A 112068-nucleotide genomic window follows, 5' to 3' on the forward strand; every position below is an offset into this window, starting at 1 on the left:
GCCTTCGTGCACATATCGTTCGACCACGGCGCGCCCGATGCCGTCACCGCCGCCGGTGACGAGGGCTACCCGCCCTTCCAGTCGACCCATCAGATCCGTCCCATCAGAAGAAGGTGTTGATGTTCTTGGCGGGCAGCGTCGCGTGGCTCAGCAGGACCTTTCGCGCTGCGATGCGCAGTCGCCCGTCCACGCGTCGCAAGCGGTCGACCCGCCTGCCGTACAGGACCGCGGAGTCGTTGCCGCCCTGGCCCCGGTAGTTCACGAAGACCGAGCGCACGGTCAATTCCCCTGGTATATCGCACAATTCGACTTCGATATTGGAGATGACATGCAGATGCCGAGTCGCCGGATCCTCGGCCCACGCCGTCGGCGCGGTGAATCGGTCCACCCGATGCCGGAGATCGGCGACAGTGTCGTCGAAGTACGCCATGCGGTGCGGCGCGTGGGTGCCGGAGCGGTCGTGGCGGCCACGGTTCTCGATGCCGGGCACCCAGTAGGTCGCGTCCTCGGTGAACAGCGCCAGCCATTCCGGATAGCGTTCCTCGTCGAGTAGTCGCGCTTCCCGCGCGGCGAACGCCGCGACCTCGACATAGAGGTTGATATCGATGTTTTCGATCGTTTTCGGGTCAGCGGTCGGTGTCATCGCGAGGCCCCTTGTCCAGGAGTTCGTCCCAGTCGCTCGAGGTCATCATCTTCGACCACTGGCGGTAGAACGCTCGTTGATTGGCGTCGTTGATCTGCCCGCGGTACACGTTGCCGGGCAGTTCGGGGTGGTCGACGCGACTCTCCAGGCCGAGTCCGTAGTGCAGCGGCTGTTGGCGGGTCACGAATCCACGATTGCTGTGCGTCGAACCCTCCCAGTTCTCGCCGTCGTCCATTTCGAAGACGCCGGATGGCGAGAAGGTCAGCATCGCGCCCTTCTTCCAGGCGTCCTTGACCTCTTGCGGCGCATCACGATTGACCAGTACCCAGGTGCGCAGCTCGGTCTTGTGGGGGCCGAGCGGCTGCCAGGTGCGGAAGGTGTTCTGGCCGGGCAGGAACGAGAAGTTGGGGAAAACATTCGCCGAGCTGACCGAGCCGACCATCTTGGCCCGGGTCGATCCGAGTCGGGCCTCGAACACGTCGCGTTGCTCGCGCAGATAGTCCAGGATGCGTTTGTCCCCGAGCGTGGCCGCATTACCGACGCCGTCGAGGTTGAATTCCCAGCAGTGGCCGTTGGCATTGACATGATAGCTCTCGTTGGCCTCGTCGCCGAGTGTGGCCACCGGCCCGCCGAGCATCGCCTCGGCTCCGGAGGCGTGTGTCCATCCGGCGTGCAGCGCGTCGCCGGCGAAGTTCTCGGCGGCGATCTTCCAATTGCAGCCGAGAATCGAGGAGATGCAGCCGCCGGCGAATTCGGTTCCGCCCGGATCGTTGTCGAGCATGACGTCGAGATAGAACGTGAAATCGCCGAGGAATTCGGTGAGCGGCGGCGCGCTCGGGTCGAAGGTCGCGAACAGCAGGCCCTTGTAGCCCTCGACCTGGGCCACCGGAGTCAGGCCCACCCGGGAGCGGTCGAAGCCGGGTTCACGGTCGTAGGAACCGGATTCGTGCATGCCGCGCAGCGACCCGTCCAGACCGAACGACCAGCCGTGGTAGTTGCAGACGAAGCCGCGCGCGACCCCGACCTCCGCCGAACAGACACGGTTGCCCCGGTGCGGGCAGCTGTTCAGGAACGCCCCCACCCGGCCGTCGCGGTTGCGGACGACGATCACCTCGTCCTCTCCGATCCGGGTGGTGAGGAACGAACCGGCCTGCGGCAGTTGGCTTTCGTGTGCGATGAACACCCAGGCGCGGGCGAAGATCCGCTCGAGTTCGCGCTGGTAGATCGCCTCCGACCAGAAGATGTCGCGCGGCAGCAGGCCCTCGTTCAACAGCTGGAGGTCCAAGGCCGCCGATAGCGGTTTACTCATTGTTCGTCACTTCCCTTGCTCCTACTACTGCGCACATAGATCTGGCCGTCGTCGATCGACGCCTCATAGGTGGCCAGAGCCTGGGTGGCCGGGAAACACAGCGCACGACCGGTGCGGATATCGAATTCGGCCCAGTGCACCGGGCAAACGATGGTGTGGCCCTCCAGCTCGCCCTCCGACAGCGACGCGGTGGCGTGGGTGCAGGTATCGGCGGTCACGTAGATCTCACCGTCCACGCGGTAGACGAGCAGCGGCGGCCATCCGTCCGGAGTCACACGCACCATCTCCCGGCCGTCGAGCAGACCGACCGGCCCGAGATGGCACGCGGCCGAGGTACCGGTGGTCATGACACGATCGCTTCCGCGACCCGATTCGGGATGAGTTCGGCGAACCCGAGACCGGTAATCCATTCCGGCACAGCCTCATAGGCGATGACAGTGCCCGTGCACGGGCCGAGCGCGGCCATGGCGGCCACGAAGTTCCTGATCTCCAGACCGCCGTTGCCGCCGTGGTCGAGGATGTACTCATCGCGCAGCGAGGCGAGGGTCTCCACATCGCCCGCGGCGACGAGATCCAGGACCATGCGATCGAAGGTCTCGTTCACCCGGCCCATGTCGCCGGTGCCGACCCAGTGGCTGATGCCACCGCTTCCGATGACGACCACCCGCTCGTTCCCGTCCCAACTCTCCACGGCCTCCTTCAGATTCGCCCCGATCTGCGCGGCCCGCCGCAGCGGCAGCAGCGGCTCGACCCCGCAGGCCAGATAGATCGGAATCACCGGCAACTCCGCATCGGCGCCGATGCGGAAGTACGGGATCGCGACGGAATGGTCGACGGTCAGGGAATCGGCTACGGCCCAATCGATTCCGGTGTGGTGCCCGTGACTCACCAGATGGCGCGCCAGCGCCTGGTTGTCCGGAAACTGCCGCTTGCGCATGCCCGGAAGACGTTCCAGCGGCCCGTCGACATCCCCGATGCCGATCAGCGCCTGCGGCAAGCAGCCCGGGCCGAACAGTAGATAGTGGTCAGTGCCGATAATGATCAGGGTCGTGGCGGCGAGATCCGCTACCCGCCTTGCCACCTCGGCGTACGCGTCGAAGATTCGCTCCCGGATCGCCTCGGGCGGCGCCTGCGGATCGGTGAGGACCATCGGGTCGTGCGGCACAAGGAAACCGCCCACCAGCTCAGCCATTCTTACGGTCCTTCCAGATCGAGAGGGTTTGTCCGCCTCGGAGTTCGGCCAGATAGCCGGGCAGGCTGCGATCGCCGAAGGTCATCCACAGCCCCCACAGCAACATGGGATTCGCGCCCCGGTCCTGCAACGCGGGGAGGTCGATGCCACCCACGGCCGCGCGCTCGTCCGGGTCGAGCCGGTACCTGTCGAGGAATCCACCGGTGTCCGAGACGAAACTGTCGCGCGCCTGTTTGCCCGCGACGATGTCGTAGAGCGCCTTGTCCAAACCCGATCGACTCATGACAGCCCGCCCAGGAAATCGCGGACCTCACAGAGGAATTCGTCGCGTCGCTCCAACTGCACCCAGTGGCCGCACCGCGAGAACACTTTCAGGTCGGCGTTCGGGATGTGATGCGCTGCGCGCCAGGCAAGTTCGACCGGAATGACGAGATCCTCCCGGCCATGCAGGACGAGTGTCGGCTGCGCGATGGTGCGCAGCGACTCCTCCGGCACGCCCTTGACCGGCGTTCCCTCCGGGCCGGGTTCGGGAATGAGACGGCGGTAGGCGTCCTGTGCGCCGGGACGGGCACTGGCCTCGTACCGCTCGCGAACCATCTCGTCGGTCACGAGGGCAGGATCGTGCGCGAATATCCGTAGAATCCGGCGCATTTCGGCTTCGCTCGGTTCGTAATGCCAGCCGGAGCGCAGCCCTTCGGTCATCTCGAAGGTTCCGACCGGCGTACCGAGCAGGACGAGCCCGTCGACCCGCTCCGGATGTTTCAGCGCCGCGGCGAGGGACAGGCCGCCGCCGAAACTATTGCCCAGCAGGGTCGCTGAGGGCAATTCGAGCGCGTCGAGCAACTCGACGAGTTGGCGCACCCAGAGCTTGATCCCGTACGTGGTGCCCGCGGACCCGATCGAGGCGCCGAACCCGGCGATATCGGGTGCGATCACCTGGAAGTCCCGGGCGAGCTCCGGGATCAGGCCGGACCAGTTCGCCGCCGCCGAGACCCCCGGACCGGAACCGTGCAGCAGCACGAGCGGGCGGCCCGATCCCGCGGTCAGGACCTTGGTCGGAATTCCCCCGGCCTCGACGACATGTGTTCGTGTGACGTCACGGTCGGCAACGGTTTGCGCCATCTACACAACCTCTTCCGGTCGTTCGATTGATCAATTGATTGATTGATCGAACGATAAGACCGGCTGCGGCAAGGCGTCAAGAGGCGGGGTGGGTCAGCGGGGATTCGGCCGCGACCGCCGGGCCAGGATGGCTTCCACGCCGACCGCGGCCGCGCGCACCGGACCGATATGTTCGCCGGGGCGAAAACGCGAGGTGGGACCGGTGACCGAGATCGCGGCAAGCTGGCCGCCGACGCCGCGGATGGGGGCCGCGATGCAGGCGATCCCGACCGAGGATTCTTCGTACTCGAAGGCGACGCCGTCTGCGTGCACGCGGTCGAGCTGGGCGCGCAGCAGGCCCGCTCCGACGATCGTGCGCGGGGTGCGGCGGATCAGACGGCCGGACAGGATCCGGTCGACGGTGGACGAATCACAGTGGGCCAGCAGGACCCGGCCGATCGCCGTGCAGTACAGGGGCATTCGACCGCCGACCCGCGATGGCGCGGGCGCCTGGCGGTGGCCGCCGATCTTGCTGAGGTAGACGACCTCGTCGCCGTCGAGTACGCCGAGGTGAACGGTCTCACGGGTGTGGGCGTACAAGTCCTGCATGAACGGGATCGCCACCTCGAGCAGCGCGCTCTCGACGGAGGCGCGCAGGCCGAGTTCGAACAATCCGCGCCCCAGGCCGTAGCCGTCCGAGGACGGGGTGAGCAGGCGCGCCGTGACCAGGTCCTGGCACATCCGGTGCACGGTGGCCTTCGGCAGGCCGGTTCGCCGGGCCAGCTCGGACAGGCCGATCGCATTGTCCCCGACCTCGAAAGCGTCCAGGATCAACACGATCCGCCCCAGTACCGAGCGCGGATCCAGGCTCGAAATCATGGGAATGCCTCAATTCCTGCGACCGGTCCACTCACCGGACCGGATTTACTGCGCGGGCCCCGAGGGCCGAGGTGGACTGATCGCCGCCCTCACAGTACGACACCAAGGAGGTTGTCATGTCATCGGTTGTCGACGAGGCGATCGTCGCCCGCGCGGCACGACGTCTGACGGAGGCCACCGCGACCCGCCGCCCCTGCGCGCCATTGCGCGACCTGATCGGCCCGGACGACGTGCGCACCGCCTACCGAATCCAGGAGCACTGCAACGCCATTCGGGTCGGCGCGGGAGCCGAGGTGGTCGGGCGCAAGATCGGCGCGACCTCGGCGGCGGTCCAGCGGCAGTTGGGTGTGGACCAGCCCGATTTCGGAGTCCTGTTCTCCGACATGGCCTTCGCGCATGGCGACGAAATTCCGCTCGCGCGGCTGTTGCAACCGCGGGTGGAGGCGGAGATCGCGTTCGTCCTCGCCGCGGATCTCGCCGACGGGCCGCTCGACGATGCCCAGTGCCGCCGGGCGGTCGGCGCGGCGCTCGCGGCGCTCGAGATCGTCGACAGTCGAATCATCGACTGGGACATCTCGTTCGCCGACACCGTCGCCGACAACGCCTCCAGCGGTGTCTATGTGCTCGGCGCGGAGCAGAAGACCCTCGACGAACTGGAACCGGCCACGGTGACCATGCGCATGGAGATCGACGGCGAGGTGGTGTCGACCGGCACCGGGGCCGCCTGCCTGGGCGATCCACTGCACGCGCTGTCGTGGCTCGCGCGGCAGGCACGGACCTTCGGGAATCCGCTCAGGGCCGGGCAAGTGATCTTGTCCGGCGCCCTGGGGCCGATGCGCCCCGTCCCTGCGGGCGCGGTCGTCGACGTGCACATCCACGGACTCGGCCAGGTGTCGGCGTCCTTCTCGTGAAAGGTAATCCCTTGAGTGACAGCATTGTTCGCACCAAGGTCGCGATCATCGGGTCCGGGAACATCGGCACCGACCTGATGGTCAAGATACTGCGGCGCTCCCCGGTCCTCGAGACGGCCGCCATGGTCGGCATCGACCCGGCCTCCGACGGGCTCGCGCGGGCGGCGGCCATGAACGTTGCGACGACATCCGACGGCGTGGACGGGCTGCTCCGCATGCCCGGCTTCGACGACATCGACATCGTCTTCGACGCGACATCGGCGAAGGCCCACGAGCACAACCACACTCGGCTCGCACCGCTGGGTAAACGCATGATCGATCTGACTCCGGCCGCGATCGGACCGTTCGTCGTGCCCGCGGTCAATCTCGGCGATCACCTCGACTCCCCCAACGTGAACATGGTGACCTGCGGCGGGCAGGCCACCATTCCGATCGTGGCCGCCGTCTCGCGCGTGACGCGCGTCGCCTACGCCGAGATCGTCGCCTCCATCTCGTCGCGGTCCGCGGGGCCGGGCACCCGGGCCAATATCGACGAGTTCACCGAAACCACCTCGCACGCAATCGAAAAGGTCGGCGGCGCCGAGCGCGGCAAGGCGGTCATCATTCTCAATCCGGCCGAGCCACCGCTGATCATGCGCGACACGGTCTACTGCCTGGTCGACGCCGCCGATACCGGTAGCCACGAGCGAATCCGGGCCTCGATCGAGCAGATGGTCGGCGAGGTCGCGGCCTACGTGCCCGGCTATCGCCTCAAACAACAGGTCCAGATCGACCCGATTCCGTCCGGCGAGCCGGTGCACACACTGCTGACCGACGGCGCGCGCGGCATGCCGACCCACCGTGTCTCGGTGTTCCTGGAGGTCGAGGGCGCCGCGGACTATCTGCCCGCCTACGCCGGGAACCTCGACATCATGACCTCGGCGGCCGTCCGGGTCGCGGAGCGAATCGCGCAGTCGCAGAAGGAGAACGCTCGATGAGCCCGACCAGCCTCTTCATCCAGGACGTCACCCTGCGCGACGGCATGCACGCGGTTCGCCACCGAATCACACCGGAGGACGTCGGTACGATCGTGGCCGCCCTCGACGCCGCGGGGGTGGACGCCATCGAGGTCGCCCACGGCGATGGCCTCGCGGGCGGATCGGTCAACTACGGTCCCGGTTCACACAGTGACTGGGCGTGGCTCGAGGCAGCCGCCGCCAATATCGACCGGGCCCGCCTGACCACGCTGCTGCTTCCCGGCGTGGGCACGGTCGCGGAGCTGCGCCGCGCCTACGAGCTGGGTGTCCGGTCGGTGCGCATCGCCACCCACTGCACCGAGGCCGATGTTGCCGCCCAGCATATTTCGACGGCACGTGAGATGGGCATGGACGTCGCCGGCTTCCTGATGATGAGCCATATGGCGTCGGCCCCGGATCTGGCCGCGCAGGCGAAGCTGATGGAAAGCTATGGCGCGCATTGTGTCTATGTCACGGACTCTGGCGGCCGACTCACCATGGACGATGTGCGCGAACGCATTCGGGTATACCGCGACACTCTCGACCACGGAACCGAAATAGGCATTCACGCCCACGAGAACCTCTCGTTGTCGGTGGCAAACTCCGTCACCGCCGTCGAACACGGCGCCATCCGCGTCGACGCCTCGCTGGCCGGTCACGGCGCCGGTGCCGGAAACACCCCGATCGAAGCGTTCATCGCGGTCGCGAACTTGCTGGAGTGGCGACACGGCTGCGACGTCTTCGCCCTGCAAGACGCGGCCGACGATCTCGTCCGCCCGCTGCAGGACCGGCCGGTCCGTGTCGACCGCGAAACCCTGACCCTCGGCTACTCCGGGGTGTACTCCAGCTTCCTGCGCCACGCCGAAACCGCCGGCGCGCGTTACGGCATCGACACACGCACCCTGCTAATGGAGGCCGGTCGACGTGGGCTGGTCGGCGGCCAGGAGGACATGATCGTCGACATCGCCCTGACCATCGCCGCAGCAGGGCGTCTCACCTGACGCCGGACATGGTCGGCGGCGTCCAGTAGCCGCACCCGGATCGCGATCACCGCGATATAGCAGGGTGACGATGCCCTGCCATCGCGATGGTCGCGATTGACCGATCAACCGAAAGTAAAAGCAGCGCAACATATCTGACTGACATACCCAATCACAACGTGCCAATCACCACACCCACAGCATCTATAGGGAGCCACATACACGATCGTAAGCTCGGAGTTATACGGTACCGTATAACTACCTGGAGGCGCGCGATGCAGCAACCCTGTGAGAATCAGATGATCAAGTGGGCAGGCGGCGTTCTCGCATTCATTGGCGCCGGGCACCTGACTGTCGGACTATTGCTCAGTTCGGCGCAGATCGGGAACTGGCTGTCGCTACAGCTCTGGGGCCACTGGTGGGAAGACACCGAGTCGGCCAACGCCTTCTGGGCGAACCCAGCCGGCTTCGGCCTGCCACTCACCCTCGTCGGCTTGCTCGTGATGTGGATGACCCGGCACGGAATCGTTCCACCCGCCTTCCTGGCCTGGACAGTGCTCGCCTGGGGTGTCGTGTGCGCCATCATCGCCGAGCCGACTCCGGCACCCCTGGTGGTGATCACCGCCGCCCTACTCTTGCGCGCCATCCGCAACACCACCAAGGCCGTCGAACAACACCCGATAACAGCCAGCTGAGCAGGCGGCCTCGACCTTCACGGTGTCCGCGGCCCTTGCCCCAGATCCGGCCAATGAGTTGGGAACCAACAGAACTCCACTTCCCCAGGCTGCCGCAAACTTAGCGGACCATTTCATCGAGTACCTGGCCGACATCGCGGGCGATCCACCCGGACGGGCGCGACTGCCGGAACGCGACGGGCCGCGCGGTGCGGTTCTTCCTCGAATACGACACCGGCACCGAGACCCCGTCCACCGTCGCAGCGAAACTCGCCGACTACCAGAGCTTCCCGACCGACAGGTTCGGGAACCTGTTGTTCTTGTTCTCAGATACTGCGGTCGCGCCGGTACTTGTGACGCCCCGCCTACGCCGGACAGGGTTGGCGGCGTGCAATAGCCGCAGCCGGAGAGCGATCACCGCGAATTGGCAGACGCCGACGCCTGCGATCGCGGTGGACGCGCGGCCAGATCGGTTCCAGCCCAGGCGGATTGTCGTCGATGCTGTAGATATCGGCCGCCAGGGTTCGAATCTGCGACAGGTCCATCGACCCCGCGAACCCCGGACAGCCTGCCCCTCAATCGGCTATGCATCCAGGGTCCTATCCCCCTCGGATCGCAGGGTTGGCACCCCAGCGATCTCAGCGTCCCGCTCCGTTCCGCTGGATCCACCGAAACTCACCTGGTAGCAATGCATTTCGCAGTTCTCATACACCGGGCGGACCCAGATCGATCGGCGAGTTGCCAAATCCGTTGCCAAGAACCTCGACAAAGATCGAGGGCGGTCCTGAAACCAACCGGTCAGGACCGCCCTCGTTAGTGGCCGGGACAGGATTTGAACCTGCGACCTCTGGGTTATGAGCCAACGGAAAACGGTCCAGGGCATGCCATCCCATACCGCTGCGTCCTGCCTGTACAGGTCAGCGAGATATCGATCGTCCGCGCTGTCCGCCTGATCCCAGGCTGAACCATCGGTCCCACCCTGTTGTGATGCCAAATCTGATGCCGAATCCGCGGCGGTGACCACCGATCAACTATCCGCAGCAGACAAACGACTGCACGGTCATCCCAGCGAGGGTCCCGCTGTGCAGACGCGCTCCGGACCGGTCAGCGAACCGGCGGACGATGTGGGTCAGCGGCCTACGGGGCGATCCAGGTCGGCGTCGGCGACCGGATCGCCTCCCGCGAAGCGTTCGGCCAGAAACTGTTGCGCCGGAGCCTGTCCACGCCCCGCCTCCTGCACGTGCGATCCGGTGGGCACGCGCGAGGTGACGACCGTAGCGCCGCCACGCCGCCAGGCGCTCACCAGATCGTCGGCCTGACCGACGGGCACGACGTCGTCGGCGTCGGAGTGGTAGTCGTAGATCGGCATGCGCGGCGCGGTGGCGCCGAGCGAATTGCGTTGCAGCGCTGCCATCAACGGGCTGTCGGCGCGGTAGGGGTCGATGGCGGTGCTCTCGGACAGGCGGCGGAACGGGTAGCGGATCAGCAGGTCGACCACGCAGAGATCGGCGGCCGCGACCGTGTCGGCGCGACCGCGTTCGTTGAGCATGTCGCCGATGCCGGACTCCGGGAATTCCCGCTGATACGAGACCGTCACGCCCATGAGGAATCCGGAGTACATGCCGCCGTCGACGTTTCGCATCACGACGGGCAGGTTCGCGGGCACTCCGCCCACGGCGGCACCGACGAAGACGAGTTCCGGTGCGTAGGAAGGCTGGAGCTCGGCGGCCCACGCGCTGGCCGCCGCGCCCCCGGAAAAGCCGTCCAACCCCCACGGGGTCTCCGGCCCCAACCCGGCCGCGTCGAATTGCCCAACCGCGCGGACGCTGTCGAGCACCGCGTGACCGGCCTGCGGTCCAGCCAGGAACGCCGAATTCGGGCCTTCGAAATCGGGTACCACCACCGCCCAGCCCTTTTGCAGCATCGCCGTGATCTGGTCACCCGATTGCAGGTTGCCCGTGGCGATTCCGTAGGAGGGCGCGCACCGGGTGCCGGTGGAGTCCTCGGCGATCTGCTCGGACACGGCCGGACGCGCACCGGGCCCGGTCCACGGCGCGACCGGCACCAGGACGGTGGTGACGCCGAGCACGGGGTTCCCGTGTGAATCGTTGGTGCGGAAGGCCAGTTGCCAGGCGCGCACCGCGACCGCGAGGCGGGCGCCGACCTCCCGGCTCGACACCAACTGCCCGTTCCGATAGGAACCGAGATCCGCCGGCGCACTGTAGAACGTATCCCGTTCCGGCACAACGGTTCCGGCGACCGGCGGCGCTTCATCGGCAAGCGCTGGGGCGGCGGCCGCCGCGGTGAGGGCGACGGACAGAGCGGTGAGAGCGATACGCGAGATCATGAAAGATGCTTTCTCGGTTCTGATTCGAAAGGTCGACGGACGCGGTCGGCCGCGTTCAACGGACGCCTCTGATGGGCAGGACCGCCAGCGCGCCCGCCGTCGCGACGATCGACGCCGCGAGATAGATGGCCCCGTACGTGCCGGAAAGACTCACGATGGCCGCCGCCGCGAGCGGGGCGAGGACGTTCGGCAGGGTGGCCGCGATATTGAGAACCCCGAGGTCTTTGGCGAAATCCTCTGCACTGGGCAAGATTTCGGTGACCAGCGCCTGATCGACCGCGAGATAGATCCCGAATCCGACGGTCACCACGGCCCCGGAGATCATCATGCCCGCGACGGTCGGCCACAACAGCGGCAGCAGCGGCGCGGCGGCGATCACCAATCCGCCGAGCAGCGCCAGCGGCTTGCGCCGGCCGATCCGATCCGAGATCGGTCCCGCGACCGCGATGGCGACCAGGAAGCCCGGCAGCGCGACCACCGCGATCAGTGGGACCAGCCGGGCCGCGTGGGCTTGACTCAATCCGATGTAGTTCTGTGCGAGATACAGGTGGTAGCCGAGCACCATGTAATAGCCGCCGAGGATGAGGAACCGGCCCGCGAACGCCCAGGCGAAGTCCGGATGGCGGCGCGGATCGACCCAGAATCCACGCAGAAACCCCTTCCACGAGAAGCCCGCTCGCGAACGATCGCGATTGTCAGCACCGGGATTGAGCCCCACGAACGCCACCACGATGAGCACCACCAGCCCGGCGCAGCAGGCGTAACCGAGCGGAATGCGGGTGCGGAACTGCGAGGCGAGCACCGGTCCGAGCACACCCGCGCCGATGGTGCCCAGACCGGCGAGGGTTGAGAAGCGCCCGAGTCGCTGCCTCGGGACCCGGTCGGGCAGGATCGCGGTGAGCGGGCCGTGGACCGCGTTCAAGCCGAATTGCACTGCCATGGAGGCGATCACGAGCATGGCGACGGTGTGCGACAGTCCCGCCGTGAGCAATCCGACCGCGCCCAGCAGCGCACCGGCGAGCAGCCAAGGCGGGCGGGCGCCGAGTCGTGTGCGGGTGTGGTCCGACAGCACGCCGATCAGCGGCTGGGCGAGCATGGCCGCGGTGGCACCGCAGGCGTGCACGATCGCCAGGTTGCCGACCTTCGCGGACTCGTCGATCGACTGAACCTGCAGTGCGAGAAAGTATCCCGAAACGGCGAACCCCAGTTGTGGAGCGGCGCTGGCGAAGGGCAGCGTGATCGCCAGCCGTCGCAGGCGCGGAGCGAGCGGCAGGCCGCTGGCCTGTCCGACGTCACCAGCGCCGCTCCCAACCCCGGGTCCGGGCGCGGACCCGGTCACCGCCGAACCACCGGATGTGAAGGATTCATCCATGATGGTCCGGCAGGCTCACGGTGGGACTCACCGAGACGAGTGCGTCGTCGGCGAGCCGCCACATCTCCTCCACCTGTGCACGGAAGATCTCCCGCCGGTCTTCCGGCACCGCGAAGACCAGCGGATCTCCCTGCAGCACAGCGTCCGCGGCCCGGCGAGCGACCTCCTCGGGCGCGATCGCCATCGGAATGACGCCGGTCCCGAACGGTTCGGCGGCGCGCGGGCCGAACGCCTCGGGACGGTTGCGCTGCGAATCGAGGATCCGGGTGGCGGACTGGCCCGGGCACAGCAGCGTGACGCCGATACCCTCGTCGGCCAGCTCCGAACGCAGCCCGAGCGTGATCCCGACGATGGCGTGCTTGGTACCGCTGTAGAGCCCCGTCATCCGGGTATCGGGCAGGAAGGCGTGGGTGGAGGCGGTGGTCATGATGTGCCGCCAGCCGCTCGCGGCCCGCATCCTGGGCAGAAAGGCGTGCAGGCAGTTGAGCATTCCTTCCACATTCACCGCCGACAACCAGCGCCAGTCCTCGACGCCCGCCTCGGCGACCGGGCCGAACAGCAGCACTCCCGCATTGCTGCACAGCAATTCGACCGAGCCGAACTCGGCGTAGCTGGCATCGGCCAGCGCGGCAACGGATTCCGGGTCGGTGACATCGACTCGGACGCCCAGTGCACCGATTCCCTTGTTCCGCAGTCCCGCCGCGACGGATTCGGCCCCCGTGCCGTCGATGTCCGCCACCACGACGGACATCCCCCGCGAGCCGAGTTCCGTGGCCAGAGCCGCGCCGATACCGCTCGCGGCACCGGTGATGACCGCGGTGCGGCCGGAGAGGGAATCGATGACAGGCATGAATATCCTTCCTTTTCTGTGTGTTTCGGGAACGTCAGTGTTTGCCGGAGCCGCTGCTGCTGGCGCTGCTGCTGCCGGAGCCGAGTCCACTGGGCAGTCGTAGAACCGCGTCGGGGACGCCGGTACCGTCCGGGTTCAGCACGCCACCCCGGTCGGCATAGGCGCTCTCCCCCGGCGCGGCCTGCACCGTGGTGAGGTATTTCCACAACCCGTCGGCCAGCGCCGTACCGCCGGCGAGGATGGTCCCGGCGACACCTCCCGCACCGGCGAACACCGCGATGGCGGCGGGCGCGGTGGCCAGGCACGCGGGCCCGACCACCAGGCACGAGCCGAGCCCGATGACGGCCCCGACGAGTGCGCCGATGACCGCGCCCGCGAGAGTGCCCAGCGGCGCCTTGGCCATGTCCGAGGCGAAATCGTTGAGCGCCAGCTGGTTTTCCATCGGCGAGGCGACCGGCCGCAACCCGGTGTCGGGGGTCAACGCGAGCGCCCGCCCGGCGTCCATAATCTGATACCGCATGGGGTGGCGCTGGCCGTCGAGCAGGAATTCCGCCGGCAGGCTCAGCACGGGCTCCCCGTCCAGGCCGCGAATGTCCACGGTGCGACCGTCCGCGGTGGCGGTGACATGAGCATGGTCGAGTACGGCGACGACGGAGTCGCCGACGATCTTGGCGGCGAAAGCCGGTGCGGTGTCCGTGTCCCCGGCATCAGCGGTGGCCGAGCCCGCCGCCACGGTGACCGCGCACAGCGTCAACGACATCACCGAAAGTGTTGAGCGAAGCTTCATCTCGTCAGTCCTCGTACCGCGTCAGTTCCCGGCCGGGGCCGGGACACCGGGCTTGCCCTGCAGGTTCTGGGCGTAGATGCTCTGCCCCGGAGAGGCGTTTAGCGCGGTGATGTACTGGTAGATGGCGTAGGCGGTGGTCGGGCCACCACCCACGACCAGACCGGTCAGGCCGCCGACCCCGCCGACCAAGCTGACGATCGGCAACACCGCCACCACACAGCCCAGGCTCAGTACGAGGCAGGACGCGCCCGCAAGGGCGAACCCGACGCCGACCCCGACGACCGCGCCGATGGTGGTACCGATGAGGCTGCCCACCGATGTCGAGATGCTGACCGTGTTGATCAGGTCGTTCATGGCCAGCTGGTTCTCGAGTGGGGAGGCGACCGGCTTCAGCGCCGCTCGATCCAGCCCGGATGTGTCGGGTGTCAGCCGCAGGGTGCGGCCGTCGGCGGAGATCTGATCCTTGATCGGCAGTCGCTGCTCGTCGAGTGCGAAAACCAGTGGCAGTGAGTCCAGTACGGTCCCGGCGGCGTCGCGGATCCGCACGGCGTCGGTGGTCTCGACAAAGGTGCCGCTGTCCAGGCTGACCACGACGCCCCCGTCGGCCAGGTTCGCGTGGTAGCTCACCGGCGACGGGGAAGCGGGCTGTTCGGGGGCGGCATTGGCGGTGGCGGCGGTGACCGCGACACCGGCGGCGGCCCAGGCCGCGATCAGGCCCGCGCGACGACTCTTCATGGGGTTCCTCATCTTTCGTGCTGCGCCGACGGCTCCGGCGGCGGCTGACCCGACGGTGCGGGTGACTCGCGGGCCCAGCGACTGCAATCCGCGGAGATGTTCCGTGGCGGACTGACCGAGCTAACCGCGATGACCGTCAACGTACCGACTGATGAGTCAGTCTGCTAGGGAATTCGTCAAAGTTTCTTCCGGCAATCCAGACGCGAGCCTCGAGCCACGTCACGATCGGGAGCTAGCAGACTGACTAAACGGTCAGCTAGTATCGCGCGCAACTCGCCGCCCCAGGCGGCGCAGATCGAAGCGAGGAGTGTGGATGCGCGCCAGAATCGGGATCGCCGCGGTGGCGGCGGGGCTGGTACTGCTCTCGATAGCTCCGGCGACCGCGGAACCGGACGGCGACTCGTCCGCGGGCCCACTGCCCGCCGGATTCCTCTGGGGCGTCTCAGGCTCGGGCTTCCAGTCCGAGGGCGACTCCCCCGACAGCAACTGGTCGCGCTACGCGGCCTCGGGAAAGGCACACGACCCCGTCGGCACCTCGGTCGACTTCCTGCACAGATATCGGGACGACATCGAGCGCGCCCGCGACCTCGGGGTGCGCGTGTTCCGCCTCAGCGTCGAATGGGCACGATTGGAACCCGCTCCGGGCCAATACGATCCGGCGGCCTGGGCCTACTACGACGACGTGATCGCCGCCGTCCACGCCGCCGGCATGCGGCCGATGATCACCCTCGACCACTGGGTGTACCCCGGCTGGGAATTCGACCGTGGCGGCTGGCGGCACGACGAGATGACCGCCGACTGGCTGGCCAACGCCCGCCGGGTGGTCGACCGCTATGCCCGCTTCGACCCGCTCTGGATCACCATCAACGAGCCGTCCGCCTACGCCTTCCAGGAGATGCAGGTCGGCGGGCTCGGCCCGGCGGAGTTGCCCACCGCCGTAGACCGGTGGGTCCGCGTGCACCGGGAGATCTACGACTACATCCACAGCGTGCAGCCCGGCGCGCAGGTGTCGTCGAACATCGCGTACTTCCCGTTCGCGGAGGCCGCGGTGGACACCACGTTCCTCGATCGGGTCGCCGACAAACTCGACTTCATCGGCCTGGACTACTACTACTCGATGTCGCCGACGGATCTGAGCTACTCCAACGTCTTCTCCGAACCGTGGAAGGCGAGCCCCGCACCCGACGGCCTGTACTACGCGCTTCGGCACTACGCCGAAACCTATCCCGGGCGACCGCTCTATGTCGTCGAGAACGGCATGCCGACTCAGGACGCCGCGCCACGTGCCGACGGCTACCTGCGCGCCGAGCATCTCGCCGACAGCGTCTACTGGGTCGAACGCGCGGTCCACGACGGTATGAAAGTCATCGGCTACAACTACTGGAGCCTCACCGACAACTACGAATGGGGCAGCTACACACCGCGTTTCGGGCTCTACACCGTGAACGTCGAGACCGACCCGACCCTCACGCGTACACCCACCGCGGCCGTCGACACCTATCGGTCGATCATCACACACGGCGGCGTCCCCGACGACTACCACCCCGCACACCCCGCCACCGCCTGCTCACTCGTCGACGCGCCGGGCAGCTGCCTGCGCCCGGCGCGCTGATCCGGGCCGGGCGGTTCGACTACGAGGAACGCAATTGTCGATCGAGGAAGTCGAGCGTCGGTCCGATAGCGTGGTCGCCGTAGGCCACCGCGTGCCGCTTGCCCGGCAGCATCTGGGTCCGCACGGGGACGCCATTGCCGCGCAGGCGGTCGGCGAAGGTCGTCATCTGATCGAGCGGCATCAGTTCATCACTGGAATTGAACAGCAGGACAGGTGGATTCGATCCGGAGGTGTGCAGTGCGGGCGAGGCGGACGCGGCCCGGTCGGCGCAATCCGGCACCAGCGGCACGCATTGCAGAAACGCCACCGCCGCCATGGTCGACAGCATCGCGTCCTCGGGCGTCGCCCTGACGGTCAAATCGTAGGGACCGGACCAGCCCACCACGGCGGCCAGGGGCGCGCCATCGGTCACCACCGCCTGCATGAGCAGATGCGCACCGGCCGAAGTGCCCAGGCCGCCAAGGCGGTCCGGGCCCACCCCGAGCTCGCCGGCGTGATCGCGGACGTAGGCGATCGCGGCCTCCACATCCCGGTACTGCCGGGGGTCGCGGGGAGCTGCCAGGTCGTAATCGATGTCGAAGACGACGAACCCGCGGCTCGCCGCCTCCCGCGCCTCACTGTCGAGCAGTTGCCGCTTGCCGCCGATCCACGCACCGACGTGCACGAACACCAAACCCGTACTCGGCATGTCGGTCCGCGCTTCCGCCGGACGGTAGACAGTCATCGGCTCGGGCCCGTCCGCGGTGGGATAGGCGGTCTCCTCGATCCGGATCGGCGCCGGGTCCGCGGGCTGCGCGGACGCGGGAACGTGTGTGGCACAGGCCAATACCACCGACGCGGCGGCGAGCCATCCGACCTTGGACAACGTGCTCATCTCGACTCCTGTCTGTTCTGGGCTCGGGCAGGACGTTCACGGCGGGCGAGCTCGCCCGGTCCGTCCGAGCTCGATTTCGGGACGCGGGCGAGAGCCGGGGCGGTCAGCTGCCCACCCCGCTTCCCACCGCTAGTGCGAAAGCGGCCGCCACCAGCGCGCTCGCGACCGCGACGATCGGGATCACAACCGTGGCAGGTCGCCGGAACCCTTTGCGCAGCAGGTGATTTCGCCGCCAGGCCGCGATCGACAACGCCAGGCCCAGACTCGCCGCCACCAGCGCCGCAACCGCATCTGGAATCCTGTGCACGACCAGGGCGTAGTGCGCGAGCAGCGCCGCCACCGCGCACGCCGAGGCCGCGGTGCGCCGCCAGGCCAGTGCGGTGCGCTCGGCGGCCAGCCCGTCGAGGGACCGGTTACCGTCGGCCATCTCCAGGTGCACGCTCAGCGCGCCCAGGCGGCGCTGGCCTCGGAACCGCTGCCCAGGCCCGAGGAGTTCCCGGCCGGCGAATTCTCGGTGCTGTCACCGATTTCCCGACTGCTGGTCGACCGGCGATCGGCGGAGATCGTGCACCGGCACCTGCCGGCGCTGACCCACACGGAAATGTTGCAGGCCCTGGGCTCGGCCTCGCTGCTCGATATCGCCGCTGTGTCACGCGCGTTGCTGACACCCGAGAAACTGCGCCAGATCGCTACCGAACTCTCGGATCTATGTACATCAACACATAGCTAATAGCCTGTTGACATCCAAAAGGAACAGTGTGATCCTAACCATATAACTTCCTGTGAATATAGGAGATCGATGCAGCTCGACTACGTCATCCTCGGTGTACTGGCGCTGGGCCGCCATTCCGGCTACGACTTGCGTCGCTGGATGGAGGGCCCGGGCCGTTTCATCGGCTATGGCGTCCAGCTACCCCAGATCTACCGGCGACTCAGCGCCCTGGTGGATCGGGGCCTGGTCGAGTTCGAGGTCGATCCGCGCGAGGGCCGCCCGGACGCGAAGGTGTACCACCTGACCGCGTCCGGTCGCGACGCGCTGCTGGAGTGGGCCCGCTCGCCGTTCGAGCCGGCGAGTCGGCCCATGGATCCCGATTTCAAGTTGCGCTTCATCTTCGCCGGGCAGCTCGATCGCGAGATCGCCATCGAAGTCGTGCGCACCGAGTTGAACTATCGGCTCGAGCACGACAATCGTTCGGCCGGTTCGCCTTTCCCGGCGTCCTATGAGCCGCAGATTCCCGAGCTGGACGGGGAGTGGGCCCGCGAGGTCCACACCCTGGCGCATGAGCACGGCTACATGTCGACCGCGACCTATATCGCCTGGCTGCAGCTCACCCTGGCTCGGCTCGAATCCGGACGCGCCGACTGAGATCCGCGGCGCGGCAATCGCTTCCGTTCCCATCGACCCCGTGAGGGTTTGCTTTGCGCATCATCTATGTCGATGTCGACACCCTGCGTGCCGACCACACCACCCCGTACGGCTACCACCGCCCGACCACGCCGAATCTGCAACGGCTGGCCGACAAATCGGTGGTCTTCGATCGCTACTACTGCTCCGACTCCCCCTGTATGCCCTCGCGCACCGCGCTGACCAGTGGTCAGTTCGGCATCACCAACGGCGTCATCGGGCACTTCGGCCCTGCGGCCCAGTTCCGGCTCGACGCCGGGCACGGCCCGGAACCCGACCGCCCGTTGCTGGGGCAGCTGCTGCAGTTCGGCGGCTACCACACCGCGGCGGTCTCGGTCTTCGCCGAACGGCACCGGGCCTACTACTTCCACGGCAATTTCCGCGAATCCATTCGCGCGAGCGCGAATTGGGGCGACGAGGACGCCGCCGACGTCAACCGCGCCGCCATCGACTGGATCCGCCGCCACGCCGACCAGGACAACTGGTATCTGCACCTGACCTACTGGGAACCGCACACCAACTACACCCAGCCGGTCGAATGGACCGACAAGATGGCCGAATCCGGCCCCGTGCAGGAATGGCCTGACGCCGACACCATCGCCGCACACGCCGAAATCTACGGTCCCCGAAGCGCACTGGACCTCAACTACGCGCTCGCCAGTGACGGCCGCTCCCCCGTACCGCACAATATGCCCGACGCCATCACCAACCGCGCCGACTTCGAGCACTTGATCAACGGCTTCGACGGCGCGATCGCGTACTGGGACCATCACTTCGGACAGCTGATGGCAGTCCTCGAGGAACTCGGCATCACCGAGGAGACCGCGATCATCGTCAGCGCCGATCACGGAGAATCTCTGGGCGAGAACGGATCCTACGCCGAACACGGCCTGGCCAACGAGCCCACCCACCGGTTGCCGCTGGTGTTCTACTGGCCCGGCGTCACCGACGACGTGCCCGCCGAGCGCCGCCGCAACGACGCCCTGCTCTACAACATCGACTACGCGCCGACGCTGTGCGAGCTACTCGGACTACCGAAACCCGCGGGCTGGCAAGGTGAATCGTTCGCCGACGCGGTACGCGGCGAACACATCGACTCCCGCGAATACCTCGTACTCGGCCACGGCGCGCACACCTATCAACGTGCCGTGCGCACCCGTGACCACCTCTATATCCGCACGTACCATCCCGGCTGTTTTCGCGCCGAATGGGAACAGCTCTTCGATGTCACCAAAGATCCTTATCTGACAACGGATCTGCTGGAGAACGAGACAGAACTCGCCACCGCCATGCGTTCGCGACTGGCCGAATGGTGGAACACCTACGCCGGACGTCCCGGCGCACTACCCGACCCGATGCAGATCACCCTGCAGACCGGGCCGACCTACTACAACGACCCCGTCACCTACGCGCAGCATCTGCGCGCCACCGGACGTGCGCATCTGGCCGAGGATCTCGAACAGCGCTTGCGGGCGCTCACCCTACCGGTTTCGTGGCACGCACCGGACCGGCCGCGCACGGCCGAACTCGCGGCCCGCTGGAGACGGTTCGCCGAGAACCAGGGAATGAACTGACCCCACTGAATCGGACGGCCCCGCCGCTACCCGTGTGCATGTCCCCTATGGACCTCGCGAGAACCTCGGCGGTGGCCGTCACGTCCATATCCCGAAAGAAAGGACGGACGCGACGACGCACCCATGAAAGCCCGGCGGACGCCATCCGCCTTATGGACCAACACTTTTCTTACTGCCAGGACGTCCTGCCAGACGCCTGGTTTCCAGAATAGCGCCCATCGCGGAGTTATTGGAAACGGAAGAACTCCAAATGAGAAAGATCACTACCACGGCCACACTGGTGGCCGCGGCGCTCAGCATTGCCGCTGGAACATCCAGTGCCACAACGGATTCAGACGCACCCGAGGTCAAATACACCGCGACGCCCGCCGAATCCTCGACCATCATCACGACCGACCGCGGCTCGCTGGCCGTCGAGGATGGGGTCTTCGAAATCAAGGCCGCCAATGGCGCGGTGCTCGCGGGCACCGAATTGTCCTTTCGCGTAGACGACTTCGTCTTCCCGATCAAGGCCGATATCAAAGACCACACCGCCATCCTCACCCCGCAATTCGACACCGAACACGCCGCCTACACACCGGTCGCCCTGCCCTACGAGGATCAGGCCCCCTGGCGCACCGAATACGATCGCGAGCAGGCCGCGTGGGCGCGCATGGGCTCCACCATCCAGCTGGGCGCGGGCATCGGCACCATCGTCGGCAGCCTCGGCGGCGCGGCCGTGGGCTGCCTGCTCGGCGGAATCGCCGGGGCCACCGTCGCCGCCGCCGTCATCATCGGCCTCTTCGGGGCCTTCCTACCCGCCGCCGCCATCGGCTGCATCGGCGGCATGATGGCCGTCGGCGCACTCGGCACCCTCGCGGGCACCCTGCTGGTCACCGCTCCGGTCGCCGTCATGGCGGCAGTCCAGTACTTCACCACCATCAACCAGCCCGCTCCGAAACCGCAACCGGCCAAGTAACAATCACGGCACCAGGCTCCCTCCGTGCGGTGCCCACCAGCATGGGCACCGCACGGACCCGACCGGTTGCAGGAGCTTTCGGTTTCGGTCAGCGGCAGGCCGGGGACGTTTGGCCGACCAGCGACAGCGTGTTGCAGGTCCAGTCCTTCTGGACCTTCCATTTCCCGTCCTCGGCCACGAGCGACACCACCATGGGGTTGGGCGCTCCGCCGCTGATCGACACCTGGGCCTCGGCATCGATCACGCCATTGCCCCGGTCGGACACCTTGATGACCGTGAGGGTGACGTTGTTCTGCTTGTAGGCATCGGCAAGCCGCTGCGGCAGCGTCGGATCGGCCTGAACGCCCTGCACCAGGTCCAGCTTCTGATCGCTGGCGACGGTGGGATCCATGAGCTTTCTCAGCTCGGCGTCGATGTCCGCCACGCTCGGGGCGGGCGGATAGTTGCCCTGCGCCGCAGCGGCTTTCGAGGTAGCGGCAGCGGCAGGTTTGGCCGTGTCCTGGTGGCCGCCACAGGCGGACAACCCGAGTGCCATCACGACCGCCACCATGGTGATCACCATGCGGCCACCCTTGGGAACCATCAACTGGCCCTCCTTACATTCGAGATGATGCGTCGCACTCCGCGACAGGCCCGAACGCGAGACTGTGCGGCGACGTTAGCGAGGAGCTTACAGACTGACCAGTCAGCCTGCTTGAATTCATCGAAACCCGCAACCACCGCCCCGTCCATCGAGCAGGGTGACTGGACAGTAGGCTGGCTACGACGGAGCGATCCGGCGAATCCGGTTCAGCGAGTGAAAGGTCGGGCAGATGGCGCGGACACGCGACGCCGAGCAGTCGGGAGCGGCGCGGCGCGGTCAAATCCTTGCCGCCGCGATGACTTTGTTCGCCGAAAAGGGGTATCGCGGCACCTCATTGGCGGCGGTCGCGGCAGCGGCGGGCATCACCCGATCTGGCGTGCTGCACCACTTTTCGAGCAAGGAAGCGTTGCTGTCGGCGGTGCTGGCCGAACGCGACCAGCAGGCTTTCGACGCGGTCGAGGTCGGTCGGGAGTACGAGGGTCCCGCGGTCCTGCGGGCGCTGGATATCGTCGACGATCTGGCGGAACGCAACCGGGCCGTTCCCGAGCTGACCCGGATGAGTCATCTCGCGCTTTTCGGCTCGGCCGATGCCCCGGATGTGGCGCACGAGTGGTCGAACGAGCGCATCCGAACCTATCGCGACAACCTGGCCACGGTCATCGAACAGAGCGCCGCCGCCGGCGAGATTCGCGCCGACGTGGATGCCGGGGCCATCGCACTGCTGCTGGTGGGCGCGGTCACCGGTTTGACCGAACTCTGGCTGCGCGACGACTCGCTGGACATGGTCGCCGCGGTCCGCATGCTCACCGGCCTATTACGGCGGGATCTGACCCAGTAGGCCGGGCGAGGTTACCCGCACCGCCGCTACCCCACCCGGCGCTGCGGGCGATTCGGCCCCGCATCACCGAGCATACCGACCGATGAGTCAGTCTGCTATAACTCGGGAGACAACATAGACATCGTCCGCGCGGAGAGGATTCCCGACCATGCAGCGACGCAATGGGGTGGCCAGAGCATGAACTCGACTCTGCCCACCGAATTCCTGTGGGGCGCGGTCACTTCCCCGCATCAAACCGAGGGCAACAACGTAACCAGCGATTGGTGGGCGCTGGAGAACGGCGCACATCCGCTGCTGTCCGAGCGCAGCGGCGACGCGGTCGACAGCTATCACCGCTACCCCGAGGACATGGCGCTGCTCGCGGACGCCGGTTTGAACGCGTACCGCTTCGGCGTCGAGTGGGCCCGCATCGAACCCGAGCACGGACACGTCTCCCGCGCGGCGCTCGCCCACTACCGCCGCATGATCGATACCGCACTCGAACACGGTGTGACACCGGTGATCACGCTGCACCACTTCATGGGTCCGCGCTGGTTCGCCGAGCTGGGCGGCTGGACCAACCGGCACGCGGTCGGCCACTTCGCGCGGTTCGTGACCACCGTGGCGCCCATCCTCGGCGAGGTGAACTGGGTCTGCACGATCAACGAGCCGAACATGGTCGCCACCATGGCCGGCGCGCAGCGCGCGGTACCGGATCAGCATGCGGTGCAAGCATTCACGGCCGGAGCACTACCCGACCCGGACCCGGAGGCGGAGCGCATCCTGATCGAGGCCCACCACCTCGCGAGCCAGATTCTGAAGGCCGAAACCGACGCCGCGGTCGGGTGGAGCGTCGCGCAGCAGGCGTTCGAGGCCGCCCCCGGCTGCGAAGACCAACTGGCCGAGGCGAATCGGCTGTGGGAAGACCCGTATCTGGCGGCCGCGCGCGAGGACGACTTCGTCGGCACACAGGCGTATACCAGCCGGTTGGTGGGACCGGATGGCCCGATCCCCCACCCGGATGACCCGGGCAACACCCTCACCGGCTGGGCGTATCGCCCCGACGCGCTGGGCATCGCCGTCCGCCACGCGTGGCAGGTGACCGGCGGCACGCCGATCCTGGTCACCGAGAACGGTATCGCCACCGACGACGACACCCGCCGCATCGCCTACACCGCCGAGGCGCTCGGTCATCTCGGGCGCGCCATGGCCGACGACATCGATGTGCGCGGTTACCTGCACTGGTCGGCGCTGGACAACTACGAATGGGGCCACTGGCGGCCGACTTTCGGACTGATCGGGGTCGACCCCACATCCTTCGCCCGCTCCCCCAAACCCAGCCTGGCCTGGTTGGGCTCGATCGCCCGCGCCAACACCCTGCCCGCCGTCGAGGGTCGGCCGTGCTGACCTATCGACTGGGTCGCGGCTACATGCTGCGGACCTCCATCGCCATGCGAGCCTCCCAGTTCGCGCTATTGCCCACTCCTGCCGGGCGCGTGGTGTTCTTCGGCGACAGCATCACCGAGGGCGGCCTGTGGGACGAATGGTTCCCGCAAGTGCGGCCGATCAATCGCGGCATCAGCGGCAATACCATCGATGATCTGCGCGCCCGGCTGGACACCGCGATCGACGCGCCCGCGGCGGTCTTCCTGCTCATCGGCACCAACGATCTCAGCCTCGGCCGGTCCCCCGGCCGGGTCGGTGAGAACCTGCGCGAGCTGGTCACCGAGATTCGCGAATGCGCCCCGCACGCGCCCCTGCACGTGCAGAGCGTCATGCCGCGAAAAGCGAAGTTCGCGGACCGGATTCACACCTTGAACGCCGCCGTATGGAAGGTCGCCGCCGAGGCCGACGCCGCGTACATCGACCTGTGGCCCGCGCTCGCCGACGCGAACGGCGCGCTGCGACCCGAATTCACCCGTGACGGACTGCATCTGTCGGGCGCGGGCTACGCCGCGTGGATCGAGGTGCTGCGACCACACGTCGCCGCGCTGGGCATCGAACACTGAGTTGTTACCCGCGAAATGGCTGTGGCCGGAACGGATTCCGCTCCGGCCACAGCCATTTCGCGCAGCGGTCAGTTCACCTCGCGCAGGCGGCCGCTATCGGGCGCGGCCGCGTCGATGCTCACCTGCTCGATGGTGCGGGGCACCAGCAGCGCGAACACCAGCCCGGCGACGGCGATCGCCGCGGCGATCAGGAATCCGAGCTGAATGCCCCGTACTGTGTAGACAATCGCACCGTTGAGCATCCGGACGATGAACGGCGGCAGCGCGGCGATGTGGGAGCCGTTCATGACCGAGAACGCGATGATCGGCCCGATCGCCGGAACCACGGTCTGCGCCACGCTCACCAGCGCGGCGGTGGACGCCTGGACGCCGGGCGGCACGGCGGCGATCAGCAGATTAGGGGTCGCCGCGTAGGCCAGCCCGGTGCCGAACCCGACCAGACCGGCGAACAGCAGCAGGAGATCCTTGTCGTCGTGGTGGTACGCGGTGAGCGCCGCGCCGAGTCCGGTCGACAGCAGGCCGAGAGCCAGCAGCCATCGCGCCCGCAGCATGCCGCGACCGACCAGCACGCCGACCACGATGCCGCCGACCACGCTCGACAGCCCGATGGGCACCAGATACTCCGCCACGCCCGTCGGGGTGACGCCGAAGCCGTAACCCAGGCCCAGCATGGCCGGGGTCCGGGTCAGCATCGGCAGCACGATCGTGTACAAACCCGTTGCGGCATAGACGCATCCAGCCGCTAGGGCGGTGCACGCCACGGCACGGCCGCGCCACAGGCGGAGGTCCAATTCCGCGTCCCCGGTCCGCACCGCGGTCAGACGCCAGGCCACGAGCAGTGCGGCGCCACCACCGATCCAACCGAGGGTGGCCGGTGCACCCCACCCCCAGGTCGGCCCTTGCGAGACCCCGATCAGCACGGCACCGATACCCGCGCCCAACACGACGGAACCGCGCACGCCGACCCGAAGTGCGAGCCGCACAGTCGATTCCCGGGTGATGAGCGCCACCGCCACGGCCGCGGCGACGGTCGCCAGGCCGAGGAATCCGAACACGGTCCGGTAGCCGTGATCGTCGAGCAGTCGTTCGGTCAGGTACGGCCCCGGAATGGCCGCCAGCCCCACCGCCGCGGTCACGATCGACACCGCGAGCGCAACGGTCCTGGGTGGGAACACATCTCGGGCCAGCGAGTAGCTCAGGAACAGGCACGGCACCAGCAGACCGAACAGGCAACGACCGACCAGGAGCGTCCCGATATTCGGCGCGAACGCCGAGACGAACGCACCCGCCGCCGATACTCCCAAGCAGCTCAACAGGATTCGCCGCTTGCCGTACAGATCGGCCAGCTTCCCGACCGCGGGCGCGACGGCCGCGCCGACGATCAGGAACGACATCATGACCCATCCGGCGGAGCCGGTGTGGAAGTGCGCCGTGATGGCGGGCTCGGTCATCGGGGCCAGCGGGTAGCTCAGCGCGAGGGTCTCGACGACGGCGACCAGCGCGGCCAGCGAGCAGACCGACCGCCAGGACCAACCCGACTGCGGCGGGCCCGGCGGTTCCGCCCGCTGGTCGGGTTCGGTGGCGTCGAAGGAGGCGTAGGAAGCCATGGTGGATCCGTTCGGGAGTTGCGGTGAAGAAGATGAAGCGGGCGCCGGGCGTCTCAGCGGACGCTCTTGATCGGCAGTACCGCCAGTGCGCCCAGGGCTGACACCAGCGCGGCGGTCAGATAGACCGCGCCGTAACTGTCCGAGAGCTGCACGACGGCGGCCGCGATCGCCGGGGCCAACACGCCCGGCAGGGTGGCGGCGATATTGAGGATGCCGAGATCCTTCGCGAAATCGTCTCTGCCGGGCAGCACCTCGGAGACCAGCGCGATATCGACAGCAGTGAAGATGCCGAAGCCGACGGTCGTCACCGCGCCGGAGGCGAGCAGCCCCGCCATGGTCGGAACGGCGAGCGGGATCAGCGTCGAGGCCGCGACGATGAGACCGCCGACCAGCACCAGGGGTTTGCGGCGACCGATGCGATCGGAGTACGGCCCGGCCACCGCGATCGCCACCAGGAATCCCGGAAGTCCGATGACACCGACCAGCGGGACCACGTGGGCAGCCTCGGACTTACTGAGACCGATGAAGCCCTGCGCCAAATAGAGCTGATAGGTCAGCACCATGAAGTAGCCGCCGAAGATGAACAGCCGCCCGAGGAAGGCCCAGCCGAAATCGGGATGCCGACGTGGATCGACCCAGAACGCGGAGAGGAAGTCGCGCACCGAGAATCCCGGTCGGGGGACGGCACGATTGTCGGGTTCGGGATTCACCGCGAGAAACGCCACGACGATCGCCGTGATCAACCCGGCCGCACCGAGATATCCGGCAGGAATTCGGTCGGCGAACAGCGAGGCGACCACCGGTCCGAGCATCGCGGAGGCGATCGAACCCAAACCCGACAAGGTCGAGTAGCGCCCACGGACGTCGGTCGGAATCCGGTCGGGAAGGATCGCCGACAACGGCCCCGCCAAGGTGTTGAAGCCGAATTGAATGATCATGGCCGCCACCGTCAGCAGCGCGATGGTGTGGGACTGGCCCGCGGTAATCAGCCCCACCGCGCCGATCAGCGCGCCCAGCAGAATCCACGGGGAGCGCCCGCCCGCACGGGTTCGGGTCCGGTCGGACAGCACGCCGATCAATGGCTGGGCGATCATGGCCACCGCCGCGCCGCCCGCCTGCACCAGGGCCAGGTTGGTGACCTTGGCGTCGGCGTCCACGGCCTGCACCTGAAGTGCCAGAAAGTATCCCGACACCGCGAACCCGAGTTGCGGTGCGGCGGTGGCGAACGGGATCGAAGCCATCAGGCGTTTCACCGCTGGGTCGGCGCGCGCGGTCGGATCGGCGGCGGTCATCGTGGACGTGAGTTCCTCTCCCATTCGGATTCCCGCCTAATCACCGACCGGACAAGGGGTTTCGACACGATCGTCGAGCGCGTCGTCGGCCAGCCGCCACATCTCCTCGACCTGACCGCGGAAGGTCTCGCGGGTGAACTCGGGAAGCGCGAAAACCAACGGGTCACCGCGCCGGATTCCGTCGACCGCCGCCCGTGCAACCTCGTGCGGCTCGATCGCGAACGGAATCACGCCGGTGCCGAACGGCTCCCCCGCTCGACGTCCGAAACCATCCGGCCGATTGCGCTGCGAATCGAGAATGCGGGTAGCCGCTTGGCCGGGGCACAGCAGGGTGACACCGATCCCGTGCTCGGACAGTTCGCCGCGCAGTCCCAGCGTGACACCGACGATCGCGTGCTTGGTGGCGCTGTAGAGCGCCGTGTTGGCGGTGTCCGGCAGAAACGCATGCGTGGAGGCGGTATTCATGACATGCCGCCACCCTCCGGCCGCAATCATGCGCGGCAGGAAGGCGTTCAGGCAGTTCAGCATTCCCTCGACATTCACCGACGACAACCAGCGCCAGTCGCCGATCGACGAGTCGGCCACGGTGCCGAACAGCAGGACCCCCGCGTTGTTGCACAGCAATTCGACCGATCCGAACTCCGCGTAGCTCGCTTCGGCCAGCGCCGCGACCGACTCCGGATCCGACACGTCCACGCCGATCCCGAGCGCCCGCACGCCCGATTCCCGCAACTCCGCGGCGTTCCGACGCACGCCGACCTCGTCGATATCGGCCAGCACGACCGACATCCCCCGCGCGCCGAGCTCCGCTGCGAGCGCCGCACCGATTCCACCCGCCGCCCCGGTGACCACGGCGGTACGACCGGCGAAGGGGTCTGGTTCAGACATTGAGATCCTTCCAAGAATTGGCTTGTTCCCGTCGGCGGAAACCAGCCGACTGACTCATAAGTCGGTCAGCTTAGCGCGTTACCCCGCTCACGTCGAGGGCAGCGACGACATGCCGATCACGATCCGCCGACAGCCCCACTCCTAGGCCCCAAACCGGTTGAAGATCCAAAGAGCATGGACACGAAGGGAGCCTCAGATCGAGTTGAGGTCAGCCCAGAACCGGCCGTGCCACGATCACGCGGATCAAGCGGGCGGCGTCTGCACAGAGTTCCAGGGTCTGGAGATCAAGCCCCCGCCGCGGCACCGACCTTCGACCACCACGGACGGCTGCGTCGATCGGCCCGAAGCAAATACCGCACCCGGGTATGCGCGAACACTGGGCCGACAACCCAACGATCACAGTCCCACACGTTCCGCCACATCCACCGAATACCAGCTGGTAGCAGCAGATTTCATCGCACCCAGGGCGCTGACCGACACACGCGATTCGGGATGATGCCAAATCAGTTGCCAAGAACCTTGGCAATCCCTGTTCGCACCGCAGCTGCGAGGGCGAGCGAATCCGCCAACGGACTACGCAGCCCGCTCTCATGGCCCTCGGCGATGATATCGCCGCCGACGTCCACCATCACCAGCTCATCAGCGTCGAATGTTATTGCCGCACAACGCATCAGGTCGGCCATCGCGGTAGCACCGCCCGCAGCGTCCAGCAACACGAGCGGGTAGGAGATACAGCCCGCGAGCCGGGGCAGCGTCGAGGTGCCCCGCAGCAAAGCCGCTGTCTCCGGGACTTCCGCGACGCCGCCGCGATCGATGAGACCCTCGAAGTCGGCGCGCTCCCGGGGCCCAGGCGCGGGGTCGATCATGAACCAGTCCCACGAGTAGCTCATGATCGCCGCAATTCCCAGCTCCGGCATGGCGGCCGCGAGCATGGCGGCAGTGATGGCATCACCGCCGCCACCGGCGGCAATCGCGATCGCAGTGCGCATGACCTCCCGCCAACTGTTCGACGGTCCCTGTCTACAGCCGTTAGCCTTGCACGAATTCGTACGTGTTGAGCACCAGGCCGTCACCGATCTTTCGTGTGCTGACCAGGTGCAGCGGCTTCTTGTCGCTGGTCTCGTCGAAGATACGCAGGCCGGTTCCCAGCACAGCCGGGAAGACTACCAGCCGCAGTTCATCGGCCAGATTCTGTGCTATCAGTGTGCGCACGAGCTGATAGCTGCCGTAGACCAGGATTTGCCCGTCCACTTGCCGCTTCAGCTCCGAAATCTCTTTTACCGCATCGCCGTTGAGGACCGTGGTGTTGCTCCACTGAGGATGTTCGAGAGTCGACGACACGACGTACTTGGGGATGCTGTTCATTTTGTCCGCCCACTCGCGGCTTACGCGGACCTCCGCGCCATCGCGCATCCGGGACTCGAACCACTCACTGCTCCGCCTGCCCAGCAGTAGCGCCTCGGCACCCAGCAGTTCCTCCGTCTCGTTGGCGGCCCAGCCTTCGAGGTCCTTGACCGCCACGAACTGGTGGAACCAGCCGCCCAGTTCGAATCCTTCCTGGCCGTCCGGGTCTTGGACCACTCCATCGAGTGTGGCGTTGGTGCTGATGATGATCTTTCCCATTTCCGTGCTCCTTCGACAATGTTGTGGGCTATCACTGGTCCAGACGCCGCAGCATCGGAAAAGGAGGCGCTCCGCGACCGCCCCGTTCGTGCCTCGGCCGGCGTCCATACGGTGTGGAACTGCACACGAGGAATGAGGTGGCGGGAGTGGAGTTGGCGAGAACGGACCTGATGTCGAGGGCGCAGGGCGGCGACGGCGAGGCATTCCGAGCGCTGACCGAGCCACACCGTCGCGAGCTACAGGTGCACTGCTACCGGATGCTCGGATCGTTTCAGGATGCCGAGGACGCTCTCCAGGACACGATGCTCGCCGCTTGGCGAGGTCTCGAACGATTCGACGGGCGCGCCTCATTTCGCACCTGGCTCTACCGCATCGCCACCAACCGGTGCCTCGACGCGCTGCGCTCTGCTCGCCGACGTCCCGCAAAGCAGTGGGACATCCCGGGAATCGAACTACCGGAACCCACTGGACTCGGCGAAATCCACTGGCTCGAGCCCTATCCCGACGCCCTTCTGGACGGTGCGATCAGTGTGCCGCTCGGTCCGGAGGCGCGCTACGAGCAGACCGAATCCATTTCCCTGGCCTTTGTGACCGCCCTGCAGATCTTGCCGCCTCGCCAGCTCGCCGTCCTCATCCTGCGCGACGTCCTCGGATTCCACGCGAACGAAGTAGCCGACATGCTGGACACAACCGTCGAATCGGTCAAAAGCGCCCTCAAACGCGCGCGTGCGGGAATGCAGCGCCGACTGCCGGTGACTACTGCCCGAGAGCAGCGGCCCGCTAGCGACTCACCTGCAGAGGACGCCATCGTGGCGAAGTTCGTCAGCGCCTACGAATCTGCCGACATCGACGCGTTGGTGGCTCTGTTGACCGACGACGTCTTCATGTCGATGCCACCGATGCCGCTGGAATACCAGGGCCGAGACATCGTCGCCCGCTTTTTCGCACTCATTTTCGGCTCGGCACAGAGATTCGAACTGGTCCCGACGCGAGCCAACGGTCAGCCGGCCTTCGGGGTCTACCGACACCCCTCCATCGGCATCCACGGATCCGGCCTCTTCGTCCTCACTCTCGCGGGCGACCGAATCGGCGCCATGACCCGCTTCGAAAACACTGTCCTCCCCATATTCGGCCTGCCACAATCCCTCCCGAGTGCACAGTAGACGCTGATTTGAGCCCGCTCGAGCCGTGGCGCGATGGTCATGCTTGGTGGGGAGGAGCGTTCGGAGCGGGTTGTTGTGTGAAATCGGTTTGGTGACAGTGAAATTCGATACGGGTCAAGGGTGGGTACCGGCTTCGGGCCGGCCGGCCGTGACGTCGCTGGTCGGGTGGGGGGTGAGGAGATGTCGGTGCAGGAAGGACAGTTCTGCTTCGACGGTCTCGTCGTGGGCTTCCAGATAGGTTGCGTAGTGACCGCCGGGTACGCGAACGAGCTCTGACTTCGGGGCTTGGGCGGCGACGCGGAGTGCGGGGGCGGTGAGGGCGGATTGGTCCTGGTTGCAGGCGATGACCAGGAGGGGGCGGTGGATGCGGGAGGCGTGGCGGCCGGGGCGGTAGAGGGCGGTGCGGAGAGCCGAGCGGGCGGCTACGGATTGTTGCCAGGTCGGGTATTTGCCGTGGGGGTCGAGGGCATGCGGCATGTTCGGGGCGTCCGGTGTCGTGAGGGCCGCGACGGTTCCCGGGGCGCCGACCAGGGGAATCAGCAGGGGTGGCCTGCCGACCAGGCCGGCGGCGCTGTCGAGGAGGGCGCGGCCGGTGAAGCACAGCAGGGCGACGGGTTTCTGGTGGCGAGAGGCGTTGCGGGAGATCGCGGGTCCGTCGGCGTGAGGGGATTGGGCGATCGCGGCCGCCACGCCCGGGTGATGCGCTGCGATGTTCAGGACGTGGCCGCCGGACAGCGAGTGGCCCCAGAGGGCGAGCTTCGCGGGGTCGACTTCCGGTAGGGCTGAGGCGAATTCGATGGCGGCCCGCCAGTCGTCGAGTTGCTCACGGATGCGGACGACCTGACGGGGCATGCCGCCGCTTTCGCCGAGGTGCCGATAGTCGAAGGCGAGGACGGTGAATCCGGCTTGATGGAATCGTTCGGCGAAACGGTCGGTGCCGGGTTCCTTGGTGACCGCGATGGCTCCGGCCATGATCACGCAGGCGCCGTTGGTTCCTGGATAGTGCCAGGCCACGCATTCGTCACTGCCGCTGGTGAAGCGACTCTTTTCACGTTCGATGGACATTCGCACACCGGCCTTTCGGTGGGTCCTCTGACACCATCAAGTGAACCACCTGGTTCACTTGATGTCAACGGCGCAGGCACCCGCTGTAATACCTTGCGGGACAGAGCTATTCGACGGCCGCTTCTTCCCGGTCCAGGGCGCGGGACAGCGCCTCGAGCCCGGCCTCGGCACCGGCGGTATCCCCGCTGGTCAGCCAGTCGATCAGGAAGCCACGCAGGGCCGCCAGGATCAGCTCGGCCACCTCCCGCTTCCGCCGCTCCGGCCAGGCCACCGGGCACAGCGAAAGCAACAGCGGCAGATACTGTTTCGAGGCCTCCCGGCCCAGTGCGGCATGCCGCTGCGGGTCGTACATCGCCAGCCCGATGGCCTGATCGAGAACTCGCAGCCCGGTTTCCGCGTCGACGAGCACCGGCCACAGCGCCCGCACCCGCCCCGACAGCGTCGGTTGCTGCCGGTCGAGTATCGCGAAGGCGGCGCCGATCCGCCTGTCCCGCAATCGCACAATCGCCTGCGCGAGCAGGTCGTCAACGCCGTCGAAGTGGTAGAGCAGCACCTTGTGGGTGGTGCCGGCCGCCCGCGCCGCCCGCCGCAGCGAGAAATCCACCAGGCCGTTGGCCGCAAGGTCGTCGGTGACGCGGTCGAGCAGGTCGTCGCGCCGGGCCGTACCGCGGGCCGAACCCGTGGATCGCCGGTAGCCCGCGGGCCCCGGAGTGCCGGGCTCGGTGTCCGCTTCCTCGGGCTGGGACGGTGTCGTACGGGCCATGCGGATGAACCTACCCGCGGCGGGGCGGCGGGCTCAGCGCACGTAGGACAGGATGCTCATCATGCCCGCTTCTCCGTGGTAGGCGTTGTGGCAGTGCAGCATCCACTGGCCGGGGTTGTCGGCGTCGAGGTCGACTTCGACCGTCTGCATGGGCAGCACGATGGAGGTGTCCTTGCGCGGCCCGGATCCAGCCCGATTGACGAGCTGGAAGGTGTGGCCGTGCAGGTGCATCGGGTGGTACATCATGGACTGGTTACGGAAGCGCAGGCGGATCCGTTGCCCCTGGGAGACATTCAGTGCGGTGTGGTCGGGATAGACCTTGCCGTTGATGGTCCAGACGTATTTCTTCATATCGGAGCCGAGGGTGACGTCGAGGGTCTGATCGGGCCGCTTCGCCTGCAGGCGAACCGGTTCCGCGGCAGTGAGGCGATCGGCCATCAGCGGAGCCACCGCGAGTTCGGCGGGTTGCACGTCGGCCGGGGGTGGCGTGCCGCCGCCGGTGCGGATCAGCGCGAAGCCGCGGCCGGTCTTGCCCTCCGCCGCGGCGACCAGCGGGAAGACGCCGTCCGCCAGTTCGACGATGACGTCGAAGCGTTCGCCCATGCTGATGAGCAGGCTGGAGGTCGTGATGGGCTGCACCGGGAAACCGTCAGTGTGGGTGACCCGCAGTTGATGTCCGCCGACGGCGACCCGGAACGCCGTGTCCGCGGCGGCATTGATGATCCGCAGCCGGATGCGCTGCCCCGGTCGCGCGGTGACGACGGCGGGGTCGCTGCTCAGGCGGCCGTTGATCAGGAAGTACGGGTAGGTGACGTCTCCGGCGTCGGAGCCGAGCGGCGCGTTCGGGTCGGCGGGCGTGGCCATTCCGCCCGATCCCATGGTCATGCCGTCGTGGTTCATGCCCGGCATCCCGCCCATGGCCATGCCCGCCATGCCCTTGTCCCGCAGCGCCTGCAACTCCTTGTCCGGGTCACGCCCGTTCACGCCGTCGAGCCAATCGTCCAGCACCACAACGGCTTCGGTGTCGTAGTCGCGGCCGTCGGCCGGGTCCTCGACGATGAGCGGCGCGTACAGGCCCCGGTCGAGCTGCACCCCGACGTGCGGGTGGAAGAAGTAGGTGCCCGAGTCCGGCGCGGTGAACTCGTAACCGAAGCTGCCGCCGGCCGCGATCGGCGCCTGGGTGACGTCGGGGACGCCGTCCATATCGTTGCGCAGGGCGATGCCGTGCCAGTGCACCGTGGTCGGCGCCGGGAGCGCGTTGATCACGGTGGCGCGCACCACCTCACCTTTGGCGATGCGGATTTCCGGGCCGGGCACCGTGCCCCCGAAGGCCCAGGTCGGCACCTGGACGCCACCGAGGTCGACGGTGGTCGGCTCGGCGCGCAGCGTCACATCGCGGACGGTGGCGCCGGCCGTGCGACGCGCGGCCTCCGCGGCCCGGACCGCCTCGGAATCGGGCTGCACGAGGCTGGGCGCGGCTGTCGTGTTCTTCGTGCACGCGGCCAGTGTCGCGGCCGCCGCGGCACCCGCTCCGAGCACTAGGAATCCGCGCCGGTTCAGTGGCGCCGCGAGCGGAAATCGATTGGAGGACATGGCTTCTCCCTGGTTGGTCGAATGTGGGGCACGCTGCGCCGTCGTCGGCGGCGGCCGGGATCACGAAGTCGGCCGCGACCGGTGGGCGCGGCGGACCTGTCAGATCCGCAGAATCGACAGTTCGGCCAGGGTGGGGACCGTCCACGGCGGTGGGCGGGCTCGATGGATTCGCAGGGTCGGGAAGTTCGGTGGGCGGGCGTCACGGGGCCGGTCTCCGGCCCAGTGCAGCAGCACGAGGCCGATCGCGACCGTCACCGCGGAGAGGACGAAGAATTCGCAGGCGTGGGTGAGCCCGTGCCCGCCGGGCTTGTCGCCGTGCATCCCCGCGTCGTGTCCCGGCTGCGGGACGGAGGGCATCGCCATCGTCGCCGAGGACATCTCGGAAGCCGGCGTGCTGTGGTGCGCCGAGAACACACCCGCGTGCATGGCGGCGATCCCGAGCAGGAGCGCCAGCACTCCGAGCAGCCGGACGTATCCGGTCACTCGCGGCGCAACGCGCTGATCAGCCACGTCAGCCAGCATAGCCCGACTCGGCCTGCCACCCCCTGGGGGTATATGCCACGAACCTGACGCGCAGTGGCCCGCATCACAGCACACATACTTGAACATACCCCCATGGGGTATTAACTTCTCCCAGGTCGAACCACCCACCCACCGAGGAGCCACGAGATGTGCGAATGCGACTGTCCCCGCCCCGCGACCCACCCCAGCCCGTCTCCAGGAAGTGATTCCGATGCGTTCCGCGCCCATGCTCACCTCGCTTCTCCGCAACCGCGACTACCTGCGACTGTTCACCGCCCAGGTCTCCGGGCTCTTCGGTACCGGATTGACCACCGTCGCACTGGGATTGCTCGCCTACGACCTCGCCGGCGGTGCTGCCGCCGCGGTCCTCGGCACCGCGCTCACCATCAAGATGCTCGTCTACGTCACGGTCGCGCCGATCGTGGCCGCGTATGCCGATCGCTTTCCCCGCCGGGCCTTCCTGACGGCCCTGCACCTCACGCGCGCCGCCGTCGTCCTGGCGCTGCCGTTCATCGACCAGATCTGGCAGATCTTCGTGCTCATCGCGGTCCTCCAAACCGCTTCCGCCGCATACACACCCACCTATCAGGCGGTCATCCCCGACATCCTGCCCGATGAGCGGGAATACACCCGGGCGCTCTCGGCCGCGCAGCTCGCCGCCACCGTGGAGACCCTGCTCAGCCCGATGCTCGCCGCCGCCGCGCTGACGATCATGAGCTTCCACTGGCTGTTCGTCGGCACCGCAATCGGATTCGCCGTCTCGGCCGCACTGGTCATCGCGACCCGGATCCCGAACGCGACCGCCACCAGCGGAGACTCGTTCCGGGAGCGGATCACGGTGGGCCTGCGGATCTTCGCCGCGACGCCGCGCCTGCGCGGGCTGCTCGGCCTCAACCTGGTGGTGGCCGCCGCGGGCTCGATCATCATGGTCAACACGGTCAACTATGTCCGCGACACCCTCGGCGGCACTCAGACCGGAGTGGCAATGCTGCTGGCGGCCAATGGATTCGGCACCATGCTCGTGGCGCTGTCGCTCCCCCGGGTGCTCGACCGCATCGGCGCTCGCCCGGTCATGCTCACGGGCGCGGCCATCCTGCTGGGCGGTCTCGGCGCGGCCATCGCCCTGTCGCTCGCCAGCTCGGGTGACTGGCGGTGGGGCGCGGCCATCGCGGTGTGGGCGACCGTCGGCGCGGGCACCGCCGCGATCCTGACCCCGACCGGCCAGGTGCTGCGCAGCTCCTCGCAACCCGCCGACCGCCCCGCCGTCTTCGCCGCCCAGTTCTCGCTCTCGCACCTGGCCTGGCTACTCACCTACCCGGTCACCGGATGGCTCACCACCACAACCGGATTCACCACCACCTGGGTGACGCTGGCGGTATTCGCGACCGTGGGAATCACGGTCGCCCACCGGATGTGGCCTCGCCACGACCCGGAGCAGGCAATTCAACCGCACATCGAGCCTCACCCTCAGGCCACTGCGGACCAACGACCCGAACTCGCCGCAGCCTGACCATCCCGCTCGCCGCGCCGCCCTGCTTCCGGGCGGCGCGGCGGCGTGCATCCATCGACCGCTACTTCCAGGTCAGCAACTCACCGACCGAGAGCCTGCCGTTCGGAATCGCATTCGGCGCACCCGCCGGCAGCGTATCCGGGTACCCGAGCGCGATGGCATGCCGCGGTAGCCATCCCGGCGCGAGCTCTAGCAATTCGGCTGCGCGAGAAACATTCTCGGCGGGATACAGCGTGGTCGGGCAACTGCCGAGTCCCTGTTCGGCGGCGGCCAGACACAGCGACTGGGTCAGCCGGCCCATGTCGAACTCGGTATCGGCGAAGCCGTTGTCCCGCGAGGCCAGGACCAGCACCAGGGGCGCGGCGGCGAGATGGACGGCATAGCCGCCGAGCCGGGACAGCTCACTCCGCGCCGCCGAATCGGTGACGGCGACGAAGCGCCAGGGCTGCCGATTACGCGCGGAGCCGGTCCAGCGGGCCGTGTCGATGATGCGCTCGACCACGGGGATCGATACGGGATCCGCCCGGAAATGTCGCACCGCCCGCAGTCCCCGGATCGCTTCATCCACCCGGCAACCCTATAGCCATCCCGCGACCGCCCGTGATCCGCTCTGCCACCCGAAAGCGGGCCGACGCTCCGCCTCAGCGATCGCGTTCTGCTCGCCCAACTAGTCGTTGCGGTACCGTCACCGTTGACGGTGCGTCTCATACCGACCCCGACTACCACCCTGGAAGCAACGCACCGCCAGATCACCGGATCTGGTGATCCTTCGCAATACCTCGCATCTGCAAACTGCTAGCGCCCGGTCAATCCACCACCGCTCAGGAGGCTGCCATGGAAGACGAAGGTGTCTATCGAGTGCGGTTCAGCGAGTCGTGCAGCGCGACCGCCGCGGAGGCCGCGAAATTCCACGAACTGCTCAGGGCGCTGGGTGGGATGGTCGTGTACGGGGCCTATCCCGGCCCGCTGGTGATCGGTATCGCAGCGGACGCTGCCGGGCACGTCGCGTCCTTCCCGTTCGTCGAATCCGTGGTGTCGGTTACCGACAACTCGGTGGTGAGTGGTTAGCCGACCGCCGCACTAGGGTGTACCGGTGTCCTTCGCACCCGTGTCGATGCACAGCCCCTCGGACTATCTCGCCGGCGATCCGATCATCGAGGTCGATCACCCGGCGGTCCGGGCACTCGCCCGCGAGATCCGATCGCAGTCCGACAGCGATATCGACTGCGCCCGAAGGGCATTCGAGTGGGTACGGGATGAGGTCGCGCACTCATACGACGCGCAGGACTCCCGTGTGACCCTGCGCGCTTCGGAAGTGCTCGATCAGCGTGTCGGCCTCTGCTACGCGAAGTCCCACCTGCTCGCTGCGATCCTGCGCGGGCAGGGCATCCCCACCGCGCTGTGCTATCAGCGGCTCACCCACGGCGACGGGCACGTCCTGCACGGCCTCGTGGCGGTTCATCTCGACGGCGCCTGGCATCGTCAGGACCCGCGCGGGAACCGGGCGGACATCGACGCCGAATTCTCGCTCGGCACAGAACGACTCGCCTTCCCGGTCGACCCGCAGTTGGGCGAGATCGACTACCCGCACCTGCACCGCACACCGGCAGACGTCGTCGTCGATGCTCTGCGGCAGGCGACCGACATACTCGCCGTGTACGACGCCGGATTGCCGTCGCAACTCACCTGAATCGGCGTCGTCTCCACTCACGCGGCATACAAACCAAGTGGTCTGTATAGGCTGAAGCCCGGCTCCTGGACGACTGTCCCAACCGGCCCGAAACGGGGAGGTGCGGCGTGTCACGCGAGGTCGACGATTCCAACGACGCATTCGATCTCACCGTCGCGGCCGCCGACGCACCGGTATGGATCGTCACCACCCTCGCCGACGGCCACCGCGCCGGCTGCCTCGTGGGGTTCTCCACACAGGTCAGCATCGAGCCGCGGCGATTCCTCGTCTGCCTGTCGAAACGGAACCACACCTATCGTGTCGCAGCCCGAGCAGGCCACCTGGCAGTCCACCTACTGTCGCAGGAGTCCCTCGCACTGGCACAACTCTTCGGCTCCGAGACCGGACTCGAGCTCGACAAGTTCGAACACTGCGACTGGCAGGAAGGTCCGCACGCGCCGCCGATCCTGACGGCCACGGCCGGCTGGTTCGTCGGCGAGATCCTCGACCATGCCGATTTCGGCGACCACGTCGGCTTCCTTCTCGCCCCCACCTCTGCCCGACCACCCACGCCGGATATTCCCCCGCTCCGCTACGCCGCGGTCGCCGACCTCATCCCCGGCAACCAGCCCTGACACCGCATCGACACGTTCGGCGATCGCGCGGCCGGAGTGGACCGGCGGTTCACCGCTGCGCGCGGTGCTCGGCGCGATCGGGATGTCCGAACCCTGCAGGCGGGTGGCCAACAATTGTTTGCCCAGCTCGTCGCCCGTGCGGCTCTCGGTCTGGGCGCGGCGGAAGTGGTTCCGTTCCGCCGAGTGTTCGTTTCGTCTCCCCGCTTGCCGCTTACCGTTGCCCGCGCCGGGTAAGCGGGCGGTATGGAACTTGTACATCTCGATCTCCGTGCCGGACCGTACGCTGTTCCGGTTCCGCCGATCCGGCCGTCGGAACCGATCCCGCCGGTGGAGCCGGGGCAGCCCATTCCGGAACCCGCGCCGCCCGTGCCCTTCCCTGCACCCGGACCACCGATTCCCGCGCCGCCGGATCCGCTTCCGGAGCCCGGGCCATCGGAACCTATTCCGCAGCTGCGCCCGCGGCTGCGGTCGGGTTGGGCAGCTCTACCGGGCTGTCGGTCAGGGTGATACGCCGGCCGTGGTGGGTCAGGGTGACGCTGTCGCCGGATTCGAGTCGGTAGGTGGTCGATTCGGCGGTGATGTGGACGGATATCCGGCTGCCGTGCCACAGGATTCGGAAGCACAGCCGATTCAGCTGCTCCGGGAGGCGCGGGGCGAAGCCGAGGTCGCCGTCCTGGTCGCGCAGGCCGCCGAAGCCGCCGACGCAGCTGATCCAGGTACCTGCGACCGAGGCGATGTGGATGCCCGCGGCGACATCGTGGTGCAGGTCGTGCAGGTCGGTCAGCGCGGCCTCGCGGAAATAGTCGTAGGCAAGCGGGAGGTGACCGATCTCGGCGGCGAGGACGGCTTGGGTGCACGCCGACAGTGAGGAATCGCGGACGGTCAGCGGGTCGTAGTACTCGAAGTTGCGGATCTTCTGATCTCGACTGAAGGCGTTGGAGCACAGGTACATTGCCAACACGAGGTCGGCTTGTTTGACCACCTGCTGGCGATACAGATCGAAATACGGGTAGTGCAGCAGCAGCGGATAGTTCTCCGGCGGGGTGGCGGCGAAATCCCATGGGGCGTACCGGGTGAACCCTTCGGACTGTTCGTGTACCCCGAGTTCGTCGTTGTAGGGCAGATACATGGAGTCGGCACAGTGACGCCAGCGGGTGAGTTCCGCTGGCTCCACACCGAGTCGTTCGGCCAGATCGGGCTGCCGCGTACAGGATTCGGCGGCCTCGCGCAGGTTCCGGGCCGCCATCAGATTGGTGTAGATGTTGTTGTCGGCCAGGGCGGAGTACTCGTCGGGACCGGTCACGCCGTCGATGCGGAAGTCCCCGGCCGAGTCCTCGTGGCCCAGGCTCACCCACAGCCGCGCCGTCTCGACCAGCAGCTCGACACCACACTCGGTCTCGAACTGCTCGTCGCCGGTCGCGGCCAGGTAGCGGGCGGTCGCGTCGGCGATATCGGCATTCACGTGGACGGCCGCGGTGGCGGTCGGCCAGTACCCGGACGCCTCCTCACCGTTGATCGACCGCCACGGGAACATCGCCCCGGCCTGCCCCAACTCCCGGGCCCGCTGCCGCGCCTGCCCGAGGGTCGAGTGCCGCCAGCGCAGCGCGTCACCCGCCGCCATCGGCATCGTGTACGTGAGCACCGGCAACACATAGGTTTCGGTGTCCCAGAATGCGTGGCCGTCGTAACCGGGACCGGTGAGGCCCTTCGCGGGAATCGCCCGCGCCTCACCGCGCGCGCCCGCCTGAAGCACATGGAACAGCGCGAATCGCACCGCCTGCTGCAGTTCGGGGCTGCCGTCCAGTTCGATGTCGGCCTGCGCCCAGAAGTCGTCGAGATAGCCGCGCTGACGGTCGAGCAGCTGGTGCCAGCCGATCTCCAGCCCGGCCGCGAGCGCGGCCTCCACCTGGGCCCGCAGCGCGGATGCCGAGCGCCGCGCCGACCACCCGTAAGCCAGAAACTTGGTGAGGCACAAGCGATCCCCCGCGGGTACGCCCGCGGCGATCGTCATCCGGGCGAGGTCGTCCTCGGCGTGCACGTCGCAGCGGGTGGCCACCCTGACATCGAACTCGTGGTCCATCGCGGCCGCCATGCGCAGCTGCGACCGCCGGGTGTGATGGACCAGCACCGCGGAGAGGTCGCGCGCCACGGCGCAATCTCCCACGAGCGGGTGATCGAGCGCCGCGGCCAAGCGGGGATCGTCCGGTTTCGCCGGATCCGGTTCATTGGCGAGCAGATCCGACTGCACGACCACCTCGAGATCGCCATCGAGCGGCTCGACCTCGTAGCGGATCGCCGCCAGCGCCCGCTCGGTGAACGACACCAGGCGCTCCGAACGAACCCGCACGCGGCGGCCGGTCGGCGAGGTCCACACGGTGGAGCGGCGCAGGGTGCCGGACCGGAAATCCAGGACGCGGTCGTGCTCGACCGTATTGCCGTAGCGCAGATCCATCGGTTCGTCCTCGACGAGCAATCGGATGATCTTGCCGTCGGTCACATTGACGACCGTCTGGCCCTCCGCTGGATAGCCGTATCCGGCTTCGGCGTACGGCATCTTCCGGGATTCGTAGAAGCCGTTGAGGTAGGTGCCCGGTTTGCCGATCGGTTCGCCCTCGTCGAGGGTGCCGCGCAGCCCGATGTGCCCGTTGGACAGCGCGAAGATCGATTCGGTGCGCTGCAGCGCATCGAGATCGAGCCCGCACCAACGCAATTCCCAGGGCGCTACCTCGAATCTCGCATCGCTCATGAGGATTCCTGCAAGTCGGCCAGGTCGTGGACGACGACGTCGGCTCCGGCCCGGTACAGCTGATCGGTATGGTCCGGGTCGCCGGTGCGGTCGACGCCGACGACGAATCCGAACGCGCCCGCGCGGCCGGCCTCCACTCCGGCGACCGCGTCCTCGAACACCGCCGTGGCCCGGGGATCGACGCCCAGGGCGTCCGCGCCTGCCAGGAACCCATCGGGTGCGGGTTTGCCGGGCAGCTCACGCTCCTCGAACGTGTTCCCGTCGATGCGGATCTCGGCGTAGCGATCCAGGCCGGTGGCGGCCAGCACCGCGGCTGCGTTCGCCGACGAGGATACGATGCCGATCCGCAGACCGGCCTGCTGCACAGCGGTAAGATAGTCCACCGACCCGGGGAAGGCGTGGACGCCTTCTCGTTCGATCAGCGTGTGCACGAGCTCGTTCTTCTTCTCACCGATGCCATGCACGGTCTGCGCGTCGGGACCGTCTTCGTCGGAGCCCTCGGGCAGCTCTATATCCCGCGACTTCAGAAATTCGCGCACTCCGTCCAATCGAGGTCTCCCATCCACGTACAGTTCGTAGTCCCGCTCCGAGAAGGGCTGGAATCCAGCGCCGCAGCGCTGGTGCAGAAAGCCGTCGAAAGCGCTCTTCCACGCCTGCTCGTGCACCCCGGCGGAGTCGGTCAGCACCCCGTCCATGTCGAACAACACCCCGCTGATCGCACCCGGCAGCCCCAGGCGGGTCCCGGTGTCCCGGTCGTCGTCGTCCATACCGGTGCCGTACCCGCGGCAACCCCGAACAAACGCGATTCCCCCGGCGCGAGATGTTTCGCGGTGATTCTTCCGGTTACTCGACCGACTGCCGGCAGTCCGGCCGGCGCTCACGACAGCGGAAAGGCAAAAACCATGCTGATGCTCACCCCCACTGCCGTCGAGGCAGTCCGCGATATCACCTCCGGAGACGGCGCGCCCCAGGACGCCGGACTGCGGATCTCCACCCCCGATGACGCCCAGAGCTTCCACCTGGCCGTCGCCGCCGAGCCGTCGCAGGACGACGAGGTGCTGACCGCCGAGGGAGCCCGCGTCTTCATGGACCGCAAGGCCGCCGAATTCTTCGACGACAAGATTCTCGACGCCGGCCTCGACGCGAAGGGCAATGCCACCTTCGTGGTCGGACCGCAGGCCGCCGGCAACTAGACTCGTCCGCGACCATGTCGGCGAATCTGGCTCGGAAACTGATCGAGTCGCACCTGGTGTCTGGTGCGATGACGCCGGGTGCGGAGATCGCTGTCAGGATCGACCAGACACTGACCCAGGACGCCACCGGCACCCTGGTGATGCAGGAACTCGAGGCCTTGAACCTCGAGCGGGCGCGCACCGAGGTCAGCGTTCAGTACGTCGACCACAATCTGCTGCAGACCGATGAGAAGAACGCCGAGGACCACGAGTATCTCCGCACGGCCGCCCAGCACTTCGGCCTGTGGTTCTCCAAAGCGGGCAACGGTGTATCGCACCCGACGCACATGCAGCGGTTCGGTATACCGGGCAAAACTCTCGCGGGTTCGGATTCGCACACTCCGGCGGCCGGTGCGCTGGGCATGCTGGCCATCGGGGTGGGCGGATTGGAAGTGGCGCTGGCGATTTCGGGTCGGCCGCTGCACCTGAGGATGCCCGAGGTGTGGGGTGTCCGGCTGGAAGGCGAACTGCCGCAGTGGTGTTCGGCCAAGGATGTCATTCTCGAGATGCTGCGCCGTCACGGCGTGAGCGGCGGGATCAACCGCATCATCGAGTATCACGGCCCGGGCCTGTCGAGTCTGTCGGCGATGGATCGCCATGTGATCGCGAACATGGGCGCCGAACTCGGGGCCACCACAACGGTATTCCCGAGCGACGCGGCCGTGCAGGCCTTCCTCCGCGAGGAGGGACGCGAGAACGATTGGGTGGAGCTGGCCGCGGATGCCGACGCCGGTTACGACCTCGAGGACTCGATCGACCTGTCCACCCTCGAGCCCCTCATCGCGAAGCCGTCCTCGCCCGGCAACGTGGTGCCGGTGCGCGAGGTCGCGGGCACCGATATCGCGCAGGCGGTGATCGGCTCCAGCGCCAATCCCGGCCTGCGCGATTTCGCGATCGTGGCGGCCATGGTGGCCGGGCGGCAGACCGTACCCCAGGTCAGTTTCGACGTGAACCCCACCTCGCGGGAGATCCTCACCGATCTGACCGCGATGGGGGCCGTCACCGACCTGGTGGCCGCCGGGGCCCGCATCCATCAGGCCGGATGCCTGGGCTGCATCGGCATGGGCCAGGCGCCGGCCGTGGGTCGCAACTCACTGCGCACCATGCCGCGCAACTTCCCCGGCCGCTCGGGCACCAAGGAGGACTCGGTCTGGTTGTGCTCGCCGGAAACCGCCGCGGCGTCGGCGCTCACCGGCGTGATCACCGATCCGCGGGAGTGGGCGCGCACCGTGCGCATGGACTATCCGAAGCTCGACCTGCCCGCACGCGCCGCGATCAACACCATGATGCTGGTCGCCCCACTGGATCCGGAACAGGCCCGGCAGGTGCGGCCGGTGAAAGGGCCCAATATCTCCAGCCTGCCGCCCCTGGCCCCGCTGCCCGAACGGATCGAGGCGCCGGTGCTGCTGAAGGTCGGCGACAATATCTCGACGGACGAGATCTCTCCCGCCGGAGCACGGGCCCTGCCCTTCCGATCCAACATCCCCAAGCTGGCGATGTTCACCTTCACCCAGATCGACGAGACCTATCCGGAACGGGCACAACGGGTTTCCGAATCCGGCCATCTGATCGTCGGCGGCGAGAACTACGGTCAGGGCTCCTCCCGCGAGCACGCCGCGATCACCCCTCGCTACCTCGGGCTGCGAGCGGTCATCGCCAAATCCTTCGCCCGCATCCACTGGCAGAACCTGGCCAACTTCGGTGTCCTGGCACTCGAATTCGTCGATCCCGCCGACTACGACGGCATCGACCGTGACGACTTCCTGCGCATCGACGATCCGGGCGAGATCGCGCACAGGACGACATTGCAGGTGCTCAATATGAGCAAGGAAACGACTTTCACCGTCCGGCATCGTCTTTCGCCACGACAGGTACAGGACATCCTGGCCGGCGGCCTGATACCCCGCCTGGCGCAACGCGCATGACCGACACGGAAGGGAGGTGTGCCGGGAACAGCGACAACGTCGAGCCCACGTAAGGCAAGTCTTCCGGAAAGGAGTCCACCATGCTGCGGCGAATTGCCCACCCCATGCTCGCGACCGTCTTCGTCGTCGACGGAATCGACACTCTCACCAATCCGGATCCCCGGGTCAAGACCGCGACCGCCGCGGTGCAGAAGGGCGAGCAGAAGCTCCCGCCACAGCTGGCGAAGTACCTGCCCGACGATCCGGGGCGCGTGGTCCGGATCAATGCGGCGGTCCGCATCGGCGGCGGTGTGCTGCTGGCGCTCGGGAAGCTGCCGCGGCTGTCCACCGCGGTGCTCGCCGCGACCGTGGTCCCCGCGGCGCTGTCCGAACCGGGATACTGGACCGAGGAGGACCCGGAGCGGCGCGCGGCGAAACGCACTGCGCTGCTGAAGGATGTGAGCCTGCTGGGCGGCCTGCTCATCGCCTCCACCGATCGGCAGGGCAAGCCCTCGCTCGGCTGGCGCGGCCGTCGCGCTCTCGACAAGCTCCACTCGGAAACCGGCCCGGCCCATGATCGCGTCGCCCAGCTCGCCGATGCCGCGAAGGAACACGGACCGGAACTGGCCGCGACGCTCCGGGAGCAGGGCGAACGCCTCGCCGAGTCCGCCCGCGAGCATGGTCCCGAACTCGTTGCGGCAGTGCGTGATCGGGGTGAACGCCTCGCCGAGGCGGCACAGCACCGCGGCGAACAGCTCGCGGAGACCACCCGTGATGTCGGCGCCCAGTGGGGCAGGACCGCCTCCGATCGCGGTGGCCAACTTCTCGAGGCGGCGCGTGAGCACGGCGGCCACCTCGCCGAGAGCGCACGGGAACACGGCGGGCCGCTCGCGGAGACCGTGCGGGAGCAGGGGGCACAGCTCGCCGAAACAGCGCGGGAGCAGGGTGCACAGCTCGCCACCACCGCGCGCAAGCGCGGCGGGCGGCTCGCACGGGCCGCGCGGGAACGCGGCGAGCAGGCCGCGGACGCGGCTCGCGACGCCGCCGGCCGGACACGATGACAGGAGCCGACGTCATGACGTCTCAGCACGTCGTATCCCGAACGGCCCGAACGGGTTTGTGGCTGTGCGCGGCGGCGACGGCGGTCGCCGTCGCCGCCGGCTGCGCGAACAGCACCGCGCCGGACGTTCCGGGAACCGGTGCGCCGCAGCCCTCCGGGCAGTCGTCCGGCGGGCCCACCATCACCGCGGATGCCGCGAAGGAGCTCTGCGACATGATCCGGTCCGAGGTCGACAAGTGGCGCGCCGACGGCCCCACCGAGGCACGGCTGAAATTCAATGCCACCGTTCAGGATTGGGCGTTGCGCAACAACGGCGTGAATTTCGCGGTGATGCGCAATCGTTCCGTCATCGACCAGACCACCACCGCCACCTGCCCGGACGTCCGCGACGCGGCCGTGCAGGCGATCCAATTCCCGGACCTGGCTTCGGGATTGGTCGGCTTCTGACATCCGCCGGGGGGATTGGTCGGCTTCTGACATCCGCCGGGGCGACGCGCGCCACCCCGGCGAGGTCGGTCACCAGCTCAATTCGCGAGGGATTCGGCGCGGAGCTGCCCGAGGGTCCGGGTCAGAATGCGCGATACCTGCATCTGCGAGACGCCGAGGCGTGCGGCTATCTGATTCTGAGTCATCGACTCGAAGAATCGCATCACCAGGACCTGGCGCTCCCGATCCGGCAGCTCGGCGATGAGCGGACGGACCGCGAGCAGCTGGTCCACGTGTTCGTAGCCGGTCTCTTCGGCCCCCAGCGCGTCCAACATCGCCAGTGGAGTGTTCTCCCCGTCATCCGGGCAGGCCGCTTCCAATGAGGCGCTCTGGTAGGCGTTGGACGCCAGCAGCGCCTGTGTCAGCTCTTCCGGATCGACCTCCAGCTCGGCGGCCAGTTCGCGGGCCTTCGGCATCCGGCCCAGGCGCTGCGCCAAGGTCTCGATGGCGGTGCCCAGCCGGACCTGGGTCTCCTTGATTCGCCGCGGCACCCGCACGGCCCAGGTGCTGTCACGGAAGTAGCGGCGGACTTCACCCATGATGGTCGGGACCGCGAAGGACAGGAAGCGGGAGCCGCGATACACATCGAAACGATCGATGGATTGGATCAGCCCGAGCCGTGCGACCTGGAGCAGGTCTTCGAATGCCTCGCCGCGGCCGGAAAACTTGCGTGCGATGTGATCGGCCAGCGGCAGGCAGCGATCTATCGCTTCCTCTCGCAGGGCATTTCGCTCGGGAGCATCGGTTTCGACGGCGACGGTCAGTTGTTTGAGCAGCGGCTCGATATCGTCGTAGCTGTCACCCGTCATCGGAATCACCCCATATTCGGCTGAACTGCATGAAGAAGGGGTACCCAGTCCACGCACCATTGAACGCCTTCTTCGCAATTGGCCGCAAATTACCAGGTCAGGCGCTTTTGCCACGGTGCTGATGCCAGGGATGCACCACCCATATCGCCGCGAACAGCGAGCCGAAAACAATTCCTGCCACAATCCCCGCCCAGGTACCACCGACGGTGTCGAAAATGAGCACGGCCACCCCGGTGAGCGCGATACCGAACAGCCCCAGCCCCACGATGGCGTAACGGTGAGCGGCATTCACGACATTCTCGATCCGATGTCGCCGGAACAGCATCCGATGCGCGGCGACCGGCGCCACCAGGCAGATGGTGGCACCGATCGAAGCGGCGACGATCACCAGATACAGCACACGCAGTGGCTCGGACAGCGTTCCGAACCGATTCTGAAACGGGATCGTCAGCAGGAATCCGGTCAGCAACTGCACGCCCGTCTGCACCACGCGCAACTCCTGCATCAGGCTGTTCCAGTTCCGATCCAGCTGCTCGGTAGCGGTTTCATTCCGGCCGCCTCTCATTGGACCCGATTACCCGCGACCACCGAGATCAAGCGCTGCGGCAGCAGATATTTCGCCGCTCAGCAAAATTTCGGTAACCCGAGTTTGAGCGCCCGTGCGCCGGGAACAGCATGAATGCATCAATCGCCCAACAAAGGAATAATCATGATCATCCTGGGCCTTATTCTGCTGATCGTGGGAATTGTCTTCGGCCTCTCGATCCTGACGACCATCGGCGTCATCCTGATGCTCGTCGGCGCAGCGGCCTGGCTGCTCGGCATGGCCGGCCGCCCGATCGGCGGGCGCTCCCACTATTGGTGATCCACCGTTCGCCGCAGGACATTTCGTAAAGACAGACGAACACATGCGGCCGACGATCGACCACATCAGCGCAACACCCGGCATCCCCTGATCTCTTCGATTTCGCTTGCAGGTCAGGGGATACCGCTCGTCCTGCGAGGCAGGAAACACCGTGGAATCAACAGCCTTCGACGAATGGCGTGGATCGAACACGTTCGTGGAGCGTCAGCAGTAGATGGTCGAACCTCGTCCGCAGCCCGACACTCGAATCGGTGATCGAAGGCAGATCCGCGACCAGCTGGGTCGCGAGCAGACGCAATTTTATGTTGGTTTCCGCCGGCGGTGTCGATGATGCGGTGACGACTGCAGAACGGCTCCGCGTTCTCGACCGAACGGGCGATGATGCCGGCGACCTGTTCCCGGTCTTCCGAATGCTTGTGCGCAAGAAGCAGTTCCGTGGTCGGCTGCACGCTTCCGGGTGCATTGTCGGCCCGCGCGATGATGCCGACCCGGCGCCATAATTTCGCGCGCGATGTCATCGCTGTCCCCTCGATTTCTCGCGGAACAGGTCCGGCGAGCGTCAATTCGCCGCCACACCGGCCTGACGGGGTTACTCATTGACTGGGCTGCGGCACATTGACATGGCAATTGGCGATCTTCGGGTTCACACCGAGGTAGTTCAGCGGGCCCGCGATGATGGTCACCGCGATTGTTCCGGCGTTTGCGCAGTTGGATGGCGCGCTGTCGTAATAGTGCCGTTGACCTGCGGCCACGGCACCGATGACCAGCCACGCGAGCACCAGCACCATGATGAGGCTGCCCGCACTCGTGCGTCGTCCCCCACGCCACAGCCGGCGGTCGTTTGCGTACGTTCTCACTTCGCATCTCCTTGTTCGACCACCCCACTGCCGACGTAGGTTCCAGATTCGGGCAGTCGCGATATTTCCTTCTCTCTCGACGACCGGATACCCCGCCGAGTACAGGCCTAACAGGGCCGTTCCATGGTGTTCCGGACGAGCGACACGGGACCCGCGAGTAACCTCATGGCAATGGACGCGGCACAGTCGACCGTCGGCGTTGAGGAAGAATTCCTGCTTGCGGACCCTGTGACGGGTGCGCCCGCCGCGAACAACGCAGAGGTGGCACGGACCGCCGCCGAGAGCGGGATCGACCTGAAGCTGGAACTCACCCGATGCCAGGTGGAGACCAATACCCGCGTGCACTCCAGCACTGCCGAGTTGATTCAGGAATTGCGCGCGTTACGTCTCGGTGTGACATCCTGCGCCGAGCAGAACGGCGCTCGCCTGCTCGCGGTGGCCATTCCGCCGACCGTTCCGCACCAGTTCCCGTTCACCGACACACCCCGCTACCGGCGCATCGAGCAACATTTCGGCCTGCTCGCCCACGAGCAGGGGCTCTGCGGCTGCCATGTCCACGTCGCGGTACCGGATCGAGAAACAGCCCTCCAGGTCAGCAACTTCGTGCGCCCCTGGTTGCCGCTGTTCCTGGCACTGACGGCGAATTCCGCCATCTACCGCAGCGTCGACAGCGGGTTCGCCAGTTGGCGAAACATTCTGTGGCAACGCTGGCCCAGCGCCGGACCTCCACCCTATTTCGCGTCGACGGCGGATTACGACGCCCTGGTCGCCATGATGATTTCGAGCGGCTCCATTCTCGACGAGACGATGGTGTACTGGGACGTCCGTCCGTCCTTGAACTATCCGACCGTCGAGATCCGGGTCAGCGACATCCCCGCCACGGTCGAGGAGACCGCCCTGCTCGCCACTCTGGTGCGAGCCACGGTGATGACCGCGCGAAATTCATTGGAGCAAGGGATCATCGCACCCCCGGTCCAGCATGAATTGCTGCGCGCGGCGTACTGGAAGGCTGCTCGTACCGGCATCGACGGCAACGGTGTCTACCCTATGAACGGCAGTGTCATGCCGGTTCGCGCGCTACTCGCCGAACTCGTCGATCACGTCGGGCCGGCACTCGAGGAGTTGGGTGACCGCGACTTCGTCACCAGCACCCTCCGAACCGTTCTCGCCCGCGGCAATGGCGCGCGACGCCAACTCGGCGCCTTCCGGATGCGTCGAGACGTCGGCGATGTCGTCACCGAGTTGGCGAATGCCACCCTGGAGGGCTGCCACCGGCACCCCGTCAACCTGCCTACCTGAGGAAGATCAGGTCGCCGGAGGTCGCTATCACTACGAAGTCCCCCGGCCTGTTCGGTTGCAGGCCAGGGGATTTCGGTGCGGATCCCGCGAGACGCGGCGGGCTGGGCGTTGCTGCTCTGCCGACACGGCCGGATGCACGACCTCTTTCTCTGCGCACTCGTGCACGGGAAGTAGCCGCACCAGATCATCGAAGGCCTGCAGTTGGGATCAGCCACGACCGACCGCACCGCCGAGGAATTGGCGGTCGAGCAGTGATTGATCGAGGCCGCAGTGGGTACCGCGCCACTATGGCGACCTCCGTCGACAAACTGCTGCACGCGCTGACCAGGGCGGTGAACACGCTCGCGCAGACCGATATCCGATTCGCGGTGGCCGGCGGGTGCGCGGCGTACGCCCGCGGCGGTCCGGCATCCGAACACGATGTGGACCTGTTCATCAAGCCCGCCGATGTCTCCCGGGCCCGCAGCGCCCTGGTCGCGGGCGGTTTGCGCATCGCCGACGCCCCGGAGGACTGGCTCACCAAGGCATACGACGGGGACGTCCTGATCGATCTGATCTACCGCCCCAGCGATCGCGAGGTCACCGACGAGATGCTGGATCGCGCCGAGGTCATGCGCGTCGGGCCCGCGGTGGCGCCGGTCATCAGCGGAACCGATCTGATGATCGACAAGATGCTGGTGTTCGACGCGCACCGGCTGGATCTGGCGCCGCTGCTCCGGATCGCCCGGGACCTGCGTGAGCAGGTCGACTGGACCGAGGTGCGCACACAGACCCGGCACTCGCCCTACGCCCGCGCATTCCTCGGCCTGCTGGCCGATCTCGAGGTGATCGGAGTGCCGTCATGAGCGAATTCCCGCAATATGACACGGCGCACGTCCATCGAGCGCTGGCCGAGGATCCCCGGACCTCCGAGCTCGGCGTCCAGGTGCGGCTCAAGGCCGGCATCGTGGTGCTGACCGGCGTGGTGACCACCGAGGAGCGCCGACGGCAGGTGGAACTCGTTGTACGCGAACAACTTCCCGAATCCCGAATCCGCAACGAGGTCCGCGTGACCCCGCCGAGGACACCCGGGACCATCGAAACGCTCGGGACGTGACCCGGGAAAGGACAGTGGCACATGCGGATAGCGGCCGTTGGTGATGTACACATTGGCACCGATTCCCAGGGCCTGTACCGTCCCGCGCTCGAGGACCTGCACCGGCACGCGGATGTCCTGCTCCTCGCCGGGGATCTGACGAAGTGCGGCACCGTGGCCGAGGCCCAGGTCGCCGCGCGCGAGCTCTCCGGGCTCGGCATCCCGGTTGCGGCAGTACTCGGCAACCACGACTATCACGGGGATGCGGCGGAGGAGGTCGCCGCCGTCCTCGCGGATGCCGGAATCGTGGTGCTCGAGGGCACGGGCGTCGCTTTCAGCATCGACGGGACAGTGCTCGGCATCGCCGGTACGAAAGGCTTCGGCGGCGGCTTCGCGGGCCGGTGCGCGAGCGTCTTCGGCGAACCCCTGATGCGGGAATTCGCCTCGCACACCGTTGATCTCGCCAACGCACTGCACACGGCGCTGAGTGCGCTCGACACCGATATCCGCATCGCCCTGACCCACTACTCGCCCATCGAGGCCACCCTCGCCGGCGAGCCCCGCGAGATCTATCCCTTCCTCGGTTCCTACCTGCTCGGTGAGGCCATGGACACGGCCGGCGCCGACCTCGCCCTGCACGGCCACGCCCACGCGGGCACCGAGCACGGCGAAACGCCCGGTGGGATACCGGTCCGCAATGTGGCCCAGCCCGTGCTGGGCACCGCATACGCGGTCTACGAGCTCCATCCGGCCCCGCCCGTGCCCGCCACCCGTTCCCGCGCATCCAGCTGACCCCAACGCCCAGCCCCGCGGAAGGGCCGCGCGGCGGCGAACCGCGCTGCCCGAGCCTCAGCGGACGCTGATCCGCGGCGTCACACCTCGATCCGCTCGCCCAGGACCACCGTGCGGTGGCGGGGCAGTCGGAAGTAGTCGGCGACGTCGGCCGAGATATAACTGATGGCGATGAAAAGCCTGGTGCGCCATCGGGACATGACGGGTTCGGCCGCGGCGCGCAACTCGATCTCGGACAGGAAGTAGGACGCTCGGTCGAGGTCGAGTTCGCCTTCTGTCTCGTCCGGATCCAGCCCGGCCAGCGCTGCCGGGACATCGGGGTGTTCCATATAGCCGACCCGCACGGTCACGTGGACGATGCCGTCGTCGCGGTAGCCGAGGTGATCGATCCGCACGCGGTCGTTCGGCGAAACCCGTGGCACCGGCTCGGTGTCGACCGACGCGATGACGGTCTGGCGATGGCGGACACCGTTGTGCTCGACATTGGCGCGCAAGGCCAGCGGCACGGTTTCCTTGCCGCGGTTGAGGAATACCGCCGTCCGGTCGACGATCATCAACCGCGACCGGTCGTGCCACAGCTCGTCGACGAACTCGCGCAGCGAGCCTTCCAGCCGGTCCCGCTGGTCGGCGACCACCTCGCGCCCGCGCTGCCAGGTCGTCATGACCGTGAACGCGGCGAGTCCGATCAGCAGGGGCAGCCAGGCCCCGTGCACCAGCTTGGTGAGATTGGCCGCGACGAACAGCAGGTCCACCGCGAGCAGCGGCGTCCAGACCGCGACGACCAGCCACAGCGGCAGTCGCCATTTCGCGTGCGCGAGGTAACCGAGCAGCAGGGTCGTGATGGTGATCGTGCAGGTCACCGCCATGCCGAACGCGAAGGCCAGCGCGGTCGAACTGCGGAAGGCGAAAACCAGCGTGAGCACCGAGACCAGCAGCAGCCAATTGATCCACGGCACGTAGATCTGCCCGGGCGTCGACTCCGAGGTATGCGCGATGCGCAGCCGCGGCAGATACCCTATCCGGGCGGCCTGCGAGGCCACCGAGTACGCGCCCGTGATCACCGCCTGGGAGGCGATCACCGTCGCTGCGGTGGCCAGCGCGACCATCGGCAATCGCCCCCAGCCCGGGACCAGCAGGAAGAATGGGCTCACGACGTGCCCGCGGGTCCCGAGCACCAGGGCGGCCTGCCCGAAGTAGCTGAGCAGACAGGCGGGCAGCACCAGGAAAAGCCAAGCGGTAGTGATGGATCGGCGACCGAAGTGCCCCAGATCCGCATACAGCGCCTCCGCCCCGGTGACCGCCAGCACGATGGCGGCCAGTGCGAAGAAGGCGATGGCGAAGTGCCCGGCGAGGAAGCCGAGCGCATAGCCCGGCCACAACGCCTTCAGGATCCCCGGCTGCTGCCGGATCCCGCCGATGCCGCACGCTCCGATCGCGAGGAACCACACCACCATCATCGGACCGAACAGCCGGCCCACCGACGCCGTCCCACGATGCTGAAACACGAACAGCAGCACGATGATCAGCGCGGTGATCGGTACGACGGCCTTCGCCAGCGGCGGTTCCACCACCTCGAGTCCCTCGACCGCGGACAGCACCGAGATGGCCGGGGTGATCATGCTGTCGCCGAAGAACAGTGCCGCGCCGAAGATTCCGAGCGCCGCCAGGACGGCCGCCGGGCGCCGGCCGCGCGCGGCCCAACGCCGCACCAGCGTGATCAGCGCCATGATCCCGCCCTCGCCGTCATTGTCGGCTCGCATCGCCAGCAGCACATAGGTCACCGTCACGATGATCAGCACCGACCAGAACACCAGTGACACAACGCCGTACACATTGACAGGATCCACCGGGACCGGGTGCGGATCCGACGGATCGAACACCGTTCGCAGGGTATAGATCGGGCTGGTTCCGATGTCGCCGAACACCACCCCCAGCGCACCGATCACCAGACCCGGACGGACGACGTCCCGCGCGCTGAAACCGTTGTCGGTCGGCGCGCCGGACTGCCCGGCTGACCCTTCGTCATCCGAGATCGTCGAATCGTGACGCTGGGACACCGAACGAATTCCTGCCCCGGTCAGCCCGGGAGAGTTTCCCCACGGAGCCGGGTGAGCTCCACGACGACCGGGTACCCGCACTGCATCCCGTCGAATTCCGCACTGTTCACCGCGATCGAATCGGTCAGTGTCTCCACGAAATGCCAGCCGAAGCTGTGCTCGATCAATCCGGCATCGCTCTCGGTCACCGCGCCCACGCGCACCCGGATCCGCTGTTCGTCGAACCGGAATTCACACTCGACCGAGGCGTCCGGCACGGCGGCCGCGATCAACGTCGTCGCCACCTCGTCCAGTGCGACCCGCACATCGGTCACCACGTCGATCGTGAAATCGGCTGTGAGCATGATGGTTTCGGCGAGCGCGCGCAGCATCGCCAGTTGCCCGGCGTCGGCCGGGATCCGCAGCGCCACCCGACCGGTCAGCGCGGGCGACGCCAGCGCCGCGGAGTCGATGAACCGGTGCGCGTTACCGTTGTTCTGCTGGTCGGTGAATACCGGGCTCGGCGCTCGGCCCTCGCCGAGCCTGTCACCCTGCGGCGATTCACTCATCGGTCACCACCCCATCGAATCAATCCCGTTTGCGGTCGGTCCCCGTTTTCATTCATCGCGTACCCCGCGAAGCGGTCGGGAAACCGGCGGAACTCATCGATCGGGTATTTGCTCGTGCACGGTCGACAGCAGGCCCGCGCCGGATCTGCCGATCAGTTGCTCGACAGGTCCTGCTCGCGATGGACCAGGGTCCTTACCCCGGTCACGTCGAGTACTCGTTCGACGGCGCGCGGCGCGTTCGGTACGAGAATGCCGACACCACACCGGGTGGCACGCTGAACAGCATCGAGCAGCACGACCGCACTGCGCACACTCAGAAATCGCGTACGACGCAGATCCACGATCACCGTGGGCGGCGCGGCATCGACGGCGACGGACAGCGCGGTCCGGAACGCGGGCAACCCGTTCATGTCGAGTTCGCCCGTGACCGTAATGATGAGGCAATCGGTGGATCCGGTCCCAGCGGTCGGCCGTCCGTTCCCATTGGGCGTGCGGCGCGAGCGGCGGCCGGGTATCTCATTCGCAACGTGGCTATGTGCGAGGGACACCGTTGACATGACATACCTCCCAGCAGGGAGTGGCCGATCCGCCTCGACGACAGACTCCGAGCTCGGGTCGTATCGACGACACGCTCGAACTGTGAGAAGGCATGGGGGATCGGGATCGGCTGGAGTCTCAACCTGCATTCAGTGTGCCATCTGACCGCCGCGGCGGCTACTTCCAGCCCGTTTCGCCACGCCCTCTCCGGGTATCGCGGCATCGAAGGGACATAAGAAGCCGATGGCACCCCCTCCCCTGACCGAAAGGCGCGATCATGCCCAAGGAATGGACCGACAAAGAGGAACGTCAGTACGAACACATCCGCGATTCCGCTGAGGACCGCGGCGCATCCCCGAAGCGCGCCAGGGAGATCGGTTCTCGCACGGTGAACAAGAACCGGGCCCGCGCCGGTGAGACCAGGACCGCCAGCCGGACCTCGCTCGAGGGCAAGTCACCGCAGCAGCGCGGTGGCCAGCGCTCCGGGCGCCGGGGTCCCAGGGGCCTCACCCGGGACCAGCTCTACAACGAGGCCAAGCAGCGTAATATCAAGGGCCGCTCCAGCATGTCCAAGGCTCAGCTCGCGCATGCTCTCGGCCGCGATTGATCCATCGAGGCAGGAGGCGAACGACGATGCCGCGCTCGGCGTCGCTACCCATTCGGATCCACCGGCCCGCTCCGTGGAGCCGCAATCGGCTGATGCGCTCCTCGGACCGTCTGCAGGCGGCCTGGCGGATGGTCGCGGTGCTCGTGGCCGTGGCATCCATTCCGCTGGCGGTCGTCGTGGGAATCTCGGCCGCCGCCACCACCGGCGCGCACATCCGCGCCGAGAACGCCGCCAAAACCGCGGTGACGGCCACGGTCGTCTCCGATCCCCTCCGCATCGCGGTTCCGGTCGGCCCGGGGGTGGTGGCGTCCGGACCGCCGCAGGCCACCGTGGCGTGGAATTTCCACGGCCGCAACGATATCGCCGTGGTCGTCGTCCCGAACTCGGCGAAGCGGGGCAGCACCGTGACCCAGTGGCTGGACTCCTCGGGCCGGGCCACCACCGCGCCGCGCCCCACGTCCGACGCGGTGGTCCAGGGCATCGACACCGCCGTCCTGACAGTGATCGCAACCTGCTGCGGCGCAACCGTTCTGGTCTGGTGTGCCGACCGCATCCTTCTGCACCGCCACCACGCCGCCTGGGCGCGCGAATGGCGAGACGTCGCCCCGGGGATCGGACACAACAAACCGTCCTGACTCCGGCACTCCCGCGAGCCGACGCCGAGCCAATCGCACACGCCAGGCCAACGCCATGATCCTCGAAGCCCTCTGACCGTTCGGAGCGTCGCAGTCAGGCGGCCGCACCCGGGAGGCACAGTGCTGCAACGGGAATGAAGCCACCCGCACCAGTACCCGTGCCACGGGCGGGCGTCAGCCCAGAGCGGCGGTGCGGAGGGCGGCAGCGAGACGGGCGGCCGGGTCGGGCATGGGTGTGGGCAGGCGGGCCAGCAGCAGTCGGCGGGTTTCGGTGGGGCCGCCCCGGACCGGGAGGGCCCGGACGCCCGCGGGCAGGGCCGGGCGCGCGGAGGCGGGGATGGTGGTGATCCCGGCGCCGGAGGCGACGAGCTGCAGTTTGGCGAGCCAGTCGTGGGCGGTGTGGACGATCTCGGGGCGTTCGCCGAGCCCGGGCCAGACGCCCATGGCGTGCTCACCGTGCGAGCCCGCGATCCAGTGCCGGCCGTGCAGGTCGTGCACGTCGATGTAGTCGCCCCGCGCGAGCGGGTGGTCCGCCGGAACCGCCACCAGCAGTGGGCGTTCCGCGAGGACCTGCGTCAGCAGAGCGGGAATCTCGCCGTCCAGCGGGCGGAACGGCGGCGCCGAGGACACCAGCGCGAGATCGATCGTGCCCGCGCGCAGCGCTCGGACCAGCGCGGGCGTGCGGCCCTCTCGGGTGATCACGATGATCCCCGGATGTGTACGCCGCAACTCGGTCAGCGCGTGCGGCACCAGCCAGGCCCCGGCCGTCGGGAACCAGCCCAACCGCACGCTGGCCCGATCCTCCGGCAGTCCGGCCAATTCCCTTGCGGTGGCGTCCATCTGGTCGATCACCGCGGCCGCGCGCCGCGCCACCACCTGCCCGGCGGGCGTCAGCCGCACCCCGTCGTGGCGCCGCTGCAGCAGCGCGGTGCCCGCCGCCCGCTCCAGCGCAGCGATCTGCCGCGATACCGCCGACTGGGTGTACCCGAGCGCGGTCGCCGCGGCGGTGAGCGTTCCGCGTTCGGCCACCTCCCGGAAGACACGCAGCGCGGTCAGGGACGCATCACCGAAGGCCATGACATTTACGCATACCACGTCTGAGAGATTCTCGCTGGCCACATGCCCGGGCCCTTTCTAGCGTGGTTGACATGAGCCGGATACGCACGATCGGAGGATCCGAATGACAAGCCCTGCAATCGCTCTCGTCACGGGCGCCACCCAGGGCCTCGGGCTGGCGCTGGCCGAAGGGCTCGCTCAGCGGCTGAGCCCGGCGGACACCGTCTATCTCACCGGCCGGAACCTGGACCGGGTGATGCACGCCGTGGAGAGCGTGCCCGCGGGCGACGCCCAGGTCCGGGGCGAACTCCTCGACGTTGCCGACCCGTACGCGGCCGACCGCCTCGCCGCCGAACTGCGAAACCGCCACGGCGGCATCGACATCGTGTTCGGCAATGCCGTCATGCGGGTCGGACCCGACGACGACCCGCGCCGGATCGTCGCCGACTACGCGGAGGTCAACAACTTCGGCACCACCCGGCTGCTGCGCGCCTTCGCCCCGCTGCTGCGCGCGGGCGGCCGCCTGTTCGTGGTCGCCAGCCGGCTGGGCACCCTGCACCATCTCGCCCCGGTCCTGCACGACCGCTTCGACGGCCTGACCTCGCTCGACGAGGTGGATGCCCAGGTCGCCGCGTGGCGCGACGCCGTGGCCGACGGCAGTGCGCGCGGCGAGGCCTGGCCCGGTTTCGTGAACATCCCGTCCAAGATCGGGCAGGTGGCCGCGGTCCGTGCCCTCGCCGGCACCCGCCGCGACAGTGACCTCGCCCGCGACATCCTGATCGCCGCCGTGTGCCCGGGGATGATGAACACACCCACCTCGGCGCTGTGGTGGGATGTCACCCGCGCAGCCACTCCGGCGCAGGCCGCAGCACAGCTACTCGACCTCGCATGGAAACCGGCCGAGCCGCAGCACTACGGGCAATTGATCCGCTATGGCAGCGTCGTGCCGTGGTCTCCCAGTGAGAGCGGATAATCCTGCCGATACCGGTCCCGAGCGGGTGATCCTCTTCGGGCCTTCACCATTGCACCTGGCCACAAAGCCAACCGGTCGGTGAATTCGAAGTGTACAACAGATGAACGACCGCCGGTCGAGCCGAGAAGGCTTCAGCTATCATTTGGCAAATTCCTACATTTTCCTGGCATAACGGACCGGCAACGAGATAGCGTCGGGTTCCGTCGATTGCACAAAGGGCAAAGTCGGAACGAATTGCCCACGTGGTGATGTTTCGCTCGACGGTTGACGGCATGGGTCGGGGGATCCCGCCGAGCGGAGGACCGCAATCATGAACAGAGTCCAGAAATCGACAACAACGGCACACGCGCGCTCACCACAGGGTGAGCGGGCCACCGCGCCGGCGAAGATCCTGGTGGTCGAGAGCAATCCGGCCGTCGCCGAGATGACGGTGCTGGTGCTCGCCGCGGCGGGCTACCACACCTTCCAGACCGCCAGCGGACGGCAGGCCCTGCGCACCCAGGACCGCCTGAAACCCGATGTCATCCTGCTGGACCGGGCGGTGCCCGATGTCGCGGCGGCCGAGCTGTGCCGCGAGCTGCGCGCGCGGACCACCGCGCCCATCATCGCGCTCAGCACCGACCACAATCCCGAATCCCTGGAAACGATCCTGGCCGCGGGTGCTTCGGAATGCCTGCTCCTGCCGGTGCACACCCGCGAACTGCTGGAATGCATCGCCTTCCGGCTGCGCGCCCAGCGGGCGCCGGGCGCGAGCGCCGACGCCAAGCACGAAACCACTCCGGATCCGAGGCCCCGCGCCGCCTGAACCGCGGCCGGCGAAACCGACAGACCCCTGCCCGGCGATGCCGCCGGAGCAGGGGATGGGTTTCCGGCGGCATCGACTATTCGGGGACCATGCCTCGGGATACCGACGAGACCCACCCGGGCAGTACCGGACGGGCACCCGGTGTCACTGCCGATGGGCAGAGTAGTCCCCAAAACGGCTGTGCGCGTTGATATCCGCCGTCCGGGACCTGACATCTTCGTGAACTGAATCCGCCTGTGCCCCTTCCGCTCCGCTCCGCCGCGGCCCGGCGGATCCGAACCGGTGCGCGGCCGGGCCGGCCGGCCGCCGAGCCGCGAGCTGTGGTCGCTCTCGGCCGGAGTCGATAGGGTGCGGCGGTGAATACAGCGGAATTCGTTCAGCGGGGCAGCACGGTCGTGGATCGGCTGTCCACCACACAGTCACCGCCGCCGTGGCAGCTGGTGGTCGGGACCGGTGTGGTGGCGCTGCTGCTGGTGGCGTTCCGGCCGACGTGGCGGATTCTGCGCAATGCGGTGACCATCGCCCACGAGGGCGGGCACGCGTTCACGGCGCTGCTCACCGGGCGGCGACTCAACGGCATCCGATTGCATTCGGACACTTCCGGACTCACGGTGTCGAGCGGGAAACCCTATGGACTCGGCATGATCCTGACGACCGCGGCCGGCTACCCTGCGCCCGCGCTGCTGGGACTGGCCTACGCGGCGCTGCTGGGCGCGCATCGCCTCACGCTCATGCTGTGGCTGACCATCGCGCTGCTGCTGGTGCTGCTGGTGAAGGTGCGCAACTGGTACGGCCTGCTGTCGATCCTGGTGACCGGCGGCGTGGTGTTCGCGGTGTCCTGGTTCGGCAGCGACACCACCCAGGCGGCGCTGGCGTATCTGGCGGCCTGGTTCCTGCTGCTGGCGGCGGTGCGGCCGGTGATCGAGCTGCAGCGCAATCGCGCCCACGAGCCGAACTCCGACGCCGACCAGCTGGCCCACCTGACCCGGATCCCGGGCCTGCTGTGGGTGCTGGCCTTCGGCGCGATCGCGCTGTGCTCACTGGCCTTCGGCGCGCGGCTGCTGCTCGCGGATGTGACCGGGGTCTGCGTGCCCCCGCTCACGCACAGCACCTGCGCGGCGTCAACCGCCGGGTGAGCATTCTCCCACCTCAGGGCGAGAGTGGTATCGCTGCAAGGTTTCTGGTGAACGGGGACTAACATTCGCGTAACACCGTCCGGGTGATCCCGAACACCGGATTTGCCCGGATCTTGACCCGCTCGCACCGCCGGCGGGGCTCGACCGTTGCGGCAAGGAGGGATTCGGGATGGAACGACCGGAATGGGCCCCGGAGGGCGTGGACATGACCCGGCCCAGCCCCGCGCGCATGTACGACGCGCTACTGGGCGGCTCGCACAATTTCGAGATCGATCGGCAGGCCGCCGCGGCGGGCAAGTCGCTGGTCCCCGACCTGCCGCGGCTGGCGCTGAGCAATCGGGCCTTCCTGCGGCGCGCGGTGCGCTTCCTGATGGATTCGGGAGTGCGGCAGTTCCTCGACATCGGTTCCGGCATTCCGACCGCGGGCAATGTGCACGAGGTGGCGCAGGCCATCGATCCGGAGTGCCGGGTGCTCTACGTCGATATCGATCCGGTGGCCGTCGCCCACTCCCGCGCCATCCTGCGGGGCAATGACCGGGCCGGGGCTATCGAGGCCGACCTACGCGAGCCCGCGGCGCTGCTGGAGCAGGCGCGGGGCACCGGCATCATTGATTTCGACCAGCCTGTCGGCATCCTTCTCATTGCGGTCCTGCACCTGATGAGCGATGACTACGCCCCCATCGACAAGGTCAACGCACTCCACGACGCCGTGCCCGTCGGCAGTTACGTCGCGATTTCGCATCTCACCTCGGCCACGCGGCCGGACGACGCGGCGAAGCTGGTGGAGAACTCGCACAATGTCAGCAAGATAGGACTGCAGTTCCGCAGCCGCGACGAGATCGCCGCGTTGTTCGGCAAGTGGGAGCCGGTCGAGCCCGGTGTGGTGGAATTGCCGCTGTGGCGGCCGGAATCCGAGCGTGACCAGCATGAGGCGCCGGGCCGTTCGCTAGGACTGGCGGGTGTGGGCCGCAAGGCCTGAGTGGTTCGGACGAGTCAGGGGCAGGGGGTCACCGGTGGCAGCACACGAGTTGGCGGTCCGATGGGCCGACGCTCTCGATGGCGCGGTCGCGCCGACGCTCACCCGGGCCCAGGTGGAGGACCTGCTCGACGGTTTCGGTGACCGCCTGATCGCGGCCGTGCGCGGCACCGGGGACATGTCGGTGGCACGGGAGGCGGCGGTCGCCCTGGTGGCCGCCAACTACCGCGACCCGCTGGCCGTGCACCGGTCGGTACTGGTGCTGTGCAAGGACCTGGTGACCGACGCCTGCCCCGACCCCGGCTGCGCGGATTACGGGCCGGTCCGCGATCGCGCCATCGAGCTGGCCGCGGAATTCGCCGCCGAGTTCACCGCCGGGCTGCGCAATGTGGCGCTGGCCGAACAGGAGACGACACTCGGCGCCGCCCTCACCGCGGTCCAGGAGGCCGAGGCACGCCGGCAGCTGTCGGAGGCGCGGTTCCAGGCCATCTTCGCGGGGGCGTCGGTGGGCATCGGCACCGTCGATGCCGCCACCGGCAAGGTGGTCGACGTCAACAATGCCTTCGCCGAAACCCTGGGCGTCCCCGCCGAGTCCATGCCCGGCCGCACCGTGGCCGACATTCTCGGCCCCGAGAACATCGGTGAGGCGTTCTCCCTGTTCCAGCGCCTGCTCTCCGGTGAGATCGACCGCTTCCGCTTCGAGACCCGGCACACCAAGCCGGACGGCACGCACACCATCATCGACCTGTCCATGACGGTGGTCCGCGACAGCGAAGGTAAGCCGCGCTTCCTGATCGGCGTCACCGTCGACGTCACCGACCGCAAGCAGCTCGCCGATCAGCTCTGGTACGACGCCCACCACGATTCGCTCACCGGCCTGCCCAACCGCCTGCTGTTCTTCGACCGTCTCGCCGCGGCCACGGGCCAGGTCGGGGTCTGCTACCTGGATCTGGACGGCTTCAAGGAGATCAACGACCGCCGCGGCCACACCGCCGGCGACCGGGTGCTGTGCGAGGTGGGCCAGCGGCTGCGCCGGGCCCTGCCGCCGAACGGGGTGGCGGCGCGGCTGGGCGGTGACGAGTTCATCGTCCTGGTCGAAAACTGCTCAGGTCAGGACGAATTGGACACCGTCGCGGACGGCCTGCTGGCCGCGCTGCGCGATCCGTTCGACGTGGCGGGGCTGCTGGTGCAGGTGGGCGCGAGCATCGGCACCGCGCTGGTGGACACCGATTCCACCGCCATCGACGAGCTCATGCACGCCGTGGACGTCGCCATGTACCGCGACAAGGCGCTGCGCCACGGCGCGCTCGGCGACCCTAGATGACGAACGGCACCAGCGCTTTTCGCTCCGCCGGGTAGTCCTCGAACTTCTCCCGGTACCAGGTGTGGGTGGCGAAGGCGCGCGGCACCAGGTTGCCGAAGGTGATCAGGAAGATGACCACGCCGGGCAGCGCCCAGGTGAGAATGGCGAATCCGGCCCAGGCGACCAGTTCGCCGAGATAGGTGGGGCTGGTGACGAATCGGAATCCCAGACCGTACGGGATCTTGTATTCCGTTGCCCCCGGGTTGTTCTTGTCGCGAAGATTCCGGACGATCCCCTCCGAGCTCACCAGTAGCGCGAAACCGCAGAGGTAGACGATCAGCCCGATGATGAAGCGCGGGTCGGTCAGCCAGTCCGTGCCGTACTGCCCGAGATAATCGTGGCTGAAGAGCGCACCATTGAGGTAGCCGTGCAACGCGGTCACGAACATGCCCATGCCGAGCACGGAAACATTGAAACTGCTGGTCTTGCCGGGCACTTGGCGAATGGAGAGGGGGAAGAACCAGCCGCGGTTGCCGTAGTGCAGAATCCAGATGGCCGCCAGCACCAGGGAAGTCGGCTCGAAGCGGCGCGGACCGCTGAGGTACGCGACGGCGAAGACCACGGTGGCCGGAATCTCCATCAACCACCAGCCGAGCTTCGGATTGAGATTGAGTCCGAGTTTGGCGGTGGCGAAGCGGCCGTAGGGACTCTGCCCGAAGAGGCCGCCGATCAGCACGAAAGCTGCGAACGCGAAAGCGATCGTGAGCACGGTGTCGTAGACGGTATTGCCGGTGTACCAGTTCATTCGCGGTCCTTCAGGTGGAAAAACTAGAACAGGTTCTACCACAGTGCACTGCCTGGCCGGTACCCACCGGCGGGCACGAAAGGTGGCCGGGGGGTAGTTTGGCGAGAACCCGGAGGGAGGCAAGGTGGGTTCGCAGGGATGGGATGTGCTGCTCGAATGGATGCCGTTTTTTCTCGAGGAGGACGAGGACGCCGACGAGTCCGGACTCGGATGGAACCCACGTTTCGTTCAGATTCGTGACGAACTCACCGGCCGCCGTGTGCATTTCGCGCAGCAGGGCACCGAGATCGAGGTGCTGATCGCCGTCCCCGACGACGCCGCCGAGGCCGAGGCGCTGCTGACCGTGCTGCGCGCCCAGCCCGACGGCACCTGGGATCCGGTGCCGCTGCCCTCGGAATCCGATGCCACCGCACCGGATCCGCAGTGGCGGGCCATGCAGCGGGTGCACCAGCAGCCGCGGCTGGCACGCGAATGGAGCACTGGATGGCAGCGCGGGGAGTCGGTCGATCATCGGCGCGGGGTGGCCGAATCCGTGGTGGCGGTGTTGCGCGACGGGCTCGACATGGACGGGGACCGGCTGCGTTTCGCCACCTGGAGCATGGACGCGCCCGGCAGCGGCAGCTACGGCCTGCCCGCCGACCGCCCCAGCGAGCGCGAGGCGCCGGTGGTGTGTTCGAACTGGGCCGACTTCGAGGACAGGCTGGACTGGGCGCTGACCACGCTGCCGTGGGACGGGGTGATCAACCTCAGCACCCCGCACCCCGGCCCGGATCCCTGCTTCGTCCAATTCCTGCACGGCAGGCAGCTTTTCAACGAGGCCAGCGGCTGGGATGTGGCCGGCCTGGGCGCGGGCGAGTTCGACCGGCGCATGCGCGAGCTGGGCTGGAGTTTCGCCCCGCACAGCGTGCCCGGCGGGGCGGCGCTCATCTGGGAGGGGCCGCTCGCCAAGGCCGGGTTCAATCCCAGCCTGGAGGGCGCGCCGCGGCGGACGGTGGCCACCTTCACCGAGGTGTTCACCGTCGGGCATCCGCAGGATCTGGTGTTCCGGGCGTTCCGCAACGGCCGCCGCCGCGATCCGGAATTGCGCTATCTGGATATCGAACTCGGGATTCCGCGCGACGTCCGGTGAGCCGCCATTCGGCGGTCGCCGGGGGCGGGTGAGGTTCAGAGCCGGCGCAGGCGGATCGGCAGGCCGTCCGCCGGCGTCGGGCCGGTACCGGCGACCAGGGGCACCTGATAGCCGTCCGGCACACTCCAGCGGTAGTTCAGCAGCATGCGGTGCATGGTGGCCTTGACGGTCATGCCGCCGAAGTACCGGCCGATGCACTTGTGCGCGCCGCCACCGAAGGGCGGCCAGGCGAAGCGGTGCGACTTGTCCTCGGCGCGTGCGGGATCGAAGCGTTCCGGATCGAACACGTCCGGGTCGTGCCAGTACTCCTCGCTGCGCATCATCGAATACGAGCCGACCATGATCAGCGCGCCCTTGGGGATGAAGTACCCGGCGATCTCGGTGTCCTCCAGCGCTTCTCGCACCATCTGGCCGACCGGGGCGTACATGCGCAGGGTCTCACGGAAGGCCATCTCCAGGGCGGGCAGCCGGTCCAGGTCGGCGTAGTCGAGGGTGGGCTTGCCCAGCGCCTCCGATTCCTCGCGCAGCCGCTGCTGCCATTCCGGGTGCCGGGCCAGCTCGTAGGCCAGCATGGAGATGGCCAGGGTGCTGGTGTCGTGGGCGGCCATCATGACGAAGATCATGTGGTCGACGATGTCGGCGTCGGTGAAGGATTCGCCGTCCTCGGTCTCGGCGTGGCAGAGCACGCTGAACAGGTCCTCGCCGTCGCCGGCGCGCTTGGCGGGCAGTTCCCGGCGGAAGTAGTCCTCGAGCAGCCGGCGGCCGCGCAGGCCCCGATTCCACACGCCGCCGGGCATATTGGTGCGGATGATGGCCTTGCCGCCGTGCACGGCGTCCTCGAAGGCCTGGGACAGGCGGGTGCCCTCGGGACCGAGTTCCGCGCCCGCGAAGACCACGGTGGCCTGTTCCAGCAGCATGCGCTTGACGTGGTCGTAGAGCGGGAAATCGGGGGCGGGTTGCCAGGAGTCGACGCCGCGCACAATGCGCGGGGTGGTGAGGTTGAGGTAGCCGATGAGCCGCGGGCGGGTGAAGGCCTGCTGCAGGATACGGCGGTGGTAGGCGTGATCGTCGAAGTCGCGCAGCAGGATTCCGCCGCGGAAGAACGGGCCGATGAGGAATTCCCAGCCCTGTTGCGCGGAGAGCACGTGCTTGCGGTCCAGCAGCACCTCCTCCACGGCGGCCGGGCTGCCGATGCCCACCACCTGCCGCCCGAAGACGCCCATCCACTGCACGGGGCCGTAGCGGCGCATGCGGTCGCGGCCGAAGGTGAGGGGGTCGGCGAGGGTGCTCACCACGTGGCCGATGCCGGGTGGGCCGTAGTCACCCATCACCGGCTCGAGCCCGCTGCCCGGCGGCGGTGTCGCGAGTGCCCGCGGCACGCTGGGATAGCGCTCCAGCACCCCGGCGGCGCGGCACTGAATTCGGTGGTTCACCACGGCTTTTCGCACAGCCATGCCTCAACGGTAGCGGAAACGATAGTTTCCGTAAACGGTCGTTTCCCGATTTCTGTGCCAAGCTGTCAGGGTGACGCGAGCTTTCAACGGGACCTATCGCGGCACCACGACCGACGAGCGTCGGGAGCAGCGCCGGCGACGGCTGCTGGACGCGGCCCTCGAGATCGTCGGCACGCAGGGGCTGGCCGCGCTCACCGTGCGCGGGGTGTGCGAGCAGGCGAAGGTGGGGCCGCGCTTCTTCTACGAATCCTTCACCGGTCTGGACGCGCTGGCCTCCGCGCTGCTGGACGAGGTGCAGGGCGCGGCCCTCGAGCAGGCTCGCACGGCCATGACCGAGACCCCCGGCGGGCCCGAGGAGAAGCTGCGGGCCGGGGTGGCGGCGCTCATCGTCACGGTGACCGACGATCCGCGTCGGGCGAACATCGCCTTCGCGCAGGCCTACGGCAGCGAGATGCTCATGCGCCGCCGCTTCGAGGGCATGCGCCGGGTGGCGCAGCTGCTCATCGAGCAGACGCGGGTGCTGCTCGACATTCCCGAGGGCGACGACACCGCCCTGACCGCACTGGCTCAGCTGATCACCGGTGGCGCGGCCGAGCTGATCCTGGTGTGGCTCGACGGCGGCCTGAAGGTGGAGCGGCCCGTCCTGATCGGGATCGTCGCGGATTACGTTGTGGCCATGGTGGACCGGCTCCCCGGAATTACCGAGCAGCTCGGCTGAGCGGGTCCGGCGAACTCAGGACGCGCGGCGTCCGATGCCGCTGGCGATGATCTCGTCGACGACGATCTTCGCGGTCTCGGTGCAGGCGGTGATGCCGCCGTTGGCGTACTCCTTGACCGCGTCGCCGACGTTCCAGAGATTCGCGATCGGGGTGTCGTGGGGTAGGTCGTAGCCGGCGACCGTGCGCTGGGGTGGCCAGTCGTCGCGGGTGACGGCGATGGACAGGATGCGGGCCGTGTCGAAGCCCGGGATCTCCTCGCGCAGATCCTGGAGCACGAGCGCGGTTTCGGCCTCGGAGTCGAAGTCGCCCACCGATGGCTTGGGCACCCCGGTGCCGACGTAGAGGTGCCAGCCCTCGGGGGCCATCTCCGGGCAGGTGGCGGTGAAGTTGGCGACGTAGCACAGCCGCCTGGTGCGGGCGAAGCTGAGCAGGCCGGGCGCGTCGATGAGCGGTTCCCGGCTGGCGAAGTTGACCGAGATCATGGCGCAGGGCAGATCGCGTTGCAGCACCGAGCCGACATAGTCGGACGGAAAGTGTTCGGGGCCAACGAGATCCAGTGTGGCCGACGGGCCGATGTCGCTGACCGCGAAAGCGCAGGAGACATCGGAGGTTTCACCCTCGTGCCGGATGCGCGCCCCGACGACGCGATCGTCCTCGACGAGCAGCTGCTGCACCTCGCTGCCCAGACGCACCTGTCCCCCATTGCGTTCCACCACCTCCGCCAAGGCCTTCCAGATGCCGATGGTGCCCTCCGGGCAGAAACCGAGCTTCTTGAACGCGGACGCGCGGGTGAAGTAGGTGAGGAATACGCGCGCGGGGAGCTCCTCGGAACCGACGGCGAAGATCGAGCCGCACATATTGCGGAAGATGCCTTGCACCGCATCATTTTTGGTGTATCGCCGCACCCAGTCGGCGGTGGACAGTTCCCGGTCGGGCAGCCCGCCGTCGGCGCGGGCCGCGCCGATTCCGGTGAGCAGCTTGGCCCCCTGGCGGGTCAGCTGGGAGATGAGCAGCCCCCAGCCGCCGCTGGTGACATCCACGTCACGGCCGTTGATGCGGTACAGGATCGGCGGATCCGCCGGGCGCACTTCGAATTTCGCGCCCACCTCCTCGAAGGTCCGTTCGGTGATGCCGCCGAGTTCGACGACCACCGCGCCGGTGTTGACGATGAAACCGTCGAGTTCGGTGGTGGAGGCTCGTCCGCCGATCCGGTCCAGGCGTTCGACCACCAGGGTGCGGTAGCCGTGGTGCGAGAGCCGGGCGGCCGCGCACAGCCCGCCCGCTCCGGCTCCGACAATCAGTGCGTCCCACGTGTTCTCGCTCATGGCGAGGCTCCTCGGGCAGGCTCAGCCCGCTGGGTTCACCCCGGGCCGAGCGTCGGACATATCGGTAATACGGCTCCAATTCTCCCGCACCTGGTCCACCGTCGGGACCTCACTGAAGAACACGGGCTGGTTGGCGAACAGCTGGGCGCGCTGCACCGAGCCGCCGCCGACCACCAGCACCATGCCGGAGTCGGTGCAGTCCTCGCTCATCAGGTGGCCGACGATGGGCGCGACCTGGGCCGGCGGCAGCTTCTCGAGCATCTCGGCCGAGGCGATGTCGGCGGTCATGCGGGTGGCGGCCATGGGCGCGACGGCATTGACGGTGATGTCGTACTTGCGGCCTTCGATGGCGAGGGTGTTCATCATGCCGACCAGGCCGAGTTTGGCTGCGCCGTAATTCGCCTGGCCGAAGTTGCCGTACAGGCCGGAGGTGGAGGTGGCCATGACGACGCGACCGAAACCCTGTTCGCGGAAGTGCGGCCAGGCGGCGTGGGTGACGTAGAACGAGCCGAACAGGTGCACGCGCTGCACGGCCTCGAAGGCCTCGGGGGTCATCTTCACGAAGCTCGTGTCGCGCAGGATGCCCGCGTTGTTGACCACGCCGTGCACCGCACCGAAGCTGTCGATCGCGGTCTGGACCAGTGCCTTCGCACCCTCCTCGGTGGCGACGCTGTCGTAGTTGGCGACCGCGGTGCCGCCGGCCGCACGGATCTCCTCGACCACGGCGTCGGCCATATTGTGCCCGGATCCGGAGCCGTCGCGCGCACCGCCGAGGTCGTTGACGACGACCAGCGCGCCCTCGCGGGCGAGCAACAACGCGTACTCCCGGCCCAGTCCGCCACCGGCTCCGGTGACAATGACGACGCGATCGGTTACACCAGGCATGAAATCTCCTTGCCGAAGTTAATGACAGTTCGGAACGTAGCAGGAGCGAATTCGGCGCCCGTGTGCTGCCCGCCACACTCGTCGAAAAACTGGACAGTCGATAGGGTTGGCGTGATGACCCCGCACCTGCACCGCCGCTACCCCGAGCTCCAGCGGACCCTGCCCCACGTGAGGCTGGGGACCGGCCCGACGCCGGTGCGGAGACTGGAGGCGCTCGACACGGCGGGCGCGGACATCTGGCTCAAGGACGACAGCGCTTTCGGTGACGGCGGCTGGGGCGGCAACAAGGTCCGCAAGCTGGAATGGCTGCTGCCCGACGCACTGCACCGGCGGCGGACCACCATCGTGACGGTGGGCGGACTGGGCACCAACTGGGGACTGGCAACCGCGCTGTACGGGCGCGAACACGGGCTGAAAACCGTACTGGCGCTGGTGGATCAGCCGGTCGACGAGCATGTGCGGGCGCAACTCGAGCGATTGCGGGCCTCGGGAGCCGAGCTGCACTTCACCCACACCAAGGCGCGCACCATCCTGAGTGCTCCGTATCTGCTGGCCCGGCATTTCACCGGCCTGCGACCGCCCTACTTCCTGCCCGCGGGCGGGTCGTCCCCGGTGGGCGCGCTCGGATATGTCGAGGCCGCACTGGAATTGGCGGATCAGGTGCGCACCGGGGAGCTCCCGGAGCCGGGCCACATCGTGATCCCGGTCGGGTCGGGCGGGACGGCGGCGGGGCTGTCACTCGGATTGCGGCTGGCCGGACTGCGGACGCGGGTCGTGGGTGTGGTCGTGAACGACACGCTGCGCCTCGACGAACCGGCGCTCGCCAAGCTGGCGGGCCGTACCGAGCGGCTGCTGCGGGCCCGCGGGGCACGGTTACCCGAGAACCTCTCCCCCACCGGCAATCTGGATATCGTCACCGATTACCTCGGTCCGGGATACGGCTATCCGATGCCGGAAGCAGCTACGGCACAGGCGCTTTCGGAGGATCGGGAGCACATGCGGCTGGAGCCGGTCTACACCGCGAAGGCCATGGCCGCACTGCTGGACATGAACGCGCACGGCCGGTTCGACGGTCCGGTGGTGTACTTGAACACCAACGGACCGCGCTGACACCGGTTTCCGCATGTCGTCCGCTCACGCGGCCGCGAGCTTGGCGGCCAGGAATTCCTCCCAGGTGCGGCCGCCGACGGCGTGCTCGGGGGTGAGGTTGCCGCCCGCGGCGTAGGCGCGGGCCGCCTTGCCCGGGACCTTCATGGTGAGGACCGGGCGGTGGCGGCCGGTGGCCTCCAGGTAGCTGCGCTCGAGTTCCTTCATGGTGTAGATGCGCGGGCCGCCGATCTCGTCGACCAGGCCCGCGGGCTCGCCCAGGGCCAGTTCCACCAATCGCGCTGCCACCTCGGCGGTTTCGATGGGCTGGAAGCGGAAGTCGAAGACCGGCACCAGGGGCATCCTGCCCAGCGCCGAGACCATGGCGAAGAGCAGGTCGTGGAACTGGGTGGCGCGCAGAGTGGTCCACGGCAGGCCCGAATTCTCCACCACCAGTTCGGCTTCCCGCTTCGATGCCATGTAGGCCATGGTCTGGCGGTCGATGGCGCTCTCAACGGGGATCCGGTCCGCGCCGACCACCGAGATGTAGATCAGGTGCGGGAACACGCCCGCGGCCTGGATGGCCTCGACCAGGGTGCGCGCCTTCTCACCGTCGCCCTTGGTGGTGCCCGCCAGATGCAGGACGGTGTCGACGCCGGCGACCGCCTCGGCAATGCCCGCGCCGGTCTGCAGGTCGCCGGCCACGTACTCGATGCCGTCCTGCGCCGCCCGCGCGGTGCGGCTCAGCACGCGCAGGTGCACGCCGGCCTCCCGCAGCAGCGGGGTGACCAGGCTGCCCAGGGTGCCGGTGCCGCCGGTGACCAGAACCGTCTTCGCCATGACGACCATCTCCTTCGTCTCGCGCCGCCGCTGTGGTGGCGTCCTGCCAAGGAGACGACGCAGGGCCGGCGGGTGTGACACGACGTGACCGGCGGCACCCGGCGGATGCGTCGTAGGCTGGCCGCATGCCCGATTCCGGTTCCACGCAGCAGCTCGATCGCCTGCTGGACCTGGTCTCCGGGCGCCGGGTCGCGGTGCTCACCGGTGCGGGCATCTCCACCGACAGCGGCATCCCCGACTACCGCAGCCCCGGCGCACCGCCTCGGACGCCGATGACGTATCAGCAGTTCGTCGGCGATCCCGTATTCCGCCAACGCTATTGGGCCCGCAATCATGTGGGCTGGCGGCGGATGGACGCGGCCCGGCCGAATCCGTCGCATCGCGCGCTGGCCCGCCTGGAACGGGCGGGCATCGTCACCGGGTTGCTCACCCAGAACGTGGATCTGCTGCACACCAAGGCCGGTCATCGCCGGGTGATCGACCTGCACGGCGTCTACGCCCGGGTCCGGTGCCTCACCTGCGACGCGCTCACCTCCCGCATGGCATTGGCCGAGCGGCTCGAGGCCGCCAATCCCGGCTTCGCCGAATCGGTTCCCCTCGACGGTCTCGAGATCGCGCCCGACGCCGACGCGGTCGTGGCCGACACCGGCTCATTCAGGATGGTCGACTGCCTGCACTGCGGCGGCCTCCTCAAACCGGACATCGTCTACTTCGGGGAGTCCGTCCCCAAGCCCCGCGTCGCCGCCGCCTTCGACCTGGTCGACGCTGCCGGCGTCCTGCTGGTCGTCGGCTCCTCGCTGACGGTCATGTCGGGCCTGCGCTTCGCCCGCCGCACCGCCAAGTCGGGACGTCCGGTCGTCATCGTCAACCGCGGCCGCACCCGCGCCCACGATCTCGCCGCCCTCACCCTCGATACCGGCTGCGCGCCGGTCCTCACCGCCCTCGCGGATGCGCTCGCCCCCGGCGAGGCCGGGGCCCGAAGAGAATTGGCGCGGCGCTAGTCCCGTACCTCGAGTCGGCGCACCAGGGTGACCAGGGCTGCTCGCAGGGCGTCGGGGTCATCGGTGTCCGCGCCGAGGATCATCCGGACCACCTGCGGGGCGGCGAACCACCAGGCGGCCAGGGCCGCGACCGCGTACAGCAGGTAGCCGGGCGCGACGTCGCCGGGGAGGGTCCCGGCCCGCTGGGCGGCCGCCAGCGCGGCGACCTTGTCCGCGTAGTGCGAGGCGCGGGCGGACTCGCCCGGCAGCTGACCGTCCTGCGGTTGCAGCCCTTCCCAGTACATGAGGCGCAGGAACTGCGGGTGGGTGCGGTGGAAGTCGAAAACGTGCCCGGCGTACTCGGCCAGGTCGCCGGCCTTGTCGGCGGTCAGCGGGCTGGCGGCGGCAAGCTGCTCGAGCTGATCGGTGAGCACGGCCTCGAACAGGCCCCGCTTGTCGCCGAAGTACTGGTAGATGCGTTCCTTGTTGATCCCGGCGCGGGCCGCGATGGCGTTCACCCGGGCGCCGTCGGGTCCGCGTTCGGCGAACTCGAGTACCGCCGCCTCGAGCAGCAGCCGTCTGGTCCTCTCGGTATCCCACGCCATGGCGTCCATCCAACCATCTCCAACCACACGGTTGCGGTTGGGCCCACGGTCGTGGCAAAATCCAACCACACGGTTGCAACCATCTGGTTGCAGATTGAGGAGGAGGTGGCATCGTGCCCGAGTTGCGCTCCCGCACGGTTACGCACGGACGGAACATGGCCGGGGCCCGCGCCCTCATGCGGGCCAGCGGCGTGCCCTCGGCGGATATCGGCCGCAAGCCCGTCATCGCGATCGCGAACAGCTTCACGGAGTTCGTGCCGGGCCACACCCACCTCCAGCCGGTCGGCCGCATGGTCTCCGACGCGGTGCGGGCGGCGGGCGGTATCGCGCGGGAGTTCAACACCATCGCGGTCGATGACGGAATCGCCATGGGGCACAGCGGCATGCTGTACTCGCTGCCGTCCCGGGACCTGATCGCGGATTCGATCGAGTACATGGTGAACGCGCACTGCGCCGACGCGCTGGTGTGCATCTCCAACTGCGACAAGATCACCCCGGGCATGCTCATGGCGGCCCTGCGACTGAACATCCCGACGGTGTTCGTCTCCGGCGGACCGATGGAGGGCGGTACCGCGGTGCTGGTCGACGGCACGGTGCGCAGCCGGCTCGACCTCATCGTCACCATGGCCGAGGCGGTCTCGCCCGAGGTGTCCGACGCGGATCTGGAGCGCATCGAGGAGAACGCCTGCCCGACCTGCGGCTCGTGCGCGGGCATGTTCACCGCCAACTCCATGAACTGCCTCACCGAGGCGCTGGGCCTGGCGCTGCCGGGCAACGGCACCACGCTGGCCACCCACACCGCGCGGGCCGAGCTGTACCGGGCGGCGGGACGCACGATCATGGACCTGGCGCGCCGCTACTACGACGAGGACGATGCCTCGGTCCTGCCCCGGAATATCGCCTCCCACAAGGCCTTCGACAATGCGATCGCCTTGGACCTGGCCATGGGCGGATCCACCAACACGGTGCTGCACCTGCTCGCGGCGGCGCAGGAGGCCGGGCTGGACTACACGCTCACCGATATCGAGAAGATGTCGTTGCAGGTGCCGTGCCTGTGCAAGGTGGCGCCCAATGGCGACTATCTGATCGAGGACGTGCACCGCGCGGGCGGCATCCCGGCGCTGCTCGGCGAGCTGAACCGGGCCGGACTGCTGCACCGCGATGTGCATGCGGTGCACGCGGATTCACTCGACGCGTGGCTGGCCGAGTGGGACGTGCGCGCCGAGCGCCCCTCCGCGGCGGCGCGGGAGCTGTTCCACGCCGCTCCCGGCGGCAAGCGGTCGGCCAGCGCCTTCTCCCAGTCCGAGCGCTGGCACACCCTCGATCTGGATGCCGCGGCGGGCTGCATTCGCGATGTCGCCCATGCCCATTCGCGCGACGGCGGCCTCGCGGTGTTGCGCGGCAACCTGTCTCCCGACGGTGCGGTGGTGAAGTCCGCGGGCGTGGCCGCGCACATGCACACCTTCACCGGTCCCGCTGTGGTGGTGGAGTCGCAGGAGGATGCGGTCGAGGCGATCCTGTCGGGCCGGATCAAGGCCGGTGACGTGCTGGTCATCCGCTACGAGGGTCCGCGCGGCGGGCCGGGCATGCAGGAAATGCTGTATCCGACTTCGTATCTCAAGGGCCTGGGCCTGGCCCAGAAGTGCGCGCTGATCACCGACGGCCGCTTCTCGGGCGGTTCCTCCGGCTGCTCCATCGGCCACATCTCCCCCGAGGCGGCGGCCGGTGGCCCGCTGGCGCTGGTCGAGGACGGCGACACCATCACCATCGACATCCCGTCGCGCTCCCTCACCCTCCACGTCGACGACGCCGAATTGGCCACCCGCCGCGAGGAATTGGAGATGAACAGCGGCTACCGGCCGCGCAACCGCCAGCGTGAGATCTCGCTGGCATTGAAAACCTATGCCCTGCTGGCCACCTCGGCCGACCGGGGCGCAGTGCGCGACCCCGCCAAACTCGCCGGGTGAGAGCCGAACTCGCCACGCGAAAGATGACCCCGGTGCGCAGCGCTCGCGTCCGGCGCGGCGGCAGCTCCGTGCCCTACCGGGGTCAGTCGGCCACGGATTCGACGATGAAGCTCGCGACCGTGGTGGTGCTGCCCCCGATGTTCACGGTGCCGTAGCGGGTGACGCCGGGGAGCTGGCAGTCGCCTGCCCGGCCGGTGACCTGCTGGTACGCGTCGAGAAGCATGCGGACGCCGGTCGCGCCGACCGGGTGGCCGATGCCGATCAGCCCGCCGCCCGGGTTGATCGGCAGGCTGCCGGTGCGGGTGATGTCGCCGGATTCCACGGCCTTCCAGCTCTCGCCGGGTGCGGTGAGGCCGAGGTGGTCGATGGCCACGTACTCCGACATGGAGAAGCAGTCGTGGACCTCGAGGCCGCCGAGCTGGTGGATATCGGCCAGACCGGCGCGGGACAGCGCGTCGAGGACCGCGGTGCGCAGGTGCGGGAAGACATAGGGTTCGGCGGCGGAGGCGCGGAACTTCGCGTCGAGCGAAAGGCCGACGGTGCGGTGGCCCCAGCCCGAGATCAGCGCGGTGGTGCCGGGGCGGATGGTGCTGTGCCGCTGCAGGAACCGGTCCGAGACGAGTATCACGGCTGCCGCGCCGTCGGTCATCTGGCTGCAGTCCTGGCGGCGCAGGACGCCGGCCACCGGCGGGTTGGCGGTGTCGTCGGCGGTGAAGCTCGCGTCGGTGTAGGACCAATTCCTGGTCTGGGCACGGGGATTCGAGCGGGCATTCGCGACATTGAGCGCGCTGATGGCGCGCAGGTGCGCGGGGTCGAGGCCGTAGCGCCGGTCGTATTCGACCGCGATGGCGGCGAACTGGGTCGGCCAGACCAGGTCGGTGTCCTGCGTCTCGTGGCCCGCCCAGGCCGCCGCGCCCATGTAGGCGGCCGCCTGCCCGCCCGGGACGGTCTTCTCCAGCTCGGCGCCGATCACGAGTGCGCAGTCGTAGCGGCCGGATTCGAGATCGGCCATGGCGGCGAGGGCGGCCATGCTGCCGGAGGCGCAGGCGGCCTCGTGGCGGGCGGCCGGAATGCCCCACAGCTCCGGATGGATGGTGGCGGGCATGCCGCCGAGCTGGCCTTGCCCGGTGAACAGTTGACCGAAGGCATTGCCGACGTGGATCACCTCGATCGCGGTGGCGTCGAGGCGGACGGCGGCGAGCGTCTCGTCCAGAACGGTGCGGATCAGGGCGTCGAAGCCGAGGCCGACGCGGTGCCAGTTGACGGCGAAATCGGTTTGGCCGCCGCCCAGAATGTGCACGGACACGGGTCCTCCTGCGATCGAAGAGTGGTCAGAGCCGGGCGCGTAGTTCCCGGCGCAGCAGTTTGCCGACCGGATTGCGCGGGAGCGTGTCGGTGAGCTCCAGGCGCTCGGGCAGTTTGAACGAGGCGACCTCGCGGGCCTGCAGATGCTCGACCAGGTCGGTGAGGGTCACGGTGGCGCCGGGCGCGGGAACGACCACGGCACAGCATTTTTCGCCGAGCACCGCGTCGGGGTAGCCGACCACGGCGACATCCGCGATCGCGGGATGGTCGATGAGCAGGCCCTCGATCTCGGCGGGCGCGATGTTCATGCCGCCGCGGATGATGATCTCCTTCACCCGGTCGACGAAGCGCAGGTACCGGCCGCCGTCGCCGCATCGTTCGAAAACGTCACCGCTGCACAGGTATCCCTCGTCGTCGAAGGGTTCGGCGGTGGCGGTGCCGGGCAGGTAGCCGGCGAAGACGGCCGGGCCGCGCAGGCGCAGTTCGCCGCGTCCGCCGATCTCGGTGACCGTCGCCCCGGTGGTGACGTCGACCAGTTTCACCGCCGTCCGTTCCGCCAGTCTGGTGGACCAGCGCACCCCGGCCGCACCGTAATACGGCAGATGCTGGGCGCGCAGAGTGGGATCCGGTAGATCGGCCGGTGCGCCCAGCAGGCTCACTCCCTCGTTGGATCCGAAGAAGTTGATCACCTGGATACCCAGTTCCTCCTGCCAGCGGCGCACCACCGGCGGCGGCAGCGGCGCTCCGCCCGAGCCGACCGTGCGCAGCGAGGACAGGTCGGCCCGGGCACGCAGGGCGTCGTTCTGCAGCAGCATGGTGAGCAGGGCGGGCGGCATGCTCGTGTGGGTGACCCGGTGCTCGGCGAGCTGCCGGAAGAACACGGGCAGATCCAATGGGTGATGCTGGACCAGATGCCCGCCCGCCAGCAGCCACGGTAGGAACGAGCCCGCGAATCCGGCCATGTTCACCATGGGAAAGGGGTTGAGCACCACCGAATCCGGGGTCATGCCGAGCCCGTCCTGGACGCCGCCCGCCACCGCGAGCCAGTCGCCGTGGCAGCGCGGAATGCCCTTGGGCGCGGCTTCGGTGCCGCTGGTCCAGCAGATGGTGATGCGATCGTTGACGGTGACGGTGAGCGCACAGGTGTAGTCGCGCACCCGCTTGCGGGCAGCTGCGCCGACCGGGCCATCGAGGGCGATCGCCTGCTCCGGCACTCCCGGCCCGAAGGCGAAGACAGCGCCCTGCCCGCCGATAACGGTCAGGGCCTCCGCCGCGAGTGCCCGATCTCCCAGCGCCCCAACGGTAATGACGGCCTCGGCCGCGGTCGCCGCGACAATGCCCGACAGCTCGTGCCGCCGGAAGGACGCCGGCATCGTCGTGGCCACCGCGCCCAGCCGCCACAGTGCGAGGTATACAGCGGTCAGGGCGATCGAGTTGGGCAGTTGGATCGCGACGGTGGAGCCCTGGCGAATCCCGTTGGCCAGCAGGACCGCCGCGATATCGGTGACGTGGTCGTCGAGTTCGCGCCAGGTGAGAGTGCGCGGGTGCGCGCCGGTCAGGTCCGCCAGGTTGGCCGGGTCGGTGATGGCGGGCGCGTCGGGGGCCTCGGTGACGCGGTGGCGGAAGACGTCGGGAATCGTCTCGGGCTGCCACCAGCCGCGCTCGAGGTAGGTGCGCACGGTGTCCGCCGGATGGCAGGCGTGCACCGGGCGGGCGGGGGACGTCGTTGCGGAGGAGGAGATTTCGACCATCGGAGTTCCCTGGTGATGAGTTGGTCCGGTGACGGCGCAGCTGGTCCGGTGACGGCGCGGGCCGCGGGTCAGGTCATGCGGCGCAGCACCACGGCCGAGCCGAGCCCGAGCGCGGCGGGAATGGCGACCAGCGCGTGCTCGCCGTCGCGGCGGCGCAGCTCGTCCAGCGCCTGGGCGATGAGGATCCCGCCGGTCGCACCGAGCGGATGCCCGACCGCCACCGCACCGCCGGACGGATTCACCCGGGCCGCGTCCACTCCGAGCTCACGCATGAGCACCAGCGGTGTGACGGCGAAGGATTCGTTCACCTCGATCACATCCAGCTGCGCGGGCGAGATGCCCGCCCGCTGCAGGGCCACCCGGGCCGCACTGGTCGGCGCGGTCAGCAGCGGTGAGCGGACGGCCGTCTGGGCCGTGCCCACGATCTGCGCCACCGGCGGCCGCCCGAGCATGTGCTCGGCGCGCCGATTGCCCAGCAGCAGCGCCGAAGCCCCGTCGGCCAGTTGCGGCGCGGTGGCAATGGTGTGCAGCCCGGCGACGGGACGCCGCGCCTGCGGCGTCCGGCGGGCCACCCGCTCCCACGACGGATCGGCTCCGAACAGGGTGGGCAGCGCGGCGAAGGCCGACGCGCACGCGTCCGGCCGCGCGCCCTCGTCGGCGGCGAGGAGCACGGTGCCGCCCTTGCGTGCCGGGATCACCGACGCCGATGTGGCTGCGCCGCTGGCCTTTCGATGCGACCGCACCGCGAAGGCGTCCAGCTCCGGCCGGGTGATGCCGTACTCGGCCGCCGTGAGATCCGCCGACACCCCGATGGTGACGAACCCGGTCCGCTCCCCGAGATCGGCGTCCCCGGCGATGGCCGGCCGATCCGCCAGCATCGGCACCCGCGACATCGACTCCACCCCGCCCGCGACGATCACATCCGCGAACCCGGCCGCCACCCGTGCCGCCGCGCCCTCCACCGCGTCCAGACCGGAACAGCAGAGCCGCGAAACCACGGCCCCCGGCACGGAATCCGGCCATCCCGCCCACAACACCGCGGCCCGGGCCACATTCGCGCCCTGCTCCCCCACCGCGGTACTCACCCCGACCAGCACGTCGTCGACCGCTGCCGGCGGACAGCCCCGCTCCTCCAGCGCCGCTAGCAACTGCCCGAACAACTCGTACGGCGGAACCTCTGCCAAGGTGCCCCCACCCTTGCGCACCCGCCCCCGCGGCAGCCGCACCGCGTCATAGACGAACGCCTCACTCATCGATATGCCTCCGCTGTTCTGCCGACTCCGGGTCGGACTCTTCTCCGCCAGTCTCCGGCACTCCGGGGCCCGAACCCGTAACGATCCCGGTGAGCGCGTCGAGGGTCCGATATCCGGCCGGGTCGTCGGCCGTCGTCACCGGGACGATGACCACCTCGTCGGCCCCCGCGGCCCCGTACTCGCCCAGGCGGGCCGCCACTGTTCGGGTATCGCCGAACATGCCTACGGCTGCGGGCAATTCATCCGGAATGGCCGCCAGCACCGCACGCGGATGAGCTCCGCCGTGCGCCAGCCGGACCACGTCCCCGAATCCGGCCTCGGTGAACATGGCGTCATACCCGGGGGCGCGCAGGTATCCGACGACACCCTGCCGGACGGTCGTGTACATGTCGGGGTCGGGATCCGCGGCCGCGATCACCCACACGGAGACCGGCGGTGCCGCGCGCCCGGCCCGCGCGGCGAATTCGCCTATCGCGGTGACACATCGGGCAACCTGGGCCGGGGTCACCAGATTCAGCACCACCCGATCGGCCCAGCGCGCCGCGACCTCCAGCGCCCGCTCGCCGAAGGCCGCGACAATGATCTCGCCGCCGGTCGACGTGCCGACAGCGGGGAGCCGCGACCAATGTTCTCGGCCATGGCCGTTCGAGGACGTCCGGCCGTGCTCGGATCCCACACTGGGCCGGCCGATCTCGGCGGACCCATCCGGTCCGTACACGCTGCGGGCCAGGGTCTGGCGCAGGGCGGGCAGGCGGAGGCGGAATCCTCGTATGCGTTCGATCAGGCCGTCGTATTCGGCCTTATCCCCGGCGAGCAGGGCCCGCACGATGCGGGTCGTCTCCTCCAGATGCCGTGCGGTGCGGTGCCTTCGGCGGCCGTGCCAGTCGCGAACCACCACCGTGCTGGAGGTGCCGAGGGCGATGTCGACCGGGCGGCCGGTGAGGGCGGCGACGGAGGCCGTCCCCATGGCGATGGTCGCGGGGCTGCGGACGCCGACGGCGAGCGGGCCGAGGCACAGCGGGATCCGGCCGGGGGCCCGTCCGATGGCGGTGGCCAGGGCGAAAGCGTCGAAGGTCGCCATCTCGCCGACCCAGAGACGGTGGAAGCCGAGCTTGTCGGCGGCCTCGGCCACCAGCAGGGCGTCCAGGGGTTCGCGGTTCTGCCAGTACGGGAGGCTGACACTCAGATGTGGAAGGGGCACGCGGGCAACCTTTTTCAGGAGAGCGGGCGGGCGGCGGCGCGCATGCGCTCCCCGCTGACCCAGGTGGCGTGGAAGCCGAGCGGGACCCGGACCGGCAGGCCGAGGCGGCACACGGGGCCCGCGGTGAGGTCGGCGGCGTCGTAGATCCACACCTCGCCGAGGCCGGTGTGGTTGTTGTGGGCGAACATGGTGAGCCAGGCGTCGTCCTCGGCGGTGCCGCCGGGGCGCGGGACCACGGTGAGCTCACTGCCGAAGATACCGTCGCCGAAGGGCGCGGTCTGCTTTGCGCCCGTGCGGATGTCGTACTTGATGACGGCGTCGAAGATCATGGTGCGATCGACCGACAGCCGCATCTGATACGAGTAGCGGCCCGCGCGGCCGGTACGGCCCTGATCGATGGCGGGGAACTCGGTGTTGACGTCGTCCATGACCTCCTCGCTGGTGGCGCCCGTGCGGAGGTTGAAGCGGTACCTGTGCAGCTTGGCCTCCGGCCGCAGATAGGCCAGCAGCTGGGCCAGGGGGTGAGCGCGGTCGGACACCGGGCTGGGTTCGGAGACCCGGCAGACCACCAGGACGATCTCCTCGCCCTCCTCCCAGGAATTGACGGTGTGGTAGATGTAGCCGGATTCGGCCTCGAACCACTTCGCCTGCGCCCCTTCGCCATACCGCGGCAGCACCGCGAACCGGCTGGGCAGCGTGCGGTCGAAGAAGATCTTGAAGCGGCCGGCCGCGGCCGCGCGTGGATCGTTGTAGAGCGGCAGATCCATGAGGATCGAATGGTTCTCGGTGATCGCCATGTCGTGCGGCAGACGCGGGCCGGGTAGTTCCAGCCCGGTGAAATGCGTGACGGTGCCGCCCGGGTCGGCCACCCCGTAGCGCAGATACGGCGAATGGATGCCGTAATCGAAGAACAGCAGTTCCTCGGTGCGCTCGTCCACCTTGGCGTGCGCCGACACCTCGCCGCGCAGGGTGCCCTGGAAGGTGTCGACGCCACGGGTCTCGAGGCTGACAGGGTCGAGCGCGTAGGGCTTGCCCGCCCGGTACCACAGGGCCAGCAGATTGCCGTGGTGGTAGACGACATCGGTATTGGCCGCATTGCGTTCGCGGCGATCACCGGGCGGATTGCGGTCCCAGGGTTCGATCACGCCGCGCCACAACGCGGTTCCCGCCGCGTGCTCGGCATCGAACTCACCCGTGCGGATGAAGCGGTTGCGGTAGGTGGCCCGGCCGTTCTCGAAGTGGACCGCGTGCAGCATGCCGTCGCCGTCGAACCAGTGGTAGCGGCCGATCGGGGCGAACTGCGGATTGGGGCCGTTGCGGACGTAGACGCCGTCGAGGTCGGCCGGCAGTTCTCCGTGCAGCACAGTCAGATTCGTGGCAGTGGTCTCCTGCGCGCAGGGCGCGTACGGGCCTTCCAGATACGGGTTGGTGAGCGCCTCGGCGGCGGGAGCGATGAGTTCTTCGTTGAGCGGCATACGAGGCCTCCAGCGACCGGGAGTCGACACCCGGCGAGATTCACTACAGTTAATGAAGTGATACGCGTCTCACTGTGGGCTGTCAAGGGCCGGGCGCGCGGCCGGCGGCTCGAAGCGCACGTCCCGCCGGCCGAGCACGGCCGCGCAGCCCCGGCAGCGCAGCGCGGGGCCCAGCGCCGCGCCGCATTCCTTGTGCCGGAGGCTCAGACCGGGTTCCGGGGTCTCGGGATGTGCGCGCTGGGACCAGGCCAGCAGGAAGGCGAAGACCCCGAACAGCGCCCGCCCGCGCGGGGTCAGCCGATAGTCGCGCCCGTCCGGCTCGGGCCGCTGCAGGATGCCCACGTCCACCAGGCGCGCCAGCCGCTCGGTGAGCGTGGTCGGCGAGATGCCCAGTGCCGCACGGAAATCCGAGAACCGCCGCACCCCGGCCAGGGCCAGCCCGGTGACGGCCGCGCTCCACCGGTCGCCGATGGCCTCCATGATCTCGTCGAAACGCGCGTCGCCGCGGGCGAGCGTGGCCGCCCGCACCGAGCGCCGGCGGCCGGAGGTGAGGCGCCACAGCGCATCCCGATCCAGTTCCACCTCGGTGTCGTGGGCGGTGACGTCGCGGCCGCAGCCCCGGCACATGACGACCGGCGGGCCGCGATGCCCGCACCGGGTGTGCGTGAACTCCGGCAGCAGCGCCCACTCGGCCGTCCACTCCCGCTGCCAGGACCAGACGCACACCAGGATCTCCCAGGTCGCCAAACCCAGGTCGGTGAGCCGGTATTCGTAGCGATCGGCCGAGCCCGGCCGGGGCGTGCGCACCAGCACCCCGGCATCGACGAGCGCCGCCAGCCGGGCGGTGAGCACGGCGGGCGGCGCTGCGGTGCGATCGGCCCACTGGGTGAACCGGCGCGCGTGGTCGACGAAAGCGTGCCGCAGGATCGTCAGCGTCAGGCGATCGCCGAGCAGATCGAACGTCGCGGCTACCGGATTCGTCACTTCAATAACTGTACTTCATGGGCGGGGACCTGTACGGTTTCTGCCTACTCGGTCATGGTCGCCAGCTCACGCTCCACGGCCACGTCGTGCTCGGCCGCCTCCTCGGCCGCCTTCTTCGGGCTCCAGTGTCCGGCCATGATGAACACGAACGGGATGAAGCAGATCTGCGCGACCAGGCAGATCCACCACCAGCGCTTCCACTGCTTGGGCGAGTCGATCTGGGCCTGCTTCACGTCCTGGCCGTGCGCGGACAGATAGGCGAGATCGTCGGCGGGTATGGCGCTCACGGCCTTGAGCTTGGCGCTCGCCGCCGTCAGGCCCGGTCCGGTCTGGGACGCCACCGCGAGCTGATCGACCGGAACCTTCTGCGCGGCGGTGATCCGGGCGATGGCCTGATCCGGCGGGATGTTGAACTTCTTCGCGACCTGACCGACCGCGGTCGCCGCGCTGGCCTGATCGTTCGGGTTCGTCATCAGCTTCACCAGGACCTGCGTGTCGATGGCCTGGAGCGTGGCCAGCTCGTCCGGGTACTTGGCATTGAGTTCGACGGTGGTCTTCACATCCGAGGCGGAGTCGCCGGTCAGCTTCACCAGTGCGGCGACCTGTGCCGCTTCGTCATTCGGATTCTTACCCAGGGCCGTGAGCGTATCCGCGCCGACGGTCTGGATGGTGGCGATCTCCTCGTGGTACTTGGCATTGATCGTCTGCAGCCGCGGACCGTAGTTCACCAGCGTGCCCGCGGCGGTGACCACGAACAGCAGACCCAGCAGCACGAACGTCACCACGGTCCGCAGCACGCCGCCCCAGACCGCGAGCCCGACCGCCGTCGCCGCCGGATTCCGCTTCTCCACCGTCTCGGTGAAACTCGCCATCCAGGTGGAGTAGGCGATGCCGGTGCCGACGGCGGTGAAGCTCATGACTGCCGCGAAGGTGTAGTAGTCGGTTCCCGGTTTGTCGGTGTAGCTGAGGAACAGGTAGCAGCCGATGATGCTGATGATCGCGCCGAAGACCATGAACGGTTTGCGCACCTTCATCGCGTCGGACACGATGCCGGTCAGCACCAGTGAGATGGCGGAGGCGATCCAGTACCAGTTGCCCAGCGAATTGGCCTGTGCGGCGGTGAAGCCGAAGTTGGTCGCCATGTAGACCGGCAGGAACGAGACGATGGTGTAGAAGAACGCCAGGAAGATCGAGATGGCCAGCGCCGAGCCGACGATGTCGAGATGCATCATCTGCTTCCACTGATTGCGTTCCAGCGCCTCGACATCCAGTCCGCGCGCCCGTGCCTCGATCAGCGCCTTGTCGCGTAGCGACACCATGATCTGGTCGCGCAGTCTCGGACTGAGCTCACGCAACCCGATCAGGCCGAACACCGAGATCACGGTGCAGATCACGCCGGCCAGCCGGTAGTGGAACTGCCAGTCCGGGTGGGCGTCGAGGGTGTGCGTGGAGATCTCGGTGGTGACCAGCGCGCCCAGCACCGGGCCGAGGGTCCAGAACCCCATGGCGGAGGCGCGATCCAGCTGCGGCGAGAAGTCGCGCACCAGCGCGGGCGTGGCCACCAGCACCGCGCCCTCGACGATGCTGATCATGCAGTAAACGGCCAGGTACGCCTCTTTGGTCGTGCACTGCGGTTGCGCGAACAGCGTGAGCAGCGAGGTGATCACCGTGCCGTAGGCGACGATATTGGCCCGCCCCCACCGGTCGAGCAACCCGGTCACCACCGAGGCCACGGCCCCGAAGGCCGCGCCGATGATGAAGATGCCGACGAAGTACCGGAAGCTCAGATTGAAGTAGGCGATCAGCTGATTACCGACCGCGCCCGACACGAACAGCTGATAGTACAGCGCGACCGACACGACGACAACGAGGAACAGATACCAGGATCGGGCGGGCGTTTCCGGATAGTGCGGCAGCTTGCGCCGCCACAGCCCGGTGACCAGCGTCGGCGGGGGAAAGTCCGCGGCCGGGTGTACCGCGGTCGGTGTGCTACTCATGTTCGAGACGCCTTTCTCTCCACGGCGTTTCGCGCAGCCGAAAAGCCCTTCGCGACGCAGCACGAGCAGCCGGGTGACAACAGGGTAGCGGTCATGAGTGACTTGAATCACTGTTACCGAAATCCGCACTGGACAGTTGTGACAAATTGCGTGTTCCAGACACTCGCAGCGAGGTTGCCGAATGGCCCGGAAACGCACCCCCGAACTCACCGCCGTAGGTATTTCCCGATGACCTCGGCGGATTCGCTGATCGCGCCGACATAGCCGTCGGGGCGGACCAGGACGTAGGTGCCCGGGGCCACGTCGTAGCACTCGCCTACCGGCACAGCGATCGCGGGAACGCCGAGGTCGGGTGTGGGGGCGTCGAAGGCCAGCAGGGTGTGATGCGGTCCGCGGAAGGCATCGAAAAGCCTTGTGCCGGAGGAGGAAAGTCCGTCGGGGGCACGGTCCCCGGCGCGGAGCTCGCCCGGTTCGCCGCGGTCGTCGAGCGCCAGCGGACCGTTGCGGTAGGTGATGTCGAGCTGGTGGATGGCCGGTGCCCCGCCACCGTGGAAGTCCTGCCGGTGCAGCTGTGTGGTCAGGCCCAGCACAGCCGACGCGACCGGCATTCGTTCGGCCGTATAGGTGTCCAGCAGTTGCGGGTCCGCACCGGCCTGCACGGCCGCGAGTTTCCAGCCGAGGTTGTAGGCGTCCTGCACCCCGGTGTTGAGGCCCTGTCCCCCGGCCGAGGAATGCACGTGGGCGGCGTCGCCCGCCAGCAGCACCCGGCCCACCCTATACCGGTCGACCATGCGGACGCTCACCCGGTACAGCGAGATCCATCGCAGATCGTGCAGGTGGATGTCGGTGCGGCCGGAGCGGTCCGCGCACAGCCGGCGCACCCCGTCCAGGGTCAGGTCCGGCACCTGGTCGGCGGGCATCGAGGCGACGAACTGGCAGTGGTCGCTGTCCGGCAGGTTCCACAGCGAGAAGCGGTCGCCCACAGCGCCGTTCCCGGTCAGGATGTGACAGAACCGGCCGTCCAGACCGTCGGCGCGCACGTCACCGATCAGGGTGCGTTCGGTCTCGAAGGTGTCGCCCGCGAAACCGACGCCGAGCGCCTTCCGTACGGTGCTGTGTCCGCCGTCCGCGGCGACGAGATAGTCGGCGCGAATCTCACCGTCTGCAGTGTGCGCTGTGACGCCGGTGGAATCCTGTGTGACACCGATGATTTCGGTGTTCCACTCGACCTGCCCGCCGAGTTCGGTCAGGTGGGCGTGCAGGATTTCCTCGGTCCGCCATTGCGGAACGAGCCAGGTGTCGGGATAGGGCACCGCCGGTGAGGCAGTGAGGCCCGGAGCGCCGAGCATCTCGGAGACCGTGCGCTCCCACACCACCTCCCGCCCGTGGTACAGGCGGAATTTCGGGAAGGGCTCGCCGCCGGCCTGGATGGCGTCGAGCACGCCGAGGTCCTCGAACACCTCGAGGGTGCGCGGTTGCAGACCCTTGGCCCGCGAACCCGGGAAGACTCCGGCGGCCTTGTCGACGATGCGGAACGGGACGTGATGGCGGGCCAGGTCGCAGGCCAGGGTGAGCCCGGTCGGGCCGGCGCCGACGATCAGAACGGTCACTGCGTGGTTCCTCGATGCTGGAGTAGGACGAGTAGGACGTCGTCGACGAGGCGGTCGATGAAGGCGGTATCGAAGGGGGCGCCGATCTGCAACTGGCGCATGATCATTGCCTCGGCCACGTCGTGGATGAGTTCGGTATCGGTGTCCCCGGGTAGCTCGCCACGGACGATCGCGCGGTGCAGCGCGTCGTGGAACGGGGACAGCTCCTCGTTCTCCGTGTGCTCCCGCAGCGCGGCGGCCAGCTCCGGATCATGACGCATGGCGGCGATCAGGCCTTCGATCATCGCGGCGATCTGGTCGGACGCCTTGTCGCGCAATGTTTCCAGCACCGCCACCAGATCGCCGCGCAAGCTGCCGGTATCCGGGATGTCGGCATTCTGCTGGGCGTCGTGGGCGTCCAGCGCCGCCTTGATCAGCTCGGCCTTGTTGCGCCAGCGGCGATAGATGGTCGCCTTGCTGGCATTGGCACGCGCGGCCACCGCGTCCATGGTCAATGCCGGGTAGCCGCGCTCGGCGACCAGGTCCACCGTTGCCGCCAAGATCGCGTCGACACGCTGTTGTCCTCTAACCACGACTGAAGAGTACGACACGGTTTCGTTCACCCCGCTGATCCCGGTACTCGCGACAGGCCCCGATCGATCCCGCCGACACCGACGACGAAGGCGGCGATCTCGTCGAGTGCGCGCCGCGCCTCGGGAATCGGGAACAGCGGCCAGACGTGCGGCATCCCCGGATACTCGCGCCAGGTCAGCGGAAAGCCCAACGCTGTCGCCTTCGACCAGAGCCGATGGGCGTCGGCACCGAGGATCTCGCGCGTCCCACTGAAGAGGGCGATCGGCGGCAGCCCGTCGAGACTCCCGAACAGCGGGCTGACCACGGGGTCACTCAGGTCGAGATCACCGGCGAACATCCGGGTCAGCACTCGTAGCCCGCGGGCGGGGATGATCGGGTCGATCCGGTCGAGTTCGTCGATCACCGGATCGCTGACGGTCGCATCCACCAGCGGCGAGAGCAGGACCAGCCGCGCAGGCGCGGGGAGTCCGCGGTCGCGGGCCTGCATCGCCAGGGACAGCGCGAGGTTGCCGCCCGAGGAATCACCCATGAGCGTCAACTCGTCGCCGGATGCCCGGTCGGCATAGAGAGATATCAGCCACGCGAAGATCTCCCGGGCGGTGTGCTCGGGTGCCAGCGGATACATCGGAACAGTCACCGAACAGTCCAGCAGCTCCACCAGTTTCGCGATCGTCTCCCAGTGCGGGTCGGTGATGGGCCGCACCCAGCCGCCCCCGTGCAGGTACAGCACTCGCCGCCGAGGCTGCCCGGATCGCGGACCCAGGACATGGACGCCGTGTCCCTCGAACTCCTCCTCCCGCACGTCCAGCCGCGCCCGGAGCGCGGCCGATGGCACGGCGGGACCCTTCCGCCGATCCGCCGCGATCGACCGCCGAATCCGCTCGTCTCCGTCGAGACCACGCCGAACACACAGCACTCGCATCGCGCACATCATCAGATGCGCTCTAACACTGGACATTTCAATCCTCCCCGCACGCCGATCATCAGGACTCCTGAAGTGTACGAAACCGTTTCGTACACTTCAATCCTCGTAGCGCACTTTGCAGCTCAGCCGGCACTCGGCGCGCATCGAGACTTCCTGACGGAGTGGCCGGACCGCGCCGCATACAGGGGTGCCGGATGGTTACGCCATCCGACATCCGGGCCTCCCGGTTACAGGGCGCTGTAGGTGGCGGCGACCAGGTCGTGGGCGCGGCGATCACCGGAGAGCCAGTCGCGGCGCAGGTTCGGAGTAAAGGCGATCGCGACACGGTTGCCGAGGTCGCCGAGGCCGAGTGCACCGCCCGCGCCCGGGTGGCCGAACGCCGAGGACCGGGCAGGCTCGGGGAGGATGAAGTTCTCACACGGGAGCATGTATCCGAGCCCGAAGGCGCTCTCCAGCAACAACACCGAGTCGGGACCGCGCACCTGCTCACGCACCGCGTCGCGCAACACGGCCATGGGCAGCAGGGCGCCGCTCACCAGGTCGCTGTAGAAGCGGGCCAGCGCGCGAGCGGTGGTGACCAGGCCGGAGGCAGGCCAGCCGCCCGCCAGGACCTCCGGCTTGTTGTACGAGCCAACGGGATTCGTGGAGGCGCGCATCGCGAGTGAGCCGGGGTCGCGGTACGCGGCGGCCATCCTGGTGACGGTATCCGCGAGAATCGGCCCGGGGTCGGTCCAGGCCATCTCCCGAGCGGGCGGGAAGGCGGTGCGCGCGGACTGTCGCGCGACGTAGGGCGGCGCGCCGATCCACAGCTCCTCGCCGAAACGGCGGCGCACGTAGTCGCCGACCGTGGATTCCGTGTGCCTGCGGACGAATTCGCCGACCAGCCACCCGAAGGTCAGCGCGTGATAGCCGTGTTCGGCGCCGGGCGACCAGATCGGCTGCTGCGCCGCCAGCAGCGCTGCCATGGCCGCCGGATCCGCGGCCTCCTCGACCGAGACCGGGCGGTCGAAGGCCGGCAGCCCGGCGCGGTGGGCCAGCAGGTCGGCGAGCGTCGTCGATTCCTTGCCCGCCGCACCGTATTCCGGCCACCAGGTCGTCACCGGTTCACCCCAGCCGATTCCCCGGTCGTGGGCCACGGCGAGGGCGGCCGTGGCGGTGAGGGCCTTGGTGCAGGAGAAGGTCACCACGGGGGTGTCCCGCTCCCAGAGCCTGTTCGCCCGCGCATCCGCCACGCCGCCCCACAGATCGACGACCGCCCGCCCGTCCACGAAAACGGCGACCGCCGCCCCCGCGTTCCGCCCGTCGGCGAAGCTCGATTCGAACACCTCGCGCACAGCCCGGAAGGCGGGATCGACCTCGCCCTTCACGAATCCGTTCACGACCGAATTAGAACACGTTCTAGTTTTCTAGGCCAGTGCCCAGCACGACATGCGCCGACACCGGATACCTCGTGGAGATATCCGGTGGGGCAGCGAACAGCTCGCCGACTACTCGTCGACGCCGCGGAAATACAGGATGTTGGAGCCGTGCGACGCAAGCGGCCCGGCCTCGGCGGCCTGGCGAATACCACTGCCGGGCAGGCAGGTGAGCTTGGTGAACATGGTGGTATTGCCGAACGCGGAGCGGACCTGCGTCTCGGAGGCGTAGTCCGCGCCGTAGTCGGACAGGGCCTTGAAATCCAACGGTGCCAGCGGCTTTTCGAGCGGCGTCTGGGCCGCGGGAAGACCGAGGGCCGCGTACTGGGTGGCGGCGCCGCCTTCGTACCAGCACAGCTCGTAGGACATCTGCTCGGTGGTGGTGACGCTGACGACCGGCCACTCCTGCGACAGGCGCAGCGCCAGCGGGTGCCGGCCGACAGGAGCCACCTCCCAGTTCAGGCTCTTCACCGAGACCCAGTGCTCGGAGACCTTCTCGATCAGGACCACGTCCCCGCCGAGTCGTTCGGCGCGGTTGGGCTCGGGTTCGGGTGTGCTCCAGTGCTTTTCGTCGACGCCGAGATACGCCGAGCTGGGCACGGGTTGCGCGCCGTCCGCGGTGTAGGCGGCGAGGATGGCCGCGCGCACCAGGGTGACGGCATTGCGCGAGGAGCAGCGCACGCTCAGCGCGCCGAAGGAGGTGCTGATCTCCACCGGTTTGGACGGCTGGTCCGGCAGCGCGCCCGCGGCGATCGGCTTGAGGCCGACCAGCGCCAGCTGCCAGTTGATCTCCTCGATGGTGGCCAGGTCACCGGCCGTCTGATAGAGGATCTGCTGCTGGGTCAGGTAGCCCGCGCGTTCGAGGGTGGCGCATTCCAGCTTGCGCAGGGCGGTGACGGTCTTGCTGGTGAATCCGATGTCCTCGACCCGGATTTCGCGCAGCCGCTGCGTCATGGCCGGGGTGGTGACACCCGCGTAGCACTCGCGGTACATGGCCAGCGCCTGCTTGCGCTGGCGGCCCACCATGAGGGTGCGCAGCAGGGTGTTCAGCGAGGCGAGGTAGCGGTTGGCCTGATCCGGGTCGGCGGCGAAGAGCCCGGCACGGATACGCACCGCGTCCTCCCCCGCCGCGACCGCGGCCTTGGGGTCCAGCCGGCACAGCCACACGCTGCACTTGGACAGCGCGTCCGCGGACGCGCCCGCCGCGAGCGGATAGTTCTGCGCCACATGCCGATACGCCTGGCAGGCATTGCGGATGGTGGAGGTGGCCAGCTCTCGGTGCCCGATGGTGCGGGCGGCCTGTTCGAACAACCGCAGCGCCTCGGTCATCTCGGCGGCGAAGGGCGCGGTGACATGCCCGGCGGTGAGCCAGCGCAGCCGGATGAGCACCGCCTCCTGCGCGGGCTCCAGGGCCGAGGCCGACCGATCCCGCTGGGCCGGGTCGTTCTTGGTGGCCATGAGCGCGCGGGCGAGCTCGCACAGCGAGGTGGCCAGTGCCAGCTCGGTTTCGGGCGTCCGGTCCCGCGCGGCCCCGCGATCCGCGGCCACCTGGCGCTCGATGGCGCTGAGATCCATTGCGACCTTCAAACTCCCGTAACCCGTGCACGCGCCTTCCCGATCGGCGACCGTCCGCGTGTTTGCGCCGAGTCTGCCATATATTCGGCGCGCGGGTCGCCCAACCGGCGGGATGCCCGGATTTCCGAGCACCAGCGCGTGGCGGCGTCGATCATTCGGAACGCGTGTAGCGCAGTTGCCCGGGCTTGTTCCGGTCGTATTCGGCGCGTCCCGAGAGATGCTGCGGCACACCGACTTCCCACCAGGCGCCGGCCTCGGTCCAGGTCGACGGGCGGGTGCGCACCACCACGACCGCGGGCCGCTGCCCGGTGCGGGCGGCGTCGCGGGCGCCGGTGTAGGCGTCGCGGAACTCGCCGAGTTCGCTCGCGGTGAACACCGCGCAACCCAATGCCCGCGCGTGCGCGGCGAAGTCGACCCGGGGCGGGGTGGCGTGATTGGTGCGGCAATCCGCGTAGAAGTTGTTGAAGGGCTCGGCCCCCTGTCCCTGCTGCAGTCGCGCGATGACCGCGTACCCGTCGTTGTCACAGACCACCGCGACCAGCGGATGCCCGGCGAAGGCGGCGGAGAAGAGCTCGGAGTTGAGCATGAGGTAGGAACCGTCCCCGAGCAGGGTGGTGACCAGGCCCTCCGGTTCCGCGGCGCCGGATTGCGCCCGGGCCAGCGCCGCGCCCCAGGCTCCGGCGAGCTCGTATCCCATACAGGAGAAGCCGTATTCGACATCCATGGTCGGTACGCCACCGGCCGCGCGCCAGCCGCCCACCAGTTCGCCGGGCAGCCCGCCGGAGGCGGTCACGACGTAGTCGGAGGCGCCGCTGAGATCGTTCACGGCGCCGACGATCTGCGCATAGCTGGGCGTCCCCGGCGTCGGCGCGCGCAGTTTGTCGATGTGCGCGTCCCAGTCCGCCCGGACCGCGGCGGCCCGTGCCGTCCAGTCCGGGTCGGCGAGCCACTCGCCGACTTCGGGTTCCAGATCGCGCAGCGTGGCGTCGGCATCGCCGACCACGGCCAGCGCGCCGTGCTTCACGGCGTCGAAGCGGGCGGTATTGATATGGACCAGACGGACTTCCGGCGCGAAGACGGTCCAGGACGCGGTGGTGAAGTCCTGCAGGCGGGTGCCGACCGCCAGCACCACGTCCGCCGCCGCCGCGAGGGTATTGGCCGACGCCGCACCGGTGATGCCCAGCGGTCCCGCGTACAACGGATGGTCGTGCGGGACCAGCGTGCGGCCCGCGGTCGTCTCGGTCACCGGAATCCCGTGGCGCTGAGCGAATTCCAGCGCCTGCCCGCCCGCACCCGAGTACCGGACGCCACCGCCGAGGACGAGCAGGGGACGCTTCGTGTCGCGCAGGACGCGGGCGGCCTCGGTGATGCCGCGCCGGTCCGGCCGTGGGCGCGGCACGTGATGGACGACCGGCACGAACAGGGCGTCCGGAAAGTCGTAGGTCTCGGCCTGCACGTCCTGCGGCAGGGCCAGCACCACGGGGCCGGCCTCGGCGGGGTCGGTGAGGATCCGCGCCGCCTGCGGCAGGGTCGCGAGCAGTTGCTCGGGCCGGGTGATCCGGTCGAAATAGCGGCTCACCGGACGAAACGCGTCGTTGACCGTGACGGTGGGGTCGCCGAAATGCTCGACCTGCTGCAGCACCGGATCGGGCGCGCGACTGACGAAGGTGTCCCCGGGGAGCAGCAGCACGGGCAGCCGATTCGCGTGTGCCACACCGGCGGCCGTCACCATGTTCAGCGCGCCCGGCCCGATCGAGGAGGTGGCGATCCCGACCTGCCGCCGCTGCGTGGCCTTGGCCAGCCCGACCGCCGCCAGGGCCATGCCCTCCTCGGTGTGCCCGCGCCACAGCGGCAGCTCGTCGCGATGCTCGGCCAGCGCGGTCCCGAGGCCGAGCACATTGCCGTGCCCGAAGATGCCGAAAGCCGCGGGGAACAGCGGCACTTCGTCGCCCTCGAGGGTTTCCGAGCGCTGGGCGATCAGCCAGGTCACCATGGCCTGCGCAGTCGTGAGCCTCATGCGAGCCGTCCTTCGTGGGAGGTGACCGGGCACCGGTGATCCGCTGCCTGGCTCGCCCATGCCGCCCGTATCCAGGCGTGCGCGGGGTCGTCGCAGAAGGCCATGGATCGCTCGGGCGCGGGCCCGGCCAGCACGTTCAGGTAGTACATGGGGTACCCGGGCGCGGCCGTGCACGGACCGTGATAGCCGTGCGGCACCAGGAACACATCGCCGTCCCGGACCGCCACGGTCTCGTCGAGCGATCCATCGGCGGTGTAGATGTGGTGCATCCCGAAACCCTCGGGCCCCGTACTGATTCCGTCACGCCCGGCAATGCGGAAGTAATAGATCTCCTCGTTGACGACCTCGCACTCGGAGGCCTCGTCATGCTTGTGCGGCGGATACGAGGACCAGTTCCCGTCGGGCGTGAGCAGCTCGCACGCGTTGAGCTTCTCGGCGTGCGTCCACGCGCCCGGCGTCCCGAAGTTGGTGACCTGCCGCGTCGCCCGCCCCGCCCCGCGCACCTCGACCGGAACCCGTTCGGCCGGACCGTATTTCGGGTCCAGCCGTTTCGTGCAGCGCGCCATCGGCAGCGCCACCTCGATCCCGTCCACCGTCGTCAGCTCCACCTCCGCGTCGCGCGGCACATAGGCGAAGTCGGTCACGCGGGTGAAAACCGAATCCCGCCCGGCGAGTTCGAACACCAGCCCGTCCACCCGCACGGTGCACGCCCCGGCCAACGGCAGCACGAACGCCTCGAACTCCCCGGTGCTCACCACTCGCCGCTCCCCCGCCGCCAACCGCAGCACCCGCAACCCGGCGTAGGCCCAGCCCGCGTCCTCCGGAGTCAGCAGCACGGGATCGCCCGAATCCGCCAGCGTTCCAGCCGGTCGATGCAGGTCCTTCATCACCGAGCTCATCGCGCCGCCTCCAGCACCTGGGCGGCGGCCTGCACCGCGCCGGCGACATCCCCGTCCGGTGGGTAGAGCAGGCTGCGGCCCACCACCAGGCCGCGCGCGACATCGTGGCGCAGCGCGGCGCCCCAGGAGGCGAGATCGGATTCCGGGTCGCCGGAGGGCGCACCGCCGAGGATGACGACGGGAAGTGTGGTGGCATCGAGCACCGAGACATCCTCGGGCGCAGGGATTTTCAGCCACGTGTAGGCGGAGGTGACCCCTAGACCGGAGGCGACGGTAATGGCTCGCTGCAGTGAGGCGGAGTCCTTGTGCATGGTCAGCGCACCGTCGGCGTCGCGGGCGTAGGGCAAGGGTTCCACCATGGCCATGAGCCCGTGTTCGGCCAGTTCGGAGACCGCGCGGGCGCAGGCCTCCAGGGTCGGGATGGTGCCGGGATCCGAATCGACCAGGCGCAGCAGCATTTTCCCGCCGTCGAGGCGGTACTTCACCAGCGCTTCGGCGTCGTAGCCGGTGAAGCGGTCGTCGATCTCCCAGTCGGCGCCCGCCAGCCCGCCGCGGTTCATGGAGCCGATGACGATCTTCTCGTGCACGGCGTCCAGCAGCAGCAACTCCTCCACGATGTCGGGCGAGCCGAGCACGCCGTCGACGGCGGGGTTGGCCAGCGCGATGAGCAGCCGTTCCAGCAGGGTGCGGCGGTCGGCCATGGCGGTGCGGTCGGTGCCGACGCCGAGCGCGCCGCGGGCCGGGTGGTCGGCGGCCACCAGGAACAGGGTGCCCCGGTCCGACAGCAGGTTCGCGCGTCGCCGCCGGTCGGCGTAGGCGCGCCGGACGGCCTCGGGGTCCGTGGCGCGGGTGTGCAGCAGTTCGTACCACCGCGCATCGTTCAGGTGCACAGCATCTCCTCGATCTCGGCATCGGTCGGCATGGCATCGGCGCAGGCCAGCCGCGATGCCACCAGCGCGCCGGCGGCATTGGCGTAGGCGGCCAGGCGATGCGGAGCCCAGCCGGACAGCAGCCCGTGGATGAGCGCGCCCCCGAATCCGTCGCCCGCGCCCAGCCCGCACAGCACCTCCACCCGGCAGGGCGGCACCGTCCAGCGCTCGGACTCGGTGGCGATGAGCACGCCCTCCGCGCCGCGTTTGACCACGGCCAGCCGGACTCCGCGGGCCAGCAGCCGGTCCGCGGCCGCGTCGGGGTCGGCGGTGCCGACCGCCACCTCCACCTCGGTCCGGTTGCCCACCACCACATTCACGTGATCGACCATCCAGCCGATCTCGGCGCGCGCGGTCGCCGCATCGGGCCAGAACATGGGCCGGTAGTCCAGATCCAGCACGGTGTGCCCGCGCCGGGCCCGGCGTTCCAGGATGGCCCGCTGGGTGGTGCGGCCGGGTTCGGCGCTCACCCCGGTCCCGGTCACCCACAGCAGGGGCACGGAATCGACCACGTCCCAGGGGATCTCGTCCTCGGTGAGGGTGAGGTCCGGCGCGATGGGCGCGCGATAGAACAGCAGCGGCGGGTCCGCGGGCGGCTTCAGTTCGCAGAACACCACCGGCGTCTGCAGTCCCGCCGCCGTCCCCACGTACCGTGCCGACACCCCGAACCCTTCGAGGGCGTCGCGCACGAAATCCCCGAACCCGTCCGGCCCGACCTTGGTGAGCACCGCAGTGCGGCGGCCCAGCCGCGCCGCCGCCACCGCCACATTGGTGGCCGTGCCGCCGAGGAACTTCGCGAAGGTCGTCACCTCGGCGAGCGGCACCCCGCTCTGCTCGGGGTAGAGGTCGACACCCACCCGGCCGATCGTCAGCACCTCCAGCTCGGTCACGGCACCACCCGCTCCAATTCGTGTTGCAGCGCCTCGAGTTCGGCGCCGCCGGCCATCTGCCGGGTCAGCTCGGTGAGATCGATCGCGGACTTCTCGTAGCTGCCGAGTGTGGCGCCCCGTTTGAGGAGCAGGAAGCGGTCGCCGACCGGGTAGGCGTGATGCGGGTTGTGCGTGATGAGCACGACGCCCAGTCCGCGATCGCGCGCCTGCACGACATATCGCAGCACCACACCGGCCTGCTTCACGCCCAGGGCCGCGGTCGGCTCGTCGAGGATGAGGACCTTGGCCCCGTAGTGCACCGCCCGCGCGATGGCCACGCACTGGCGCTGACCGCCGGACAGCGTGCCGACCGGCTGCTCCAGATCGGGGATGTCGATCCCCATGTCCGCCAGACCTTTTCGCGCGATGTCCTGCGCCTGCCCGCGGTCCAGCAGCTCGAGCGGGCCATAGCGCTTGACCGGCTCGGAGCCGAGCACGAAGTTGCGCCACACGCTCATCAGCGGCACCACCGCCAGATCCTGGTAGACGGTGGCGATGCCGAGATCCAGCGCCGCACGCGGCGAGGACAACCGCATCGATTGCCCCTCGATGCGCAGCTCCCCGGCGTCGTGCTGGTGCACGCCCGCCAGGATCTTGATCAGCGTCGATTTGCCCGCGCCGTTGTCGCCCAGCACGCAGGTGACCTCACCGGCTCTCACCACCGTCGACACGTCGCGCAGCGCCACCACGCCGCCGTAACTCTTTCCGATACCGACCGTTTCGATGAGCGGCACCGCGGTCCCGGCGCTGTCGTTGTCCGTCGCGGTCATCGGCGTACCCTTTCCGCCCGCTTCTTGAATGCGTTGTTGACCAGCACGGCCGAGAACAGCAGCACGCCGAGGAACAGCATGAACCAGTCGCTGTTCCAGCCCGCCAGTACGATGCCCTGCCGCGCCATGCCGAAGATGAGCGCCCCGATGGCCGCGCCCACCACCGAACCGAACCCGCCGGTGAGCAGGCAGCCGCCGATCACCGCGGCGATGATGTACTGGAATTCCAGTCCCACACCCTGATTGGCCTGCACACTGGCGAACCGCAGGAGGTTGCACGCGCCCACGATCCAGCCCGCGAACGCGGTGGTCATGAACAGCAGGATCTTGGTGCGGGTGGCCGGCACGCCCACCGCGCGGGCGGTGGGCAGCGAGCCGCCGACCGCGAAGATCCAGTTGCCGAACCGGGTGCGCGCCAACACGATCGCCGCGATGGCGGTGACCACGATCCACCACACCACCGACGCCTGGATGCTGGCATTGCCGATCTTGGTGGTGGAGGCGAAAACCCAACCGGCGGACTGATATCCGTCCGCGCCGCGCACGCCCGACACCTGTACGGTGCCGGTGGCCCAGCGTGTCACACCGAGATTCAGGCCCTGCAATGCCAGGAAGGTGCCCAGCGTGACGATGAAGCTCGGCAACCCGGTGCGCATCACCACCCACCCGTTGAGCGCACCCACCATGAGCGCGAACGCCAGCGAAACCACCAGCGCGAGCCACACATTCCAGCCTGCGTGCACCGCCAGCAGCCCGGTGATCAGTGCGGTGGAGGCGGTCATCACGCCGGTGGACAGGTCGAATTCGCCGCCGATCATGAGCATGGCGACCGCCACCGCCATGATGCCGAGCGTGGAGGCATCGTCCAGCCAGGTCGAAATGCCCAGTGGCTTCAGGAATTTCGTGGTGACGAGACCGAAGAACACGAAGACCACCGCCGCGCCCAGCAGCGCGCCCACCTCGGGGCGGGCCACCAGCCGGTTGAGGATGGCCAGCCGATCCGGCGGCGGCGAGACCGTCGTGGTCTCGGATGTCGTTGTCGTCGTTGTCATCTCATCGTCTCCCGCCGGTTCACCGCGTGCCCTGGCCGACCAGCGCGGCGACGGCATCGACATTGCTCTTGTCCACGAACGCGGGGCCGGTCTGCACCGGATGGCCGCCGCCCACGGTGTTCAGGTTCGATTTGTAGAGCTTCAGCATCACCACCGGCAGATAGCCCTGCTCGTACTGCTGCTGATCGACCGCGAACAACAGCGTCCCGGCCCGGATCGCGCTCACCACATCGGAATTCAGGTCGAAGGTGGCCACCGTCGCCTTCGATGCCGATTCCCGCACCGCGTCCACCGCGCGGGCGGCGATCTGCGAATTCAGCGTCAGCACCGCGTCGATGGAGCGATCGGCCTCCAGCGCGCCCTTGATGCGCGACTGCACATCGGTCGGGTTGTTGATGTCCACCTGCAGCGTGGTCGCGGCCCCGAAGCCCTGGGTGGCGCCGGCGCAGCGTTCGTTCGCGCCGACATTCCCGGCCTCGTGGATCACGCACAGCATCTTGTGTTTTCCGGCGTCGGCCAGCCGCTTCCCGGCGGATTCACCGGCCAGGCGCTCGCTCTGGCCGACGTGGCCGATGGCCCCGAACTGAACGCTCTCGGCCTCGCCGGAGTTGATGGTCACCACGGGAATCCCGGCGGCGACGGCCTTCTCGACCGACGGCTTCAGCGCGTCCGGGTTGGCCATGGACACCACCAGACCGTCCACGCCCTGGGCCACGGCATTGTCGATGAGCTTGGCCTGCTGGGTCGGATCGCCCGAGGAGTTGTACTCGACCCGGACGCCGAGGTCCTTCCCGGCGGCTTCCGCACCGTTCTTGACCACGTTCCAGAAGGCGTCACCGGGCGAGCCGTGGGTCACCACGGCCACCGACTTCAGGGTGCCCACCACGACCGGGGCCTGGGCGGGTCCGGTGACATCGGCGCCGGGGCCGCTGCAGGCGGCGAGCACGGCCGCCGCCGCGAGCCAGGGCGACAGGCGCAGCCAACGGGGGCGGCGCGATCGGGAGATTGCGGACATCGTCGTCGTCACCTCCCACTAGATCCGAGCCGAGGCGAGACCAGCGCCGATCTCGGCCAGGTGTCGCAGACTTCGCCGAGCGTCACCCGTCGGGCCCTCGGCGGTAGCGCCGGGACGCAATGCGGTGTCCTGCTCGATCACGTACCAGCCCCGGTATCCCCCCGCGTGCGCCGCGCGGACCAGGGCCGCGATATCGACATCTCCGGCACCCAGCGGAACGTAGAGCCCCTGCCGGACGGCCTCGCTGTATTCGATACTGCCGCTGCGCACTTCGGCGGCCACGGCCTCGCGGACATCCTTGAGGTGGATGTGCCCGACGCGATCCGCGTGACGGCGGACCAGATCGACCGGGTCGGTGCCGCCGATGAGCAGGTGCCCGGTGTCCACACACAGGTCCAGCCCCGAGTCGGCGAGAAAGCGATCGACCTCGGCGGCCGTCTCGACGTGGGTGCCCACATGCGGGTGCAGGGCGACGTGCAGGCCGTGTGCGGCGGCGATCTCGCCGACCGCGGCCGCGGTGTCGATGAGTGTCCGCCATTCACCATCACCGAGGGATGTCCGGGTGTCGTACCCGTCCTGCCCGGTGGCGGCGGCCAGCACCAGGATCTCGGCGCCGGCGGCCGCGAACCGCTCGGCCGCGGCACGGGCGGCGGTGACGGCCCGGTCGGGTTCGCGGTGCAGCGCCAGGGCGAGGAAGCCGCCGATCGGCGCAATACCGTAGGTGCTCAGCGTCTTTCGTAGCTCGACGGGGTCGTCGGGTAGGTAGCCGGGCGGGCCGAACTCGGTGGCGGTGATGCCGAGCCCGGCCATCTCGGCCAGGACGATGTCCGGTTCCAGGACATGCCCCCAGCCGGGGACCTCGCAGACTCCCCAGGAGATCGGCGCGGCGGCGACGCGCAAGGGGGTGATACGCAGTGGATGGAGCGGTTCGGTCATCGGCACTTCCCAGACCCGTCGTTGGCCATCGGTGAGGCTCGTTGGAGCGCTCCAACAATGTAACCTGGCTCACTCCGGTGTCAAGGGTTCGACATGTGCCGAAAAGTAGTGCCTAGACACGGAAAACACTGTCTTCCAGGCGAAATGGCGCCGGATACCGATGTCCGGAATATCCGATTAGAGCGCTCCATTGCCTCGGGCCACGGCAACGCTGTACCGTGCGACACACATCGATACCGACGGGAGGCGACCATGACCAGACCGACCATGGAGGACGTCGCCGCCCGCGCCGGCGTCTCCCGGGCGCTGGTCTCGCTGGTCATGCGGAACTCCCCCAAGGTCAGCGAGCACCGCCGCCGCGCAGTGCTCACCGCGGCCGCCGAACTCGGCTACCAGCCGCACGCCATGGCGCGGTCGCTGGCCAGCCGCACCTCCAATATCGTCGGAGTCATGGTGTCCGACCTGCGCAATCCCTTCTTCGCCGATGTGGTCGAGGGCATGGACGAGGCGGCGCGGCAGGCCGGGCTGGAGCTCATCCTCAATACCGGCCGCCGCAGCGCGACACGGGAACGGACCGCGCTGGAGAGCCTGCTCGGCTTCCGCCCGGGCGGCGTCATCCTGCTCTCCCCGGTGCTGCCGGCCTCCGCCATTCGCGACGCGGCGGCACGCTGCCCGGTCGTCCTGGTCTCGCGCACCTCCACCAGCCCGGCCGTGGACACCGTCAACGACGACGGCGAGCTCGGCGCGGCACTGGCCGTGAATCACCTTGTCGCCCTGGGGCATCGGCGCATCGTGCACCTCGACGGCGGCGCGGCCTTCGCGGCGCCCCCGCGGCGCAAGGGCTACACCGCCGCCATGGCCCGCTACCACCTCGAACCCATGGTGATCCCCAGCGAGCACACCGACGAGGCGGGCGCGGCCGCCGTCCGCACTCTGCTGAACATCTTCTCCCCCAGTACTTTTCCCACCGCACTGGTGTGCGGCAACGATTTCAACGCCGTGGGCGCGATGGCCGCGCTCGAACAGGCGGGACTGCGTGTGCCCGAGGACGTTTCGGTCGTCGGGTACGACAACACCTCGCTGGCGGCGCTGCGGCACGTCGCGCTCACCACCATCGACCAGCCGCGCACCCGCATCGGCGGGCTGGCCGTGGAGGCCCTCACCGAGCGACTTCGCGCCGACCGCACCGACCCGGTGCGCAAACGCCTGGAGCCGTCACTGGTCGTCCGCTCGACCACCGCCCCACCCCGCGACTGACAGGAGCCATCGCCATGTCCCCGATCACAGTGGGCCTCGCCGGCACCGGCCGCATCGGCACCTCCCACGCCGAAACCCTCAGGGCCCTACCGGGTGTGGGCGCGGTCATCGTCACCGACACCGATGCCGAACGCGCCCGCGCCGCCGCCGACAAGCTCGAGGTGGAGTACGCGCCCGATATCGAGGCGCTCTTCGCCGCCGGTATCGACGGCCTGGTCATCACCACCGCCACCGATTCCCATCCGGCCCTCATCACCGCCGCCGTCGACCGCGGCATCCCGGTCTTCTGCGAAAAGCCCATCGCCGCGGACATTCTGGGCACGCTGCAGGTGGTCGAGCGCGTGGAGCGCTCGACCGTGCCGGTCCAGATCGGCTTCCAGCGCCGCTTCGACGCCGGGTACCGGGCCGCGCGCGCCGCCGTCGCCGCCGGGGATCTGGGCTGGATCCACACCCTGCGTGCCACCACCCTCGACCCCGCGCCACCGCCCGCCGAGTACATTCCGCGCTCCGGCGGCCTGTTCCGCGATTGCGGCGTCCACGATTTCGACATCATCCGCTGGGTCAGCGGCCGCGAGGTGGTGGAGGTCTACGCCACCGGATCCAATCGCGGAGACCGGTTCTTCGCCGACGCGGGCGATGTCGACACCGCCGCGGTGGTGCTGCGCCTCGACGACGGCTCACTGGCCAATGTCGCGCTCAGCCGCTACAACGGCGCGGGCTACGACGTGCGGCTGGAAGTGCTGGGCTCCAAGGGCAATGCCATCGTCGGGCTCGACGAGCGCGCCCCGCTGCACTCGGTCGAACCCGGCCAATCGCCGTCGGGCCTGCCCGCCTATCCGGGCTTCATGGACCGTTTCCACGCCGCCTACACCGAGGAGCTGGCCACCTTCCTGGGCGTGATCACCGGCCGGCTGGCCAATCCGTGCCCGCCCGCCGACGCCCTGGAGGCCTTCTACATCGCCGAGGCCTGCGAGCTGTCCCGGCATCAGGGCAGGCCGGTGCGGCTGGCCGACATCCGCCGCTGAAACTTCGGCTACCGCAGCGCGGCCTCCCCGTTTACCCTTCGGTGTGCCCGGTGATCACAGCGGGACCACCGAGACGAGAGCTATTGGGATGAGCGGCAATTCGATACCACCGGGCTATCATCCGCAGGACGAGCTGTGGACGCAGGACACCGTCGTGTTCGACGCGGTGCGCGACGACCACGACGGGCGGCAGGCCGGGCCCGGCGGCGGCCGGCCGCGGAATTCGCAGGCCAGCCGGTACCTGATCATCGGTCTCACGGCCACGATCGTCGTAGCGCTGCTGGCCATCGGCGGCCTGCTCCTGTCCGGCCACGGCGGCTGGAACGCGGCCCCGAACGCCACGAAGGGCCCCGCGCCGACGCGAATCGTGCTCACGACCACCACACCCGCGTCACCCACGACGACCGCACAGGCGGCCGAGGTGACCACGGCGCCCGACACGACCACTGCCACGACGACGACCACCACCACCACCACGACGGCCACGACGACCAGCGCGGCCGCGGTCAGCGGGACCTGCACCCAGGCCGGTCAGACCGCTGTCGCGGGCGACGGATCGGTCCTGACCTGCAATGTGGCCGGAGACGACACGCTCCGCTGGCTGTCGGTCAGCACGCCCTCGCTCGGATTCCCGTGCAACGCGACCGAGGCCGGGACCTTCGGCTACGCCCCGAACGGCACCCAGCTGCTGTGCTCCCGCCGCGCGGGATCGACCACCCCGACCTATGTGTGGGACAGCCCGGGCCCCGTGACCAGCGGAACGCACGAGCCCGGCACGATCTGCAATCTCAAGAAGGACGTGGTGGCCAAGTCGTCCAGCGGCCGCGCCGTCACCTGCCTGCCCACCAACGGAAACAACAACGGCAACTACGTCGGCGCGTGGAAACCCGTGTCCTGAGACCGATTTCCTACAGGGTGACGACGCCCAGCTGGATCAGCTGGGTGAGGGTGTCGGCCACGCCCCACACCTCGGCGATCCGGCCGTCGGTGAAACGCATGATGAAGATCTCGTTGTACCGCACGGCTTTCCCGGTCGCCGGGCGGCCCAGGAACGCGCCGTCGTTGGTGCCGGTGACGACGGTCCGGCCGACCACCTTGTCGCCCTCGGCGATCATGTCCACGACGTCCAGCTTGATGTCGGGATAGCCGGTCACGAAAGCACGCATGATCTGGTCGAGCCCCGCCGCGCCCGGATGGTCCACCGGGAACGGAACATTGAGGATGGCGTCCGGCTGGGTGATCTCGTGGATGGTCTTCGAGATCAGTTCGGTGTCACCGGTACCCACCACGTCGTGCAGGAGTTTGAAGGTCGCCTTGTTCTGTTCTTGCTCCATGCCCCATGAGACACCGGCGGGCGCCGGCCCGTGACAGGCCCTACTGTGACCGCCATCACCGCCGGTCAGGGTGTCAGCTCACCAGCAAACCGACAGCGAGACCCGTCATGATGAGGGCGATCACCGAATCCAGCACCCGCCACGCGCGCGGTTTCGCGAAGACCGGGGCCAGCAGCCGGGCGCCGAAACCGAGCGAGACGAACCAGATCAGGCTGCCCGCGACGGCTCCCGCGGTGAGGAACCAGCGATCCGGGGTGGCGTAGGTATTGGCGAAGGATCCCAGCAGCACGACGGTGTCCAAATAGGCGTGCGGGTTGAGCCAGGTGACGGCCAGGCAGGTGGCCACGGCCGCGCCCAGCGCGATGGGCGCGCCGCCGCCCGCGGACAGGGCCGAGGCGGAGAACGCGCGCTTGGCGGCGAGGGCGGCGTAGCCCAGCAGGAAGGCCGCCCCCGCGTACCTGGCGATGGTCATGATCATCGGGGCCGTGTTCACGATCGCCCCGAAGCCCGCGACACCCAGGGTCATGAGGATCACGTCGGAGCCGATGCACACCGCGACCACCGGCAGGACATGCTCGCGCCGGATCCCCTGACGCAGTACGAAGGCGTTCTGCGCGCCGATCGCCACGATGAGCGACAGGCCGAATCCGAGTCCCGAGATGGCCGCCAGGGCCGCCGATGATGCGTTCACACGCTCGAAAGTAGGGCAGGCGTCCAGCACCAGACCAGCTAAAGATTCTGAGGCACCATTACGATTTCTTACTATGGATCTGCAGCTCGACCAACTGCGCGCCCTCGACGCCGTCATCAGCGAGGGCACCTTCGACGCCGCCGCCCGCAGGCTCAGCGTGACGCCCTCGGCAATCAGCCAGCGCATCAAAGCGCTGGAGGACGCCGCGGGCCGCATCCTGGTGCAGCGCACCAAACCGGTGCAGCCCACCGAATCCGGGCTGACGATGCTGCGGCTGGCCCGCCAGATCCAGCTGCTCACCAGCGATACCGCGCGCGAACTCGGCGACGTGCACCAGCCCGGCGCCGCCCGGGTGGTCATTCCCATCGCCGTCAACGCCGATTCACTGCAGACGTGGGTCATTTCCGCGCTCGGCCGCGCCGCCGCCGGGGTGTCGTTCGACATCCATCGCGAGGACGAGGAACACACCACCCGCCTGCTGCGCGACGGCACCGTCATGGCGGCCATCACCTCCACCGCCGCACCGGTGCAGGGCTGCACGGTGCGGCGGCTGGGGGCCATGCGCTATCGGCCCATGGCACAGCCCGCCTTCGCCCGCACCTGGTTTCCCGACGGCGCGAATGCGAAATCGTTCGCACACGCGCCCGTGGTGCTGTTCGACCGCAAGGACGATCTGCAGTTCCGGCTCCTGCGCCATTACACCCGCAAGCCCGTGGATCCGCCCCGGCATTACATCCCATCCTCGGCCGGATTCAATGACGCGGTATGCGCCGGTATGGGCTGGGGCATGATCCCCGACCTCATGATCCGCCCCGAGGACGAGCTGATTCCGCTGGATGAGAAGGTATTCGTAGATGTCCCGCTCTACTGGCAGCAATGGCGGCTCGATTCCCCGGCACTGACCCTCGTGGCCGCTACGATCGCCGAGGCGGCCGGGCAATCCCTGTTGTGAAAGGCCACAGGTTGCGATCGGCCACAAGGAGATTCGTTTTCCGTCACCCGGGGTAATAGATGACGTGGGCGGGGTCGGATGCGATAGTCGAAGGCATTGCGGTTTGCCAGGAAGGAATTTCGTTGTCCCAAACTGTGCGCGGCGTCATTGCACGCTCGAAGAACGCCCCGGTGGAAGTCACCGACATCGTCATCCCGGACCCGGGTCCGGGCGAGGCGGTGGTGCGGGTGCAGGCCTGCGGGGTGTGCCACACCGACCTGCACTACCGCGAGGGCGGCATCAACGACGAATTCCCGTTCCTGCTCGGGCACGAGGCCGCCGGCATCGTGGAATCGGTGGGCGAGGCCGTCACCGATGTGCAGCCCGGGGATTTCGTCATCCTGAACTGGCGGGCGGTGTGCGGTTCGTGTCGCGCCTGCCGCAAGGGCAAGCCCTGGTACTGCTTCTCGACCTTCAACGCCTCCCAGCCCATGACACTCACCGACGGGACCCCGCTCACCCCCGCGCTGGGCATCGGCGCCTTCGCGGAGAAGACCCTGGTCCACGCCGGGCAGTGCACCAAGGTCGACCCGAGCGTGTCCCCCGCCGCGGTCGGGCTGCTGGGCTGCGGTGTCATGGCCGGGCTGGGCGCGGCCATCAATACCGGCGGGGTCAGCCGCGGTGACTCGGTCGCGGTCATCGGCTGCGGCGGGGTCGGCAACGCGGCCATCGCGGGTGCCAAGCTGGCGGGCGCGACCACCGTGATCGCGGTCGACATCGACGAGCGGAAGCTGGAGTGGGCCACCGGATTCGGGGCCACCCACACCGTCAACGCCGCCAAAGACGATGCGGTGCAACGGGTTCAGGAACTCACCGACGGCTTCGGCGCAGACGTGGTCATCGATGCCGTGGGCCGCCCCGAGACCTGGAAACAGGCGTTCTACGCGCGCGATCTGGCCGGCACCGTGGTGCTGGTGGGCGTGCCGACACCGGAGATGACCCTCGAGATGCCGCTCATCGACTTCTTCTCCCGCGGTGGATCGTTGAAGTCCTCGTGGTACGGCGACTGCCTGCCCTCACGCGACTTCCCCTACCTCGTCGAACTCTACAAGCAGGGCCGGCTGGACCTGGACGGGTTCGTCTCCGAGACCATCGCGCTGGACGAGGTCGAGGCGGCCTTCACCAATATGCATCACGGCGACGTACTGCGCTCGGTGGTGGTGTTCTGATGGCGCACATCGACCACGCCGTCACCATCGGCACCTTCAGCCTCGACAACGAGACCTTCGACGTCGACAACAATGTCTGGGTGGTCGGCGACGACCTGGAGTGCGTCGTCATCGACGCGCCCCACAATGTCGAGGCGATCCTGGATGTCATCGGCACCCGCAAGGTCAAGGCCATCCTGGTCACCCACGCGCACGACGACCACATTCGCGTCGCGCCCGAATTGTCCAGGGCCACCGGCGCTCCCGTGCTCATGCATCCCGACGACCTGGTGCTGTGGCAGCACACGCATCCGGAGACCAGCCCCGACGGCGAGCTGTCCGACGAACAGGTGATCGAGGTCGGCGGGACCGAACTGCACGTGCTGCACACCCCGGGGCACGCCCCGGGCGCGGTCTGCTTCCACTCCCCCGACCTGGGCGTGGTGTTCACCGGTGACACCCTGTTCCACGGCGGGCCGGGTGCGACCGGTCGGTCCTACTCGGACTTCGGCACCATCGTCGACTCGATCGCCGACCGCCTGCTCACCCTGCCGCCGGAGACCCTGGTGCACACCGGGCACGGCGAATCCACCACCATCGGCGCGGAATCCCCACAGCTCGAGGAGTGGCGCGCCCGCGTGAACTGACCCATCGCGGCAGCAGGACCGGTCCGGCGCAGGTCGCCGGACCGGTCCTCTGTCAAGGTCCCCAACCCGCCCCGCACTGCGGCGCGCCAGCCCCGGACACGCCGGATTCGCCTGTTTCGCAAGCTCATTCTCAAGATTTTCCCGGTGAACCGGCGCCTAAAGTTGTCCATGAGAAAACTGACAGCCGCTCTGGCCTTGACGTTCGTGCCGCTTCTCGCCGTGGGGTGCTCATCAGGTTCGGACTCCGTGAGCAAGAGTGACGTGCAGACGAAGGCCACCAGCTTCTACAAGGACAAGTCGCACGAGGACGCGAAAACCGTGACCTGCGACGGCAGTCTGCCCGCCAAGGTGGACGCCACCCAGACCTGCACCGCCACCTCCGCCGACGGGCAGACCTGGGCGATCAATGCGAAGGTCACCAAGGTCGACGGCAAGGACGTCTACTACGACCTGAACCTGACCGACGCCTTCGTCGCGCCGGACGACGTGGCTTCCAGTGTCTCGAACTTCTACCAGTCGAAGGTGGGCGCCGCCCCGCAGTCCTCCACCTGCAACGGCCTGCTGCGCGGCGCCACCGGCTCGACCATCCGGTGCGTGGTGACCGAATCCAACGGCACCCGTTGGGGCGTCACCGCCAAGACCACCAACGTGGAGGGCTCGAAGGTCAACTACGACATGATCGTCGACGACCAGCCGATGCCCTGACACCGGGGACTATCGGCACGTATAGAGCGTGGCCTCGGCCAGTTCACCCACCACGTCCGAGAGCTGGCCGCGGATTCGGAAGGCATTGAGCTGACGCCGCGCCCCGTTGCCGCGCGCCAGGAGCGCGGCCACGGTGTCGGTGACGAAGGTGAGGTCGTCCAACTGGTCCAGGGCGGGCCGGATGCGGTCGATGAGCCGGGTCAGCAGGTCCTCCACCGGGACGGTGCGCCCGTCGAGCGGATCGATGGCGGCCCCGTCGATGCCCTCGTGCGCCGCCTTCCAATATGCCGCGCGCAGTGTGTCTTCCGCGACGACGGGCACGGAATCGGTTGCGCGGGCTGTCATTGCGCAGGCGCGCACCAGGCTGGCCAGCAGCGCCGACTCCTCCACGGTGGCGGGCACATCGCTGACCCGCACCTCCACCGTCGGAAAGGTGCTGGAGGGCCGCACATCCCAGTAGACCATCTTGCGATCCAGGATGACGCCCAGCGACAGCATGGACTCCACGGCCCCCTCGAACTCCGCGACCGAGCCGAAGTAGGGCGGCGGACCGGCGCTGGGCCAGCGCCGCCACAGGATGTGGCGCCAGCTGTGGTAGCCGGTTTCGACGCCGCGGTAGATCGCCGAGTTGGCGGTCAGCGCCAGCAGCAGGGGCAGCCAGGGCCGCAGGAAGTTGCTCACCTGCAGCGCGGCGGCTCGGTCCGGCACCGCGACGTGCACGTGGCAGCCGCACAGGCTCTGTTCGTGCGCCAGCCGGCCGAAGCTCGCGGCGATCCGGCGGTAGCGCGCGGTGGCGGTGACGGCGAGTTCGTCGGGAATCGTCGGCGGTACGGCCGCGGCGAGCAGCAGCGCATCGTTCTTCTCGGCGCAGGCCGCGGCGCCGCGCCGCAATTCCCGCAGTTCCCGAAGCAGTTCACCGGTATTCGTGTGCACGCGGGTACTGGTCTCCACCTGACACCGCATGATTTCCAATTGCAGGTGCATGCCGAAATCCGCGGCGGTCCGGGCGACGTCGGCATTTCTGCCGACCGGCGCGCCACTGCGCGGATCCACGAGGAGGAACTCCTCTTCGACACCCACTGTCGGCGGGGCTTCCACCAATCAGGTGTACCTCACCGGGGACGTGCCGACACCTGCCGGAATGGTCTCTCCGGTCCGCGGCCGGCCGGGCCCCGAGCGCGCCGCGGCCCAGAACTGTCGGTCAGGTGGGTCACAATGCCGGGTATGGCATACGACGAGGAGCTGGCCGACCGGATTCGGGACGCGCTCGGGCCGGAACTGGTCAATGTGGTCGAGAAGAAGATGTTCGGCGGCCTGGCGTTTCTGGTGGGCGGCAATATGGCCGTCGCGGCCAGCGGCAAGGGCGGGCTGATGGTGCGCACCGATCCGGACACCTCCGCGGCGCTGCTGCGGGCGGGGTCGGTCGAGCCGATGGAGATGGGCGGCAAGAAGATGCACGGGTGGCTGCGCGTTACCACCGCGACCGTCGCCGACGACGATGTGCTCGACGAGTGGGTGCGGCGCGGGGTCGACTTCGCCAAGTCGCTACCGCGAAAATAGGGGCAATCGATGTGTGCCGGGGCACAGCTCCGGCGCGACTGTGGCCGGTTTCACCGAATGGCCAGCTGCCGCAAGAGGTTTGCCGGGTTCCGTCACCCCTTCTTTACACCGCACCACAGTCGGGGAAACCTGCGTCCAGCACTGTGGTGAACATGAGGCAAACCGAGATTCATACGCTGGCCTGCGAAGTCTGCGGTCGTCTGCCTCATCCGAAACGAACCCGCATGGCGCTGGCCAAACTCGCCGCGGTCTTCCCGGTCGAGCTCGCCCTGCACGCCCTGGTCGTCCATCTCGAACTGCCCTATCTGGCAACGGTTTCCGTGCTCGCCGTCGCCGCCACCATCCTCGTCATCTGGGTGGTCGAACCCGGCGCCATGCGCTATTTCGGCCGCTGGCTGCACGCCCCGGAACTGCGCCACCGCCACCGTCTCGACAGCGCCGAACGGCTCTGGCGCATCCGGGTGCACCTGGACAACAAGCCCGGGCGGCTGGAACTGCTGGCCAAGCAGCTCGCCGACCGGCGGGCCAACATCCTCGCCGTGCACGTGCATCACCTGGAGAACGGCGTGCTCGACGAGCTGGTGGTCTCCACACCGGCCGAGATCGGCCCGCAGCGGCTCACCCAGGCCATCGCCCGCGCGGGCGGGGTCGCCGCCGGCATCTGGCCCGCGTCGGCGCTCACCCTGGTCGACGGCCAGACGCGCGCACTGGGACTGGCCGCGCGGGTGGCCGCCGACCCCGCGGAACTGCCGCTGGTGATCGCCGAACTGCTGGGCGCACAATACGTTCCGGATCCGGACCCGGGCCGCGTACCCGGCAGCACCCTGCTCGAGATCGGTCCGCACGACGATCTCGCGGCCATGACGTTCCTGCGTACCGGGGAGCCGTTCACGCCCGCCGAGGTCGCCCGCGCACACCGGCTCACCGATCTGGCCCTGGTCACCGCCCAGCACTGACCTGTCACCAGCGGATTCCCTTCGCGCATCCCACCATTCAGGACGCGGTACCGAGGCGTACAGGTTTTCGTACCGCATAGTTTCACTTCGTGGCAGACTCCCTGATGCGCATTCGATCGAAACGCGCGCGAGGGGTTGGTTGATCGATGAGTTTGCGGCGAAGCGGTGCGCGACGGGGGGATGCGGACATCGGCGGGAATCCGCCTGCCCGCACAGTGATTCGTACCGCGAAGCTGGCCGCGGTGCCGCTGGCCTACGCCGGGCGGCAGGCGGCCGGGGCCGGCAAGCGGGCACTGGGCCGGCCGGCGGGTGAGATCGATCGGGAGATCCAGCTGCGCACCGCCGAGCACATGGCCGAGGTGCTGGGCGAATTGAAGGGCTGCGCCGCCAAACTGGGCCAGGTCCTGGGAATCTACGAGCTGGCCCTGCCGCCGGAGCTGGCCGAGCCCTATCGGATCGCGCTGGCCCGGCTGCAGGATGCCGCGCCACCCATGCTGCCGCGTACCGTGCACACTGTGCTGGCGGCGTCCTTCGGCCCGGATTGGCGGGACAACTTCCGGGAATTCGACGATCGCCGGGCCGCCTCGGCCACCATCGGCCAGGTGCATCGCGCGATCTGGCACGACGGCCGGGCGGTGGCGGTCAAGGTCATGTACCCCGGCGCCCGCGCGGCCGTGGACAGCGATCTGCAGAGGCTGCGCGGATTGGCCTGGCTGACACCGGTTTTCGCGCCGCACGCCGACGGTCGCGCGGTGGTGGACGAGCTGGCCGAATGCCTGCGCATGGAACTGGATTTCGCGGCCGAGGCACAGAGCCAGCGCCGCTTCGCGGAAGCCTACGCCGGGGATCCGGATTTCCGGGTGCCGCAGGTGGTGGCGCAGTGCGGCGATGTGATCGTCAGCGAGTGGCTGGACGGAATTCCGCTGTCCCGCTTGATCACCGCGGGTGCGCAGGCCGAGCGCGACCGGGTGGGCATGCTGGCGGTCCGGTTCTTCTGGTCATCCGCTCCGCGCTCGGGGCTGCTCTACGGCGATCCGCATCCGGGCAATTTCCGGGTGCTACCCGACGGCCGCCTGGGCGTGGTGGACTTCGGGGCCTGCCCGCCGTGGCCGCCGGCCCAGTTCCCGGCGCTGGTGCACGACCTGGCCGACGCGCTCATCAATGGCGGGCCGGCCGAGCTGGACCGGGCCACGCGCAGCCACGGGTTCACCGACGAGCAGCGCGGTCTGGACAGCGCGGGGCTGGCCGAGAAGCTGCTGCCGTTCACCGAACTGCTGCGGCACGAGACGTCCCGGGTCGATACCGAGTGGCTGCGCGGCCGCACCCGCGACGCCATGAGCCCCAGGCTGGACAATGTGTACCGCCAGCTCGGGATACCCGCGTATCTGATGCCGTTCCAGCGCGGGCTGGTCACCCTGCTGGGGCTGGTCGCGCAGCTCGGGACGAGCGGGCCGATGCGCGCCGAGATCCTGCGCTGGTCACCGGAATTGAGCGCGGTCATGGACCGGCATCGGGCGCGCGGCGGGCAGCCGGCCGATCTCGGGGCCGTGCGGCTGCGCCGGGCGGGCGCGGCGGCAACCGGGTTCGCGGCGGGCTGAGCCGCACCGGACCGGCTTGCGGGCTCACCGTCACCCCAAGGTCTTGATCACTGTCCCAGACAGAACTACCCTGGGGTGACAGGCGCAACGTAGCGCCGGAGTCTGTCCGGAAGGTCCCCGTCGTGACCACTGCATCCAAAGACATCCGCCCTCCTGAGCTTTCGGCTCCGGACCACGAGGTCGCCGTCATCGGCGCGGGGCCCGGCGGCATTGCCGCGGGGGTCAAGCTGAAGCGGGCCGGGGTGCGCGACTTCGTTCTGCTGGAACGGGCCGACGAGGTCGGCGGCAGCTGGCACGAAAACCATTACCCGGGGCTGGAGGTCGATATCCCGTCCCTGGCGTATCAGTACTCGTTCGCGCGAAACCCCAACTGGAGCAGGCTGTTCGCCTCCGGCGCGGAGGTGAAGCGCTATCACATGGCGGTGGCGCGGCGGTTCCGGGCTGTATCCGCACATCCGGTTCGGGACCACCGTGGTCAGCGAGAAGTGGGACGAGGACCGGCACTGCTGGACGCTGCACCTCGACAATGGCGACGTGACGACCGCACGGTTCGTCATCAGCGCGGTCGGCGCGTTCATCAGCCCGAAGACCGATCCCGGAATTCCCGGATTGACGCTGTACCAGGGCACGATTCAGCGCCCCTCGGACTGGGACGACGACTACGACCTCACCGGCAAGCGGGTCGCGATCATCGGCACCGGCGCGAGCTCGGTGCAGATCACGCCGTCGATCGCGGGCGCGGTGGGCAGCCTCGCCGTCTTCCAGCGCACGCCGGTGTGGTGCCTGCCCAAACCCAATCCGCGGATTCCGCGCGCGGTGCAGCTGGCCCTGCAGGTCCCCGGGCTGCAGGCGACGCTGCACGGCGCGGTGCTGGTGGTGGTCGACGCCGCCCTGCGCGGTATGTCGAACGCACCGCTGCCGGTGGTGCGGCCGGCTATGCGGGCCTTCGACGCGACCGCCATTCGCGGCTATCGCGGTCTGCTGCGACTCATGGTGCGCGATCCCGGGATTCGGGCGGGCCTCGCCCCGGACTACGGGCCGATCGCCAAGCGGCC

Annotated in this window: 114 protein-coding genes and 1 pseudogene (2 of these 115 cut by a window edge); 51 read left to right on the forward strand and 64 right to left on the reverse strand. The window is 68.4% G+C overall.

Annotation, left to right across the window (positions count from 1 at the left end; all coding sequences use genetic code 11):
- The 8 genes from ACFXHE_RS19865 to ACFXHE_RS19900 form a co-directional block, all read right to left on the reverse strand.
- Window positions 1-90, reverse strand: the start of a protein-coding gene (locus ACFXHE_RS19865) for an SDR family NAD(P)-dependent oxidoreductase (protein WP_379384971.1). 732 nt of this gene lie to the left of the window's left edge; the window shows 90 of its 822 coding nt (coding positions 1-90); the start codon lies at window positions 88-90; the stop codon falls past the left edge of the window.
- A 13-nt stretch (window positions 91-103) separates the two neighbouring features.
- The gene (locus ACFXHE_RS19870; RefSeq protein WP_379384973.1) at window positions 104-643 is read right to left on the reverse strand and encodes a 3-phenylpropionate/cinnamic acid dioxygenase subunit beta; all 540 of its coding nucleotides are present in this window, start codon (window positions 641-643) and stop codon (window positions 104-106) included.
- Window positions 627-1952 (reverse strand): aromatic ring-hydroxylating dioxygenase subunit alpha, encoded by a 1326-nt coding sequence (locus ACFXHE_RS19875; protein WP_379384975.1) that lies wholly within the window; start codon window positions 1950-1952, stop codon window positions 627-629. The genes ACFXHE_RS19870 and ACFXHE_RS19875 overlap by 17 nt, the downstream gene beginning before the upstream one ends.
- Entirely contained in the window at window positions 1949-2299 is a 351-nt protein-coding gene (locus ACFXHE_RS19880; protein ID WP_379384977.1) for a non-heme iron oxygenase ferredoxin subunit, read from the reverse strand. Before ACFXHE_RS19880 ends, ACFXHE_RS19875 begins: the two co-directional genes overlap by 4 nt.
- Window positions 2296-3144, reverse strand: a complete 849-nt coding sequence (locus ACFXHE_RS19885) for a hypothetical protein (protein ID WP_379384979.1) — start codon at window positions 3142-3144, stop codon at window positions 2296-2298. The genes ACFXHE_RS19880 and ACFXHE_RS19885 overlap by 4 nt, the downstream gene beginning before the upstream one ends.
- A complete protein-coding gene (locus ACFXHE_RS19890) occupies window positions 3137-3427 on the reverse strand; it encodes a hypothetical protein (RefSeq protein WP_379384980.1) in 291 nt (96 codons plus the stop codon). The genes ACFXHE_RS19885 and ACFXHE_RS19890 overlap by 8 nt, the downstream gene beginning before the upstream one ends.
- Window positions 3424-4266: an alpha/beta fold hydrolase gene (locus ACFXHE_RS19895; RefSeq protein WP_379384982.1), complete on the reverse strand. Its 843-nt coding sequence runs from the start codon at window positions 4264-4266 to the stop codon at window positions 3424-3426. The genes ACFXHE_RS19890 and ACFXHE_RS19895 overlap by 4 nt, the downstream gene beginning before the upstream one ends.
- Before the next feature lie 93 nt (window positions 4267-4359).
- On the reverse strand, window positions 4360-5124 hold the full coding sequence (locus ACFXHE_RS19900) for an IclR family transcriptional regulator (RefSeq protein ID WP_379384984.1): 765 nt from the start codon (window positions 5122-5124) through the stop codon (window positions 4360-4362).
- A 116-nt stretch (window positions 5125-5240) separates the two neighbouring features.
- On the opposite strand from ACFXHE_RS19900, the gene ACFXHE_RS19905 reads away from it, so the two are divergent.
- The 5 genes from ACFXHE_RS19905 (at window position 5241) to ACFXHE_RS19925 (ending at window position 9370) form a co-directional block, all read left to right on the forward strand.
- Window positions 5241-6035 (forward strand): 2-keto-4-pentenoate hydratase, encoded by a 795-nt coding sequence (locus ACFXHE_RS19905; protein ID WP_379384986.1) that lies wholly within the window; start codon window positions 5241-5243, stop codon window positions 6033-6035.
- 23 nt (window positions 6036-6058) lie between these two features.
- Window positions 6059-7012, forward strand: a complete 954-nt coding sequence (locus ACFXHE_RS19910) for an acetaldehyde dehydrogenase (acetylating) (RefSeq protein ID WP_379385379.1) — start codon at window positions 6059-6061, stop codon at window positions 7010-7012.
- On the forward strand, window positions 7009-8031 hold the full coding sequence (gene dmpG / locus ACFXHE_RS19915) for a 4-hydroxy-2-oxovalerate aldolase (RefSeq protein WP_379384988.1): 1023 nt from the start codon (window positions 7009-7011) through the stop codon (window positions 8029-8031). Before ACFXHE_RS19910 ends, dmpG begins: the two co-directional genes overlap by 4 nt.
- A gap of 278 nt (window positions 8032-8309) precedes the next feature.
- Complete coding sequence (locus ACFXHE_RS19920) at window positions 8310-8705, forward strand: DUF6463 family protein (protein ID WP_379384990.1); 396 nt, start codon at window positions 8310-8312, stop codon at window positions 8703-8705.
- Between the two features lie 143 nt (window positions 8706-8848).
- Window positions 8849-9370 (forward strand): replication-relaxation family protein, encoded by a 522-nt coding sequence (locus tag ACFXHE_RS19925; RefSeq protein WP_379385381.1) that lies wholly within the window; start codon window positions 8849-8851, stop codon window positions 9368-9370.
- A 443-nt stretch (window positions 9371-9813) separates the two neighbouring features.
- Here ACFXHE_RS19925 and ACFXHE_RS19930 read toward each other — a convergent pair whose 3' ends face one another.
- Genes ACFXHE_RS19930 through ACFXHE_RS19950 form a run of 5 tightly spaced genes read right to left on the reverse strand, consistent with a single transcriptional unit; the run spans window position 9814 to window position 14775 of the window.
- Window positions 9814-11031: a lipase family protein gene (locus ACFXHE_RS19930; RefSeq protein ID WP_379384992.1), complete on the reverse strand. Its 1218-nt coding sequence runs from the start codon at window positions 11029-11031 to the stop codon at window positions 9814-9816.
- A gap of 55 nt (window positions 11032-11086) precedes the next feature.
- The gene (locus ACFXHE_RS19935; RefSeq protein WP_379384994.1) at window positions 11087-12403 is read right to left on the reverse strand and encodes an MFS transporter; all 1317 of its coding nucleotides are present in this window, start codon (window positions 12401-12403) and stop codon (window positions 11087-11089) included.
- Window positions 12396-13253, reverse strand: a complete 858-nt coding sequence (locus ACFXHE_RS19940) for an SDR family NAD(P)-dependent oxidoreductase (protein ID WP_379384996.1) — start codon at window positions 13251-13253, stop codon at window positions 12396-12398. The genes ACFXHE_RS19935 and ACFXHE_RS19940 overlap by 8 nt, the downstream gene beginning before the upstream one ends.
- A 34-nt stretch (window positions 13254-13287) precedes the next feature.
- Window positions 13288-14013, reverse strand: coding sequence for a hypothetical protein (locus ACFXHE_RS19945; protein WP_379384998.1), 726 nt, complete (start codon window positions 14011-14013; stop codon window positions 13288-13290).
- A 48-nt stretch (window positions 14014-14061) separates the two neighbouring features.
- Window positions 14062-14775, reverse strand: coding sequence for a hypothetical protein (locus tag ACFXHE_RS19950; RefSeq protein WP_379385000.1), 714 nt, complete (start codon window positions 14773-14775; stop codon window positions 14062-14064).
- 313 nt (window positions 14776-15088) lie between these two features.
- Between ACFXHE_RS19950 and ACFXHE_RS19955 the strand changes: the two genes are divergently transcribed.
- Complete coding sequence (locus tag ACFXHE_RS19955) at window positions 15089-16387, forward strand: family 1 glycosylhydrolase (protein WP_379385002.1); 1299 nt, start codon at window positions 15089-15091, stop codon at window positions 16385-16387.
- Window positions 16388-16406: 19 nt separating this feature from the next.
- Here ACFXHE_RS19955 and ACFXHE_RS19960 read toward each other — a convergent pair whose 3' ends face one another.
- Together ACFXHE_RS19960 and ACFXHE_RS19965 are read right to left on the reverse strand one after the other, a co-directional pair.
- Window positions 16407-17261, reverse strand: coding sequence for an alpha/beta hydrolase (locus ACFXHE_RS19960; protein WP_379385004.1), 855 nt, complete (start codon window positions 17259-17261; stop codon window positions 16407-16409).
- Between the two features lie 103 nt (window positions 17262-17364).
- The gene (locus tag ACFXHE_RS19965) at window positions 17365-17700 is read right to left on the reverse strand and encodes a DUF202 domain-containing protein (protein ID WP_379385006.1); all 336 of its coding nucleotides are present in this window, start codon (window positions 17698-17700) and stop codon (window positions 17365-17367) included.
- Between ACFXHE_RS19965 and ACFXHE_RS19970 the strand changes: the two genes are divergently transcribed.
- The 4 genes from ACFXHE_RS19970 to ACFXHE_RS19985 all read left to right on the forward strand — a co-directional run bounded on the left by ACFXHE_RS19970 (window position 17695) and on the right by ACFXHE_RS19985 (window position 21198).
- Window positions 17695-17991, forward strand: coding sequence for a hypothetical protein (locus ACFXHE_RS19970; RefSeq protein WP_379385008.1), 297 nt, complete (start codon window positions 17695-17697; stop codon window positions 17989-17991). The genes ACFXHE_RS19965 and ACFXHE_RS19970 overlap by 6 nt on opposite strands.
- 69 nt (window positions 17992-18060) lie before the next feature.
- The gene (locus ACFXHE_RS19975) at window positions 18061-18627 is read left to right on the forward strand and encodes a PadR family transcriptional regulator (RefSeq protein ID WP_379385010.1); all 567 of its coding nucleotides are present in this window, start codon (window positions 18061-18063) and stop codon (window positions 18625-18627) included.
- A 53-nt stretch (window positions 18628-18680) separates the two neighbouring features.
- Window positions 18681-20240 (forward strand): sulfatase, encoded by a 1560-nt coding sequence (locus ACFXHE_RS19980; RefSeq protein WP_379385012.1) that lies wholly within the window; start codon window positions 18681-18683, stop codon window positions 20238-20240.
- Window positions 20241-20490: 250 nt separating this feature from the next.
- Complete coding sequence (locus ACFXHE_RS19985; protein ID WP_379385014.1) at window positions 20491-21198, forward strand: hypothetical protein; 708 nt, start codon at window positions 20491-20493, stop codon at window positions 21196-21198.
- Between the two features lie 88 nt (window positions 21199-21286).
- Here ACFXHE_RS19985 and ACFXHE_RS19990 read toward each other — a convergent pair whose 3' ends face one another.
- The gene (locus tag ACFXHE_RS19990; protein WP_379385016.1) at window positions 21287-21784 is read right to left on the reverse strand and encodes a hypothetical protein; all 498 of its coding nucleotides are present in this window, start codon (window positions 21782-21784) and stop codon (window positions 21287-21289) included.
- 226 nt (window positions 21785-22010) lie between these two features.
- Between ACFXHE_RS19990 and ACFXHE_RS19995 the strand changes: the two genes are divergently transcribed.
- From ACFXHE_RS19995 to ACFXHE_RS20005, 3 genes are all read left to right on the forward strand, one after another.
- The gene (locus ACFXHE_RS19995) at window positions 22011-22619 is read left to right on the forward strand and encodes a TetR family transcriptional regulator (RefSeq protein WP_379385018.1); all 609 of its coding nucleotides are present in this window, start codon (window positions 22011-22013) and stop codon (window positions 22617-22619) included.
- A 177-nt stretch (window positions 22620-22796) separates the two neighbouring features.
- The gene (locus tag ACFXHE_RS20000) at window positions 22797-24005 is read left to right on the forward strand and encodes a glycoside hydrolase family 1 protein (RefSeq protein WP_379385020.1); all 1209 of its coding nucleotides are present in this window, start codon (window positions 22797-22799) and stop codon (window positions 24003-24005) included.
- A complete protein-coding gene (locus ACFXHE_RS20005) occupies window positions 23999-24607 on the forward strand; it encodes a GDSL-type esterase/lipase family protein (RefSeq protein WP_379385022.1) in 609 nt (202 codons plus the stop codon). Before ACFXHE_RS20000 ends, ACFXHE_RS20005 begins: the two co-directional genes overlap by 7 nt.
- Before the next feature lie 68 nt (window positions 24608-24675).
- Here the strand turns inward: ACFXHE_RS20005 and ACFXHE_RS20010 are convergent, their stop codons facing one another.
- From ACFXHE_RS20010 to ACFXHE_RS20030, 5 genes are all read right to left on the reverse strand, one after another.
- Window positions 24676-26214 (reverse strand): MFS transporter, encoded by a 1539-nt coding sequence (locus ACFXHE_RS20010; protein WP_379385024.1) that lies wholly within the window; start codon window positions 26212-26214, stop codon window positions 24676-24678.
- 53 nt (window positions 26215-26267) lie between these two features.
- Window positions 26268-27530, reverse strand: a complete 1263-nt coding sequence (locus ACFXHE_RS20015) for an MFS transporter (protein ID WP_379385026.1) — start codon at window positions 27528-27530, stop codon at window positions 26268-26270.
- A gap of 12 nt (window positions 27531-27542) precedes the next feature.
- Window positions 27543-28394 (reverse strand): SDR family NAD(P)-dependent oxidoreductase, encoded by an 852-nt coding sequence (locus ACFXHE_RS20020; RefSeq protein ID WP_379385028.1) that lies wholly within the window; start codon window positions 28392-28394, stop codon window positions 27543-27545.
- A gap of 503 nt (window positions 28395-28897) precedes the next feature.
- Entirely contained in the window at window positions 28898-29383 is a 486-nt protein-coding gene (locus ACFXHE_RS20025; RefSeq protein ID WP_379385030.1) for a DUF1152 domain-containing protein, read from the reverse strand.
- 40 nt (window positions 29384-29423) lie between these two features.
- Complete coding sequence (locus tag ACFXHE_RS20030; RefSeq protein ID WP_379385032.1) at window positions 29424-30017, reverse strand: dihydrofolate reductase family protein; 594 nt, start codon at window positions 30015-30017, stop codon at window positions 29424-29426.
- A gap of 170 nt (window positions 30018-30187) precedes the next feature.
- Between ACFXHE_RS20030 and ACFXHE_RS20035 the strand changes: the two genes are divergently transcribed.
- Entirely contained in the window at window positions 30188-31180 is a 993-nt protein-coding gene (locus tag ACFXHE_RS20035; protein ID WP_379385383.1) for a sigma-70 family RNA polymerase sigma factor, read from the forward strand.
- Between the two features lie 114 nt (window positions 31181-31294).
- Here the strand turns inward: ACFXHE_RS20035 and ACFXHE_RS20040 are convergent, their stop codons facing one another.
- From ACFXHE_RS20040 to ACFXHE_RS20055, 4 genes are all read right to left on the reverse strand, one after another.
- Complete coding sequence (locus tag ACFXHE_RS20040) at window positions 31295-32245, reverse strand: alpha/beta hydrolase (protein WP_379385034.1); 951 nt, start codon at window positions 32243-32245, stop codon at window positions 31295-31297.
- A gap of 106 nt (window positions 32246-32351) precedes the next feature.
- A complete protein-coding gene (locus ACFXHE_RS20045) occupies window positions 32352-33008 on the reverse strand; it encodes a TetR/AcrR family transcriptional regulator (RefSeq protein ID WP_379385036.1) in 657 nt (218 codons plus the stop codon).
- A gap of 33 nt (window positions 33009-33041) precedes the next feature.
- Window positions 33042-34601 (reverse strand): multicopper oxidase family protein, encoded by a 1560-nt coding sequence (locus ACFXHE_RS20050; RefSeq protein WP_379385038.1) that lies wholly within the window; start codon window positions 34599-34601, stop codon window positions 33042-33044.
- A 99-nt stretch (window positions 34602-34700) separates the two neighbouring features.
- On the reverse strand, window positions 34701-35111 hold the full coding sequence (locus ACFXHE_RS20055) for a DUF6153 family protein (protein WP_379385040.1): 411 nt from the start codon (window positions 35109-35111) through the stop codon (window positions 34701-34703).
- Between the two features lie 223 nt (window positions 35112-35334).
- Between ACFXHE_RS20055 and ACFXHE_RS20060 the strand changes: the two genes are divergently transcribed.
- Window positions 35335-36633, forward strand: coding sequence for an MFS transporter (locus tag ACFXHE_RS20060; protein ID WP_379385042.1), 1299 nt, complete (start codon window positions 35335-35337; stop codon window positions 36631-36633).
- A gap of 61 nt (window positions 36634-36694) precedes the next feature.
- On the opposite strand, the gene ACFXHE_RS20065 is transcribed toward ACFXHE_RS20060, so the two are convergent.
- Window positions 36695-37201, reverse strand: coding sequence for a nitroreductase family protein (locus ACFXHE_RS20065; protein ID WP_379385044.1), 507 nt, complete (start codon window positions 37199-37201; stop codon window positions 36695-36697).
- A 266-nt stretch (window positions 37202-37467) separates the two neighbouring features.
- Here ACFXHE_RS20065 and ACFXHE_RS20070 point away from each other — a divergent pair, with 266 nt between their 5' ends.
- From ACFXHE_RS20070 to ACFXHE_RS20080, 3 genes are all read left to right on the forward strand, one after another.
- Window positions 37468-37701: a hypothetical protein gene (locus tag ACFXHE_RS20070; RefSeq protein ID WP_379385046.1), complete on the forward strand. Its 234-nt coding sequence runs from the start codon at window positions 37468-37470 to the stop codon at window positions 37699-37701.
- Between the two features lie 25 nt (window positions 37702-37726).
- Entirely contained in the window at window positions 37727-38323 is a 597-nt protein-coding gene (locus ACFXHE_RS20075) for a transglutaminase family protein (RefSeq protein ID WP_379385048.1), read from the forward strand.
- Between the two features lie 107 nt (window positions 38324-38430).
- The gene (locus tag ACFXHE_RS20080) at window positions 38431-38937 is read left to right on the forward strand and encodes a flavin reductase family protein (protein WP_379385050.1); all 507 of its coding nucleotides are present in this window, start codon (window positions 38431-38433) and stop codon (window positions 38935-38937) included.
- 439 nt (window positions 38938-39376) lie between these two features.
- Here ACFXHE_RS20080 and ACFXHE_RS20085 read toward each other — a convergent pair whose 3' ends face one another.
- Together ACFXHE_RS20085 and ACFXHE_RS20090 are read right to left on the reverse strand one after the other, a co-directional pair.
- Window positions 39377-41683, reverse strand: coding sequence for a glycoside hydrolase family 65 protein (locus ACFXHE_RS20085; RefSeq protein WP_379385051.1), 2307 nt, complete (start codon window positions 41681-41683; stop codon window positions 39377-39379).
- Window positions 41680-42450 carry a beta-phosphoglucomutase family hydrolase gene (locus tag ACFXHE_RS20090; RefSeq protein ID WP_379385053.1) on the reverse strand — a complete coding sequence of 257 codons (771 nt, stop codon included), beginning with the start codon at window positions 42448-42450 and terminating at the stop codon, window positions 41680-41682. The genes ACFXHE_RS20085 and ACFXHE_RS20090 overlap by 4 nt, the downstream gene beginning before the upstream one ends.
- Before the next feature lie 135 nt (window positions 42451-42585).
- Between ACFXHE_RS20090 and ACFXHE_RS20095 the strand changes: the two genes are divergently transcribed.
- The 4 genes from ACFXHE_RS20095 to ACFXHE_RS20110 all read left to right on the forward strand — a co-directional run bounded on the left by ACFXHE_RS20095 (window position 42586) and on the right by ACFXHE_RS20110 (window position 46326).
- Window positions 42586-42876: a hypothetical protein gene (locus ACFXHE_RS20095; protein WP_379385055.1), complete on the forward strand. Its 291-nt coding sequence runs from the start codon at window positions 42586-42588 to the stop codon at window positions 42874-42876.
- Window positions 42877-42890: 14 nt separating this feature from the next.
- On the forward strand, window positions 42891-44840 hold the full coding sequence (locus tag ACFXHE_RS20100) for an aconitate hydratase (RefSeq protein WP_379385057.1): 1950 nt from the start codon (window positions 42891-42893) through the stop codon (window positions 44838-44840).
- Between the two features lie 80 nt (window positions 44841-44920).
- Window positions 44921-45880 (forward strand): DoxX family membrane protein, encoded by a 960-nt coding sequence (locus tag ACFXHE_RS20105; RefSeq protein WP_379385059.1) that lies wholly within the window; start codon window positions 44921-44923, stop codon window positions 45878-45880.
- Window positions 45881-45894: 14 nt separating this feature from the next.
- Window positions 45895-46326, forward strand: a complete 432-nt coding sequence (locus ACFXHE_RS20110; protein ID WP_379385061.1) for a hypothetical protein — start codon at window positions 45895-45897, stop codon at window positions 46324-46326.
- Window positions 46327-46403: 77 nt separating this feature from the next.
- On the opposite strand, the gene ACFXHE_RS20115 is transcribed toward ACFXHE_RS20110, so the two are convergent.
- Both ACFXHE_RS20115 and ACFXHE_RS20120 read right to left on the reverse strand, forming a co-directional pair.
- Entirely contained in the window at window positions 46404-47174 is a 771-nt protein-coding gene (locus ACFXHE_RS20115) for an RNA polymerase sigma factor SigF (RefSeq protein ID WP_379385063.1), read from the reverse strand.
- A 97-nt stretch (window positions 47175-47271) separates the two neighbouring features.
- The gene (locus ACFXHE_RS20120; protein WP_379385065.1) at window positions 47272-47739 is read right to left on the reverse strand and encodes a DUF6328 family protein; all 468 of its coding nucleotides are present in this window, start codon (window positions 47737-47739) and stop codon (window positions 47272-47274) included.
- Window positions 47740-47883: 144 nt separating this feature from the next.
- On the opposite strand from ACFXHE_RS20120, the gene ACFXHE_RS20125 reads away from it, so the two are divergent.
- A complete protein-coding gene (locus ACFXHE_RS20125) occupies window positions 47884-48039 on the forward strand; it encodes a hypothetical protein (protein ID WP_354850610.1) in 156 nt (51 codons plus the stop codon).
- A 251-nt stretch (window positions 48040-48290) separates the two neighbouring features.
- Window positions 48291-48539, forward strand: a complete 249-nt coding sequence (locus ACFXHE_RS20130) for a hypothetical protein (protein ID WP_379385067.1) — start codon at window positions 48291-48293, stop codon at window positions 48537-48539.
- A gap of 93 nt (window positions 48540-48632) precedes the next feature.
- On the opposite strand, the gene ACFXHE_RS20135 is transcribed toward ACFXHE_RS20130, so the two are convergent.
- Window positions 48633-48827, reverse strand: coding sequence for a hypothetical protein (locus ACFXHE_RS20135; RefSeq protein ID WP_379385385.1), 195 nt, complete (start codon window positions 48825-48827; stop codon window positions 48633-48635).
- A gap of 240 nt (window positions 48828-49067) precedes the next feature.
- Here ACFXHE_RS20135 and ACFXHE_RS20140 point away from each other — a divergent pair, with 240 nt between their 5' ends.
- From ACFXHE_RS20140 to ACFXHE_RS20155, 4 genes are all read left to right on the forward strand, one after another.
- On the forward strand, window positions 49068-50195 hold the full coding sequence (locus ACFXHE_RS20140; protein WP_379385069.1) for a glutamate--cysteine ligase: 1128 nt from the start codon (window positions 49068-49070) through the stop codon (window positions 50193-50195).
- Between the two features lie 287 nt (window positions 50196-50482).
- On the forward strand, window positions 50483-51040 hold the full coding sequence (locus ACFXHE_RS20145; protein WP_379385071.1) for a hypothetical protein: 558 nt from the start codon (window positions 50483-50485) through the stop codon (window positions 51038-51040).
- A complete protein-coding gene (locus ACFXHE_RS20150) occupies window positions 51037-51291 on the forward strand; it encodes a BON domain-containing protein (RefSeq protein WP_379385073.1) in 255 nt (84 codons plus the stop codon). Before ACFXHE_RS20145 ends, ACFXHE_RS20150 begins: the two co-directional genes overlap by 4 nt.
- A 21-nt stretch (window positions 51292-51312) precedes the next feature.
- Window positions 51313-52062 (forward strand): metallophosphoesterase, encoded by a 750-nt coding sequence (locus ACFXHE_RS20155; protein WP_379385075.1) that lies wholly within the window; start codon window positions 51313-51315, stop codon window positions 52060-52062.
- An 80-nt stretch (window positions 52063-52142) separates the two neighbouring features.
- Here ACFXHE_RS20155 and ACFXHE_RS20160 read toward each other — a convergent pair whose 3' ends face one another.
- From ACFXHE_RS20160 to ACFXHE_RS20170, 3 genes are all read right to left on the reverse strand, one after another.
- Window positions 52143-54008: a potassium transporter Kup gene (locus ACFXHE_RS20160; protein WP_379385387.1), complete on the reverse strand. Its 1866-nt coding sequence runs from the start codon at window positions 54006-54008 to the stop codon at window positions 52143-52145.
- A 131-nt stretch (window positions 54009-54139) separates the two neighbouring features.
- Window positions 54140-54667: an ATP-binding protein gene (locus ACFXHE_RS20165; protein WP_379385076.1), complete on the reverse strand. Its 528-nt coding sequence runs from the start codon at window positions 54665-54667 to the stop codon at window positions 54140-54142.
- Window positions 54668-54819: 152 nt separating this feature from the next.
- Window positions 54820-55353 carry an STAS domain-containing protein gene (locus ACFXHE_RS20170; protein ID WP_379385078.1) on the reverse strand — a complete coding sequence of 178 codons (534 nt, stop codon included), beginning with the start codon at window positions 55351-55353 and terminating at the stop codon, window positions 54820-54822.
- A gap of 128 nt (window positions 55354-55481) precedes the next feature.
- Between ACFXHE_RS20170 and ACFXHE_RS20175 the strand changes: the two genes are divergently transcribed.
- Window positions 55482-55811: a plasmid stabilization protein gene (locus ACFXHE_RS20175; protein ID WP_379385080.1), complete on the forward strand. Its 330-nt coding sequence runs from the start codon at window positions 55482-55484 to the stop codon at window positions 55809-55811.
- Between the two features lie 26 nt (window positions 55812-55837).
- Entirely contained in the window at window positions 55838-56446 is a 609-nt protein-coding gene (locus ACFXHE_RS20180) for a hypothetical protein (protein ID WP_379385082.1), read from the forward strand.
- Window positions 56447-56620: 174 nt separating this feature from the next.
- On the opposite strand, the gene ACFXHE_RS20185 is transcribed toward ACFXHE_RS20180, so the two are convergent.
- Window positions 56621-57523, reverse strand: a complete 903-nt coding sequence (locus ACFXHE_RS20185; protein WP_379385084.1) for a LysR family transcriptional regulator — start codon at window positions 57521-57523, stop codon at window positions 56621-56623.
- 103 nt (window positions 57524-57626) lie between these two features.
- Here ACFXHE_RS20185 and ACFXHE_RS20190 point away from each other — a divergent pair, with 103 nt between their 5' ends.
- The 5 genes from ACFXHE_RS20190 to ACFXHE_RS20210 all read left to right on the forward strand — a co-directional run bounded on the left by ACFXHE_RS20190 (window position 57627) and on the right by ACFXHE_RS20210 (window position 62716).
- Window positions 57627-58475 carry an SDR family NAD(P)-dependent oxidoreductase gene (locus tag ACFXHE_RS20190; protein ID WP_379385086.1) on the forward strand — a complete coding sequence of 283 codons (849 nt, stop codon included), beginning with the start codon at window positions 57627-57629 and terminating at the stop codon, window positions 58473-58475.
- A 310-nt stretch (window positions 58476-58785) separates the two neighbouring features.
- Window positions 58786-59280, forward strand: a complete 495-nt coding sequence (locus tag ACFXHE_RS20195) for a response regulator transcription factor (protein ID WP_379385088.1) — start codon at window positions 58786-58788, stop codon at window positions 59278-59280.
- Between the two features lie 356 nt (window positions 59281-59636).
- The gene (locus ACFXHE_RS20200; protein ID WP_354846495.1) at window positions 59637-60416 is read left to right on the forward strand and encodes a M50 family metallopeptidase; all 780 of its coding nucleotides are present in this window, start codon (window positions 59637-59639) and stop codon (window positions 60414-60416) included.
- Between the two features lie 169 nt (window positions 60417-60585).
- A complete protein-coding gene (locus ACFXHE_RS20205; protein WP_379385090.1) occupies window positions 60586-61395 on the forward strand; it encodes an SAM-dependent methyltransferase in 810 nt (269 codons plus the stop codon).
- Window positions 61396-61429: 34 nt separating this feature from the next.
- Window positions 61430-62716 carry a diguanylate cyclase domain-containing protein gene (locus ACFXHE_RS20210; RefSeq protein ID WP_379385092.1) on the forward strand — a complete coding sequence of 429 codons (1287 nt, stop codon included), beginning with the start codon at window positions 61430-61432 and terminating at the stop codon, window positions 62714-62716.
- Here ACFXHE_RS20210 and ACFXHE_RS20215 read toward each other — a convergent pair.
- On the reverse strand, window positions 62709-63500 hold the full coding sequence (locus tag ACFXHE_RS20215; RefSeq protein ID WP_364616770.1) for a 3-oxo-5-alpha-steroid 4-dehydrogenase: 792 nt from the start codon (window positions 63498-63500) through the stop codon (window positions 62709-62711). The two genes, ACFXHE_RS20210 and ACFXHE_RS20215, sit on opposite strands and share 8 nt — an antisense overlap.
- Before the next feature lie 124 nt (window positions 63501-63624).
- On the opposite strand from ACFXHE_RS20215, the gene ACFXHE_RS20220 reads away from it, so the two are divergent.
- Window positions 63625-64629, forward strand: a complete 1005-nt coding sequence (locus tag ACFXHE_RS20220; protein ID WP_379385094.1) for a hypothetical protein — start codon at window positions 63625-63627, stop codon at window positions 64627-64629.
- 35 nt (window positions 64630-64664) lie between these two features.
- Here ACFXHE_RS20220 and ACFXHE_RS20225 read toward each other — a convergent pair whose 3' ends face one another.
- Window positions 64665-66083, reverse strand: a complete 1419-nt coding sequence (locus ACFXHE_RS20225; RefSeq protein WP_379385096.1) for a cytochrome P450 — start codon at window positions 66081-66083, stop codon at window positions 64665-64667.
- A 70-nt stretch (window positions 66084-66153) separates the two neighbouring features.
- Here ACFXHE_RS20225 and ACFXHE_RS20230 point away from each other — a divergent pair, with 70 nt between their 5' ends.
- Window positions 66154-66801, forward strand: coding sequence for a TetR/AcrR family transcriptional regulator (locus ACFXHE_RS20230; protein ID WP_379385098.1), 648 nt, complete (start codon window positions 66154-66156; stop codon window positions 66799-66801).
- Window positions 66802-66816: 15 nt separating this feature from the next.
- On the opposite strand, the gene ACFXHE_RS20235 is transcribed toward ACFXHE_RS20230, so the two are convergent.
- Together ACFXHE_RS20235 and ACFXHE_RS20240 are read right to left on the reverse strand one after the other, a co-directional pair.
- Entirely contained in the window at window positions 66817-68127 is a 1311-nt protein-coding gene (locus ACFXHE_RS20235) for a phytoene desaturase family protein (protein WP_379385100.1), read from the reverse strand.
- 21 nt (window positions 68128-68148) lie between these two features.
- Complete coding sequence (locus tag ACFXHE_RS20240) at window positions 68149-69012, reverse strand: SDR family oxidoreductase (protein WP_379385102.1); 864 nt, start codon at window positions 69010-69012, stop codon at window positions 68149-68151.
- Window positions 69013-69126: 114 nt separating this feature from the next.
- Here ACFXHE_RS20240 and ACFXHE_RS20245 point away from each other — a divergent pair, with 114 nt between their 5' ends.
- The gene (locus tag ACFXHE_RS20245; RefSeq protein WP_379385104.1) at window positions 69127-70122 is read left to right on the forward strand and encodes a 1-aminocyclopropane-1-carboxylate deaminase/D-cysteine desulfhydrase; all 996 of its coding nucleotides are present in this window, start codon (window positions 69127-69129) and stop codon (window positions 70120-70122) included.
- A 24-nt stretch (window positions 70123-70146) separates the two neighbouring features.
- Here the strand turns inward: ACFXHE_RS20245 and ACFXHE_RS20250 are convergent, their stop codons facing one another.
- A complete protein-coding gene (locus ACFXHE_RS20250; RefSeq protein WP_379385106.1) occupies window positions 70147-70938 on the reverse strand; it encodes an SDR family oxidoreductase in 792 nt (263 codons plus the stop codon).
- Between the two features lie 125 nt (window positions 70939-71063).
- Between ACFXHE_RS20250 and ACFXHE_RS20255 the strand changes: the two genes are divergently transcribed.
- Window positions 71064-71939, forward strand: coding sequence for an NAD-dependent protein deacetylase (locus ACFXHE_RS20255; protein ID WP_379385108.1), 876 nt, complete (start codon window positions 71064-71066; stop codon window positions 71937-71939).
- Here the strand turns inward: ACFXHE_RS20255 and ACFXHE_RS20260 are convergent.
- Window positions 71936-72532: a TetR family transcriptional regulator gene (locus ACFXHE_RS20260; RefSeq protein ID WP_379385110.1), complete on the reverse strand. Its 597-nt coding sequence runs from the start codon at window positions 72530-72532 to the stop codon at window positions 71936-71938. The genes ACFXHE_RS20255 and ACFXHE_RS20260 overlap by 4 nt on opposite strands.
- A gap of 104 nt (window positions 72533-72636) precedes the next feature.
- Between ACFXHE_RS20260 and ilvD the strand changes: the two genes are divergently transcribed.
- Window positions 72637-74490 (forward strand): dihydroxy-acid dehydratase, encoded by a 1854-nt coding sequence (gene ilvD, locus ACFXHE_RS20265; protein ID WP_379385112.1) that lies wholly within the window; start codon window positions 72637-72639, stop codon window positions 74488-74490.
- 82 nt (window positions 74491-74572) lie between these two features.
- Here the strand turns inward: ilvD and ACFXHE_RS20270 are convergent, their stop codons facing one another.
- The 20 genes from ACFXHE_RS20270 to ACFXHE_RS20365 all read right to left on the reverse strand — a co-directional run bounded on the left by ACFXHE_RS20270 (window position 74573) and on the right by ACFXHE_RS20365 (window position 99101).
- Complete coding sequence (locus ACFXHE_RS20270) at window positions 74573-75796, reverse strand: acetyl-CoA acetyltransferase (RefSeq protein ID WP_379385114.1); 1224 nt, start codon at window positions 75794-75796, stop codon at window positions 74573-74575.
- 25 nt (window positions 75797-75821) lie between these two features.
- Window positions 75822-77546 (reverse strand): class I adenylate-forming enzyme family protein, encoded by a 1725-nt coding sequence (locus tag ACFXHE_RS20275; RefSeq protein WP_379385115.1) that lies wholly within the window; start codon window positions 77544-77546, stop codon window positions 75822-75824.
- 68 nt (window positions 77547-77614) lie between these two features.
- Window positions 77615-78799 (reverse strand): acetyl-CoA C-acyltransferase, encoded by a 1185-nt coding sequence (locus tag ACFXHE_RS20280; protein WP_379385117.1) that lies wholly within the window; start codon window positions 78797-78799, stop codon window positions 77615-77617.
- Window positions 78792-80000, reverse strand: a complete 1209-nt coding sequence (locus ACFXHE_RS20285) for an LLM class flavin-dependent oxidoreductase (protein ID WP_379385118.1) — start codon at window positions 79998-80000, stop codon at window positions 78792-78794. Before ACFXHE_RS20285 ends, ACFXHE_RS20280 begins: the two co-directional genes overlap by 8 nt.
- A gap of 14 nt (window positions 80001-80014) precedes the next feature.
- Window positions 80015-81475 carry a carotenoid oxygenase family protein gene (locus ACFXHE_RS20290; protein ID WP_379385120.1) on the reverse strand — a complete coding sequence of 487 codons (1461 nt, stop codon included), beginning with the start codon at window positions 81473-81475 and terminating at the stop codon, window positions 80015-80017.
- A gap of 69 nt (window positions 81476-81544) precedes the next feature.
- Window positions 81545-82459 carry a winged helix-turn-helix transcriptional regulator gene (locus ACFXHE_RS20295; RefSeq protein WP_379385122.1) on the reverse strand — a complete coding sequence of 305 codons (915 nt, stop codon included), beginning with the start codon at window positions 82457-82459 and terminating at the stop codon, window positions 81545-81547.
- 44 nt (window positions 82460-82503) lie between these two features.
- Window positions 82504-84456 carry an MFS transporter gene (locus ACFXHE_RS20300; RefSeq protein ID WP_379385124.1) on the reverse strand — a complete coding sequence of 651 codons (1953 nt, stop codon included), beginning with the start codon at window positions 84454-84456 and terminating at the stop codon, window positions 82504-82506.
- A gap of 206 nt (window positions 84457-84662) precedes the next feature.
- Window positions 84663-86066, reverse strand: coding sequence for an FAD-dependent monooxygenase (locus ACFXHE_RS20305; protein ID WP_379385126.1), 1404 nt, complete (start codon window positions 86064-86066; stop codon window positions 84663-84665).
- On the reverse strand, window positions 86063-86668 hold the full coding sequence (locus ACFXHE_RS20310; protein ID WP_379385127.1) for a TetR/AcrR family transcriptional regulator: 606 nt from the start codon (window positions 86666-86668) through the stop codon (window positions 86063-86065). Before ACFXHE_RS20310 ends, ACFXHE_RS20305 begins: the two co-directional genes overlap by 4 nt.
- Entirely contained in the window at window positions 86665-87474 is an 810-nt protein-coding gene (locus ACFXHE_RS20315) for an alpha/beta hydrolase fold domain-containing protein (RefSeq protein ID WP_379385129.1), read from the reverse strand. The genes ACFXHE_RS20310 and ACFXHE_RS20315 overlap by 4 nt, the downstream gene beginning before the upstream one ends.
- A 317-nt stretch (window positions 87475-87791) precedes the next feature.
- On the reverse strand, window positions 87792-88943 hold the full coding sequence (locus tag ACFXHE_RS20320; RefSeq protein ID WP_379385131.1) for a serine hydrolase domain-containing protein: 1152 nt from the start codon (window positions 88941-88943) through the stop codon (window positions 87792-87794).
- Window positions 88944-89051: 108 nt separating this feature from the next.
- Window positions 89052-90554, reverse strand: coding sequence for a hypothetical protein (locus ACFXHE_RS20325; RefSeq protein ID WP_379385133.1), 1503 nt, complete (start codon window positions 90552-90554; stop codon window positions 89052-89054).
- 151 nt (window positions 90555-90705) lie between these two features.
- Window positions 90706-92571: a 3D-(3,5/4)-trihydroxycyclohexane-1,2-dione acylhydrolase (decyclizing) gene (iolD, locus tag ACFXHE_RS20330; protein ID WP_379385135.1), complete on the reverse strand. Its 1866-nt coding sequence runs from the start codon at window positions 92569-92571 to the stop codon at window positions 90706-90708.
- On the reverse strand, window positions 92568-93470 hold the full coding sequence (gene iolB / locus ACFXHE_RS20335) for a 5-deoxy-glucuronate isomerase (RefSeq protein WP_379385137.1): 903 nt from the start codon (window positions 93468-93470) through the stop codon (window positions 92568-92570). Before iolB ends, iolD begins: the two co-directional genes overlap by 4 nt.
- Window positions 93467-94360, reverse strand: coding sequence for an aldolase (locus tag ACFXHE_RS20340; RefSeq protein ID WP_379385139.1), 894 nt, complete (start codon window positions 94358-94360; stop codon window positions 93467-93469). The genes iolB and ACFXHE_RS20340 overlap by 4 nt, the downstream gene beginning before the upstream one ends.
- Window positions 94351-95289 carry a 5-dehydro-2-deoxygluconokinase gene (gene iolC, locus ACFXHE_RS20345; RefSeq protein WP_379385141.1) on the reverse strand — a complete coding sequence of 313 codons (939 nt, stop codon included), beginning with the start codon at window positions 95287-95289 and terminating at the stop codon, window positions 94351-94353. The genes ACFXHE_RS20340 and iolC overlap by 10 nt, the downstream gene beginning before the upstream one ends.
- On the reverse strand, window positions 95286-96098 hold the full coding sequence (locus ACFXHE_RS20350; RefSeq protein WP_379385143.1) for an ATP-binding cassette domain-containing protein: 813 nt from the start codon (window positions 96096-96098) through the stop codon (window positions 95286-95288). The genes iolC and ACFXHE_RS20350 overlap by 4 nt, the downstream gene beginning before the upstream one ends.
- Entirely contained in the window at window positions 96095-97150 is a 1056-nt protein-coding gene (locus ACFXHE_RS20355; RefSeq protein WP_379385145.1) for an ABC transporter permease, read from the reverse strand. Before ACFXHE_RS20355 ends, ACFXHE_RS20350 begins: the two co-directional genes overlap by 4 nt.
- Window positions 97151-97169: 19 nt before the next feature.
- Window positions 97170-98165 carry a sugar ABC transporter substrate-binding protein gene (locus tag ACFXHE_RS20360; protein ID WP_379385147.1) on the reverse strand — a complete coding sequence of 332 codons (996 nt, stop codon included), beginning with the start codon at window positions 98163-98165 and terminating at the stop codon, window positions 97170-97172.
- Between the two features lie 18 nt (window positions 98166-98183).
- The gene (locus ACFXHE_RS20365; protein ID WP_379385149.1) at window positions 98184-99101 is read right to left on the reverse strand and encodes a TIM barrel protein; all 918 of its coding nucleotides are present in this window, start codon (window positions 99099-99101) and stop codon (window positions 98184-98186) included.
- 252 nt (window positions 99102-99353) lie between these two features.
- Between ACFXHE_RS20365 and ACFXHE_RS20370 the strand changes: the two genes are divergently transcribed.
- From ACFXHE_RS20370 to ACFXHE_RS20380, 3 genes are all read left to right on the forward strand, one after another.
- On the forward strand, window positions 99354-100358 hold the full coding sequence (locus ACFXHE_RS20370) for a LacI family DNA-binding transcriptional regulator (RefSeq protein ID WP_354846398.1): 1005 nt from the start codon (window positions 99354-99356) through the stop codon (window positions 100356-100358).
- 14 nt (window positions 100359-100372) lie between these two features.
- Window positions 100373-101383 (forward strand): Gfo/Idh/MocA family oxidoreductase, encoded by a 1011-nt coding sequence (locus ACFXHE_RS20375; protein WP_379385151.1) that lies wholly within the window; start codon window positions 100373-100375, stop codon window positions 101381-101383.
- An 88-nt stretch (window positions 101384-101471) separates the two neighbouring features.
- The gene (locus ACFXHE_RS20380; protein WP_379385153.1) at window positions 101472-102281 is read left to right on the forward strand and encodes a hypothetical protein; all 810 of its coding nucleotides are present in this window, start codon (window positions 101472-101474) and stop codon (window positions 102279-102281) included.
- A gap of 10 nt (window positions 102282-102291) precedes the next feature.
- Here ACFXHE_RS20380 and ACFXHE_RS20385 read toward each other — a convergent pair whose 3' ends face one another.
- Both ACFXHE_RS20385 and ACFXHE_RS20390 read right to left on the reverse strand, forming a co-directional pair.
- Entirely contained in the window at window positions 102292-102717 is a 426-nt protein-coding gene (locus ACFXHE_RS20385; RefSeq protein WP_379385155.1) for an ester cyclase, read from the reverse strand.
- A 73-nt stretch (window positions 102718-102790) separates the two neighbouring features.
- Window positions 102791-103408, reverse strand: coding sequence for a LysE/ArgO family amino acid transporter (locus ACFXHE_RS20390; protein WP_379385157.1), 618 nt, complete (start codon window positions 103406-103408; stop codon window positions 102791-102793).
- 73 nt (window positions 103409-103481) lie between these two features.
- Here ACFXHE_RS20390 and ACFXHE_RS20395 point away from each other — a divergent pair, with 73 nt between their 5' ends.
- The 4 genes from ACFXHE_RS20395 (at window position 103482) to ACFXHE_RS20410 (ending at window position 106899) form a co-directional block, all read left to right on the forward strand.
- Entirely contained in the window at window positions 103482-104360 is an 879-nt protein-coding gene (locus tag ACFXHE_RS20395) for a LysR family transcriptional regulator ArgP (protein ID WP_379385159.1), read from the forward strand.
- A 122-nt stretch (window positions 104361-104482) separates the two neighbouring features.
- Entirely contained in the window at window positions 104483-105568 is a 1086-nt protein-coding gene (locus ACFXHE_RS20400) for an S-(hydroxymethyl)mycothiol dehydrogenase (protein WP_379385161.1), read from the forward strand.
- The gene (locus tag ACFXHE_RS20405; protein WP_379385163.1) at window positions 105568-106194 is read left to right on the forward strand and encodes an MBL fold metallo-hydrolase; all 627 of its coding nucleotides are present in this window, start codon (window positions 105568-105570) and stop codon (window positions 106192-106194) included. The genes ACFXHE_RS20400 and ACFXHE_RS20405 overlap by 1 nt, the downstream gene beginning before the upstream one ends.
- A 168-nt stretch (window positions 106195-106362) precedes the next feature.
- On the forward strand, window positions 106363-106899 hold the full coding sequence (locus ACFXHE_RS20410; RefSeq protein ID WP_379385164.1) for a DUF4333 domain-containing protein: 537 nt from the start codon (window positions 106363-106365) through the stop codon (window positions 106897-106899).
- A gap of 9 nt (window positions 106900-106908) precedes the next feature.
- Here the strand turns inward: ACFXHE_RS20410 and ACFXHE_RS20415 are convergent, their stop codons facing one another.
- A complete protein-coding gene (locus ACFXHE_RS20415; protein ID WP_379385166.1) occupies window positions 106909-107997 on the reverse strand; it encodes a glutamate--cysteine ligase in 1089 nt (362 codons plus the stop codon).
- Between the two features lie 126 nt (window positions 107998-108123).
- Here ACFXHE_RS20415 and ACFXHE_RS20420 point away from each other — a divergent pair, with 126 nt between their 5' ends.
- From ACFXHE_RS20420 to ACFXHE_RS20435, 4 genes and pseudogenes are all read left to right on the forward strand, one after another.
- Window positions 108124-108459: a TfoX/Sxy family protein gene (locus ACFXHE_RS20420; RefSeq protein WP_379385167.1), complete on the forward strand. Its 336-nt coding sequence runs from the start codon at window positions 108124-108126 to the stop codon at window positions 108457-108459.
- 152 nt (window positions 108460-108611) lie between these two features.
- Entirely contained in the window at window positions 108612-109415 is an 804-nt protein-coding gene (locus tag ACFXHE_RS20425) for an amino acid-binding protein (RefSeq protein ID WP_379385169.1), read from the forward strand.
- A 146-nt stretch (window positions 109416-109561) separates the two neighbouring features.
- Window positions 109562-111013 carry an ABC1 kinase family protein gene (locus ACFXHE_RS20430; RefSeq protein ID WP_379385171.1) on the forward strand — a complete coding sequence of 484 codons (1452 nt, stop codon included), beginning with the start codon at window positions 109562-109564 and terminating at the stop codon, window positions 111011-111013.
- A gap of 143 nt (window positions 111014-111156) precedes the next feature.
- A pseudogene (locus tag ACFXHE_RS20435) lies at window positions 111157-112068 on the forward strand (flavin-containing monooxygenase); it runs 625 nt beyond the window's last position.

It is taken from the genome of Nocardia sp. NPDC059229, from assembly GCF_042754165.1.
In the GTDB taxonomy this organism is placed as follows: Bacteria; Actinomycetota; Actinomycetes; order Mycobacteriales; family Mycobacteriaceae; genus Nocardia.

What these genes read in the sequence shown, in the direction of transcription:
- ACFXHE_RS20380 (WP_379385153.1), top strand. Translation starts at nt 101,472, where the DNA reads ATGAGCGGCAATTCGATACCACCGGGCTATCATCCGCAGGACGAGCTG.
- ACFXHE_RS19870 (WP_379384973.1), bottom strand. Translation starts at nt 643, where the DNA reads ATGACACCGACCGCTGACCCGAAAACGATCGAAAACATCGATATCAAC.
- ACFXHE_RS20355 (WP_379385145.1), bottom strand. Translation starts at nt 97,150, where the DNA reads ATGACAACGACGACAACGACATCCGAGACCACGACGGTCTCGCCGCCG.
- ACFXHE_RS19995 (WP_379385018.1), top strand. Translation starts at nt 22,011, where the DNA reads ATGGCGCGGACACGCGACGCCGAGCAGTCGGGAGCGGCGCGGCGCGGT.
- ACFXHE_RS20240 (WP_379385102.1), bottom strand. Translation starts at nt 69,012, where the DNA reads ATGCCTGGTGTAACCGATCGCGTCGTCATTGTCACCGGAGCCGGTGGC.
- ACFXHE_RS20205 (WP_379385090.1), top strand. Translation starts at nt 60,586, where the DNA reads ATGGAACGACCGGAATGGGCCCCGGAGGGCGTGGACATGACCCGGCCC.
- ACFXHE_RS20020 (WP_379385028.1), bottom strand. Translation starts at nt 28,394, where the DNA reads ATGTCTGAACCAGACCCCTTCGCCGGTCGTACCGCCGTGGTCACCGGG.
- ACFXHE_RS20395 (WP_379385159.1), top strand. Translation starts at nt 103,482, where the DNA reads ATGGATCTGCAGCTCGACCAACTGCGCGCCCTCGACGCCGTCATCAGC.
- ACFXHE_RS20180 (WP_379385082.1), top strand. Translation starts at nt 55,838, where the DNA reads ATGCCGCGCTCGGCGTCGCTACCCATTCGGATCCACCGGCCCGCTCCG.
- ACFXHE_RS19930 (WP_379384992.1), bottom strand. Translation starts at nt 11,031, where the DNA reads ATGATCTCGCGTATCGCTCTCACCGCTCTGTCCGTCGCCCTCACCGCG.
- ACFXHE_RS19875 (WP_379384975.1), bottom strand. Translation starts at nt 1,952, where the DNA reads ATGAGTAAACCGCTATCGGCGGCCTTGGACCTCCAGCTGTTGAACGAG.
- ACFXHE_RS20275 (WP_379385115.1), bottom strand. Translation starts at nt 77,546, where the DNA reads ATGGTCGAAATCTCCTCCTCCGCAACGACGTCCCCCGCCCGCCCGGTG.
- ACFXHE_RS20365 (WP_379385149.1), bottom strand. Translation starts at nt 99,101, where the DNA reads ATGACCGAACCGCTCCATCCACTGCGTATCACCCCCTTGCGCGTCGCC.
- ACFXHE_RS20025 (WP_379385030.1), bottom strand. Translation starts at nt 29,383, where the DNA reads ATGCGCACTGCGATCGCGATTGCCGCCGGTGGCGGCGGTGATGCCATC.
- ACFXHE_RS19880 (WP_379384977.1), bottom strand. Translation starts at nt 2,299, where the DNA reads ATGACCACCGGTACCTCGGCCGCGTGCCATCTCGGGCCGGTCGGTCTG.
- ACFXHE_RS20040 (WP_379385034.1), bottom strand. Translation starts at nt 32,245, where the DNA reads ATGTCCATCGAACGTGAAAAGAGTCGCTTCACCAGCGGCAGTGACGAA.
- ACFXHE_RS20235 (WP_379385100.1), bottom strand. Translation starts at nt 68,127, where the DNA reads ATGAGCGAGAACACGTGGGACGCACTGATTGTCGGAGCCGGAGCGGGC.
- ACFXHE_RS19945 (WP_379384998.1), bottom strand. Translation starts at nt 14,013, where the DNA reads ATGTCGTTGACGCTGTGCGCGGTCACCGTGGCGGCGGGCTCGGCCACC.
- ACFXHE_RS20370 (WP_354846398.1), top strand. Translation starts at nt 99,354, where the DNA reads ATGACCAGACCGACCATGGAGGACGTCGCCGCCCGCGCCGGCGTCTCC.
- ACFXHE_RS20095 (WP_379385055.1), top strand. Translation starts at nt 42,586, where the DNA reads ATGCTGATGCTCACCCCCACTGCCGTCGAGGCAGTCCGCGATATCACC.
- ACFXHE_RS20430 (WP_379385171.1), top strand. Translation starts at nt 109,562, where the DNA reads ATGAGTTTGCGGCGAAGCGGTGCGCGACGGGGGGATGCGGACATCGGC.
- iolD (WP_379385135.1), bottom strand. Translation starts at nt 92,571, where the DNA reads ATGAGGCTCACGACTGCGCAGGCCATGGTGACCTGGCTGATCGCCCAG.
- ACFXHE_RS20045 (WP_379385036.1), bottom strand. Translation starts at nt 33,008, where the DNA reads ATGGCCCGTACGACACCGTCCCAGCCCGAGGAAGCGGACACCGAGCCC.
- ACFXHE_RS20195 (WP_379385088.1), top strand. Translation starts at nt 58,786, where the DNA reads ATGAACAGAGTCCAGAAATCGACAACAACGGCACACGCGCGCTCACCA.
- ACFXHE_RS20090 (WP_379385053.1), bottom strand. Translation starts at nt 42,450, where the DNA reads ATGGACGACGACGACCGGGACACCGGGACCCGCCTGGGGCTGCCGGGT.
- ACFXHE_RS19885 (WP_379384979.1), bottom strand. Translation starts at nt 3,144, where the DNA reads ATGGCTGAGCTGGTGGGCGGTTTCCTTGTGCCGCACGACCCGATGGTC.
- ACFXHE_RS20215 (WP_364616770.1), bottom strand. Translation starts at nt 63,500, where the DNA reads ATGAACTGGTACACCGGCAATACCGTCTACGACACCGTGCTCACGATC.
- ACFXHE_RS20190 (WP_379385086.1), top strand. Translation starts at nt 57,627, where the DNA reads ATGACAAGCCCTGCAATCGCTCTCGTCACGGGCGCCACCCAGGGCCTC.
- ACFXHE_RS20060 (WP_379385042.1), top strand. Translation starts at nt 35,335, where the DNA reads ATGCGTTCCGCGCCCATGCTCACCTCGCTTCTCCGCAACCGCGACTAC.
- ACFXHE_RS19895 (WP_379384982.1), bottom strand. Translation starts at nt 4,266, where the DNA reads ATGGCGCAAACCGTTGCCGACCGTGACGTCACACGAACACATGTCGTC.
- ACFXHE_RS20140 (WP_379385069.1), top strand. Translation starts at nt 49,068, where the DNA reads ATGGACGCGGCACAGTCGACCGTCGGCGTTGAGGAAGAATTCCTGCTT.
- ACFXHE_RS20105 (WP_379385059.1), top strand. Translation starts at nt 44,921, where the DNA reads ATGCTGCGGCGAATTGCCCACCCCATGCTCGCGACCGTCTTCGTCGTC.
- ACFXHE_RS20125 (WP_354850610.1), top strand. Translation starts at nt 47,884, where the DNA reads ATGATCATCCTGGGCCTTATTCTGCTGATCGTGGGAATTGTCTTCGGC.
- ACFXHE_RS20115 (WP_379385063.1), bottom strand. Translation starts at nt 47,174, where the DNA reads ATGACGGGTGACAGCTACGACGATATCGAGCCGCTGCTCAAACAACTG.
- ACFXHE_RS20150 (WP_379385073.1), top strand. Translation starts at nt 51,037, where the DNA reads ATGAGCGAATTCCCGCAATATGACACGGCGCACGTCCATCGAGCGCTG.
- ACFXHE_RS19960 (WP_379385004.1), bottom strand. Translation starts at nt 17,261, where the DNA reads ATGAGCACGTTGTCCAAGGTCGGATGGCTCGCCGCCGCGTCGGTGGTA.
- ACFXHE_RS20015 (WP_379385026.1), bottom strand. Translation starts at nt 27,530, where the DNA reads ATGGGAGAGGAACTCACGTCCACGATGACCGCCGCCGATCCGACCGCG.
- ACFXHE_RS20035 (WP_379385383.1), top strand. Translation starts at nt 30,188, where the DNA reads ATGTCGAGGGCGCAGGGCGGCGACGGCGAGGCATTCCGAGCGCTGACC.
- ACFXHE_RS20245 (WP_379385104.1), top strand. Translation starts at nt 69,127, where the DNA reads ATGACCCCGCACCTGCACCGCCGCTACCCCGAGCTCCAGCGGACCCTG.
- ACFXHE_RS20225 (WP_379385096.1), bottom strand. Translation starts at nt 66,083, where the DNA reads ATGGCTGTGCGAAAAGCCGTGGTGAACCACCGAATTCAGTGCCGCGCC.
- ACFXHE_RS20420 (WP_379385167.1), top strand. Translation starts at nt 108,124, where the DNA reads ATGGCATACGACGAGGAGCTGGCCGACCGGATTCGGGACGCGCTCGGG.
- ACFXHE_RS19920 (WP_379384990.1), top strand. Translation starts at nt 8,310, where the DNA reads ATGATCAAGTGGGCAGGCGGCGTTCTCGCATTCATTGGCGCCGGGCAC.
- ACFXHE_RS20375 (WP_379385151.1), top strand. Translation starts at nt 100,373, where the DNA reads ATGTCCCCGATCACAGTGGGCCTCGCCGGCACCGGCCGCATCGGCACC.
- ACFXHE_RS20085 (WP_379385051.1), bottom strand. Translation starts at nt 41,683, where the DNA reads ATGAGCGATGCGAGATTCGAGGTAGCGCCCTGGGAATTGCGTTGGTGC.
- ACFXHE_RS19940 (WP_379384996.1), bottom strand. Translation starts at nt 13,253, where the DNA reads ATGCCTGTCATCGATTCCCTCTCCGGCCGCACCGCGGTCATCACCGGT.
- ACFXHE_RS20070 (WP_379385046.1), top strand. Translation starts at nt 37,468, where the DNA reads ATGGAAGACGAAGGTGTCTATCGAGTGCGGTTCAGCGAGTCGTGCAGC.
- ACFXHE_RS20410 (WP_379385164.1), top strand. Translation starts at nt 106,363, where the DNA reads ATGAGAAAACTGACAGCCGCTCTGGCCTTGACGTTCGTGCCGCTTCTC.
- ACFXHE_RS20170 (WP_379385078.1), bottom strand. Translation starts at nt 55,353, where the DNA reads ATGCAGGTTGAGACTCCAGCCGATCCCGATCCCCCATGCCTTCTCACA.
- ACFXHE_RS20300 (WP_379385124.1), bottom strand. Translation starts at nt 84,456, where the DNA reads ATGAGTAGCACACCGACCGCGGTACACCCGGCCGCGGACTTTCCCCCG.
- ACFXHE_RS20405 (WP_379385163.1), top strand. Translation starts at nt 105,568, where the DNA reads ATGGCGCACATCGACCACGCCGTCACCATCGGCACCTTCAGCCTCGAC.
- ACFXHE_RS20165 (WP_379385076.1), bottom strand. Translation starts at nt 54,667, where the DNA reads ATGAGTGAATCGCCGCAGGGTGACAGGCTCGGCGAGGGCCGAGCGCCG.
- iolB (WP_379385137.1), bottom strand. Translation starts at nt 93,470, where the DNA reads ATGAGCTCGGTGATGAAGGACCTGCATCGACCGGCTGGAACGCTGGCG.
- ACFXHE_RS20175 (WP_379385080.1), top strand. Translation starts at nt 55,482, where the DNA reads ATGCCCAAGGAATGGACCGACAAAGAGGAACGTCAGTACGAACACATC.
- ACFXHE_RS20280 (WP_379385117.1), bottom strand. Translation starts at nt 78,799, where the DNA reads ATGAGTGAGGCGTTCGTCTATGACGCGGTGCGGCTGCCGCGGGGGCGG.
- ACFXHE_RS19900 (WP_379384984.1), bottom strand. Translation starts at nt 5,124, where the DNA reads ATGATTTCGAGCCTGGATCCGCGCTCGGTACTGGGGCGGATCGTGTTG.
- ACFXHE_RS20385 (WP_379385155.1), bottom strand. Translation starts at nt 102,717, where the DNA reads ATGGAGCAAGAACAGAACAAGGCGACCTTCAAACTCCTGCACGACGTG.
- ACFXHE_RS19985 (WP_379385014.1), top strand. Translation starts at nt 20,491, where the DNA reads ATGAGAAAGATCACTACCACGGCCACACTGGTGGCCGCGGCGCTCAGC.
- ACFXHE_RS20250 (WP_379385106.1), bottom strand. Translation starts at nt 70,938, where the DNA reads ATGGCGAAGACGGTTCTGGTCACCGGCGGCACCGGCACCCTGGGCAGC.
- ACFXHE_RS20110 (WP_379385061.1), top strand. Translation starts at nt 45,895, where the DNA reads ATGACGTCTCAGCACGTCGTATCCCGAACGGCCCGAACGGGTTTGTGG.
- ACFXHE_RS20425 (WP_379385169.1), top strand. Translation starts at nt 108,612, where the DNA reads ATGAGGCAAACCGAGATTCATACGCTGGCCTGCGAAGTCTGCGGTCGT.
- ACFXHE_RS20260 (WP_379385110.1), bottom strand. Translation starts at nt 72,532, where the DNA reads ATGGACGCCATGGCGTGGGATACCGAGAGGACCAGACGGCTGCTGCTC.
- ACFXHE_RS20000 (WP_379385020.1), top strand. Translation starts at nt 22,797, where the DNA reads ATGAACTCGACTCTGCCCACCGAATTCCTGTGGGGCGCGGTCACTTCC.
- ACFXHE_RS19950 (WP_379385000.1), bottom strand. Translation starts at nt 14,775, where the DNA reads ATGAAGAGTCGTCGCGCGGGCCTGATCGCGGCCTGGGCCGCCGCCGGT.
- ACFXHE_RS20145 (WP_379385071.1), top strand. Translation starts at nt 50,483, where the DNA reads ATGGCGACCTCCGTCGACAAACTGCTGCACGCGCTGACCAGGGCGGTG.
- ACFXHE_RS19975 (WP_379385010.1), top strand. Translation starts at nt 18,061, where the DNA reads ATGCAGCTCGACTACGTCATCCTCGGTGTACTGGCGCTGGGCCGCCAT.
- ACFXHE_RS20010 (WP_379385024.1), bottom strand. Translation starts at nt 26,214, where the DNA reads ATGGCTTCCTACGCCTCCTTCGACGCCACCGAACCCGACCAGCGGGCG.
- ACFXHE_RS20325 (WP_379385133.1), bottom strand. Translation starts at nt 90,554, where the DNA reads ATGGATCTCAGCGCCATCGAGCGCCAGGTGGCCGCGGATCGCGGGGCC.
- ACFXHE_RS19955 (WP_379385002.1), top strand. Translation starts at nt 15,089, where the DNA reads ATGCGCGCCAGAATCGGGATCGCCGCGGTGGCGGCGGGGCTGGTACTG.
- ACFXHE_RS19935 (WP_379384994.1), bottom strand. Translation starts at nt 12,403, where the DNA reads ATGGATGAATCCTTCACATCCGGTGGTTCGGCGGTGACCGGGTCCGCG.
- ACFXHE_RS19890 (WP_379384980.1), bottom strand. Translation starts at nt 3,427, where the DNA reads ATGAGTCGATCGGGTTTGGACAAGGCGCTCTACGACATCGTCGCGGGC.
- ACFXHE_RS20185 (WP_379385084.1), bottom strand. Translation starts at nt 57,523, where the DNA reads ATGGCCTTCGGTGATGCGTCCCTGACCGCGCTGCGTGTCTTCCGGGAG.
- ACFXHE_RS20135 (WP_379385385.1), bottom strand. Translation starts at nt 48,827, where the DNA reads ATGGTGCTGGTGCTCGCGTGGCTGGTCATCGGTGCCGTGGCCGCAGGT.
- ACFXHE_RS20155 (WP_379385075.1), top strand. Translation starts at nt 51,313, where the DNA reads ATGCGGATAGCGGCCGTTGGTGATGTACACATTGGCACCGATTCCCAG.
- ACFXHE_RS19905 (WP_379384986.1), top strand. Translation starts at nt 5,241, where the DNA reads ATGTCATCGGTTGTCGACGAGGCGATCGTCGCCCGCGCGGCACGACGT.
- ACFXHE_RS20255 (WP_379385108.1), top strand. Translation starts at nt 71,064, where the DNA reads ATGCCCGATTCCGGTTCCACGCAGCAGCTCGATCGCCTGCTGGACCTG.
- ACFXHE_RS20050 (WP_379385038.1), bottom strand. Translation starts at nt 34,601, where the DNA reads ATGTCCTCCAATCGATTTCCGCTCGCGGCGCCACTGAACCGGCGCGGA.
- ACFXHE_RS20100 (WP_379385057.1), top strand. Translation starts at nt 42,891, where the DNA reads ATGTCGGCGAATCTGGCTCGGAAACTGATCGAGTCGCACCTGGTGTCT.
- ACFXHE_RS20120 (WP_379385065.1), bottom strand. Translation starts at nt 47,739, where the DNA reads ATGAGAGGCGGCCGGAATGAAACCGCTACCGAGCAGCTGGATCGGAAC.
- dmpG (WP_379384988.1), top strand. Translation starts at nt 7,009, where the DNA reads ATGAGCCCGACCAGCCTCTTCATCCAGGACGTCACCCTGCGCGACGGC.
- ACFXHE_RS20030 (WP_379385032.1), bottom strand. Translation starts at nt 30,017, where the DNA reads ATGGGAAAGATCATCATCAGCACCAACGCCACACTCGATGGAGTGGTC.
- ACFXHE_RS20350 (WP_379385143.1), bottom strand. Translation starts at nt 96,098, where the DNA reads ATGACCGCGACGGACAACGACAGCGCCGGGACCGCGGTGCCGCTCATC.
- ACFXHE_RS20290 (WP_379385120.1), bottom strand. Translation starts at nt 81,475, where the DNA reads ATGCCGCTCAACGAAGAACTCATCGCTCCCGCCGCCGAGGCGCTCACC.
- ACFXHE_RS20360 (WP_379385147.1), bottom strand. Translation starts at nt 98,165, where the DNA reads ATGTCCGCAATCTCCCGATCGCGCCGCCCCCGTTGGCTGCGCCTGTCG.